This window comes from Ensifer sp. Root31, assembly GCF_001424825.1.
GTDB lineage: Bacteria > Pseudomonadota > Alphaproteobacteria > Rhizobiales > Rhizobiaceae > Ensifer > Ensifer canadensis.
The window spans coordinates 57,672-153,098 of sequence record NZ_LMCO01000014.1; the positions used below are offsets into that span (position 1 = coordinate 57,672).

Consider the following 95,427-nt stretch of genomic DNA (forward strand, 5'->3'; position numbering starts at 1 on the left):
CATTTAACCGGAGCAACGAGGTCGGCAACGCGGGTAGCACGCCAGCGACGAGTTTTGGCGATCAGCTGAAGCGCGGTGTTTCTGACGGCATAATCGGCGAGCCCGATAAACAGGAGGCCTTTCAACCGAAACCAGTGACCATTGGAAGAAAACGCGACAAGGAGCCCATCATTGCGAACGGTCCGGTTGAACAACAGCCGCAGCCCGAAACTGAGGAAGACTGGAAAGCGCGACTGAAGCGGGAGCAAGATGAGCAGTATCTCCGGGAGGCGCAGCGCCAGCGCATGGCACGGCTTCAGGCGCGTGCCACCGCCTATGACTCGCCCTTGAAGGTAGACGTTGCAATCGTCTCGGGCACGCCCAACAATTCGAAGGCCACTGTCACACGAGCAACTGCTATGACAAGCGGGACGTCCGATCTCTACGCGGCTGCGCTCAACGCCGGCGTCATGGACCAAAAAGGCGACCAGAACCGCCAGGCCTCAAAAGAGGAATTCTTCAACCAGGACATCAAGGATCTCGGCTATCTGCCCGACCAGGTGGTTCCGCAGCTCTCACTATTTGAATTGAAACGCGGATCGGTCATCCCGGCCACCTTGATCACGGGGCTGAACTCCGATTTACCCGGCCGGATCACAGCTCAGGTCAGCCAGAATGTCTATGACAGTGCGACCGGTCACCGACTTCTCATTCCCCAGGGAGCGAAGCTTTTCGGCCGCTATGATTCCAAAGTCTCCTTCGGCCAAGAGCGTGTGCTCGTCGTCTGGACCGATCTCATCTTTCCAAACGGATCGACGCTGCAGATCGGAGGCATGGCGGGTACCGATGCCGAGGGATATGGGGGCTTTAGCGATAAGGTTGATCGGCACTTCCTGAGGACATTCGGGTCGGCCGCGCTGATTGCATTAATTGGGACTGGCATCGATATGTCGATGCCGGAGAGTTCGACGCGTGCGTCACAGGACACGGCATCTGATGCCGCTCGGCGAAACTTCGCAGAAACATTTGGTCGCGTGGCCGAGCAAACGATCTCGAAGAACCTCAATGTTCAGCCGACTATCCGCATTCGGCCGGGCTATAAGTTCAATCTACTCGTCGACCAGGACATTATCTTTCCTTCTATCTACCGTGGATAGCCTCAGTCCGGACCGCAACGCGTTGCTCGCTGGAGATTTGTGAGACGTCACAACCACAATGCTTCCCCTGGCACAAACAGGCGGCCGCAATTTACGGTAGCGTGACTTGAAAAATCTCTTCTCACTCTTAGTGATATGCAACACGGGTCGAGCGAATCTCTCGACGCAGAACTACCAAAGGTTGCCAGGGGAATTTTTGCCAGATCAAGAAAACAGGAGAGATGATGTGAGTGACCACCTTCGCTCGTCCATCGACAGGCTGGAAGCCGCCAGCGATGAGCTAATGATAAAGAGCGCTCTCAAGGACTTCGCGCATATGCATGGATATGAGCGGTTCGCCTATCTTCAAACTGACGGGTTTCAGGTCAAGACCTTCAACTCGTATCCCGGCCCATGGGAACGCGACTACCTTAAAAGCGGATACTCCACCCTCGACCCCGTCGTCATCGAAGCGAGGCGGATGCGAGAGATGTTTGAGTGGGCCGCGGACGACTGGCCAGCGCGCGGAAGCGCGGATCTGCGGCGATTTCGCGACGAGGCGATCGACCATGGTATTCGATCCGGTGTCACTATCCGCGTAGAGGGAAGTTATGGGTCCGCGATCATGCTGACATTCTCGTCGCCGGAAAAGAAAGCGAGCGTCTCAGGAGCACTCGATTCTAAAAAGGCGCTCCAATTGTTGATGGCCATCCATTACCAGCTAAGGGCTGTTGCCGCGAAAGCGACGTTCAATCCCAAGCGGGCCTTGTCGCCGCGGGAAATGCTCTGCCTCATGTGGTCTGCGAAAGGAAAGAAGGGGGAGGAAATCGCGATGATCACTGGCATCAAGCCACGCACCGTCCAACACTATCTCGATCAAGCACGTCACAAAATGGGTGCGGATTCAGTTCCTCACCTCGTCGCCATTGCCAAGGATCGTCGCCTCGTTTGACTCATGGTCGGCGTTGTCGATAGGCACCGCCGGCAAGAAACCGAGCGTGTCTAGAATCTCCGACAGCGCCTCTTGCTGGGACTCGGATTTCTTTTGGCGTGCGAGATATTCGTCCTGGAGAGTCTGTAGGACTGCGCTGGAGATCGACGGATCGTCGGTTGCGCGCAGCCACTCTTCGTATACGGCCTGATCAGCCGCGAGAAGCGCGCGGTGTTCGCGGATGGCTGAAACTGCCAGCCTCTCCAATTCTGACTTGCTGATCGAGCCGTATCGAGATGTGCGCTCCGCTCCCTTGTCCTTGAAGGATCCAGCGTCTTCCATCTTCATGTTCTCCAAGCTCCGTGGCGTCGTTCGACCCGGCATGTGGTGGCCGTTTCTATGCCGAAGACCACTACTCTACTAAATCGTAACAGTGAGATGATCGACAGCCGAGTGATAGCATATGCCTTGTCGAATCGGAACTATAGTTCCTGGCACGATAGTGCCGATTAGGATTCCGATCATGCGATGGATCTCAAGGAGGTCATGGCGATGAACTTGCGTCGAATACGTCATGGCAAGAAACTGACGCAGGAAGAACTGGCCCACCGTACTGGCCTGAGCGTCCGGCATATCGGGGATATTGAACGGGCAAACGTTTCTGCCACCGTCACTGTTTTGGGACAAATCTCGGAAGGATTGGGTGTCGACCCGAGCGAGCTTTTGGCGAACCCAAACTAGCTCGGCGCTCCCAGCAAAATGGGCCAGTGTTCGCCTATTTCTTTTATTCCGTCAGCTAGCTGGAGCCCGTCACAGAACGTTCGACCGCGACCTCGTTGCGACTCGTAGCACGACTACTCAACCCCAGAAGCGAATACCAGTCGCGGCTTACGCTTGCCTTTCTTTCAATTGGACGTCAAAGAGATTTCAAATGGACGCAGCTTGACTTTCAATTAGACGCAGCACTAATTTCAAACAGTCAAATGAGGGGGAACCATGGCGTTATATCCTAGGCTCGCCGAACAACGAATTAACGATGCTATGGTGGATACGCGCGTCGTGTTGATCGTCGGCCCTCGACAATCGGGCAAAACCACACTGGCCAAGAAAATGGCTAGCGCGGAAATGGAGTATTATACACTCGACAATGCCACGACCCTCGAAGCAGCTCGACAGGACCCGGTTGGGTTCGTCAGAGGTATGAACCGTGCCATCGTCGATGAGATCCAACGCGCCCCCGAACTATTGTTGGCAATCAAGGAAAGTGTGGATACCGACCAACGTCCGGGACGTTTTCTCCTGACGGGCTCAGCCAATCTCATGACGCTGCCACGCGTGGCGGACTCGCTTGCAGGACGTATGGAGGTCGTTCGATTGCTACCGCTCGCTCAAAGCGAAATCAGGGCAGGGGGCGGCGACTTCCTGCGCGATGCCTTTCGAAACGACGTCAAAGCAGGAGATACGATCGTCGGCGACGACTTGATGGCGGCAGTTCTCGCAGGGGGATATCCCGAGGCATTGGGGCGGAAAACTTTGCCCCGCAGACAGGACTGGTATGCGGATTACGTCCAAGCGATCGTTCAACGCGATGTTCGCGATATCGCGCAAGTCGAGCAAATCGCTCAAATGCCGCGGTTACTGCGCATTTTGGCGGAGCATTCGGGACAACTCGTGAACTATTCCGGAATTGGCGCCGCTATCGGGATGAATCACATCACAACACAAAAATATGTTGGCATATTCGAGAGCTTATTCCTCGCGCGGACCGTACAGCCCTGGTTTTCCAATACGCTGAAACGCCTGACGAAGACGCCCAAAATACATTTTCTCGATTCTGGTCTTCTTGCATCCCTTCGGGACCTCTCGCTTGACCGGCTACGGGCAGAAAGAGGGCATTTTGGGCCGTTGTTGGAAACTTTCGTTTTTGCCGAGATCCTGAAGCTCGCGAGTGGCGGGGAAGAACGCTTTGAGTTTTCGCATTTTCGCGACAAAGAACAAAACGAAGTCGACATCATTATAGAAGACAGAAGAGGACGAATTGTCGGCATAGAGGTTAAGGCAGCGGCGACCGTATCGAGCACCGATTTTTCTGGATTGCGAATCTTGGCAGAAGCGGTCGGAGAGAAATTCGTTTCAGGCATTGTCCTGTACGACCATGACAAGGTGATCCCATTTGGAGAGCGGCTATACGCCGTACCCTTTTCCGCGTTGTGGCGTTAGCGCTTCGGAATTATGCTTCAAGTGCCAGGCTCTCAGGGACGACCGCGCAGTCCCCCGGTGTCTCAGCATCGCGCGAGGGCTCACGTGTCTACTTGCCTCCTATCCTCGAAAGATCGATCCGCATGTCCGCCGCTCCAATGTCTGCCTTTTCCTGCAATGGATCAGCCGTCCGCTCGGCGCCCTCAGCTACAGGCGACTGTTTCTCATCCCCCCGTTCGTCATTCGCGCCACCGGTCTCCACCTCGTCGCGCGGATCTGCTGTCTGAAACACGCGCACGCCTTCGAACTCCCCGGTCTTCCATGCATAGACCGCATCGTCGAATATTTGCGGAAGGGCGTCTTTGCTCGCGGGATTGCCGTACCACTTGGTGACAATCCTCAAGATCTTGGCAAACATCGCCGTTCCCCTTCGAAGGTTGTCGCAAGCGTCGAAGAGCTCCGGCTTCAGATCCGCGGCGTCCTTAACGCCGAGACCCGCCGGAAACTGCGTCAGTCCGACGCGAACCACCGATCGCCCGGTATGCTGGCGGATGATCGCCATTGCCTCATCGACTGACGTCGGTTTCGGCACCAGGATCACCCGCCCGCCCGACTTAACAGCCACGGCGAGGGGATCCGTGGAACCAGCAGCCGCCACGAACTGCTCGACGATCGCGGGCTTCAGGGCGGGATCGGCGCATTCTTTGATCAGGGCAGCGTCCAACATAACGTCTCCTCGGACTTCAGGTGTTGAAGGAAAGAACAAGCGGCTTGGAGAACAGTTTTGCCCAGGCGATGGTGCTCGCCCGTTGGATCGCGACGATGGATGTCCCCTTGGTCCACCATCCGTTTCCGACAGCGACGATCAGGTCCGGATCGTGGAGCATCGATTGCAATATCGGCCAGACGACGAGCTGCTCGTAGCAGATCAGTGGTGCGACCCGACGATCGCCCACCGTCGCAACTGGGTAGCCGTATAGATGCGCCCGCGCGCCACCCCTCTTGCCGAACCACGACCTCCAGGGCTGCCACATCGAGCCCGGAACCGGCATCCGCTCGCGATAAAGGACCTCGCCGCCGCCCGCCAATAGGCCGATGAGCACGTTATCATAGGTCTTTGCACCAAGCGTGGCCGCACCGGCCACCACGGTGATGTCAGTCCCTCGCAGGGCGTTGATCCAGAGCCGTTCAACCGTTGGCGTCCAGAACCCAAGAACGCTTTCAGGCAGGACGACGATTTTGATGCCAATGAGTGCGCGATCTTTCACCGTTGCAGTGAGGGCACGGTGACGCTCAAAACTCGCATCGCGGCCGAGTGAAGCCCCCAGCTTAAGATCGACGGCCAGCCAACCTTCGGGTAGTTTCGGGTCGGTCCAGTTTGCGGCGGACCAAAGCCAAAATCCCGAAAGGATAATGGCAACAGCCGGCCACGCACGGGTTACGACGCCCATGAGGCCGGCTGTGACCGCAAACAATCCCCACCATCCCCATCCTGGGAAGACAACGCCTGCCGCCGTCACTGGATGCGCCCAGCCTGTGATGCCGAAGGGTGGAAGCGCCATAAGGATGACCGCCGCCAGATAGCGGAACGGACGAGCGCCGGAGCGCCTCGTCCAGAGCAACGAATGCACAGCGACAAAGCTCACCGAGGCGCACAGCCACAGCGACAGGCCAGGCCACAAGTCGGAGGCATAGAATGACGCGACGCCTTGCGGCAACCCACGGGACGCCGCGAGAAAATACCCGGCCGAGACAAGCATCGCCGCGAACCTCGTGCGCGCCCACGACCAAAGGACCGGGAACGCCAGTGCAATCGGAAGAAGCAGTACGTGGCCGCTCCACCCCATCCATCCAGCAACGATCGAAGCGATGATCAAAGGTGCCGGCGGGGGGTAGCTACGGTGCATAGGTCAACACCTCTCGCGCCAGTCCGAGAACTCCCGCTTCGGGGATCGGACCGAAGTAGCGGGAGTCATAGGAGCCCGCGAAGGGTGAGTGCAGGAACACAGAACCTGCCGGCACAATCCCTCCCGGGAACCGCGCCATCTTCCGCCCTTGTCCATCAAGCTGCACCAAGCTGGAGGAGGGTATCGAACGGCCGTCCACGCTGACATGGGCTTCCACTTCGACATGCTGTCCGGCCACGGCAATGACCGATTTGATGAGGGGGGCGACGCCGCCCAAGCAGAGACCGGAGCGAAGATACCCCCGCGCGCGCGCCTCATGCATCGTCGTGGTTTGTGGTGGACAAATAAACACGAGATCGCCCGCGGCGGCTGGGCGAGCGAGTTTGCTTACGCGCCAGAGACCAAGCGGTTCGCTCGGCGTCAGATTGATCCGATAGTTGCCGAACCAGGCAACAGAGATCGCGCCTAGGAGCGCCATCGTCATAATGGCCAAACCCAGAGGGACCAGGCTATTGCGTCGCTTCATCGGCGCGGTTGCAGTGAGGGGGCGGTCATTTCAGCGACAGCCCCTGACTTCTGGTCTGGCGTAGCGTCTCGGCCTGTTTCAGGGCATCGACCGTGCGCTCATGAGCGCTGAGCTGCTGCACCGCGCGCATCAACTTCCACGCCAACAGGACCTCTGCGGTTTCGCCAGGTTTCATCCCCGCTGTGATCGTTCGAAAGGCCTCCCCATTCGTGTCCTTGGCAGCGAGCGGCAGGAACGTGCGCTCCCCGAAGCGCTCGGTGACCGCCTTGGCAAACCCGTCCAGTTCAGCCTTCACATCTCTGTCGGCGAGAGCGAACCCCAGGGCCGCCGGGAGATCATTGCGATGGATAGCATCCCGCACGCGCTCCAGCGTTTGGCGGGCGTCTGGAGACAGTGCCGGGATGTCGATCGCAAACTTGCGGCGGGTAGCCACTTCCTCAGCCTGAAGGTGTCGTTCCGATCGTTCGCGCTGGCGAATGTAGTTACCGAGGCTCTCGGCAAGTACAGAAGCATTGCGTTCCGCCCGTTCGCGGTCCTGCTTGTCAGCGCGGCTTGCGAACATCCCGGTTTTGCCCTTGAGCATACCAAAGCTTTCTGGCTGGCCGCCGATCTTCGTTAGCGTCGTTTTCGCAGCGGCCTCGTCCTTCAGCAACACGCCGACATTGACCGCCTTGAAGGCGGCTTCCGGCTGGGCATAGACGACATGGAAGCGGGTCGAGACATCCTCCCATTGCTTCTTCAAGCCCTGGTCCGCTTCGAGCCTGTCAGCGACCGCCTGCTCCATCGATTTCGCGAATGTTGCGATACCGGCAACCATGGGCCTGGTCTTCTTGATGCTTTGCGCGTTGAGTGTTTTGGCGCCGACGGCCAACCTGCACCGCTCGCCGATGCTGGCGAGCCGGTGAGCCAGATCCACCAGCCTGTTTTTCTGCCGGATGGTCCATTCGAGTCGATCACGGCCGATCGTGCGCGCGACGATCATGAGGTGGAGGCCGCGAGTTTCGGCAAAGCGAAGCGCCTGCCGGTAGAAGGTCGCCTTCTCGTAATCGAGCGTGGTTTCCTTCGCTTGTCTCCGCGACAAAATCGCAATCAGGCCGCCGGTCTTGGCGAATGAACGCCTACCGTAATAGACGCTGAGATCCTCCCGGTGTCGGGTCATCGCAACATAGGTCAAATGCCGATCGAGGGAGAGCGAAGCGAGCACTTTCACCCGGTCCACGGTGGCGCCTTGGCTCTTATGGATCGTGGTGGCATAGCCGTGGTCGATACTGTTGTAAAAGCGGCTCTCCACCGTCACCCGGCGCGGATGCTCGCCTTCGCCAATTTCCGCGATGATACGATTCTGAGCAGCGTCAACGACCTTGCCAAGCATGCCGTTCTTGACGCCCAGCGATCCTTCATTCTTGAGGAAAACGATCTGATCACCAGGCGCGAAATGGCGGTTCCCGTCCTCGGTCCGAAACACGAAACCGTCGTCGAGCAAGACTCGCTCAACGAGCCTCGCACGCGCCATATCGTTCAGCATTCTCACATCGCGCCGAAGGTGGGCGAGGATCAGCGTCGTCTTGGTAGGATCGTAATCCCGGTCCCAGTCTGCGATGAGGTCCTGGACCGCTTGGGACTTGATCTCGGAGCCAAGAATCCTGCCATTTGCGCGATAGGCTTCGACCGCCTTGCCGACATCGCCACGAGCAAGATCGAGCGACGCGTCGCGCATCCACTGCTCGCGTTGTCTATAGATAGTGCTAAGTTCGGCATAGCCGATACGATCGGCAATGGCCCGGAAGGCAGCGCCCGCTTCAATTGGTTGCAGCTGCTCCGGGTCGCCGACCAAAACGAGCTTGGCGCCAGCCCTCGTCGCGGCCTCGACGAACAGCGCCATTTGTCGTGATGATACCATGCCCGCTTCATCGAGAACGAAGACCGTCTTGTCGTCGAGCAGGTTTCGGCCTTCTTTCCAGCGCAACTCCCAAGCCGAAAGCGTGCGCGAGACGATGCCCGCCTCCTTCTCCAATCCTTCGGCTGCCTTGCCGGCGAGTGCACCACCGACGACACGATAGCCCGCTGCTTCCCACGCTTCACGCGCAGCCTTCATCATCGTCGTCTTGCCGGCGCCGGCACGGCCAATGACAGCGGCGATCCGCTCGGGCCCCGCCACATGCTCGATCGCCGACTTCTGCTCCTGCGACAGGCGCGAGTGACGCGCGAACGTCGCCTTGAGCACTGCATCTCGAACGCCATGCGAGGATCGGTGTGACAGCCAAACCGCGCGATTTGCCATCTCCGCTTCCAGCCGGATCAGCTCGCGCGTGGTATATTTCGCAGGCGCCCGCACGCCCGTCACGAATGAAACGCGTTCGCGGTCAAGACGAAGCGCCTGCGGGCTTTGCAGAATGCGAGCCATCAGACCCTGGAACAGGCCGGGGTCATCGATATAGCGATGCAGGATTTTCGCCACGTCGCATTCGTCGAAAACACTCTTTTCGCGCGTGATCAGGTCGAGCACGATCTCCGGCCGGCGCTGGATGCGTCTCGCGTTCTCGCTTCGCCGTTCCTCCTGCAACTCAAGCCGCTTAAGAGCCGCTTTCTCCGCTTCCCCCTCTGTCTTCCTCTCGATCGCCTTCGTCCCGACCCCAAGGTGGATTGTCGGAGTGAGCTCGATACCCTGCTTCTCGAAGGAGCGGCCATCGATACGAATGTCGAGACCGGCAAGGGCCAGATGACGGTTCTGGCAGGCAAACCAGCCATCGCGAAACGCGTTGAACTCGGCCATGCCTCCGGCCCAAAGCTCGTAGACAATCTTTCCGTGATCATTGCGGATTGGATTGCCCTCCGGCCCGTGAACCGCGACCTTCTTGGCGCCGAACCCGTCTTCGGTGAGTGGGCGCAAAGTGGTCATCAAGTGGATGTGCGGATTGCCCGGCGCGTCATGAAAGACCCAGTCTGCAACCATGCCCTGCGCGGTGATGAGCCTTGCCACAAAGTCCCGGACAAGCTCGATGTTTTGGTCGGGTGAAAGTTCGATCGGAAGGGCGATCGTCACGTCCTTGGCGAGCTGGGCGTCGGAGCGTTTCTCGAATTCCTCGACCTTGTTCCAGAAGGCTTCCGAGGCGCCGGACACCGATCGATCTGCAATCATCAACCGCAACCATTCGGGTGAATTGGCCGGAACGGCGAACTCCTCATGCAACAAACCCTGCTTGGCGCGATAGTCGATCGTCCTTGCTTCCCGCTCGTAGTCCATCTTGGCGCAGTGCCGATAGGCCGCCGACAGAACCGCGCTGCGGCCGGAGCCACGCGCGACAACATTGACGGAGAAATGAGGAACGGCCACGGCAGAGATCTTTCCTGATTACGAACAAACTCAACGGGTTCGGAACGGCGGCCCCACGAGGGGAAAAAGCAAAGCGTCGCAGCTGCGACGTATAATTGCGCACTTTGATGCCGCTCCTTCGGAACGACCGTGATCATTCACAAAAGCATCGCCCTTGGCGATTGTAGGATTCACCGTAGTGCGTTGCGCCCTCCGGTCCGCAAAACTGGCTTCGAAAGACAAGCTTTCTGACGCCAGGGAGAACTCCGGACATGAAGAAACCTTCTTCAAAAATTCGCGACGAAATCGCCAAGCTGCAGGAACAACTCAAGCAAGCGGAGACGCGTGAAGCCGAACGCATCGGCCGGATTGCGCTTAAGGCAGGCCTTGGTGAAATAGAGATCGACGAAGCCGAACTTCACGCAGCCCTCGAGATTCTGGTGAAGCGCTTTCGCGGAGGCCAGGGTGGCGCAGCTTCGACCGGAGGGAGGAGGAGCACTGCCGAAAGTGGCGGACCGGCCGAGAGCTCGACGCTCGCGCCTTGCCCGGCTCAGAGCAGCAGTAGCGAGGCTTAAACGGATGGCGAGAACGAGGACATCCGATGCCCGCAAAAAGGACACGCGGGAAAAGATTGAACTCGGTGGCCTGATCGTAAAGGCGGGCCTGCGATATGAAAAGCGCGCGCTTCTGCTCGGGGCGCTGGTCGAACTCAGTTGCAGGCTGAAGTCCGACGAAGGCGAGAGGGCACGGCTGATCGCCATTGGCGCGGAGGCCTTCAGCAATGACCATGAATAAGCTTGCGCTCGCGATCATTCCCATCGCGTTGATGATACTGATGGTTATCGGCATGGATGGGATCGAGCACTGGCTTTCGCCATTCGGCCAAACGAATGCGGCAAGGCAGACGCTCGGCCGCATCGGTATCGCAGCGCCCTATGTCAGCGCCGCGGCGATCGGGGTGATCTTCCTGTTCGCAAGCGCGGGCGCAGTGTCCATCAAGTTCGCCGGCTGGGGCGTTCTCGTCGGAGCCGCAGCAACGCTTCTGACGGCAGCACTACGTGAGGCAGCCCGTCTTTCCGCGTTTGCCGAAGATGTGCCCGCGGGTAAGTCCGTTGCCTCGCACTTGGACCCTGTAACATTGGTCGGCGCAGCTACAGCGCTGATGGCTGGATGTTTCGCGCTCCGCGTTGCGCTGATCGGCAACGCGGCCTTCAGACGCGCCGAGCCCAAGCGCGTGAAGGGACAAAGGGCTCTTCATGGCGAGGCCGACTGGATGAAGATGCGAGAAGCGGCGAAGCTTTTTGCCGGTACCGGCGGAATTGTCATTGGCGAACGCTACCGCGTCGACAGGGACAGTACGGCGGAGCAATCGTTTCGAGCGGGTGCTCCGGATACCTGGGGCGCTGGCGGCAAGCCACCATTGCTCTGCTTTGATGGGTCATTCGGGTCTTCGCATGGGATCGTCTTCGCCGGATCCGGCGGGTTCAAAACAACATCGGTGACAATCCCGACGGCACTCAAATGGGGTGGCGCGCTGGTCGTCCTCGACCCTTCGAACGAAGTGGCGCCGATCGTCTATCGGCATCGTAAAGCCGCTGCGCGGTTCGTCCGCATCCTCGATCCGAAGGAACCGGAAACCGGCTTCAATGCGCTCGACTGGATCGGTCGGTTTGGCGGGACCAGGGAGGAAGATATCGCCTCCGTCGCATCTTGGATCATGAGCGACAGTGGTGGTCCGCGGGGTGTGCGCGACGACTTCTTTCGCGCGTCGGCGCTACAATTGTTGACCGCGTTGATCGCTGACGTCTGCCTGTCGGGGCACACTGATCAGGAGAAGCAGACCTTACGACAGGTTCGGGCCAATCTGGCGGAACCCGAGCCGAAACTGCGCGAGCGGCTGCAGTCGATCTACGACAGTTCGAACTCCAACTTCGTGAAGGAAAACGTCGCCGCCTTCGTCAACATGACTCCGGAAACCTTCTCCGGTGTCTACGCCAATGCGGTCAAGGAAACGCATTGGCTGTCCTATCCAAATTATGCAGCCTTGGTGTCCGGTTCGACCTTCGCAACTGACGCCCTTGCTAGCGGTAAGACCGATTTGTTCATCAACATCGACATCAAGACCTTGGAGACGCATGCCGGTCTTGCGCGGGTGATCATCGGCTCGTTCCTCAACGCGATCTACAATCGTGACGGCCAGGTGAAAGAGAGGGCGCTCTTCCTCCTCGATGAGGTCGCGCGCCTCGGTTACATGCGGATCCTGGAAACCGCGCGTGATGCCGGCCGCAAGTATGGCATCACGTTGACGATGATCTACCAGTCCATCGGACAGATGCGCGAAACCTATGGCGGACGCGATGCCGCAAGCAAGTGGTTCGAGAGTGCGAGCTGGATTTCTTTCGCCGCGATCAACGATCCCGACACAGCGGACTACATCTCTAGACGCTGCGGCATGACCACGGTCGAGGTCGACCAGGTCAGCCGAAGTTTTCAAGCGAAAGGAACGTCGCGAACCAGATCAAAACAGCTTGCGGCCCGACCGCTGATCCAGCCACACGAAGTGCTTCGCATGCGCGCCGATGAGCAGATCGTCTTCACCGCCGGCAACCCGCCGCTTCGGTGCGGACGGGCGATCTGGTTCAGGCGCGAAGACATGAAGGCTTGCGTCGATGCGAACAGGTTCCACAAGATCGCACAAGACGTCTGAGCCTGTGGGATCGAGCCGGCACGAGGAGATCCGACCAAGGCTGATCCAGAACAATGAAGAGTATCGGAGAAATCAGCATCGCGACGACCGAAGGGCGGGATTTCGGGAATTCTCGTCGTGCGAAGGGCGGGAAACGGGCAGCCGCAGGAGCCTCAACTGAGTTACCCGAAGGGGAGGCGGGACCGACTGCACCCCGCACCTCGCACACAATTTTGCCGCACCCCCGCACTCGGAAGTTCAGTGGCGGGCTCAAGATCGAGAGAAGTTAAAAAACGGGGGCGAGCAAGCTGACCGTGTGAAACGAACGGCGGCTCGTCTGGGACCGCGCTTTCGATACATCACCGATATGAATCAATTCAAGCCAATCGATTCATAAGTGTCGTTGGACGCAGCCGCCGGCATCGACGATTCTAGCCCCATGATCTCTCAACCCTATCACCTTTATGTCGAACGCTCCGATCCAACGAGAAACATGGCACGCTACTATGCCATGTCGATCGAACCGAACCTCTTCGGCGACATTTGTCTCTTGCGGAAGTGGGGCCGCATTGGAACGAAAGGACAGATGATGGTCCATCATTTCGGCCGGGAAGAGGAGGCTGTGCTGCTGTTTCTCGACCTCGTCCGACAGAAACGGAAACGCGGCTATCGACCGCAAGCGTGCCTGTCACAATGACGATCGGCGCGGTGGCTCGCCGGCTCGAGGCCCGACAAGTCTGCGCGCCTCCAAAACTGCAAAGATTGGCACCGTGCTGGTTGCATGTAAAAACCTACGTCAGAACGGAGGCACTGCCCTGACACGGCCGTCTTGCTCCGCCAGGAGGACCTCGCGCTCTGCCCGTGCAAGTTCAAGCTCGGTCGCGATCTGACGACGCTCGCCAGCGCCAACGGCGTTCTTGAGCTCGGCCGGCAGTTCTTCGATGTGTTGCTCGATCGTCATCGTCGTCATCTCCTGTGAGAAAGATAACGTCTGCGGGTGGGGGAGAGAGCCGGGTCAAGGAGCGCCAGGCGCCCGCAGCGCGGCGGGTGGGGGAGCCGAAATGCGCGAGCATTTTGGGGAAACCGCCCGTCCTTGAGGCGGCCCTTTCACCACCTCAAAATGGGATGATCTGAGCAAATCCCAACCTCTCGTGTGGCAGCGAAAAGCCGGAAACCGTCGATGCCTGTTTCCGGCTTCAGACATGAGGCCCGGCCCCGCTGCGTGAGCGGGGCCGGTAGCTCCTCAGTCCCGGTTCAGGCGGGACCAGATGAGCTGGTATCCGTCTTCGCCATCGACTTCCGTCAGCGTCGCGTAGATCGGAGCCGGGAAGCTCGGGTCGTCGAGCTTGACCGAGAGGTAGTCGCGGTCCTGTTCGGAGCGCTTCTGCCAGGCGGCGCCCAGTTCAACGGTGCCCGCAAAGATGCGGAACTGCGGGCCCTTGTCCGAGGGGTTCTCGACGCGGGCGATGCGGGCCTTGACGTTGAGGGCGAGGGTGCGGATTGAGCCGGTGAAACCGTTTTCGTTTGCGGTGAAGGTGCCGATGGTAGCCATTGTCGTGTTCCCTTTTTTGCTGTTTCGGGCCGCTCCATTGCGGCCTCGATGGCAGTCGCAAAGGCCGGGGACGATCGGACCGCACCCGAATGGGCCGAAACACTGTGGAGGACGGAGCGAAGAAACTTTGATGTTTCGCGCGGAATGGCGGTGATCCGGGGTCCTCACTCGACATCGTCAGAGTGGGGTGGTCTCCGCCAGGGGATGAAAGTTTCGCAGCGCCGTTGCGGGGACACGAGAGAGGCGAAGCCGTTCCCGGGCAGACATGCCCCATCGAGCCCGCGGATGGTGCCCCGGCCGTTTATGAAAAGGGATATGACGGTGGCGATCGACATCAGACGATCCCCGACCGATAGCTGCACCGCGGCGACCCTGACGGGCCAGGACAACGGGCAAGACATGCTTCTCGCAGATCCTCGGGCAAGGCCAACTTGCAAGACCAAATTGCAGCGATAGAGTGATGTCGCGATTCGTCGCCTGATCATCGCGACGGCAAAGCCCTAAGCGGCCGCAGCTGGGTAGTGGACCCCTGATGACGTTGATCGTGGAAGATCCGGACCCGGGCCAGGACGCCATCACCAACAAGCGGGATTGGAATGCTCTCCATGCGGGCCTGTCTCCGCGCAGGCGATTTCTTGTCGCACCCAAACCGCGCTGGTCACCGTGCGGTGGCAAGACGTTCACCCGCCTGAATGCGCTCGGCTCGAGCACAGTCGTGACCTCGCGGATCCAATTCGTAAACCGTCATCAACACACGAGATTGACTCTGGTCTGCGTCCATTAGACAAGAATGCACGGTTGGAGAGGAAAACAACTCATGGCTGACGAGAACACTACCGAGATCCTAGAGACGACGACGCCGGCCGAGACCGCGCCGCCCAAAAAACGCCGGGGGCCGCAGCTTAAAAAGGCCGCACTCGAAGCAACCTCGGGAGAACCCGAGGCGGCTGCTGTCCCGAAGACCAGGGGGCGCAAAAAGCCGACGGCGGACAATACCTCAGAGCAGTCGCAGACATCGACCAAGACCAAGGCAAAGAACCTCGCTAAGAAGACCGTGAGCGCCACGGCGACAAACCAATCGGTGGAAAAGCCAGCTCCAGCCCTCGACGAGTTTGCAGATCTTCTACAGCTTGAAGAAGAGAACGCGCGGCTCCGCAAGGCCTTGGCCGAAAAGCTCAGGGCTGAGAATGCTGATCTGCGCAAGCGGCTTGGTCTTGATTGATAATTCGGCGATGGACCGATCGAATTGCGCGATCGGTCCCCGTCATCGCATTCGTGCTGGTCGATCCAGGAACCAGCAAGGATGCCAGAGCGATTGCTCGGGGTGACGCCACACGATGAAATCACCATGGAAGTATCTGGTTGAACTGGCCTCTCTGGGGCGAGCGGCAAAGGAGCCAGACCGCGCGCCGGAATCCCCGACCGACCAGCCGCGTACGCCACCAGTTGCGCCAGCAGATGCCCAAACGGCCCAAAGTCTCCCGGACAACGAGACTGCAGAGCCCATGGCGGAAGTGTCGAACGAGACGGCTGCCAATCTCGATTTAGCAATTACAGACTCCGTTTCTGCGCCCGTAGACCAAAGCAGAGAGGCGGGCCCCGTTTCGATTGATCGGCCAACCGATACGTTGCTTCCGGATCGCGCACGTTCCACCCAACCACGTCGCTCTAACGGGCAAATTCGGACTAAAGCCAAAAGGGTCAAGAACCTTGTTGTGGAAGGCGACGTCCCGTTCGGGGGCGTGAACTCCGCAGTCCAGCCACCGCCCATGACCTTCCTCGAAGAGGTTACCGCGCTGGATCAGGAAATCATGCAGCTGAGGCATCAGCTTGCGGCAAAGTTGCGATTGCAGAACAGGCAGCTCAAGAAGATGCTCGATCGCTATGACGCATAATGGGCGCTCGCGCTCTTGAACACGGGATACCTGACGATTTCCCCGAATACGAAGATGAGCAACGCCAGGCGACGACCCTCGGCGAGAGTGTAAGCAACTTCAATGAACATTTGCGCGCTCTGCCAAGTACGCTCATTTAGGCAGCGCAGTTAGTTCGCGGCCGCCAAGCGACAAATACCCAACGCGACGTCGAACGACTTTTCGAACGCGGGTACCGGCAGGAATTCGTAGCGCGAATGGAAGTTGTAGGCGCCAGTAAAGAAGTTCGGCGTCGGGATGCCGCGTGCCGCGAGCACCGCACCATCGGTACCTCCGCGCATCGAGATCAGCTTCTTTTCGATCCCAAGCTCGTTCATGGCCTGGAACAGCAGAGTGACGGCCCGATTGTCGCGCTCGAGGCTGGTGGTGATGTTTCGATAGGTGTCGGTGATCTGATAGCGAATGTTACCGGTGGGATAATTTGAGCGGATGCGCTCCGCTCCCTCGGCGATCCCTCGCTTGCGCTGATCAAAGCCCTCGGTGTCGAAGTCGCGGATCAGGCAGGTCAGTGTCGCCTCGCTGTCATTGGCGACGAGATCCTTGAACCAGAAGAAGCCCTGGCGACCGGCGGTGTTTTCGGGCGTATCGTTGCGCTCGAAGTGCGAGACGAAATCGAGGGCCATCGACAGCGGATTGACCAGCGTTCCCTTGGCCGACATCGGATGGGCGCTGACACCGGCAAAGACGATCTCCGCGGAGGCGGCGTTGAATGTCTCGAGCACCACTTCGCCGAGTTCGCAGCAGTCGATCGTATAGGCAAAGTCACAGGGAAATCGCGCAAGATCAAGCGCCTTGGCACCACGCAAGCCGATCTCCTCGTCGGGCACGAAGGCGACAAAGACGTCTCCATGCGCTTGGCCGTCGAGCCGTCCAAGCAACGTCATGATCACCGCAATGGCCGCCTTGTTGTCGGCTCCGAGCACGCTCGTGCCGTCGCTGACAATGATGTCCTCGCCCTCCCAGGAACGAATCTCCGGATGCTCGACGACACGGACCCAGATGTCCTCCTTGGCATTGAGGCAAAGATCCTTGCCATCGAAGCGCAGGATCTGCGGGCGGATGACGGGCGACAGTCCGACATCGACCGTGTCGAGATGGGCGATAAAGCCGATCGAAGGAGCGTCGGGCCGACTACCGCGTTTGACACCTGTGACGATGGCATGGGCATCAACGAGAACGTCCTGCAAGCCAACAGCCCGCATCTCGTCGGCAAGCAGGGCGGCGAGTGCCGCCTGTCCCGGCGACGAGGGCAGGGATTGTTCACGGCCATTGCTTTGGCTCTCGATCGCAGCATAGCGGAAGAAGCGGCTGATGAGCTGTTTACGGACGTCCATGGTTATTCCTCGTACGCAAGATGCGGGCCGTGTCGGCCCGCGTTGTTGTGGCGATGAGCCGGTACAACACCGACTAGACGCAGATGATGCCGACACCTTCCGAGATCTGGATCTCGGTGCCGAGCCCGGCCGACTGCTCCCCGAGCCGCGCCAAGATGCGCTCGGCGCTTGTCCCTGTCGCCAGATGCGGTGCCAAACGGCGTTCCAGCACGCCGTCCTCTAGTGCCGCGTCACCGCCGATGACCACCGGATGCAGTCTGATCTCGACGAGACGGTTGTCGGCATCGAAGGTCGAGGCCGCCACCACGCTCTCCCAGACCTCCCGCGCCGTCCAGGTCGACTTCTCTGAGCGCACATGGAAGATGAAGTTGCCGAGGCTGTAGAAGATCGGCCGGCCCCGGTAGATCTCGATCGGCTGCAGCACCGGCGCACCGTGGCTGACGAACATCGACGCCCCGGCGTCGATGCAGGCCTTGGCGACACCGCTCACCCAGTCCGGAACCTGATACCAGTCGGATGCCCAATGATGATGGTGCAGATAGGCGACCACCAGCGATCTATCCTTCGCCGCATTCGCGATGGCGGCAAGGTTCCTCTGAAGATCCGCCTCATTGATGCTGACGCTGCGTCCGCATTTGTCGGAGCGCTTGAACACAGCGCGGGCAAGGGCGACCTCGGTGTCCGGGTCCAGATGCGGGCGATCATCCGGCTGGCTGTCATTGGCAAGATCGATCGCGGTATAACCAACCCGGTCACGGATCGCTTCCAGCTGTTCGAACGTTTCGCCATCCACCTCGATCCTCTGGCTGATACCGAGCCGGTTGACGCCCGGACGTGCTGGACGATTGTTCTCACCATCCGCGGCATACATGAAGTCGGGACCGGGACCGCCGTCCATCGCAACGACGGCAACCGGCCGGCCGGCGATCGTCGCACGGCTCGCCCGCGAGACTTCTTGCTGATCGCGACCAAGACCGGCATGAAGGAAGCCGCGTTTTTCGACCTCTTCCAACGTCGAGAGCACGCCGGAGGGACCGAGGTCGAAAGCATGGTTGTTCGAAAGCGACAGCGCCTCAAAGCCGATGTCCTGGAGGCAATCGAGCACGAGCGGATCGCTGCAGCCAAAGAACGAACCTTTGAGCGGCCAGCCGCCGTAACGTCCAAGGATGGTGCTTTCGAAATTGGTGAAGGCGAGATCGGCCTCGCGCAGCAGTGACTGAACCTTGCGGAATGCCGGAACGGTGATGTCGCGGATGTCGTGCTTGATCAGCGATTGGCCCGTCAGGGCAAAAGTGAAGCGTTCTTTCATGGAAGGACTTTCTGGGGCGATGCGCACCAGCCTTTTCGAATGTCTGATGGTTGCGGGCTCCACCCACGCGCACGGAACTGCAGCGCGGCTCAGCATATGAAGCGCTGAGGACGAGCGGCAATCAGGGTGCGGGTGTAGGCATTGTCGGAGCGTGAGAAGATGAAGTCCGAGGACCCAAAGTCCTCGACCCGGCCGTTTTTGAAGATGTAGACGGCGCTGCACATCGCCTGGACGATGGCGAGATCATGCGAGATGAACACCATGGTCATATCTCGCTCAGCAATCGTCTCCTTCAATAGCGTGACGATCTCGGCCTGCACCGAGACATCGAGGGCCGAGGTCGGCTCGTCGGCGACGATGATCTCGGGATTTGCGAGCAGCGCCCGGGCGATACAGACGCGCTGCTTCTGGCCGCCGGAAAGCTGATGCGGATGGCGGGAAAGCAGGCTGCAGGCAAGACCCAGCCGATCCATCATCGCGCCCGACGCTTCGGTTGTCGGCCTATCCCGGGAACCCACCCTTGCGCCGAACCGGATGCTTTCCTCCAGTGTCTCGCCGATGGTCAAACGCGGGTTCAAGGAGACGGACGGATCCTGGAAGATCATCTGCACCCGGCCGAGAAGACCACTGCGAAAGCCGCTTGAGGTAGCCTCGAAGGTTTGCTCGCCGATAACAATGCGGCCCTCACGCGCCGTTTCGAGACCGGCAAGGATGCGGCCGAAGGTTGTCTTGCCGCTGCCGCTCTCGCCGACGATCCCAGTAATCGTCCCGCGCGGCAGGCGGATTCCGATATCGCGCAGACCAAAGCTTGGCCGTTTCTGCCCCCAGACAGATCCCAAACCGAACCCGCGTGGTGAGAACTCCTTCGCGATGCCTTCGGCCACAAGAAGTGGACGCCCCGCGTTGCCGGTGGCACGAGAACCGCCCTGATCATCACCGTCTCCCGCCCTGTCTTCAATATTCGCCACCTTTTCCGGCATGCGAAGCCGTGGAACCGCTGCCAGCAGCTTCTTCGTGTAGTCGTGGCTCGGCCGATCGAGGATGGCAGCGGTTTGATCCGATTCCACCACCTGGCCATTCTTCATAACCAGTACCCGGTCGGTGATCTCGGAGATCACCCCCATGTCGTGGGTAACGAGGATGACGGAAACACCGGTCTCATTGACGAGGGTCCTGAGGAGTTCAAGGACCTGCCTCTGCACGGTGGCATCGAGTGCCGAGGTCGGCTCGTCGGCAACGATGATGTCGGGCGAGCCAGCAAGAGCGATAGCGATCACGATGCGCTGCCTTTGGCCGCCGGAGAACTGATGCGGGTAGTTTCGGTATCGCTGCTCAGGCTCGGGAATGCCAACACGGGCAAGCAGATCGATTGCCCGGGCGCGGGCTTCACGTCTCGAAAGCGATGGGTCGAGCGTTAGGCAGGTTTCCTCAACCTGACCTCCGATGCTCATCAACGGATCAAGGGAAGCGGTGTGATCCTGAAAAATCGCCGAGATCCGCGTTCCCCGTAGCCCCTCGCGCTCCTCGGTCGTCATCGCGTCCACGACCTTGCCTTCGAAGCTGATTGTTCCTGACGTCTGCTGGAACTCCGGCGCAAGCAGGCCGAGGATGGCATTGCCGACTGTCGACTTGCCAGCACCTGACTCGCCGATAATGCCAAGAATCTCTCCACGGCTGAGTTCGAAGTTGACACCGCTGAGGATCGTCGTCGGACCGGCCCTGGAAACATAGCGAAGGCTGAGATTCTCGACGCGCAGCAAGGGCGGCTGTGGTGCCGAGGCGGATTGGGACGACCTGTGAGGCGTCGTCACATGTTGTACTGTCATCGCGTCTGGTTCCTTGGATCGAGGCTGCGGCGAGCGTCCTCGCCGACGAGATTGATGCTGGCGATCAGGCCGAAGAGGGCGAGGCCGGGAAACAGGCTGATCCAGTACTGACCGGTCATCAGATACTGAAAGCCGTTGGCAACGGCGGAGCCGAGCGACGGCTTGTCGATCGGAACGCCGAGGCCCAGGAAGGACAGCGTCGCCTCCAGCGCCACGGCATGGCCGACCTCGATCGGGATCAGGGTGATCGCCGGCGCGATGCTGTTTGGCAGCAGGTGACGAAAGAGGATCCGGAATGTCGGCAGCCGCATCAGCCGGGCGGCATCCATGTAGCTCTTCTTGACCTCGCTGAGTGCGACGCTCCGGGCGATACGCGCATACGTCGCCCATTGCACAATGACCAGTGCCAGGATGATCCGGTCGATGCCCGGTCCGAGCGTGACGATAGCAATCAGCGCAATCAGGATGGTCGGCAGGCTGAGCTGCAGATCGACGAGCCGCATGATCACGACATCGACCCATTTGCCGAAGTAGGCGGCACTGACACCGGCGGTCAGCCCGATCAGGGCGGCCACAGCGGAACTGACGATCGATACAACAAGGCTGATGCGCAGGCCATAGACGATGGTGCTAACGATATCGCGGCCGAGACCGTCGGTTCCAAGAAGATAGAGATATCCTCCGCTGCCCATTGTGACCGGTGGCGAGGACGCCTCCCAACCGAAGATCTGCAACGGATCGTACGGGTTCTGGGGTGCGATCAAGGGGGCGGCAATGGCAACGAGGATGTAGCTGGCTAGCAGCAGCTTGGACGCGGTCAGCACCGGTCCGTATCGACGCTTCTTAAAAGCGCTCAAGATTTGGGCTTTCATGACGGATCACTTTCATGAGGACAGGCGCACGCGCGGATCGAGCACCGCGTAGAAGAGGTCGACGAGGGCGTTGAGCACAACGAAGACGACAGCGATGAAGGTCAGCGTCGCCATTACCACCGGACGGTCGAGCAGCTGGATCGAGTCGATGAGAAGCTTGCCGACACCCGGCCACGAGAAGATCGATTCCACCACCACGGCAAAGGCAAGCATGCCGCCGAACTGCAGGCCGATGATCGTCACGATCGGCACGCTGATGTTCGGAAGCGTGTGACGGATGAGGATGCGCCGCCAAGAGAGCCCTTTGGCGCGGCAAAACCGGGTGAAGTCCTGGCTCTCGACCTCGATCGTGCCGGAGCGCGACAGCCGCGCGATCAACGCGATGTTCGGAATGGCCAGCGCCAGGGCCGGGAGCACGAGGTGCCACAGTCCGTTGGCCGTCAGCCAACTCCAATTCTCACCGAGAACGCGCACGGTCGAGCCGCGGCCGCCGGACGGAAACCAGCCGGTCAGGATGGCGCCCACAAGGATCAGCATCATCGCCAGCCAGAAGGAGGGGATGCTCAACGCGGAGACGCTGACGTTCAGCAACGTTCGATCGAACAGTGTGCCATTCCGGCGGCCGGCGAGAAGTCCAAGCCCGGTTCCGAGGGGTGCCGCGATCAGCATGGCGATCGAAGCAAGTTCCAGCGTCGCCGGCAGCTTGCGCATCACCAGTTCAAACGCCGGCTGATGATAGATGTAGGAGGTGCCGAAGTTGCCGCTGACGACATTGCCGACGAAGACGAGGTACTGGCGCCAGATCGGCTGATCTAGACCGAGCACGATTGTGGCTAGCCGAATGTCCTCAGCCGTGGCGGTTTCTATGTTGACGACGTTGAAGACCGGATTGCCGACGCTGTGGAGGCCAACAAAGCCGATCAGCGACATGGCGATGAGAAGGAGAAAGGCCTGTGACAACCTTCCGAATGCGACAGAGATCATGCCCATGAGCACTTACTCCTTCGAAGCCAAGGTCTGCATCGCCGTCGTCCAGCCGCGCGGATGCATGACATAGGATCCAACGCGCGGGCCGTAACCGACGATGTGGTGGAAGTGGTAGAGGGGGATGATTGGCTGGTCCGCCATGACAAGCTCGGTGGCTTCGGCAAGTGCCGCGTTGCGCTCCGGGCCGACCGCAATGCTCTCGGCTTCAGCCAACTTGGCATCGAAGGGAACGTTCCGATACTTGCCGAAATTCAGCGCACCGGTTCCGCGAGCCGGGTTGGGCGAGGCGACCAGTGCGCGAAGGATGATGTCGACCGCCTCGCCGGAGGTGCCGCCATACCAGACTGCGTAGTCGCCGGCAGCCCGCTTGGTGTTGAACACAGAGAACGGTGCGGCCGAAGGCTGGGCGGCAACGCCGATCCGAGCCCAGCTTTGCGCGATCGCCTGCAGACTCTCGGCATCCCCGGGGTAACGGCCGGCCGGTCCGGCAAGGACGAGGTTGAAGCCTTGAGGATATCCGGCCTTGTCCATTAGAGCCTTTGCCTGCTCAAAGTCGGGTCCCTCGGGCAAGAGCTTGGCCGAGGTGCCGGGCAGGCCGGTCGGGAATACCTGCGACGCCGCCGTGCCGTAGCCGGCAAGGATTTTGTCGACGATAATGCCGCGGTCCGTTGCCAGTGCCAGCGCCCGCCTGACCAGTGGGTTTTTAAACGGATTGGCGATCGGCGCGCCCGATTTGTCCGTCACTCCAGGAAGAATGTCCCGGTCAACGTCAACCTGAACGAAGTTGATGCGAGCGGCACCGATACTGGCGATCCAGGCACCACGATGCTTCAACCCGTCGACATCGCGGGCAGGGATGGCGTCGGCGACATCGACCTCGCCGGTGCTGAGCGCCGCCACCCGCGCGGCCGGGTTCTCGATCACGCGGAAGGCAACCTTCCGCCAGGCTGGTGTGCCGCCCCAATAGCCGTCGTTGCGGGTAAGTCCGAGATTCTCACCGGAGCTCCAGCTTTCGAAGCGATAGGGACCAGTACCTATGGGCGCAGACCCGGCATTGAGCTTCTCGGTTGTCTCGAAGCCCTCCGCCGGCTTGTTCATCATGAAGATCGAGGAGAAGAGAAGCGGCAGGTTCGCAGCCCCGCCGTTTGTCTCGATGACAATTGTGAGGGGATCAGGAATCGAGATCGCCTTGATGCCGCTCACCGACGAGCGAAAGCCGCCGCTGGGTGGCGTGAGGAAATCCCGGATGCGCTCGATCGAATAGACGACGTCGTCTGCATCAAAAACCGAGCCGTCATGAAAACGGACCCCGTCGCGGAGCTTGAATTCCCATTTTGTGTTAGAGAGCGCCCGCCAGGAGATAGCAAGACCGGGCTTCAGCTCGAGTCCTTCATCCTGATAGACGAGCCGCTCGTAGATATGGGAGAGCAGCGAGGTGTTCTCGTTGAGATTGGCGTAATGCGGATCGAGCGTCATCAGCTTGTAGGACGTGGCGATGCGCAGTTCACCATCTTCCTGCGCCAGGACCGTCACGGGCAGCGCGCTCCAAAGCGGGACCGAAAGCAGAAGCGCCGGCAGGAGGCGCGAGTAAAGGTGTCTTCCCAGTTTCATGTGCGGTTCCTTCTTGTTTTTTTGACAGAGTCAGAGGGTCGCTCCGGAAGGCTCCGGCGCGGGGGAAATCAACCGGTTAGTCGGGCGGACTTGCTCAGCTGTTTTGCAACGTCGCCTGGGGTTCGCACGAACGAAGGCGGCGCGGTGGATCAACAGCCGCGTCGATCGCGATGAGATCAGCCATCGCCGCGCGTATTTGTGGCCACGGTTCATCCATACAGGTAGGGGAGGGCTGACCGCGATGCAGGATCGCGTCGACTTGGGCAATGATTCCTGTGATCGACACGGCAGATGTCTGCCATAAGGCCTGTGCGGCCAGTTCCTCTGCCAGCGCTGCCTGATCCTCTACTTCGAGGGCCTCGTTGTAGGCGCGGGAGCCGTCATGCTGTTCTGAAGCGGACAGATCACCTGAGAAGAGTGAGGTTTCGAGCTGCTGCTGATGCACCGTCGATTCGCTCAGACGGTCCCAGGCGTGGCGCCACTGGTGCCAAGCTTCGACCGCGGGATCGTCGGCGCAACGGCTAAACCTTGGATTTTGACGGGCAGCAACCTCTGGATTTGTGGGTAATGACGCCGCCGCGAGAGAATGAGAATCTCTCCGGGTGACCATAGACAAAGTTCTGCTATTGTCGGAATCAGCCATGATCCGAGCTCCTGACAGCTTGGGTTGCGGTCAGATCGAGCAGGTGTTCGAGCACCTGTTCGATCGTCGGCTGCAATTTTTCCTACAAAATGATAGAAGTCAATCAGAAAGTTTGCCTTGAATAACGATCTTCTTACGACGGAGCAATGCCGGGGTGCGCGGGCTATGTTGGGCTGGAGCCAAGCGGAACTGGCCAAAGCAGCAAACGTGTCTCGACAGACTATTGCCGATTTCGAGCGCGGCGCTCACACACCGATTAGCAATAATATTGCGAGCATTGTCTCCGCGTTTGAGAAGGCCGGCATCGAGTTCATCCCCGAGAATGGCCGCGGGGTGGGGGTTCGATTCAGAAAGTAGTCGCCGAGACTGACTCCTCGCAATGGCACGCGCCCCGCGCTACGCAAGCAGCCGCAGCGAGAGGCTGCCGGCGACAGCCTCAGCGGGAGGCTGTTGGTAATGGCAGCCATCTCAATTGCCCGTGCACAATCGCGTGCGGGGACTATTAATTTTCACAGCCTCTGTCATGAATATGCTGTCTGTGAATTCGAACGCTCAGACGCCGGGTCTCTTCTTGCTCACGCGAGAAGAGACCTTTTCTTTTAGAGCGCCTTGTTCACAACTTGCGCGGCCACACTCACCAGGAGCGCAGCGAGGGTAACGGCGGCGCCGCAGCGCGCAAATTTTATGCGGCGCCGTCGAGCGCCAGTCCAGTCATATCCCATCGGTCATCTCCCTGCGACGTGCTGGTCCCCTTCGGCTACAGACCGCGAGACAAAATCGCCGCTTTTCAAACCGACGCTCATTGCGGGTGCCTCATTCCCTTTCAGACAGGATAATGCGCAGCGCCCGAATGACATCGGCCGCATCGATCAACGTATCCCTGATGTCTTCAGTGGATAGATCTCGCGCGCGGGCAGAGGCTATTCCCAAATTGATCAACACGTCGTTGGCGCGCCTGCTTCCTCCGACGTTAGCCTGTTCGCGCATTTCCCGGATTGTATCGACCGATCGGTCGAGGAGCCGACTTACTTCCGAAGGCGTTAATCTCTCGACTTCGTTGGCGGCTCTGATCAGTTCTGAGATGAACGCGTTTGTGTGAGACATACTGGCCTGAGTAAACAATAGTCCTTGCATTTGAACGCGCGTCCGTTTCGCACGTCAACTCTTCCCTCGAAAGCAACGTCCCGCAATCGGGTCGGCTTCCCGAGGCTCGCTCCATTTCCAGTCTGGGCCGGGCTTGTTACGATAACTCTCGATGGCCTAAAAAGAAGCCCTGCCATTGAGGCAGGGCGAGGATTGCATCCAGATGGCTCACTGGACGCGGGGAAATCTGCATCGATCATCAGAGAATGCTACCGAACAAAGGACACGGAAGGGAAGGTCTGATTTCTCGATTCCGGTACGGTTCGGCAAATAATCTCACCTGGACCGAACGGCGGCGCCAAGCGCAGAAACATGATAATCTCATCGTGCTTCTCATCATGGCCGAGGAACCCGTCTGGGATACAGCCGACCTCGACAAATCCATGGCGTTCATAAAAGCGCATCGCTGCCGAATTTTCCGCGCTCACGGCAAGCTCAAGCTGAATAACTCCGTGAGCGAGTGCGTGGTCTATGACCTCCCGCAAGAGGTTCGCGGCAATCCCGGTGCCGCGTTTACCCTTCCTGACATAAACACTGACAAGCTTTCCACGGTGGGCCATTTTTCTTGCATGTTCAAACCTGAGCCCCATCATGCCGACGGGCTGCCCACCAAGAAAAGCGGCGAACACCGGCTGGCTCAGATGTTGACGCCATTGGCGGTCGGAGAGGCGAGCCCAATCCGCAAACACGCTCGCATACGAAAATGGTTCGTGAGAAAGCGCCTCCAGGCGTAAACGTCGAAACACATCGACGTCCTTGACGGACAGTCGCCTGACGACCAATTGATCAGCAATCGGCATATTGTCCTCCACGATAGCACTCGAAATGTTATGCCGCGGACGCTCTTCGAACGAGCTGTCGCCTCAATGAACCTCTATTAAGTGCACTGTCATTCACGAACGCGACCACTGCCATTCGGGAGATCCAGCGGAGATGAACCCACCGTGCGTCTGCTCGGAAAGACGTGCCCAGGCCGGGTCCATCGTAAAGCTCGCGAGATCGCCGACCGCCTGCACCAAAGGCATCTCAGCATATCGCGACAGGAGCGTTTCGACCCCGCCGGAATCCCGAATCTCGGCCAACGGGTCGCCGCTAGCAGGCTTCAAAACGCGATGGCCCCAAAGCCCGGGTCGCGCGTCGCGGCGCAGTTCAGCCAAAAGCCCTGACTGACCTGATTGCGCGAATCCCAAGGCTGCAAGATAGCGCATGAGGGGGTAGTAGATGACCTGGCGGCATCCTCCAAGAACTCGTACGCCGGGCAAGATCGAGGTCACCAGAAACACGGTGTAAAGGCTTGGCACCAGTTCGCGTTGCCGAAGCGCGCCTGCGACACTTTCGCGCCGATACGCGATTTCAAAGTTCGACGCGTTGCTCGCCCTAAGCACGTTATCTTGCAGGCGAAGCGGAACAATCCTGCCTTTTTCCATTCCCCAGAAGAAATCGGTCGTTCGACGAATCCATCCCAGCCAAGACCCCGCATTGAGCCGATCAATCGCGTTTAGGATGCTCTCGGCCAGCGCAGCGTTTCCGATGAACGCGGTCGAAAACCACGAGGCGGCATCATCGAGATGATCTGCAACCAGATCCGCTATGTCGAAATCATCAAGCTGAAGCAGATTGGCAGAAAAGGGGAGGTTACGGCGCCACAGCATCTGATTGGCCTGCGAGATCGCATCGGCAGCTGTCTCAAATTCATCTGAAGGCAACGCAGCGAGGAGATCCGCGGCGAAGCTGTTTTGGGCCGGCTCGCCTCGGGAATTTGAAAGGGCAAAGCGAACTGGGCCGTTGGATCCAAGGATGCTGAACGAGTCCATTCGGCTGCGAGGGAGCCCAAAGACGTTCAGCGGCTTCCCCTCCACCCAGACCCAGCCGGGGCCCTTTTTGGCCTTTTCAGCAAAACTGACAGTCGAGGCGTGATACGTGATGTACCAAGCAAGCTGTTGCGCCTTCAGGCCCAACAAACTGAACACATGCGTGTAGAAGGCGTCCGGCTCGATGAGCAAAAGGCAATGCGGGCCCGTCTGAAGGGTAGGCGACCTCCACATTTGATCACCGGCGCTTCGGGCTCCTTCAACGCCGTAGCCGGACTTGAGAGCAGTCCGCTCGATACATTTGCACAGCAGTGTCATAGCATGGTGACGCACGGAACATCCCGAGTGAAATTCCCTGGCATCGAAAGCCGCTGCGGCGTGATCCTTCAGCGGCCGCTCCCAGTAGGGGACGAGATGCGGCATCAACTCCGACAACACCCGCTTCACGTTAGCTACACTGCAGTATCGGCCATCGGGTAGGGGATACGTCATCTCAAGATGCCAACCGTCTTGGCGCGAGTGGCATCATCGTGTTCGCACTGCGCCAGCTGAGATCAGGTGCCAATGGCTCGACATCGGTATCGACAATTGCCACTGGCAAACGCTCATAGCAGTAACCAGGAGGGATCGCTGGTTTCAGCATCAACGAAAGAAGCTCCAGTATAGCCGCCCGTGAGTTGGACGAGACGATGGTGTAGAAGTTGCCGCTGTTCCAGGTCAGCACCGAGTAGCGAAAAAACATCCTGAGAGAGGAAACCGTCGTCGAAAGATCGACCTGCAGGCCCGCCATGGTGTTCAGGACCTCGTCCTTCTTTCTTGAGATGTCACCAGTCGAAAAGTATCGGGTTTTGAAAAGCTCGTCCTTTTGGCGCTCGCGTTCCTCATAGATTTCGCGATCCACATGCGCGAGTTTTTGCACCTGAACGAGAATGCCACCCGGTCGGATTCGGGGCGCTACGAAGTCTAACTGCTTGATGCGGTCGCGATCGTACATCTGGAACGTTGTGTCCTCGAAAAGGACGTCAAATCCATCGCTGAAAACGAAAAGTTCCGGATCGTTCGCGTATCTCTCGTCGGTGAGCTCGAAGAACGGGCCGTGGAAGAAGTGTGCATGTTCACTTCCACGGTTTGCCACAAACGACAACCGATTGGCCGCCGTTGGGCTACAGCAAAGTGCTTCGATACGACCATTGCCGAGGGTCGCCAGCGTACGCGCGAGGCATCCGGTTCCAGTACCGAGCGTATATATTGTCGTCGGCGCAGCGCTTTGCGCCCAGATCCGCAATGCAAAGGAGAGTATCGCCGCTCCCAAGCGGCCTTCCTCTTCAAGCCTGTAGGGAATGCTGGCGAAGTAATGGCTATCGAAGTGCCCCCAGAGACGTCGATGCGTGTCCGAAAAGACCGTGGCTTCCAGGTCGAAGTCGAGCAGGCTAAGGTCAAGTCTTGGCTCGGCAAGGTCTGGCGCTCCAGATTCACCGCTGGCAGTTCTTTCGAAGAAACCCGCAAACGATGTGAGCCTCGGCGCTTTGCGCCAATGTTCAATTGTTGACCGATCCACCATAGCTATCTCCATTGCCGTGGCGGCGTAGATCAGCAATTCGCACTAACCGAAACGCCTTCCGTTGCCGCTCAGGAGTTTCTATTTGTGAACCCGGGCGAGGGGACCGCCAATCTACCGAAATCGGTAGGCTAATCTTTCGGGGCCCGCAGACATCCCAGGGGTACTGAGGAGCCGCACACGGTCAGAGTTTGACCAACTCCAGGAAGCTCGCCAAGGCAACAGCGTGATGGCTTGTTAAGGCACCCAGTTTGAGCCGTCCGGAACGAAGATACAACTTGACCGCACTTTCTGAGATTCCGAGATCCGCAGCTATTTGCTTGGAGATCCGCCCCCTCGCCAGCAGTTGCAGACACTGGCTCTCTCGCCCGGAAAGTTTGCGAATTCGCTCGGCCTTTCGAAAACCGAGACCGTCAAGCACCGTCTCATGCAAATAGTGGGAAAGGATCTGCATCTCGTGGACGCTTGAATCGCGTAAGCGCGTCCATTCCCTTCTCGGAAGGCTTGAGGTCGCAGAGAAGAGACTGCGTTCGCCATTCGCGCCTCGGATCGGGATCGTCAAACCTTGGGAGCCAACCCCATAAAGGAGCGCTTCTTTAAACAGTCGGCGAGCCGGCTTCGACCGCCAATCGAGGGCAGACCAATCCACAGGAAGAAGGCCCCACCGCATAACGTCGATAACCGGGTCGCTGCCGAAGTAACCCCTTTCGAGATATTCAGCAGTCCACGCATCGGGATAGGTCGTGCAGAAATACGGATACGTGTTCGACGCGGCTCCCGCACTGACCACGAGGAACGTCATGTGCGCCATCTCGTATCGCGCGCAAAGCTCGTCGAGTGCGCGACAAATGTCTTCGCGATGCTCCACTGCTCGCAGCGCAGTCAAAGACGAAGACAGTCTATATAGTTGATTAGACGAAGGCTTCGTTTGTCCGGCATCGTTTCTTTCGCTTCAAAGGTCCAATCCTAACCCAAGCATTTCGGCAGAGAAATTGCAGGAAACACCAGGGAGTAAACGAAATTGGGTAGCGTTTTAGTTGAGCCCGATGAGGTCTCCCCCTGCCGATCGGAATCGTCTTAAGGCAATGACGTGAACCGGAGTTGTCGATCTGTGCCGCTCGTTTATTGTCAAGAAGACCTCGTTTGCTGTGTCGCCGCAAACTCGCGGACAGCCTGAGTAAGGTGCTCAACCAATGACACGCCATCGATGAAGCCGGCATGATCGGCATAATCGAGCTGGGAGGGAATGGAGAAGCGCACACGCGAGATCACACGCCGAGCCCCCAAGGAAGCACGAAAGTTTCCAAGTTATCGCAGAGCCCTTTGACAAGAGCGAGGAGCTCGAGACTGCAATCAAGCTTACAAGTGCGTCCTGCAAGCACATCGCAGCCACCGTCGGGTCATGGGCACGGCGATCTGGGGCAGAGCGCGAAACCTATGCCAGCAGTGGAAAAGGCACGACGTGTGGCCGGATTGTTCCGTGTCGGAATCAGGAGCAGGGGGGCGGGTAACACCCTCAGGCATTCGCTAATCTATTCTGCCATCGCGGATTTGACAGACGACCTCAGAGCCGCTCCTCGATCGGCACGCAGCGGGCAGGTGTTTAAAGGGCGGAACGACGGCGGATGTTTGCACCTGAGGACAGACCCGCGCAAGCGCCACAGCTTCTCATCAGCAACGATCGGAACCGCCAAGAGATTGCTCTGACTGTAAAGAACGGACGTTGTGGAGCTCACGGATGCGGACGCTGCTGACTCCGGCATTTTCACCTGGGACATAACGAAGGACCTTGTCTATGCAGATTCAGCCTTGGCTGAGCTTTTTGGACTTGTCGCAGAGAAGACCGACCGGGGACTTCCGCTCAGCATTACCTTGATCGTGTGCATCCCGAAGAGCGGGCATATGTCGCCAAACAAATTACCGACACCATTGTCGGAGCACGAGCGCAGGAATCTATCTACCTAGTCAGGACGCGAAACGGCCAGTATGTTTCTGTGATCGTCTTCGCCCGATGTTTTCGCAATCGCAACGACACACCCGTGCTCTATCCCGGTATGGTTGTTCTTGAAAGCGCGGCCGCCGCAAACAACCACCGAGCCCACTAGCTTTCCCCTCGGGTGCCGCGTTCCGTCCGTTCAAAACCGCTTGAGCATTCTTTCGAGCTCCGCATTCTCGGCGCGAAGCTGGTTGGCGAGCAACTGCCGAAGACGTTTGTTTTCAGCATCAAGTGCGGCCAACTGGTCTACGGTGACTGGCGTGGTTTCAGCACTCGCTAGTGGCTTTTGAGGCTCATCCGCAGCTTTGCTATCGGGCATCACGGCGCGAAGTATTCGCCTTCGAGGCGTTTTTTTGGCGATCTTGCCGGTATTCTCTATCGGAAGCTCGATTGCGGTCGGCGCAGGCTCAGCAACGTCCTCAAGAGAAGGCGAAATCGGCGCGGTGCTATCCGCGCTATTCCCAGTTGGATCTGACGGCACCTCAAGGGCAATTTCTTCAGCGACGGGTTCGAGCGCCGAAACCAGCTCACATGAGGCAGTTGGGGCTATGACCTCTTGAACGACGGGTCGGATGGCGCCGAACAAATGAGACGATTGGTCTTCAACTTCGCGGGCAAGGGCCTGGATATTCACATTGCCCCAAATCGAGGTCACCTGCGTCTTTGGCATACGGCGTCCGGATTTGTACTCAACGATGAATCGACGTTGTGGTGGCTTCATACGTTTGCACCTCAATGCGGTTTGTGCCGCAACCTCTTGCGGCACCAATACAGGGCGGGAACTTGGCGTCTTAACTAACCCACGGGCGTGCCATCATCTTTGGGCGGTAAGCCACAAGGTTCCTCCCACCCGCTAAGACAAAGGGGTCTGCAGCGCATAGCCGATCTCAATCCAGTCCAAGTTTCTTGCGCAGGTCAACGTTCTCTGCGCGCAGCTTTTCGGACAGAAGCTTACGCAGTCTCTGGTTTTCTGCGTCAATTTCCACGAGTTCCGCAAACCCGTCAGAGGCAGGTAAAGAGTCGCGGCTCGTTGCCTCGTCCTGCTTCCCGCTATTCTTCCAGTTATAGTAAGTTTGCTCCGATATTCCCACGATTCTGACCGCGTCTTTAAGTGTGCTCGCGCCCGAAATTTGTGCTTCGATAGACGCGAGCTTCGCCCGCTGTTCTTCCGCGGTGAAACGTGTCCTGGTGGCTGTTGATGCCGTTGACGGAGTCCGAGCCGAGGCCGTGGAAGCGTTTTTGCGCTTTAGTGCGCTTCGCTTCTTGCGCTCTGGTGCCTTCTCGGGAGCATCCTCGGCTGCCATAGACAGTGCCGCTATGTTTTTTTCAGCCATCGGTACTTCCTCGTTTAGTTTCGCCCGTTTTCAACCGATTGAACTGCGATTGTCAATATAACGCGGTTAATTGGGCCTTTCGCGCTTAAATCCCGTGCTCTAATGAAGCAGCCTCCGAAATATGGTGAGAGGAACGATGAGGAAGCTGGTCGCAGGCAAACTGCATGGCATTCACGTGACAGAGTCAAATCTCAACTATCATGGGTCGATTACCCCCTGGACCCCGATCATTGCGAGCAAGCCGGCATCTTGCCCATGGAGTTTGTCGAGATCTGGAACAAGAATTCCGGTACGCGGATTTCCACCTATGTCATCCTGGGGGAACGTGGATCCAGGTGTTGTATCCTCAATGGAGCCGCGGCGCGCACCTGCCAGCCTGGCGATCAAATCATCATCTGCAACTCGGTCTATCTCGAAGAAAGCCAGCTCACCTCATTGAAGCCGAAGGTGCTGACGTTTGACGAACAAAACCATGTTCGGGACCGCCTTAGCTACTCGGTCGATATCGACGACGACGGGCGCTATACATTCGACATCCTTGATGAAGAGGAGACTACACTGCCCATTCCGCTGATGGTTTCTGGTGTTCAATAGATCAATCGGCCGATCCTTGAAGATACCGAACGACTAGAAGTGGCGCCGACCGTACTGAAGCGGTTTCGAAAAATTAGTTGCCGTGGTTGACACAGTCGGGAGTTTGGCGTGCGTCAAAGGACGCATTACGGTTTATGGATGTTATAACATAACGTGGATCGCGTAACATAGCTTATGGAACTGGACGGACCTTGCATCGATCGTAGTTGAACTGCTCGGCTCGAAGGGAAGCGAAATCAAAGACCCTGTCCTTACACAGATGCCCTGCGCAATGCATGCCCATTGGCGGACGACGAACTTAGCGCCGGGAGTGAATGATCCGGGGCTGCCCGTGCTGAGCTCGCAACCGCGAATGCCGAAACATCGATGCGGTGGGCCGGAACCGGTCCGGAGCCGACACTCTACACCTGCTTGCCTCTAACCATTGATCACGCTGTTCATTGGGCGCCACGCATGCCTATCTCGTCGGGTGAGATCGTGCAGTTAGTTTGTTTCCGTCCGGATCGCGAAGATATGCGACGAATGCCCCGTTCGGACGCTCCGCAGGCGGGCTCTCGATTGCCTTGCCACCGTGCGCGGTACCGGCGGCATGCCACGCCCGGACACGGTCGGGGCTCGCCGCCGCGATACCGATCGTCCCACCATTGGCCGCAGTCGCCGGCTTGCCGTCTATCGGTTTCGTGATCATCAGCCGGCCGCCCTCGTGGGCATAGATCAGCCTGCCTCTCGCATCCATCTCGCCGGGCTTGCCTCCCAAGGCAGCGAACGTGGCGTCGTAGAAGCCCCTGGCCCGCTCTAAGTCGTTGCTGCCGACCATGACGTGGGTGAACATGTTTCATCTCCTGTAACTTGGTAACTGCATTTCATGGCGTTTAACGGTCGAAGTTCCTTAAGTATTTGGCTGGCGATGCGCCGAGCGCTTTCTTGAACATTGTGATAAACGCAGACACGGATTCATAGCCAAGGTCGCGCCAAAGTTTATGTGTCGACGCCGTAGAGCAAGTCAGTTCCAAGGCGGTATTTGCGGGCGCGAATTCGTCCGCCGTGTTCAAATCGCGTGGCGTCACCCTTCAACCTCGGCTTCAATTGAAACCCTATTGCGGTGGCTGTCGAACCCACTCTGGGAGAAGTTACCCTAAGGCAGAGGATTGAAACATGTGTGAGGCGCAATGGCGGACGAACCGAATTCAGGCTGGAAAGAGGCAATACGTCGCCTAGGCGCTCGGATTGGAACAGAATCCAAAGATCACGTGCAGGGCCTGGAACGGCCTCATAGAGATCAAATACCGCCTGATAGAGAGGGGCGAACCCTTCTATCCCGCCATTTTCGCAAAACCAAGCTTCCTGAGTATACGGAACTGGCGGTTCCAGGCGGACACAGCGTGTTGTTGTTGAGCGAATACCAGTTCAATAAGCCCCAATTAGATGCAATCCGCCACAATTTTAGCCGCGCAAGGAAGGACGTAAAATATGCGATCGATGCGTTGGGTAAGGAGCAACTCGACAATAAAACCTCGGTGTTGCTAAAGCAACATTTTGGTCTTGCGCCGGACGAAATCCCGTGGGAGCACATGGATGACATTAGTCAAACACTCTTGAGAATATCAAAGGGACTGGACGGTCCGAAGGTGCAGATAAAGCTGCGCGACGATCTTAGGACAAAGCATCCTGACTTCAGTGATAAGGTGGCCGGCGCGGCGGCGCGCAGGTTCCTCAAAGACGACGAACAACCGCCTTCGGTTTCGATGCTGCTGACAACAGAGGCGGCTTTTGCCCCGGAATTCGGTTCTCGGGCCATTATTCACGAAGCAGGGCATAATGTTGCTGGCCTCACGGATCACGGGGCGCGGGGATATGCTGATGTAACCGAGGCTGGGCAGCCAATGCGTTACCGAGAAGGCGGTCTAACGTTCAGAGAGGCCCTCTTTAATGCTGACACCTACGCTGCATTTTGTTGCGACATGCGGAGATGCCCCCCCACGATCAGTTGGTCTCTCCCTTCGACTGAAAGTTTGCACTTCCAGCCTAAAAATTCCGAAGGAAGGTTCCGAGATGCGATCGTCGGGCGTCACCCCGCGGGCGAGCCAGTCAAAACTGCTGGCCCACCCACGCTGTCACAGTACGCAGGGCAGTCCGAAGCGAGCGGCAGATCTCGAAATCTCGATGAACGGACGCGTTCCCCCGTGCTTCGATGAGCCTTTGGTAAAGACGGCCTCGCAGGTTGCTGTGACCCCGCGCCAACGCCCGTCTCCTCGACTGAATTGGCGAAAACTGCGCTTCTTCGAACATTCTCCGTGGGTCTTCGAGCGACGAAATTGGTCGCGCTTTGCCGTCTCATTCCTTCCCGGCATGGGATCCACCCAGCATTTGTTCGATACCTTCCCCTCCAGGGACAGTACCGGCGGGAAACCATCTGGCCACGTTCTGATGTCCGTTGTTGATGATATCGACCACGTTGGCGCGAAAGCGGCAGGTATCCGGGTGGCGACCGGCATCGAGATTGCGGCGTGGTGATGTGTAAGCGCGAATTTCCCCGCACCTTCTGTGATTGAGTGAGCTTTGGCATGAGGTGTCCACCTAAAAGAGGTGGACACCAAATGATGGAAGAAGGTCAACCGACTTATCGCGGCCTGCCTTGAACCTGGCGCATCAGTATCGAAACTTGCGCTCCAACATGGGGTCAACGCGAACCTCGTTTGGGAATGGATAATACCCAGGCCCGTCCATTCCCGCCGTCTTCGACATCGGCGTTTATTCCGGTTCAGATCACCGCGGCCCAAGGCAGTTACGGAGTGGATGAACTGTCGCACAGTCTGTGAGGGTTTAGTTCCCGGGCAACTAGCCGCCTGGGTCGGCCGTAGGTGAGAGGCCGTAGACGATCACCGCTTGCCTTCTAATGCCCCAGCCACAGCTGTCTTCGACTGCTTTCTTAAAGATAGCGGGTATTACAAATGAAGCGCAATAACCGTTTAACTGATGCCGTGCGCCGAATAGTATGGCGTCAACGCCGGCTTGTATATGCGTACAACGCCGTGATCGGCCGCCGCGAAAGAGGAGTAATTGTCATGGCGAATAAAAGTCAAGATGAAGCTGGGCCCAGCGCAGAGCTGCTAGATCCAAAGCTGCTTGAACGCCTGCCGCCTGAGGTCGTAGAGCAGATTGGGACGCATATGGTCACCAATGATATCCGTGCGACCGCACGCGGGCTAAACTACCTGAAAATGTTTTCACCATACGCTCGCGCCGTGACAGAAACATCGCCCCAATTGAAAAGGGTTCAAACGCGAATCCATGATTTACGCTCGCTGTCAAACGATCATCATGCGGCGGTTGTGAAGGAGGAACTTCCCCCGGTTGGGTCGGAGACATATGGAGCACCGCGAGAATCTGAGCCAGTGCCTGCAGAAGATTACGTGCGAGCCGTGGGGCCGAATCTCAAGCTCCGGTCTTCGGAAGAAAAATCAGCCCTTGTCACAAAGATACTCGCTATCCCAGACGGCGTAGCTAGATCCGAGACAATCAGAGCAATGACGCCCTATTTTGACGACATTGCCAAGGATGATCGATCACGTCTTATTAAGGACGCAATCAATACTTTCGGAGATAGAGGGCATCCCCTCACGGAGGACGATTTTAAGGCGTTCGGTGAAGAGGGCTACTCGATCAATATAGAGGGACGGCATGAAGCGGCCGACGTCATTGTAGAATCCCAAGCACGCGGCGATCTGACAGAAGAGCACCAGACAGATATATCCGATCTTAAGAACAGTTGGCCCGAATTGAAGGGCCTGCTCGCAGAGCGTGAGAAAATTCGCCGAGAAAGCATAAGCACGCGAATTGGAGTTTCCGGGCCGGATGCAGTAGCAGCGGACGTGCTTAACTCTAACAACGACGCATGGAAAGCAATCCAAACCTCTCAGTTGACGAGATATTTCAACGAAATAGATCCAGACACCCGCTCGGGACTTATTGATCACGCAATTACGACTTTCGGTCAAACTGGTGAACCTCTCGAATCGGGGGGCAGAAGCGAGGCAGTAGATGTCATCGTTGAAGCTCGCGCGGGTGGCTATCTGACAGAAGATCACAAAGAGAGCCTGAACAGCTTCACGCGCGATAGCCCAGAATTGAAGGAGGTCCTTTCAGAAAGAACGAAGAGTAATAAAAAATACATGATCGATCAGGCGTCTGACGCCGAAATTTCGAACCTCCGCAAGACGTTCAAAGAAGTGGAGAACATGGACGTTCCGCCGCTCGACGCCGCAAGGTTCCCTGCCGAACATGCAAGAATGGAGTCTTTGCAGAGAGTTTCAGATTCCGTGGCAAAATCGTCTGCCATGTTGAGGAACGAGCTCCGAGACGCCAATCGGGACAGGTCTAATCGGGTTCGTTGAGCCGGTTTTAGCTTTTCGAATCGAGATGAATCGCTTCATATCAAGCTCTTGCGACTGAGGGAGAGGATTTGGGTGGACCGCCAAGCAGAGATGGCGATTCCGGTGAAGCCGCCCCTTCGTTCCGAGATGATTGCCCCCGGCATTCCGGGATGATCTCGGCCCCGGGCTGATAACACACTGCATTCTCGAAAAATGCTCACTTTGGCATGTGGAGCACAGCCAGCTTGATTGTTCTCGTCAAATCCCAGCCAACCTTCATGGCTTACCGACGTTCTGGTCCGGATCGTCATCACACCGATTACCAGGTCTAAGGAATTGCCTCGCTGGAGCTGGACGCCAAGCGAACCCTCAGCACGTTCTGATATCCGTCAAGATCTATCGCATTCCGCGAAACTCCAGTTTCAATAGCTGCCCTTACCACCGCAGGTGCAATCTCACTCAAAAGCCGGGGATCGAATGGCGACGGAATGATATAGTCTCGACCGAACGAGAGATCTTTACCGTGAATGCGCTTGACGCTTTCCGGCACCACGGCGCGAGCAAGGTGAGCAAGAGCGACAGCGCACGCAATCTTCATCTGGTCGTTGATTTCTCTTGCTTTCGCATCGAGCGCGCCTCGAAAGATGTAGGGGAAACAGAGAACGTTGTTCACCTGATTGGGATAGTCGGATCGCCCGGTTGCGACGATTGCATCGCTGCGGGCCTCAAGAGCTTCCTCTGGGGTGATCTCGGGATCTGGATTCGCCAAGGCAAAGATAATCGGATCATTTGCCATGGAACGGACCATGTGTTTTGTCACGGCACCTTTAACAGATACGCCAATGAACACGTCGGCCCCGACCAGCGCTTCAGCCAATGTTCTTGCCGAGGTATCGACAGCGAGTTCGGCCTTCCAGCGGTTCATACCATTTTCGCGACCGGACCATACTGTGCCCTGAGAATCACACAGGATAGTATTTTCCGGGCAAGCACCCATCACATGCAAGAGCTTCAAGCATGCAATTCCAGCTGCACCAGCGCCATTAAGCACAATTTTTGCCGTTTCGATTGTCTTGCCGGCGAGATTCAGCGCATTTATCAAACCGGCGGCACAGATAACGGCCGTGCCATGCTGATCGTCGTGAAAAACGGGGATATCCAATATCTCCTTTAGTTGCTCCTCGATCTGGAAGCATTCAGGAGCTTTGATATCCTCAAGGTTGATGCCTCCAAATGTTGGCTGCATCAAATGGATGGCCCTTACAAGGTCGTCGACCTTCTCCGAATCGAGCTCTATGTCGATAGCATTGATATCGGCGAAAAGTTTGAAGAGTGCAGCTTTACCTTCCATCACCGGCTTGGAAGCAAGAGCGCCGAGATTACCGAGCCCTAGGATTGCCGTACCGTTTGATATGACAGCCACCATGTTTCCTTTGACGGTATAATCATAAGCAGCATCCGAGCATTTTGCGATTTCCTGAACCGGGTAGGCCACGCCCGGGCTATAGGCCAGCGACAAGTCGCGTGGTGTGCTCAACGGCTTGGAAGCGACAATCTGGTATTTTCCAGGACGGGGCCCGAGATGATACGCAAGAGCTTCATCAGCAGTGACATTGAATTTGGCCACGGCAGCACTCCGAAGATTAGATGTTTATCGAGTGGCTTTCATCGTGTCCGGCTACTCTTCAGCCAGGCACGACGTAATGAGTTACCTGCCGTCTCGTCCATCAGAACTCAGGCAGGTGACCCCAAACCTGCGGAATTACATGAAGCGGTCGGCGCCGCCGGACGCCTCGACTGTGTCGCCGGTCACAAAACCGTTCCTGTTGGAGCTCAGAAACGCCGCAATGGCCGCGATTTCGCGGGCTGAGCCAGCTCGACCGACCGGAGTGCATTCCGCGGAGATGCGAGCAATCACTTCGTCATCCGACAGGTCCGCAAATTCTGCACGCGAGCGACGGACCGCAGGCACCATGTTATTCGCCCAGTTGTCGGTTGCCACCGCGCCAATTCCGATAGCGTTCACGAGAATTCCGTCTTTTGCGACCTCCAGCGCGAGCGATTTTGTCAGGTTGTTAATGGCTGCGCTCAGAACGTGAGAGACGAAAAGCTTCGGATTGGGGTAGATGCCTCCGATGGAGGACATATTGACGATGCGACCCCATCGCCTTTTCTGCATGTGGGGAATCGCCGCCTTGCAAAGCCGCCTCATGGAGGTCAGCTTGACGCCAGTCATCTCTTCCCAATCTTTATCCGTTGAGGTCAGGAGCCCGCCGGCATGAGCGCGCCCAGCGTTGTTGACCAGGATGTCGAGCCCGCCGAACGCTTCGATAGCACGATCGACGATTAACTGAGCTGATTCCGGCTTGGAGACGTCTGCGGCCAGGGCCACCACGTCGCCGGATCGGCCAGCGGCGGCCAATGCAAGCTTGTTTGCCGCGTTCGTCAGCCGTCCCTCGTCTCTCGCGACGATCAGCACACGAGCACCATTGGTGAGAAGTTCTTCCGCAACGGCAAAGCCGATCCCGGCGCTTGCTCCGGTTACGATGGCTACCTTACCTTCGATTTCGAGGTCCATTTTACGTCTCCTTTTTGAGAAATTTTGGGTTATCAATTGGGAAGGGCCTTGCCGCGTGTTTCTGGCAGGAACCAGAGCGCGAAAATCGCGACGACATACAGAAGGACCATCGAGAGGACTGTCATGTGGTAGCCCCCCAAGGTCGAGAACAGAAAAGCTGTCATGATCGGCAAGGGGAACGAGACCAGCCGGGCGAGATTGAAGACGATGCCGGAGGCCGTTGACCGAATTCTCGTCTTGAAGAGTTCAGGCAGGTAGATCGGCATCCAGGAGAAGACGCCAAGCGTAAATATCCCGAGAACGAAAACCGACACCAACGCCCACGTCAGCGTTTCAGGCACGTAGGCTTGGATTACGCCTGCGCAAATTGCACCACCAAACATGACAAACATGTAGGGCTTTCGACCAATGCGATCGGCGATGAAGCCTGCGCTTATGTAGCCGACAATGGCGCCGCCGTTGTACACGAGCGCACTAATGGCCGCCCAGGAATTTGCAGTCAGTCCCGCTTTTGCAGCAATGGCTCCGATGTAAGGGCCGATAAGCGCGGATATCCCATAGAATACAGACACGGTTACAGCTGCCATCACCAAGGTGGCAATTGCACGCTTCAGTCCTTCCGGGTCGCCGAACAGCATCGTAAGGCGAGGTTCCCGTTTCACGGAGTTGGCTTCGTTAGGCGCTGGTTCTTTAACTGCCTCCAACCAAACCTTCGACTCCGGAACCTTCCGGCGGATGTACAAGAGGATGAATGCGGGCAGCACACCAATGAGGAACATCAAGCGCCATCCCTCCGGCCCAAGATTTGGTTGGATAAAAAGCCAAAGACCGGCGGCGAGAAAAAATCCGAAACCATAGCCGGACTGCATCACTCCAAGCGCTTTAGCGCGTGCGCGATCTGGCCAGGTTTCGGCCACCAGTGCGGTTCCGGTGCTCCACTCAGATCCCAAAAACACCCCCGTAAGAAAGCGCAATGCAATCAGGACCGTCCAGGTGGGGCTAATTGCGGTCAGTGCCGTCAGCACAGAGTAGCCCGCGATCGATATCATCAGCATCAGCTTGCGGCCGATCCGATCTGCCATGATGCTTCCGATCGTACCGCCGAGTGCCCACCCCAAAAGAGTGGCGCCGATCGCGGTACCGACGGCGACTCTGACTTCGTCGGGTGTCGGATTGACAAGCAGCGACATCGCGGCAACACCGCCAACCAAAATCAATGTGCTGGTTTCAAATCCGTCGAACATCCAGCCGATAAAACTGCTGCCGAGCGTTCGTCGTTGGATGGGACCTATCTCTTGAACTTTACCTTCGCTCATTTCATCCTCCCTGTTGAGCTTACAGACGACGGGATTCCCTCCAGCGACCCCTCCGCGAGAAGGCTGCTTCCATCCGCCTGGCTATTACTTGAAAATTCCCCCGAAGTTGAACCGAGGTTATTATTCCGGTTTCCCGGTGCGCATCCGACGATTGAAAATCGGCAGTGCCAAACCAAATACCTCGAACCGAGCCAGGATCAGCAGCAGGAAGCCGGATGCACCCAAGCGATTCAAGCGGCCGACGTCGCCCGATAACAGCGCGTCCCGCTCTTCTTCGGTGAAAGGCATCGTCTGTAAGGCAGCCTCCGGCGATGCTAGGATAAGATTGCGAAACTCCTTGTCATGAAGAACGCGACGGCAGAGGCTGTGAATGAGATAAATATTCATCGCGCACTCCTCACGTCCCAAGCGGCGAAGGCGTTGCCCAGCTGCGGCTGGTCTTTGAGGATCGCCGGAGCGGACGGTTCGATTGTCCCGAGCGCGATGATCCAGTTCAGGAGTTCACCAGCAACATTGCCTGCTTGCAACATGCGCGCCTCACTCGCCCGTGAGATAATTTCATCGTAGCGACCGGATTTGATCTCCTTGAGAGCCCAGCGTGCCCATTCCGGATCGGGAACGCCGAAAGTCTTGTCGATTTCGACTCTTGGCCCACCAATTTCCAGGCTGAGAGACCCGCTTGCGACAATTGCGACCCGCGCCTCGCTCTTCCAGGAGCGGATTGCGTCGGCTAGCGCCCGGCCCAAGGCAAAGCAACGTTGCGCGGCAGGTAGCGGCGGCACGACACAATTTACAAAGATGGGCACGATTGGCACTTGCATATCTGGTGTTAGAAAATGCAATGGAACGAGTGCGCCGTGATCGATCTGAAAGTCGATCGTCGAGGCGAAGTCAAAGCCAGATTCCAACAGAGCCAAGAAGAGATGCTTTGCCGCTACTGATTCGATCTTGATCTCGTACCATGGCATCCCCGGGGTTTGATCGTTCGGCCCAGCAGTCGCCTCAGCAGTGCCGATTGCAAACGTTGGCCAATTGTCAAAGAAGAACGTGTTGAAGTGATCATTGTTGACCGTAACAATAACATCCGGCTTGGCGGCCTCGAGATGGTTGCGAATTTCCGCAAAATAGCGCACCGCCTCTGACTTTTCCCCGTTGAGCTGGGCGTCGGCGACAAAGCTCGGTGTGTGTGGGACGGCATAAACCGCGACAAGTTCAGCCAAAGCCTTACTCCTCCTCTGTAGCGCGGCTTGGGTCTGGCCGCTGAAACCGCTTCTGTGACTTGGGACCTTAGTGCACGGCCCGGTCAGAGACTTTGGCGAGGAATTTCAGACGTCTGAAAATGTAAATCGAGCGTGAGGCTGAGAGAGCTCAACCGACCGATAGCTATCCGGTCGGCGCTTTACCTGCCTGACTTTGATGACTCAAACTAGAAATGCCGCAGATCGAGCGTGCGACGTCGACATATCTGCCACCCGGATGATTGGGAAATTCTTTGATAAGTTCGGCAAGGACACGGATCGCTTTCTGGGAAGAGGCACCGGGTGCGTCACGAGTTGCAAGATCGATGCCGATCTTGAGCGCCCATGACAAGGCGTTCTGATTGCGTGCTTTCTCCAACTCGTCCCAGAGGTCAATATCCGTCGCCGACCGTACGTCAGCCAGTTGGAATGCAGCGCGGCGAAATTCCACGTCCGCCCAGCACGGCTCGGTACCCAATTCTCCAGTAAGGATACTTGCTATCGGCAAAAGCGAAGATTTATCCCAGGCATTCCGCTGTATGGCGAGAAGCGCGTCACTGAACAGGTTGGTGTATTTCGGATGAAATCCCGCTCTGACTACCGCTACGACTACGGATGAAAGCTCAATTGAGGGAACTACTTCGCCGCTTTCCATAGACACCCAAGTATCGAATACACTAGCGTAGGTGTCCCAAAATCCTAAACCATGCCGGCGGGCGGCATGCCGAAGAGCAGCAACTGAACGTCGAACCGCCTCGACGTCGCCCTCAAGGCCGTAAACGGTACAGTCCCCTTCTGCCAGTGCACAGCATAGCGTATTGGCATGGTCGAGTTTCATTGCTTCCGACACCGCGCGACCAGCAAGATCTTTCGCCTCTTCGACGCGTCCTAACACCCACAGCGTACGTGCGAGAAACGACTTCCCGGCAATACTCTGGTCGAGCCCAAACCGAAACCGTTGAGGGGGCAAGTTCAGCTGAAACCAACGTACACTCCGTTCGATAAGCTCACGCGCAAGATTGTGGTTGCCTAGGAAATGTTGCGACACGCCGGCAGTTCGCTCCGCAACCGCCGCCGCCTCGGGATCACCGGCATCGAGTGAACACCGTAGCATTTCTCGCGAATGATCCAGCGAAGCCTGAAATCGACCGGATCTTAGACTGACAAGCCACAGACCATACCTCGCCTGAAGCTCGATCTCAGAGGCTCCGTGTGTCTGCGCCAGATAAAGGGCTCTTTGCCATGCGCCATCTGCCTCTGGAACCGGTCCAACAGCCCAGCTCAGCGCGGTTCCCAAGGCGGCTTGCAGGGCCATCTCCTCACGCGGCGCCAAAGAATCAGCAAGCCGCTTCAGCGCGCCCGAAATCCGCTCTCTGCATTCGTTGTGAAGCGATAATTGCACCCAGTATGGAGTCGCACATGCCAAGATACTGGTTCCAGTTTGCACGTCGCCATTTAGGGAATACGACCAGTCAAGCGCACCGCGGACGTCATCGATGATGCCAGCGTGGGTTGATCGCCACTCGTCCGTCGAAAGCGTCTTCCAATCTTCGTTTGCACGGCGAGCCGCCATCAGGATGTGAGCCGCATATCTTTCCATGACGTGTATCAGGTCTGCATCTTCCGCCAGCTTTTCCAACGCGTAGAATCGAATGGATTCGAGAAATCGGTATTGGGGTTTGGTCTGGCTCAGATCGAGCAGCAACAGGGACTTGCTAACCAGCCGCCCAAGGATATCGATCGCATACCATGGATCGCTGTTCTCCGGCGTGGCCACTGCACGGACGCCGCCGACATCAAAGGGAGAGGAAAACACCGATATGCGTCTAAGGATCAGCTTTTCTTCGGGATCAAGCAGATGATAGCTCCAATCAACCGTCGCCCGGAGGGTTCTGTGCTTGGCAAGAGCAGTTTTTCGGCCGGCAGTTAGCAGGTTGAACCGATCATTCAACGCTTCCAAAACTCCGCTCAGGCCAATTGTTGAGACGCGTGCTGCAGCCAACTCCAAGGCCAGCGGCAACCCGTCGAGGCGATGGCAAATTTCGTTGGCTAACTCGACGTCGATTTCGATTGTCTGCGTGTTGGCCGACGCCCGTTCCACAAAGAGCTCAAATGCGGGAAATTTCAGAGCAGTTTTAAGGTCGGTGATATTTTTTGGGGGCACAGCGAGTGGACCAAGCCGATAAACCTGCTCCCCACTGACGCTCAATGGCTCCTGGCTAGTCGTCAATACCTTGATCTGCGGGGCATTTGTCAGAAGCGCTTCGATTGCTTCGGCGACCGCATCGGACAAGTGTTCGCAGTTGTCGACTATCAACATGATCTGGCTTGCATTGCAGCCACTAAAGGCCTGCCTGACATGGTTCGGGTCAAGACTAGGGATCAGGAGCGCGTTAGCGAGTGACGGCTCAACGAGTTGGGCGTCGGAGATTTTCGCCATTTCCGCCAACCGCACATCATGTCGATGTAGATCCGTTAGGCGTTGAGCAAACTCAAGTGCAAATCTGGTCTTTCCAACGCCGCCAGAACCAACAACTGTTAGAAGGCGAGACTTATTGAACAATTCGCCAAATTCCAGCAGCTCGGTGTCGCGGCCGAGCAGTGGCGTCAGTGGAATAGGAAGCCCTGGCGCTGCGGGCTTGAAAAGCGCGGACTCGGAGGCGGCGGCGGGGTGTTTCTGTTTCCAGACAAGCCGATATCCAAGACCAAACTCGGTCCTGATCATATCACGATCCGAACCCAGAGCGCGTCTTATCGCCGACATTTGTGCTTGAAGGTTATTTTCTTCGACGACAGCACCAGACCAGACCGTTTCGAGGAGATAGTCTTTTGTAACAAGCTCGCCGTTCGCCCTTACCAAAAGCCATAAAATGTCGAATGCTCGCGGGCCAATCTCAACCTTGATACCGTTGCGCATAAGAATGCGCAGGCGCGGAAAGATCCTGTACTGACCAAAATCTGCGCCGTCGTCATCTCGGTCGAAGACTTGAGTATGAGAGAAGGGCATTGAGGCTATAGGTAATCCCTCCTTCGCGAGTTGGTACGGCAGATAGCTAGCCACTATCCGATTCAGGCTTTCATCATACTTCTCAGACCAGCTTTTGGCGAGCGCCTCTGTATCCTTGCAGCTCTATCCACGGGACGCAGATCGAACAGCAATATGACGAAATGGCCAAATATAACGTCGCTATGCAGACGAGAACGGCGGACGCGCAGGTGATGGTATTTGCGGATCAGGCGGTTGCAACCAAGCAGGTTCAATGGGTTGAGGAAACTGCAAACGGGCGATTTGGGGGATTGTTCGCCACCAGCAATAGTGGGTGCTCATGATCGCATTGAAAACGATTATACCCTTCACCTTATCTCGCTGGCCTCATTTGACCAATCTCCAAGAAGCCTGAGAGCAAATACTCTGAACGTACCAACATACGCAGATACACACGAACCTACAGGTTTACGCATGTCCTACTAAATCGTCGGAAATCTGATTTCGTGAATTTACGAAGAAACGCAATGAACACTTATATTTCTATTACACAATAATATATCCTGCCCCGCCCCGCCCCGCCCCGAAACCTAATCACGTCACCTGATCGCGCCATCTGCATGATTGAGGTCACATGCAGTTCTGCAAGCTAAACGCGTAATTGGTCACCCAACCCAAACAAGAGGGTGCAGCCATTCTTCCCGCGTTTGGCACTCTCGTACAGCCCCGCGGAACGCCTCTGACTCACAGCACCTCAGCTGATCTATTCTTCTGAAATCGAACGATGTATGCAGAAATATTGGGGCAAAGCGCCGATCTTCGGAAGGAAGTCCCCACAATCTCAATTGTGGCGCACAGGGGGCGAACCAAGAACGCGTGTCCAGTATTGACGTGGTCTCGGGTTACTCGTACCATGCCGTGCGACACTTCCAAGCATGCCACGTCACCTCACCTGATCCACTTTCCCGCACATCCAACTGGACAGGAACTTTTGTTCGAACAGCTCGCCCTCGAAGGATAAATACCCTCTTTGGCCTGCAGCATTGTTTTGTCGTCACAACACTCTCATCACCCGGTAGACAAGCAACCAACACAAATCTTTCTACCACCATCGCTTTTAGCTGCTCCAACATGGTCTCCACCGGAGCGCTTCCCCTCAACGCCTTCAGGCGCCCCACCATCCGGGGCTATGAGGAGCTTGACGTGCTCGATGTCCCTACCAACCAGGGAAGCGTGCGCGATGTCCTTAGGAAGGCGGGCGCAGTTACCCTCGACAACTGGCAGCCAGGCCAGAAAGGCATCATCGCCCATCGGGGGCTCCCCGGCGTAACCGCCGATGGAAAGATCGCGCCTGAATGCTCTGTCCTCGCTTTCCAACAGGCCTATGACTTTGGCCTGCAGTGCAGCGAGGGTGACTCGAGCGTCGACGGTCGCAAGAACCTTTACTGGTTTCACGACAAGGATCTGATCGGCTGGCTCACGGTCCGGGGTGTGATTGAAGAGACCGACCTCTCTTCCCTGTCCCGCGAGCAACTGGAGTATGTTGCCTATGAAATAGTGGCTGGCAAACGTACAGGAAAATACCAACGCACCGGCCAATACGTCGCTTCTTTGCGCGATGTCAGAGATCTCCTCAACCGCAACTTTGGACAGTCGCTGCTCGATGACTGTCGCGATCGTGATCCTCCTGTGGTTGCCGCATACATCAGCCATCTGCCCCCCAAGGAAAAGGAAAAGCACTATGTGCAAATCCTGCCATTCGATTTGTGGAGGCCTGCGCAATACTTCATCGAGCGCGTCGAGCAAAACAATCCCGCCCCTGACTGGAAGGAGACGGTCAAATTGGTCCCCAGCCCCCACCCTCATGCATTGGCAATCGTCGCGGGCATTCGTCCGGCGGACATGACCGTGGACAAGCTCGTGGAGGCAAATTGGTTGTGGATGAAGTCATACGTAGAGGCGGGTCTTCAGGTTAAGGGCTTCCATATTCCCCGCAACGGCGCAGCCCTCGACTATGTGAATGACAACCTGGCTCATTTTAAGGGGCGCAAGATCACGACACACCCGGATCTTGCACCGTTCATACAGGACAAGGCTGAGGAAAAACTTCAGTTGCTCGTTAAAGAACATTACCCGCACCTTCCTGTTGTGTCGCCCTCAGCACGCCCCTCCTGGTCGGAAAACGGCGAGCACTACCTCTCTGGCTTCCATAACCCGGATGTGCTGACAAAGCTGGACCTCGACAAGCCAGCCCCGTACTACTTCCTTCAGGCTGCCGTGCCTTCCAATCACTTCAGGCTTGGAGTTGATATCCTCGTTTGCGACGACGTCAACGGCGCCGCATTCTCGCTCGGCAACGAAACCTACTGCTCTCCAGATATGGAAGACTACTAAGGGCAGATCACACTGCTGAATTGGGGTATCGCTTGAATGAACGTTTGACGGAAGCAACGCTCTCGCGTTGCAATGGTTTACTTCTTGAAAATAGGTATCTTTTCAACAAAGATAGTCCATCAGTTTCCAACAGGCTGCAACCAGCCTTCAATTTTATCACCCTTTTGAAAAACCGAACAAATCTGTGCACGTAAATTGTGAATGTACTAAAGCTGAATCGATACTCGGATGTAGTTATCGAGGCCTTTGCGACGCTGCGCGCCGTGCGGAGGTTTGATCCGGCAAAGCCAAAATTGAGTTTTTTCCATTGGTTGGGAGCTTGCGGCGCGATGTCTCTGCCAGCTCTTCACAGTGCCTTTGAGTGTCTCCGGCCCCAATTCTCAAGCCACAAATTTCGGTATGCTACGCAAATTTGTGAGCGATAACCTAGACAGGCGCACAATCAGACAATCTCTTCGCCCAATCAGAGTGTGCCACGTCTCGCGTTGTCGTCGGCTGACCTCGGTAGAAATACGCTAACCTTAAATGCCCGGAAGTGGCGCTCCCGACGCAACCTGTTTAGTGCTGAGCCAATAGTCTGAACACAGCCTCATTTTCAGGCCCAAAAAAGGAAGGCCACGTCATCCTTCGAAATGATCGCGCAGTGGACGGAGAAACATCAGGCCGTCCCAAGAACCAGGCTACGGTCTATAAAACAGCGTTCCACCCGCCTTTCGTCTCACCAGGTCACCCACCACAAACACAATTCACCAAACAGGATCGCCTGCCTGCTGCCTACATCTCTTTCCCAAATACCTTCAATTCACCACACCAATCGAAACATGCCGGATACCCCTGTCAAACCCACTCAGTCGGCCGCGACCGCTGGCAGCACCACCAGGCCTCCGCCCCACGCAACTGCGCCAACCCCACGGGACGAGAGTGAGGAGGAGGACGAAGAAGACGTGAACGACGACGAAAACGCGGAGGAGAAGTCCTTCAGCGAGTTGTCGCAAACCGAACGGGATGAAATTCATCGACAGCGGGCGGATGAACTTACGACGGATCCGATCTACCAGATCCGCTTCAAGCCGTACCAGGTTATGGCCGAGAAGAAGGGGGCAATCAAAATCTCCAAGGCACCAGATTGCCATTTCTATCAGTTCAAGGGCAAGAAAGACGAAAAATTCTTCCTCTGGGCTTTGGTCCGATTTGGTTTGCCTGTCAAAATGCAACAGGTGGAAAAATCGGACAAGCGTTCAGGCGCCCGCGCGCTCCGGGAAGCCGCCAAAGACGCGGGCATCTACGATGAGATCATGGCCGCGATCCTTGAAAGGACATCTGCTCAGCAACCCAAGCGCCATGCGCAGAATAAGGCTGCAGCCCAGACCCGCCAGCAACCAAGCAGGCAGGGCAATCACAACGGTGGCCGTCGAGGCCGCCGTTCTGGGGTACGCCGCTAATCATTCGTCATCGATTTTGTGTGGAGGAGAGCGGCACACTGGAGAAAGTCATTTGTTTAGCTATCTTACTATCGTTTTGTTCGCCGTCTGCTTAAAATATCAATCTGTTACTCATCTGTAAATTTGTCCGCATAAATGTACCATCCGGCCGCATTGCCCATCAGCAATCGTGTGAACACGTGGGTCTACGGTTCGTTGACCAGACAGCCGCAACGTCGATGTTCGGTTGTTCAGCCAAACTGCAAAAAAGGCATCCGGGTCTTGACACGATCACGAGCAAAGACGGGGAGGCAGGTAAGGAGAGACATCAGTTAGATTTTTGCCTATCTATGTGTTTACTGATCAAAGCCATAAGGCATTTTGTATGTTTTGCTGTTTTATGTCAAAATGCACTGTTCCTTTTCAAAAGCGATCCGGGTCCATTCCGGCGGTTGTTGAAAGCCGGTCGTAGGGGTGTTGAACTCCTCGTTTCATGAATGCCAGCGGTTGCGCAGACTGCATCCATGTTCCATCAGAACTGATGGTGCTCCGTTCTGGAGAACGGCCTTTGCGCCCGAGAGGACTATTGTCCTTCACTTTTCTCATTTTGCGACTAGCCCAATATCGCAAAAACACCCTTCAGGAGCCAGGGGCCAAGCGGGGTGAAATACGGAGAAAAAAAAGCGAGCATCTTTTCGATGCCTAGTACAATCGCCGCTTGATGAAACCAGTGGCGCAAATAGCGCGCCACCGCGCGCAAATGAAGCGCGACTACCAAGGCACCCAGTCTGCGCCCAAGCCAGAGCAGCCAGCGTCCGACCCAAAAGAATAGGGCCAGGACATGATCGACAAGAAACGTCTTGGCAATACCGAGCACGATTCCAATTGACATTCGGGCTTGCCAGGCATCCAGAATGGTTCCTCCGCTGACGCGGAGTATAAGACCAATCAGGATCAGTGACGGAATTGTTTCGATGAAGATGACCGAGACCGTACGACCGAGAGAGGTGGGAGAGATATCGGTGTTTTGAACGCCTCTTCTGACCTTAATCCAGGTCCAGATGTATTTGCCGATTGCGTCGACAATCACCATGAACTGATCGTAGTTCAGACCCACGGTGAGTATAAACGCGAAAATGAGTAGGCTGTAGTACTTGTACTTGTCGCGCGCGGCATAGAGGCCACAGGTTTCAGCTTCGGGGACGAAGACCGCAATTACCTCCTGGATGCGGCGCAAATGCAGCACGCCAATGTCCATCATCTCCGCGGTGGGAACGCTTGCACCCTTCTGTTGGGGTCCGCGGGAATCGTCCGGGCCGCGCTCCTCTTTCATCGCGAGGAGGGACTGGGTACTATTGTCGAGTGTCCGATAGTAATTTCGCAGAGCGGCTCGCTGATCTTCAGTCAAGTTGCAGATGAGTTTGTTCAGTCTTTGCAACTTGCATTGCCACAACCAAGTCCTCAGGAGAACACCACTTAAAAGCAGGGTTGCGCTGAAGATCGCTGCCACCGCCAGGAACCAAAGCTCCTTTTTAACAGAGGCTACCTGCCTGTTTTCCGTCGTGGAGAATATAATCCCCGGCGGCATGTTCATCCAGAGGCGGTTCTCAAAGAAGGTCAACATCAACTCAAGACCGCTGTGGGCGTACCGAGAGTAGAGGATGATCAGCTCAGCGGAACGGGGTGCGGAGGTGATGGAACCGAGAGCAAAAGACCATTGCGACTGCCGAAAAGCGATGTAGATCGGAAATCCAAAACAAAGGGCGAGAAAGATACCGACAGGCACCTTCACGCTGATCGGGAAGCCTCCTTTCAAAAAAAATTTTGCCTCAGCGCGTCGACTTTCCTCGACGATGATTGCCTGGGCAGATGCGGGAAGCAAGGCGATTGGGCTGGTCTCGTCGCGACACTCAGCAAGGTGCGAGCACACCTCATTCCTGAGCGCTTCCGATCTCGGGACAAAATCTCTGTCGTTGGTAAGAAAGTTGTCCTTCCGGAAGTTGCCAACGCGCCAGAACGACTGGAAAACACGTGCCGCAAAACCGGGGGAGTTTGTTGCCACCCCAATCTCGCAGGTCTCGGCTGGAGACATGTTCAGGCCGGGAAGAAGTTTCGTGGTGAAGAACTGTTTTCTTGAAACCAAAGGGCAGGAAAGGATCGTTCGAGATTTGTTTTGGCCTGACCGTTTCTCAATAAAAAATTATCGTCGCGGCGTCAGATATTTGTGTCTGAGCAAGGCCGCGTCAGCATCGCAGCCATCAGTGCGCGAGCTGCTCATTCCGGCCAGGTACAGGTCTCCCCCAACGGTAACACTTCAGACGTGGCGTAACACCATTCGCCGACCGAAAAAATCCCGCAGATCTTTTCCAGTTCGCCTCACGCCAAGCCCATAGGTGGAAGCACAGGCTGATTTTTTGTCTGGCTCGTCGGAATGTCAGCGCTCCGGTCTCACCGCCGCGGCACGTGCCATATGATCCCTGTCATCATTGGTCCGCTTCCCAGGAGGGGACGCAGTCGTCATCATCAAGCCAGCACCAGACCTTGTATTCTATGACTAACAAAGCTCTTCTGATCGGGCACCCGCGAGCCTGCAGCGGCAGGGTTGGATGCAGCTCGAGTGCCTCCCTGCCCTTAACTCGGATGTCCCACTGACCTCATTCATTTCGGGACTGACTCCTTGCGAAGACTATCCTCTTCGTAATCCAAACAAGTTTGATTCAGCGCGGTTCTCTCCCGGTTTCAGGGAAACGTTCAGGCCGCTCCAATTTCAACTTCCACACCTTTTGCGAAGAATACGAATAGCCATTACTTCATTAGCCAGGGAGAAATCCGCCAGACAAGTTCCCCGCCCTTCCCGTACAGATTGTATTTGTATAAATGATGTCCTGTCACGAGGCGAAAGCCCCTTCAGTAAACCCGAAAACGGCGACAATTACACCCCTATATATCCTGCCGTGCCGCCTCGCCGTGCCGCCTCGTCCAGCCGTGCCGCGTCGTCCAGCGACGGCCCAAGCATAGTTCTAACAGCGTACTCGTGAACGCGGACACGTTGGATTCCATCGCCGCGTGTTAACTTCCGGACATCGACACAGCGCTCCGGGTGGATTGAAGTCCAGTTGGAATCCATGCCATTCGCACTCAGGATGGCGTCCCCTCGCCGGGTCATCAGGAACAAAATAAAATGGGTTAAGGGTTGAAACAGACCCCCGCATCGTCCAAATGACGCGAATGGTAACAGTCAGCGGCTTCGATGAGCTGGTATGGCCTGTCGGTCCATTCCCCAGCGGCCGATCCTCGGAACGTCCTTTGTTCAGAGCCTCAGGAAGCATCAGATTGCCACGGAATGCCTCGAGCTATAAGGCCCCTTATGCGGTCATGGCATTGAGCCTCAGTTGACGCCCGCAGCGTAACCAGCATGAACGGGCGCTCAATGTACGCGGAGAGATGCGGAATCCAGCACTTTTCGATGTGGCTGGGGACGGTGCAACGGCGCCAGAGGCGTTCTGGAAGGCTCTTTGAGATCTTAGGACTAACCAAGGCGCTTAGAGCGTTTCAGGGGATCCCATCGTCACCATGACCCAGGGTCAGATTAGAAAAAGGTCAATTTGAGCGGCGTAGCCGCAGCTCCCATTGCCGCGGCGTCAGGTTTTACTTCAGACACTATAAGCTTGGGACTGGCCCGCCAGACCCCATAGCGAGGCTTTCCGAACAGCTGCGTACGTTCGATCATCAATTGAGCCAGTGTCGGTGGAATTTGTCCGCCGAAGACAATCGCCTTCGGATCGTAGACGGCCCAGATTGCGTTCACCAGGCGATTATAAGCCGGGGTAACTTCATCCAGCCACTCGGTAACTCCGGGCCATTTCGGATCGAAGTGTTTTCTCAGAAAGGTGATCGACGGCACATCCACACCGTGGGATCTCAGCTTTTCCAGAATGATCTGCAGAGCAGGCCTCCGGTTGACTTCCTCGTCCTCGTACATTTGCGAGAATTCTCCCGCATTGCCGTTGCCGCCATGCAGCAATTCCCCGTCGCAGATCAGGCCGCCGCCAAATCCGTAGTTGAAGCTGAGATAGGCAAAGTCCTTGATATAGCGGCCCATACCGAACATTGCCTCCGCGATCGTACCGGTCTTTCCGCCGTTCAGCGCCCAGACGGGCCTGTCAAAGTAGCTTGTCAGGAGTGGACCGAGCTCTATCAGCGACCATTCGTGCAAGGGAAGCGACGCATTGAAGGTTGTGCCGCTCACATGAAATCCTGCAATGCCGAGGCCTACCCCGAAAAACCTTTCATCCGAAAGCGCCAATTTCTCCTGCTGCTCATGCATCCAGTCCAGGACGCGCACGAGCGCCTGAGCCACAGTCTTCTCGCGAAGTTGCACATTCGCTTCGGCCAGCACCTGGCCCGCGAAGTCCATGAGGCAGACATCGATCACGTCGGTGTTGACGGACATGCCGCATGTCCATGCATGGCGACCCTCCAACGTCAGGATCGGGCTTGGCTGCCCCTTTCCAAGACCCGGCTTTGGCGAGCCAAGACTGACGATACCGCGCTCGGCCAACTGATCGAGCAGCCGGTGGATCGTCTGCTGGGCAAGATCAGTGAGGCCGGTAAGTTCCGTTCGCGAGACTCCTGGGTTCCGCCAGATCACTCGAAGCAGAGCGCGCTCATTTTGAGAAGCGACCGCGTCATCGGTCGCCCGGAAAAAGCGCGGAGGGATTAACGCATAAGGTGAATATGCCATGTCGCTTGTCCTCTCCAACTTACCATGGAAGGGTAAGCTACGCCGCACTCAACAAACGACCGGCTTTGTAGCGTCGATTTTTTTCAGCTTCAAGGGCTTGCAGTCCGTCATATTATTGTTACTCTACATGAGTAACTAAGACGTCGCCACTTAACGCTGCGGAGGGCTCGGCGATGTCTGAAATGGAGGGCACTATGAAATTCTCAATTCTGGCGGCGACGGCCGTTCTTCTCGCCGGCGCGGGTTCCGCGCGTTCCGCTAATATCGAATTCTGGTACGGCAACACCGGCCCAGTCGAAACCGCCATCAGGGCGCAGTGCGACGCCTTCAATGCCGCCCAGAGCGAACACAAAGTGACCTGCGTGGGACAGGGCAGCTACGAAGTTCTGATGCAGAAGGCCATCGCCGCATATCGCGCCAAGCACGCCCCGGTCCTTCTGCAGGTCCTCGACGCCGGCACGCTCGACATGATGTTGTCCGACGCCGTGGTGCCAGTGCAGGATGAACTGCCCGAGGTGAAGTGGGAGAGCTATATTGCCGGCGCACGCGCCTATTACGAAACGGCGATGGGCAAGCTTTTCGCCCAGCCCTATAACGCGTCAACGCTGCTGTTTTACACAAACAAGACCGAGCTGGATAAGGCCGGCGTCCCGAAGACTCCGGAAACATGGGAGGAAGTGATTGAAGCGGCGCGGAAGCTGAAAGCCGCCGGCAACACATGCCCATTCGTGACCAACGCCGAACCCTGGATAGTCTTCGAACAGTTCTCGGCCCGCCACGGCCTGCCGATTGCAAGCAAGGCTAATGGCTATGACGGCCTAGATGCCGAATACGTGTTCAACACGACCTTTGCGGCCAAGCATCTCGCGAACCTCGTCGAATGGCGCAACGAAGGCCTTGTTCGTCTAAACCCGGACACCAAAGGCGGCAATCTGGTCGCTGCTTTCTCATCCGGGGAGTGCGCGATGATCGAAGCGTCGTCCGGGTCGTATTCCACCTTCACCAAGGCATTCGAAGGTAAATACGAAATCACGGTCGGCATGGCGCCGATGTACAAGGGCCACGAGCGCCACAACACATTCGTCGGCGGCGCATCGATCTATGTCATGAAAGGCCACGGCAAGAATGAGATCGAAGGTGCTAAGGCGTTCCTGAACTTTCTCCGCACGCCGGAGCAGCAAATGGCCTTCTCGGCCGCGACTGGTTACGTGCCGGTGACGAATGATGTGCTTAACGCTATCGCGAAGAGCCCGGATGCGAAGTCTCCCAGATATGCCACGGCAGCAATCGGCATCAAGTCGATGAGCGAGCCGGCAACACCGGATACGCGTGGTATCCGGCTCGGCTCCTATATACAGTTCCGACAAGTGTGGACGGAGGAAACCCAGAAGGCATTCGCGGGTCAGCAGACAATGCAGGTTGCTCTCGACAACGCCAAGCAGCGCGGCGATGAGTTGTTGCGCCGCTTCCAGCAGACCTACAATGGCGTAGAACTACCCTGATCAGACGTCATGATGTGGGCGCGAATACTCGCCCACATCGCTCCATAGCTCGGGGTTTGTCATGTTTCTTGAATCCACCATGTTCCGCCATCGATGGCTGCCGCTGCTCTTCGTGGCGCCGCTCCTGGTGCTTGTTTTCCTCTTTTTCTACGCGCCGGTTTTCCAGGCCTTCTACTGGTCGTTCTTTCTTGAGCGCCCGTTTGGCGGTGGCTCGGAATTCGTCGGCTGGGACAACTTTGCCCGAGTGTTCTCCGATCCCGAGTTCTGGAAGGCAAGCTGGCGCACGCTGATCTTCATGGCGACCGCCTCGTCGCTCGCCGTCCTTATACCGCTGATTCTTGCGATAGCCGCCGATCGCAAGATCCGCATGTCGCTGCCCGCCAGAAATATCCTCGTCTGGCCGAAGGGGATCGCCGGTGCCTCCATAGGTCTCGTCTTCTCCTTCATCTTCAACCCTTTCGTCGGCGTTTTAACCCCACTCAACACGCTGTTTCCCGGCACCTGGAATCCGGGCTTCGATAGTTTCGACGCCTATGTGACGCTCATCGTGGCTCATATATGGGGCAATATTCCGTTCAATTTCGTGATCCTGCTGGCCGGTCTCCGCGCCGTTCCGCACACCCTCGTTCAGGCGGCGGCGATGGATGGCGCGGGGCCTTGGCGCCGCATCTTCGACCTCCAACTTCCCCTCATCATGCCGCAGCTCTTCCTGACGCTGGTGCTGGAGTTCACCGAAAGCGTCACCTCCGCCTTTGCGCTGATCGACACGATCACCAAGGGCGGTCCAGGCGGCGCCACGACGCTGCTCGTCTACAAGATCTATCTTGACGGTTTCGCTAGCTACGATCTGTCGGGCGCCTCCACCCAGACCGCGATCCTCATGGTCTTCTTCATTCTCGTCGCAGCTCTGCAGTTCGCGCTGCTCGGTCGGCGCATCAACTACGAGCGGTAAGGCATGGTCGAGAACGCACGCTCCATCAACATCGTCGCTACCGTGATTCTGATTGTCGGCATCGCCTACATCGTGGGTCCGCTATTCCTGACCTTGACCACTGCATCGCACTCCTACGAGTTCATGCTTCAAAACGGTCTCGTCTGGTCCTTTGGCGGCGACCTCATCAACAACATGAAGCGGATCTTTACAGAAACCACGATTCCGCTGCAGATACTGAACAGTCTGACCGTCGCGGTCGGCACGGCGATCGGCCTTTGCATCCTGTCATTCCTGTCAGCCTACGCGATCGTGTATTTCCGGGTGCGCTGGGCGGCTATCGTCTTCACGCTGATCCTAGCGACCGTCATCCTGCCGCTCGATATGCGCTTCGTCACCACCTACCAGGTGGCGTCCAACGTATTCTCGCCGCTAAATGCCATACTCGACGCGACCGGGTTCAACGAGCTGATCGCCACCCTCTTCGGCGCTCCTGTTCACCTGGAATGGAGTATTCTAGACACGCGGCTCGGGCTGATCGCGCCCCTGCTCGCCCATGGCATGGGGATCTTCCTGTTCCGGCAATTCTTCTTAACGCTGCCCAAGGAACTGTTCAAGGCGGCCCGCATGGATGGCGCGGGACCGATCCGGTTTCTGTTCGACATCCTTCTGCCGCTATCGCGCACGAGCTTCGCTTCGCTCTTCGTGCTCACGTTCCTCAGCGGCTGGACGCAATACCTGTGGCCGCTGGTGGCATCCTCGACCGCCGAGTCGCAGACAGCAGTCGTCGGGCTGGCGCGACTCGTCCCCGACGAAGGCGCGGTCCCGGATTATCCGCTGATCATGGCCGGCGCCATCCTCGTGTCCATCGTGCCGCTGACGATGATCGCTCTTCTGCAGCGGTATCTCGTCCAGGGTGTCGTCCTTTCGGAGAAATGACCATGTACCCAATCGATCGCGCGAGCCGTATGGCGGCCGCCAACATCCGGCTCGACGGAGTGAGCAAAAACTATGGCCCCATGATCGTCATTCCAAAACTCGACGTCGAATTCAGAGCGGGTGAATTCACCGTCGTTCTTGGCCCATCCGGCTGCGGCAAGTCCACGCTGATGCAGATGATTGCGGGTCTGGAGCGGGTGAGCGGCGGAAAAATCGTCATCGGAGGGCGTGAGGTACAGGATCTCGAGCCCAAGGAACGTGGCTGCGCCATGGTCTTCCAGAATTATGCGCTCTATCCGCACATGACGGTTTTCGACAACATCGCCTACAGCCTGAAAATCGCAGGTTTTACAAAAGCCGAACGCCAGGCCCGCGTCGAGGTTGTCACCAAAATGCTTGGCCTGGTCGAGTATCTCCATCGCAAACCGGGGCAACTTTCCGGAGGCCAGCGCCAGCGCGTGGCAATCGGCCGGGCCATTGTGCGTGAGCCCGCCGTATTGCTCTTCGACGAACCACTTTCAAACCTTGATGCGCTACTGCGTCACGATACCCGCATCGAACTTGCGGACCTGCATCGGCGGATCGGGGCGACCACCGTCTTCGTTACCCACGATCAGGTCGAGGCGATGACGCTCGCCGATAGGATCCTGATCCTGAACAAAGGCAGGATCGAGCAATACGACACGCCGAAAGCGATCTATCACTATCCGGCTTCGGTATTCGTCGCGAAGTTCATCGGCTCGCCGCCGATGAATATCTTACGCGTCGTCGGCGACGGCTCATTGCTTCGCCTCCCCGATGGGCATCCCGTCGCGGAATGCCATCTGAAGGGCCAATTCCAGCTTGGCATCCGTCCCGAAGATATTGCTGTCGACATTGGAGCCGGGGGAACAGGCCTCAAGGCGCAGGTTCGCTACAAAGAAGACCTCGGTTCTCACTCAATTATCGCGGCCGATGTCGCTGGTGAGGCGGTTCGGATCGCAACACCGTTCGGCGCCGAGACGCCCGATCGCAAGCTCCTGCTTCTCTCTTTTCCCTCGCACAGGCTGCACCTCTTCGACGCGCAGACCGGCAAGGCGATCTCCGGCGCCTTCAGCGCCGCAACCAAGGAACAGAAATGAACTATTTCGAATACATGGCCAATCCGCATCGCCATTGCGCGATCGTCGCCCATCGCGGAAACTGGAACAATGCGCCGGAAAACAGCCTACTTTCAATTCGCCGCGCGATCGAGGCCGGCAATGACGTAGTCGAGATCGACGTGCGCCGCACAGCGGACGGTGAGTTCGTGCTGCTGCATGACGATACTCTGGAGCGGATGACCGGCCTCGGCGGGGAGCCGGAGCAGATGACATTAACGGAGCTGACGTCGCTTGCGCTGCGCAATCGCGATGGCGGTCCTGACAATCCCTTGACGGATGAAAAGCTTCCCAGCCTGCAGGACGTATTCGAACTCACGCGCGACAAAATCTTCATTCATCTCGACATCAAGCACCGGTGTGTGATCCCGGAAGTTCTCGCCTTTGCAAAAAAGATGGGCGTCGATCGCCAGGTCGACTTCTGGGCCGACCTGAAGAGCGGGGCGGACCTGGAATGGATCCGGCAAAACATTGTCGCCCACGACGTTCCCTTCATTGCGCGCACGCATCTGGAGGACGAGGACTGGAGGAAACAGATCAAGCTCGTGTTCGAGCTGAAGCCCCTGATCTGCGAGGCCTCGTTCCGGGACCTTTCACAGGTCGACGCGATCCAGCAGCGCTTCCATGATGCCGGCATCACTCTGTGGGTAAACACGCTTGATTCCGTTGCCTCGCCCGGATTTACCGATAGCGCCGCGCTCAAGGATCCCGATGCGATCTGGGGACAGTTGATACGTGCCGGCGTTTCCTCAATTCAGACGGACGAGATGGCGGCGCTTCGATCCTACCTTAAAAGAAACCATCCTGAAGGCGCGAGGAAATCAGCCCCGCCGTCGGAACGGGTGGCAATATAGAAAGAGAGGCACGCCGATGCAGTTCGATCTTCGCCGCCTCGCGGATATAGTTCGTCAGGCCGCACGGCAGGAAATTCTGCCACGCTTTCAGCAGGTGCGCGATCTCGACGTGCGCGCCAAGGCGGATGCCACCGACCTGGTCACAGCCGCCGATGAGGCCACTGAGCGCTTCCTGAAACGGGAGATCGAAAGCATCATGCCCGGTGTCCTGTTCGTCGGCGAGGAGAGCGCCGGTCAGGATCCCGGTCTTCTTCATCGCCTCGATCATGCGGAGACCGCGGTCGTGGTCGATCCGCTCGACGGGACGGCGAATTTTGTGGCGGGCATGCCGTTGTTCGGGGTCATGGCTGCGGTAGTGCGTCAGGGCAAACCGATCGCAGGTGTCATCTACGATCCGATGAGTGACGACTGGGTCATGGCTGAATCCGGCGGTGGCGCTTTTCTGGTCCGGCCTGAAGGAACCGAACGGCGACTTGCCGTTTCCACATCCGCCCCGTTGTCGGAAATGACCGGCTATGTCTCGACCGATTTTCTGCCGCCGGCCGTCAAACCCGGCATCCTCGCACGGCTCGGGAAGGCGCGGATGTTTTCCAGCCATCGCTGTGCCGCCCACATGTACCGTGCCTTTGTCAGCGGACATGGGCATTTCGTAATGCTGGATCGTCTCACGCCATGGGATCATCTCGCTGGAACCCTGATCGCGACCGAGGCAGGAGCTTACGTCGCCTGCCTCGACGGGTCTCCTTACAGTTCGACGAAACGAACTGGAGCGCTGCTCACGGCCACTGATCCCAACAGTTGGCAGACCCTGGCACGGGAAATCTTCACCCCTGGCGGCTAGTACTTAGCCTCACCAGGAACGTCTTCCGTAAACGAGCGATTGTGGTATGGCCGATGACCCGGATCAGAACCTTCATGGCCGGCGTCTAGCCATGGCCGCATAAATAAAATCAAACAGCGCCCGGTAAACAGTATCCGTTGCGAGCGCCCCACAGCCATGGGCGTGACGCCGATCCTCAACCCGGACTAAGCGTCGATGGCGGGAGCACCCGGGTTGAAGCGCGTCGGCTGGCAGTGCGCGTAGATACCCTCGACCGCGAACGGAAGCGTACGCCAGGCATCTTTGAGAATGGCCTCGGGAGGCTTGGGGAATGCTGTCGAGATCATTTGGATCAGCTGAGGCTTTGTGCAGTGAAGAAGAATAGCCATGATTGGATCGCCGGTCTGCTTTTGAGCGAATAGCGGTGCCCATTCCCCGAGATTTAAGCTGATGGCTCCGAAGAACCCATCGGCCCAGTCGCCAGCAAGCACTTCGCCCTCGTCAGTCCGCATTAACACTGGCGCATAGCGGCCGGGCGCCGTCAGTTGGTGAGCTATGAGGTTATAATGATCGACGATCGTATCGATCACCGCCTGGATCTTGCTGCCGATGAAGGCCCTCTTTTCGTGATCGCCAATGACGTGGATCATCNGCTATGAGGTTATAATGATCGACGATCGTATCGATCACCGCCTGGATCTTGCTGCCGATGAAGGCCCTCTTTTCGTGATCGCCAATGACGTGGATCATCCAGTCATTGGGCAACAGGAAGACCGGTCCAGCCGCCAGGCCGGTCAGGAAGCCATTCATCATCGAGACGTCGCGGCAAGGAGGTGCCGGCTCGACCTTTTCGAACCAGGCCTCCAGTTGCTCCAAGGTTARAGGTTTCGCACGCCTGGGCCGCTTCACGCAGCTACCGCCATGTTCATATCGGGATGTTCTTTCTTCCATTGCCATGGAAGGCAACGCTCAAGGGAGGTCGATTTTATCTCGCCCGACACGATGCGTTCAAGCACGTCGTTGAGCCAGGTATAGGGATCGAGGCCGTTCAACTTGGCTGTCGTCAGCAAGGAGCCTAAAATGGACCAGGTTTCGGCGCCGCCATCACTGCCAGCAAACAGACTGTTGACGCGTCCAAGCGCAATACCTCYCATATTGCGCTCCACGGTGTTGGAATCGACCTCAAGCCTACCGTCYTCCAGGAACAGCGTTRGGCCAGACCAAAGACCCAGAGTGTACTTGATGGCAGATGCGACAGGGTCCTTGGCGGATAYATCCTTGATCGTATCCATCAGAAGCGCTTTCAGGTCAGCCATCAAGCCTTTGGTTTTCGCCTGACGAACAGACAGGCGATGCTCGGCGCTCKTGCCGCGGATTTTAGCTTCAATCGCATAGATTTCGGCCAGGCGCTCGATCACCGTTTTGGCCAGCTCCGATTTGTATTTCTTATACACATCGACGAACTCTTATAAGCTTTATACGCATCAACTTGCAGAAGCCCACTGTAGCTGGCCAGTTGCGACTGGATTTCCGCCTTGCCCCGACCTTGGGCGAACACATAGGCAACCGCAGGATACGCGGGACCGTTCCATGGGCGATCGTCCACCGCATGCGCCCAGAATTGACAGATCTTGGCGCGTTTCCGGCCCTTTTTCAGGACAGGCATCCGGGTCTCGTCCACAAACACCCGGCTATGGCTGTCGGGTCGGGTCAAACTCTTATAAGCTTTATACGCATCRACTTGCAGAAGCCCACTGTAGCTGGCCAGTTGCGACTGGATTTCYGCCTTGCCCCGACCTTGGGCAAACACATAGGCAACCGCAGGATACGCAGGACCGTTCCATGGGCGATCGTCCACCGCATGCGCCCAGAATTGACAGATCTTGGCGCGTTTCCGGCCCTTTTTCAGGACAGGCATCCGGGTCTCGTCCACAAACACCCGGCTATGGCTGCGAATGTAAGCTAAAAGCTTGTCGTAGAGTGTTTTCAGCCACCAGGCTGACCGTTTCACCCAACCGCAAAGCGTTGATGTGTCTAAACGGACGCCTTGTCCTTTCAGCATCTGGACCTGGCGGTTGAGTGGCAGGTACCAGGCATATCGCCATACGACCACATTGCTGACCATGGCCGTCGTCGCCAGGCCGCCATCGAACAACCGCGGTTTCGCTTTGGCCTGAACAATGCCGGTTTCACAAGCCCGGCAGGCATACTTCGGTCGCACGGTGCGCAGAACATAAAGCGTGGCCGGCCGTGACGCGAGGGCCTCGCTTTCTTCTTCACCAATGCGATGGAGTTGCCCCTGGCAGCAGGCACATTCCAACGATGATGGCTCAATAACCTCAACGACGCGTTCAAGATGTTCAGGGAGGGCACCGAGGTTACGGCGAGGTTGAGATTTGGAGCTTGCTTGACGCGGCGCCTTGGCGGGCTTTGGCTCATCGTTGGTCGCATCCACCGCAACGTCAAGCTCCGCGTCCCCTAGATCGAGACGGATCTGCCCTTCGAGAACCGCAATGCACTTTTCGGACTTCTGCCCAAAAGGTTGCGCGTTGGCAGCCTTCAACATGCCCTTCAGACGCTCGATTTCAGCGTCTCTTTCCAGGACCATACCGACCAGAATGCCTGGGTCCCGAGGCAGGTGTTGGCCACGGTTGAGCATGGCAAACACTAGCCAAAAGTCGCGGAATTGTCCATGGATTACAATAAGATCACGCTATTTTTGTAGGGCGCTTCACGGGCCTTTGCTCTACTTTTGTCCAGTCCAGACCATCTAACAAAAGCGCCATTTCGCTGGCGCTGAGATGAACGGCCCCGTCACGAACGGCAGGCCAGGTAAAGTGACGAATGCCACTGCCGTCCCAAGCCACCATCTTCAAACGATCATTGCGCTTACTGCGGAAGATATACACGTCGCCCGAATAAGGGTACGCGCCAAGCGTGGTCGATACCAGCGCTGCCAGACCATTTATGCCCAAAATCGACCGGCTTGGAAGCAATCAGGATCCGTAAATCCGATCGAAGCGTGATCAAGCCGAACCCCGCAGCGCGCTGAACACCGTCCGCAACGCCTGCTCATCAACGCCGCCGTCGATAATGACACAAGCGCCGTTAATCTCAACGCGAACGGTCAGCGACCTCCCGAGACATGGTTGAGGCTGTTCGTCACCAAGTTTCACGACCGGCGCGAAACGCATCTCCTGCTCATCCGATGCGCTCTCGCGGGCGCAGCGACGCCAATAGTGCAACAAGCCTTGACTGACGCCGTATTGACGCGCGACGGCAGAGATATTGGCGCCGGGCACAAAACTCGCCGCTGTGATCTTCGCCTTGTCCTCCGGGCTCCATCGACGGCGGCGATCCTCGCCGATGATGACTTCGACACGACGTGACGTCGATCGAGCCCGCTCTGCATTACCTTGCGCATAGTGCTGATGACTGTCATCAGCACTATGCGGCACAACTTGCTCGTCGCTCTCGATTGGCACCAGATCCATCATTCCCACCTCTCAATCTCGAAAGATCGGGATTATGCGCGAACTGAAAATCAATGAAATGTGGGGCGCTCGCAACGCATACGGTAAACAGGTAAACACGGCGCGGTTCACTCATTTAAACAAACCGACAAACAGACAACCGATCGATCCCACAATCAGTCGATTAGACGAGTAATTAATTAAAACTAGCAATCGATTTACGTCTCCGTGAGAGAGCTCACAGACAAACGAACATTACGTCTTCAATAATCCTGCCATTCCTATTCCGCCATTGCTATTGCTCACTACCGCTGCCTTCTTTTGGAAAAGACGTCTAAACTAGACTAGATAGGGATTGTCATAATAGGTAGATAGGTGGGATCGAGATAGCGCGATTGTGAGGACGTTTATATGTAAAAAAATAAATTCAAGACTAGACAGTACAAAACTGAGGCTCAGCCACCGGCTACAGGCCGCTATCGCCTACAAGCTTCTGCAACAGTTCATTGATTAAGTCTTGCCGGGCCCATACGCAAATTGCCTCGACCGGAAGCTGTTCAGCAAGCTCGAATTCTGTTTCTCCCTCCTGAATTGTAAACGGGCACTCATTCGTCTCAAGAACCAGGGCCGTTTGGTTTTTGCCCCTCACGAGGTTTCGGACAGCCTGCTGCGTGAGATCTGGCTGTCTGCGAATCTCAAAGCTCCCGTACAAAACTGTCTGCTGCCAATCCTCCGGAATGGCTTGAGTCTTTGGCACTCCCATCGAAATGCCGCCGTCGAACAAGATGTTGGTTAGTCGAGCAAACTCTTCATCTTCGTACAGTTCTGCTCGAGAGTAGATGACGAGCTGATAAGAGCGTAAGCGTAGGTTACCCCGGCCCCTGTAGGACTTACTTCTTTGCTCTTGGTAGCCTTCAAAACCCGATCAAACTCTTCGTTGCTAAGTTTGGACACCATCGTGGATGAGGTTGGAGTATGCTCTCTTCAAACAGTTCTGTATGGTTGAAGGACGATTGATTGACAAATTGTGATTTTGGCTCACGATGGCGGCGGCTCTTTATAGATTTCGGAGACGATTGGGCAAGCTGCTAACGCAAGACCTTTACATCTCGCCCGGATGGGGTGATAGCCAGCAACGGAGCGCAGACCGTCCGCATTGACAGTCTCTGAAAGTCGCCGCGCGTCTCACACGTCACCTCCGTTTACATGCGTCGCCCCTCGCCTCAGTAGGTCAGCACTTAGCCACCGCGGCTTACGTCAAAGTGCGGGCCTATTTGGCTCAAATAAGCCGGGGTTCCCAGCTTGCCCGGGGTTTATCCATTTCCGTCAGCATAGACGGGCCTATCAAGGTTTCACATTCATCAACACCCTGTCCCGCCCGACGGCGAAATGACGCGCCCCCTGGCTGGTTGACACGTCAGCCCTGCATGCGCCAGCTTGAGGCGGTATGGTTTTCGTCGACATCGAGGGGTTACGTTCAGAAACCGGCTGCACGATCGGCCCAACGTACATCCGTGATGACACCAGCGCACGACCAGTGTGGATGATTAAGATATAAGATACCCGCACATCGAGTGCTGATGGGTCACAGCATCCTTCCGCTCTTTTCTAAGTTCACTCATCATGGCGGCAATTATCGTCAACGAAGTTTCTTACGAAAATGCCGTGTTGGAACTGGACGAAGACTCACGCAGTTGGCTTGTGAATGCCATCCCGGACCGCGTGGCCACCTCCTTCGCTGCAGCCGCTGAAGTCGTGTTTATAGCGGACTTTCACAGGCCGGTCAGCCACCTCGACGCGGACTTATACAAAACCTTTCCAAATCCCTGGTTAACTTTTGTTGGCGAGGACGACATCATTGGGGGATGGGCGCGCCTACGATCCACCGGTATCGTGGCTTCTCACAGCGCGGAGCAAGCATGGCAATACGGCCATGCCCGCGGCTTGGAACCAGGACAGAGTCCTGAAAAACGATGCCGCTACCTGCTGTTTGGCCCTTTCGGCGCCAAAGCTTGGCCGCCAAAGCGGCTTGCAGTGGTCCTGTCGTTCGAGGGAATTGAGCATCATCTTGTCCGAGCTGTGAAGGAAGTCGCGGGCATCGTCTTTCTTGTGGAGGATGGCAACGGGGCACCCAAAATTGACCCTGACAATTTCGACATGCGTTTCCCGAGTGACAAGTTGGTAGATATTGTGAACGCATTGATGGCTTTGCGAAAGGCGTATGGGACTACTGCTCGTGGTAACTAACTCGGCGTGGGGCAAGAACGGGGCTACGTTGAGGACGGACGGATACGTGTTAGATAGCCCTAATGTTTGCAAATCTTTATGCGCCTGGCGCCTAGTCGTTTCAGATGACGAGCTGTAAGAAACGTGAGCGCGTGTCAGACCCAGGCAGAAACTACGCTTTTACTACGGGAATCCGGGAACAGGCTCCCTCAATCGGAGGCCAACTGCAGACACAATGCCTGCGAATCACTCGGGATGCGCGTCACCTGGTAGACTATTGGCTCCGACCGACGGGGCAAAGACCTTCCGCGCTGATAACAACCAATTCGGGGGGCGTCCAACGCTTCCCCGCACATGCGACGCCTCGCCCCAACCATTACGCAATTCCGTCGAAGCGCGGGTGGCTGATGTTCCGATTGACACTTCGTCACAATCAGCTCACACGTCTCCAGCTTCAGACGCGTTGGGTCTATTCCCCCACCGCTGAGGCACGAGCACCGTCTTTCACACCTCTGTGACCCAGCCGCGGTGAAGCTGAAAGCGTAGAGACACGTCATCAGATTCGCCCGACGCGTCATCGGCTGACGCAGTCCTTAGTCCGTCATCCTGCATACCCACCCTGCCCCAGCCTCGACGGTCTAATTTTCGTCCGGGCCGGCCATAAGACAACCAAAGCTGAAAAAATACAAAAGCCGACTGTCCTTGGGTCCTTTCCAAGTTTTGCGATCAGTCCTCATCGAACTTTCTAGTTCCAGAATCATGGAATATCTTGAATTGGCGCTTTCGCGCTTGAGCGAAGAAAACCGCGAATGGATCCAGGGTGCAATTCCGGATGCCCTTGCGTTTCGGTTCGCATCATCCCCCGAAGTTTTTGTCTGCGCCGACTTCCAGAGACCAATCTGCGAGTCCGACCTGGCACTTTATGCTCCAGCAGCCGCGCAACAGATTCACGCGACATTCGTGATCAACCGAGACTGGAGGAGCAACGCATTTTCACAGTTGGCAACCCGTAACTTCGTGGGCTCCTATCGGAAAAAGCTTGGAGTTCTCGAGGGAAGCCTTCATCATTTCCCCCGTGCTACCCCCATCGGAACAATGTGTCACGACATCTTCACCGACTTCGATCGCACTGCTTGTCCTCAGACTCGGCTCATATTGCTTCTCTCCTTCGAAAAGGTCGACAAAGACGTTGTCCGGACTGTGCAGCAGTTGAGCGGGAGCGTCCTACTCGTCCAGATGGAGGATGGGACACACGACACATCTCTCAACACGAACGACTATGACATGCGTCTTCCCATGAGCAGACTACAGCAAATTTTGGCAGCGTTGGTGGCATTTCGAGAGCAATATCAAGCCGCCATGCGAGAAGTCAGTCTCGTGGCATGATTAATTGTGTTGTGACCCAGGTACAAATTAGGGATTACCTCCCGAGATATTACATTCGTTTAAACTTATATACACTATTCATAATCGGCCATATACCTGGCACGTAAACTATGTCGCCCACAATTTCTTTCTACATGTGCATGATCGACGGGCGTCTCCCACTAAGTAAGCCAGCCTACATGCGTCTGGTCTCCTGCGGCCGGATCGGCTTGAACGCGGGAACCTTCCTCTCCTCAGCACGTGCGGTATAGACCGGGAATTAATTTGTAGAGGACTTCGTTCCGTAACGACCCCGTTACGCCGTTAAGCGCGCGAACGCACATATGAATACCTGGTGGGAACCATGACGTACATAAATTGCGAGGGGAGCTAACTAAAGTTCTTGTTTCCGGTGGGCGCTGCAGTGGAGGTCTCGGGACTGAATAGGTTGGGCCTGTAACAGATGGTGAGGGGATCTGATTTAGCAAAGAGCCCAGTAATACACCCGCATATATCCTGCCTGCCTGCCTGCCTGCCTGCCTGCCTGCCTGCCTGCCTGCCTGCCTGGCGGCAGCTTGTTGATGCGTGATCACGAGGTCCTGCACATCCTAGCTTGATGCCTTCCGTGATGGCGATATGAGAGATTGCCTCCCGGTCGCAGCAATCGAGAGTGAAGGCGACACGGGCCTTCTCCTTGTTGTCGCGGCCAATCTCGAAGCCATCGGAGCACCATCTGGTGCTCGAGCGGGCGACGGCGACCTGGCCGTCATGGAGACGATCATCGACGGCTCCGGTATGTCGCACGAGCAGTAGATGGTGCAGCTTCATGACCCGGTGGACGCGCTTGGCATTGGGCCATGACTTGCCCTATTTTCGGGCATTCCTGCGCAGGATGGCATGGACCCGGCGATAGCCCTAAGTGGGCATGTCTGCGATGACGGCCTTGATATCTTCTCCAGCACCCAATCCGGGAATGGCGGGCGTCCTCTGGCTCTGGAAGGGGAATCTTTGGCACGGGCAGCGATATTCGACCGGGCGGCTCCCAAAGTATCGCAGACGGTCTTCATTTCAAAAAGTCCTTCGGAAGAGAGAGCGAACGCAACATCTGCTTTTTGGGCCGGCGACGATTTCGACGGCTTCCTTGAGGATTTCGCCTTCCATCGTCTTCTTGCCCAACGGGCGCTGCAATCCTTCACCTGGGCCTAAGCGTCCGGTATTCGGAAGCCGGAATGACCTCCTCTGCTGTAGCCGTCAACGCCCCTTGTCGAACCCTACGCCTACCTGCGAGATCTCTTCATCAGCCTCGCCCACGGCCATCTCGCCAAAGATATCGACGTCCTAATGCCGTGGCCTACGTCCAACGGCTCAGCGCCTCACAGTGACCGAAAGATCAGTGGGGTGGACACGCCGAATACAACAGACAGGTACTCGGACGGAGAGATATACCAATGCCCAAACAAACTGAGTAACGAACAACGGGACGCATCTACGAACTGTTTCTCTTACTTTTTTTTATCCGAATACACATACTTTACACCTCTATACTTCCTGCCCCTACCCCACTCTGCCCTACCCCCACTCTGCCAAGGGCCCTCTAACTCGTTGCGGATAAATTCAAGGCGCTAAGAGGTTCTCAGTGGAGGCGGCGTACGAAGACCCAACACTTGGCCAATATCCGTAATGTGTGTGACGCGGCCAGGCCCAAACGCGCATCTTACATGAGACGTGTCGCCCTGCTAGCCACTCGGATGGTCGGGGCATGACCCGTATGAGTCACATCTCAATGAGCGGTATGACGCGGCAGTGGCGGTCAAGGTGGTCATTCGGACCTCACAAATTTCCACTTGCGCATCCGGCGTGGTTGCAATGGGTGACGTGGCGCTTTCCTACTCACTCAGCATGGCTGCAGAAAGACGTCATTCGGTTGATAACATTTGATGCAACAACCCGCTCTAGCCACTATAAAAAGCGATCTAAGGCCTACTTCAGCAGCACAAACAGCACTCAGCATTCCTACAGAAACTAAACTCTTACAACACTACACTATCAACTTTGTTCAAAATGGCCTTTTCGACTGCAGGCAACGCATTATCTCTTCCTACACAGGTAGTTTATGACGATCGTCTCGAACGCACCTGCGCTGCGATGAAGACCCACGGCATCGATGTTCTTGCTGTCGCGGGCGTCGACATTCTCCGCTTCTTGACCGGCTTGCACGGCCTGCCGGTTACCCGCCCGATCTGGCTGGTCCTTCCCCAGGGCGGTGAGCCGGGCTTTGTTTCGCCTGGCAGCGAAGTAAAGGAAATTCAGGCGCGTTGCCAAACCAAGGTGGTCGCCAGATGGGTCGAGTGGGAAGAGGAGGTTCCAGCTCCCAGGACCCACCACGAAGCGCTCGCCAAGTATTTGAGAGAGATCGCTCCGAACGCCGGCACAATCGGCATCGATTTCAACGGCATCACCGGTGGAAACCTTGAACTGGTCAAGCAAGCGGTCGGTCCGGAGCGGGCCAAGGACGTCTCACCTATGCAGCGCGAATTGTTCGCGGTGAAGGATGCAGCGGCACTCACCGTCATTCGTGGCAGCTGCGACGTCATTGCTGCGCAATTCGAGGCCAGCCGTGCCGCCATCGCGCCCGGCGTTTCCGAATGGGAGGTCTCGCTTGCGTCATTTATGGCTGGCACTAAGCGTCAGGCTGAACTCTTCAATGGAAACGAGGAGCAGTCGCCGTTGGCGCTTGGCTTGCATATGACGGGAAGTGGCCCTGAGCGCACCGCTCGCTGCCATGCGGCCGGAGCCGGCCGAAAAATGCGGGAAGGCGACGTCGTCCAGATCTGCCGTTGCAGCACTGGCATCTACGGCCATCTGGTGGGTTTTGACCGTCCGGTTCTGGCTGGTAATAAGCAGCCATCCCAGGAAATGCGAAAGGTCATTGATTTGGCGCGTGAGGCTCAGGAGGCGGCCTTGGCTAAAGTCCGTCCCGGTGTGGCAGCTGGTGAAATTCACGACGCGGCTATGGACGTGATCGATCGCGGCGGCTGGAAAAATCCCGTCCTGCATCGCACCGGGCGTTCAATTGGGTACTCCGGTTGGGACGGGCACGAGATCAAAGCCGGATCCCAGACCGTGTTGAAGCCGGGTATGGTGTTCACTGTTGAGCCGGGCATTTATGTTGATGGGGTCGGCGGTGCGCGATTTGGCGACACCGTGGTGGTCACCGAAACAGGATACGAGATGCTCACGCCATTTGAGCTAGGTCGGGATATTTGAGCGGTTCTTTAGACGCAATTGCGTAAACAAGGCCACTTTGCTCGCCGTTACGTAGACAATTAAAGTCAACTATTTATGGATCGTCGAGAAAAGAACGCAAGCGTGTGAATGTTACAGAACTTGAGATTTCGCCCACAGGTGCGGTAAACACGCGGTAATCTCAGTTATCTCGATCAAGAATCCCACGATCTGTCTGAAGCGGCAGGAATTTGAAAAGTCTCATTACCGACGGCTTAAACGTCTTCTGATCTGCTGTCCTGCTAAAAGAGCGGTGTGTCGCTAGCCAATAAACATCAACTCTAGGCATTTTTTCGGTCTTGGAACATGCTCGGCATTGCCGAGACGAAAGGCGGGACGCCAACTCGTCACCCATAACACGCTGGGAATACGAGGGTCACGCAAGCAAGGGGCGTTGCGCCCTACCGAATCCAATTGGGCTACGGGGAAAGAAGTGTGGGCAGGCGGAACCCCAACTCATCTCACATGACGCCCTGCATTGGAATACGAGGTCACGCTGACATAGGACTCCAGGACGCGTAACAGATGACGCGGCGCGCCAAAAAAGCTTGCTAATCTGCGTTCAGCTGACGTGGAAGTAGGACGGGTCCCTATTTGGAATTCTTGAGAAGCGCATAAGAAGTGCCGACCCTCCCGTGTCGTTCTCCCACAACTCAACACGTTGCAATCAAACTTCATTCACTTTTTCAACATTCCCAGACTTCTCGCAAAACACCGACACCATGTCTGCTCCTTCAACTGCTACCGATGCTACGACCGCAGCAGGCCAACGCCAGCTTCACCCCGGGATGAAGTATCTCCTGGCCAAGTTTGCGGCGGGCGTTACTGCCATTCGCGGCGATAAAATCCTCGCCGGAGCGGAGCTTCTCCCGGGGAATGTCACCGGTTTCATGGATGCAATGGGTGTGCCCGCTAGCCAGACGGACAGGAACACTCTGCTCGACTTTGCCAAAGTCACCGCTGGATCCTCCATGGGAGATAGCGAGCAGGCTATGGCGTATTATGCTCAGTCCCCAGGCGTGATTGCGGACAGTCTCGTTGCTTGCCAAGAACTGAAAAACTTGTGCGAAGAAAATCTCCGCTCTCTGACGAAGACGCAGCGCAAATTGATTTTGCGCCGTCAAAAGCGCGTCTTGGTGCGCATTGGACGCCTGCTGAACAAGGACCCTGCCGCTTTGAAGCTCGTCCAGACGCTTGCGGGGCTCGGCTTCTTTGCCACGGCTGGATGGCTTCAGTGGACCGCGAAGGAAAGAGCTTGGAAGATCGGAAGCTGGCCTGCCGTCTGCATTGGCGCGATCCGGCTCCTCGGAAATCTCATGTACAACGACGCTGGGACCATCCACCAGGGCTGGAAACTCCAGTATACTCATCTTGGGATGGCTGCGGTCTCGTACACCTTGGAGGTTCTCTCCCGGTGCGGAGTTGAAGTTAGAGCAGACGATCCGACCATGATCGTCACAACGCTGGCCAATCTTGTCCCCGTCCTCGGCTATTACATGAGGAACATAGAGGCCACTATCGAAGACGGCATCTACAAGTTTGAGGGTTGGCGAACAGGCGCCGCTGGTCGTGCAGACGCTGCTCTGCTCCAGCCCATTTTGAACAAGCTGCGTGCTTTCTCCAAGGCCTCCGCAGATGCTCTTGCGGATGGATCACTCAACAAACCTGGAAACAGGACTGCTGCTACAGGTAAAGAGGCGGAGATTGAGGTTGACAGTCTTGCCTCCTTGCTTAGCCTCGATGTTCAGCCGAGCTCTACCACCTGGGGTGAACTTTTCAGATCTCTGTTGCACGAGGCCATCATCAAGTCGCCAAGCCTTGTCTTTGCCCTGACTACTGGTGTCATTCTGGTCTCAGCTGCGGTTAACAATATCAAGGCTCTGTCCGACAATTCGGCGATAGTGATGACCATCCTCGTGGAGTGCGGGCTGGCCATCAAAAACCCAGGCCTCACTCCCGATCAGTTCCAGTATCGCCTCCTCGTGCTGATCCTCAGTCGTTTCGGATCGATTTTCTTCTTCGCCGCCGCTATGTTGCATGAAGTGCGCACCACCGGGCGCCGCGACATCTACGACAAAAATCCGGAGTTCGCGGCGACAATGGCTCATTGCAATGCGGCATTCGTTTGTATCCTAGGGCTTGCCGTCACCCCAGGCTTCCGGCTCTTCAATCGCATCCTAGCGGCGGGCTGCCGCGGCGCTGTGCAATGCTGGACTGCCATTCACGCACCGTCGAATGTCGAAGATCCGGTTGTCTCGAACTTTGAAGACGAGCTCGATAGGTCCGGCCTTACCGGAACTCCCGTCAGTTGTGCAGTTAAGGAGATGCCCATTTCTGACATCACGGGCGACGATGATGACGATGATGACGATGAAGACTTAGGCGAGGAGCTCCTTTATGACGTCGGAAATCTCGTGTTGCCGACCCTGGTGTGCGACGAGAACGATAGCGAGGCAGAGGATGATCCCGAGGCAGAGGCCGAGCTGGACAAGATAGGCAGAACTTACGTCCTTCCGGCCTTGGAGGAGTTTTGTCGTAAGTTCGAGGGAAAAGACGATCTCCCCGCTTCGCTGCAGTCTGAAATGCTGGAAGCCGCTGCTATGACGGGGGCGGGCGATTTTGATCTAGTGCAGTAAAGCATCGACGTCGGGATGGGGCAAATCCGAGTAGCTAGATCTTCTATTTTGAACCGGTTCTCTGTTTCAACTCTCTTTCGCCAATGTGATCGCAAGTGCATGAGCTAGTCCCTTGTTGAGTGGGGCATCTTTGTCGAAGTGTTGCTTGACTGTTTACAGCCAGATAAATCCTGCCATGCCCCCATGCCCCCATGCCCCCATGCCCCCATGCCCCCATGCCCCCATGCCATGCCATGCTAGTTTCTACTAGCTGTCGTCTCGGGAGGCATAGCCGCAATTGGTTCGACTGCAGGCGCCAGGGGCCAGGGTGACCTTGCCAAGCAGCACTGACGACGAGGGCGCTCACTCTCCGTGCTTGTGTCAGGATAGTACGGGACCTCGTTCGAACATGTACACACAAACGAACTTCTACATCAACAATAAACCCAACCTACGACTTAGTATTCGCCGTAACTTTCGAGTGGTCGTATGCATAGATGTAGATTCGCACTAACATTACGCCCGAATATATCCTGCCCTCAGGATTCTGCACTGCCTCATATGTACTGCAACTATGGTGGTGGCTGTCCCGATGGTCGGACACATCTGCGCCCGTCATGTGACCTGAGCCGGGCGGGCACTTCGTTCACCGCCCATTCTCAAGATACGCTTACGCAAGACTGCCACACCGCCTGAAACATCACATTGGATATCGGGGCTGCCGGTCTTATTTAGCTGCAGGACACGTCAACCCGGTCCAGCGCACGTCGTTCACCGCACGATCCCTGCCAATCAACGGTTTAGATGGCGGAAGAATGTGACAAACACTTGGATCAGGTGGCTTGGCGGCTTACGTGTCGCTGACGCGTACGTTCGGCGTGCAACGTAGTCACCGCGTGCGGATCAGCACATTCTGTTGAGATGGCCATTAGGAACCAATTGAATGCTAAGGCGTGGCATATTGCGCAAGCGAGCTGAAAAACCAAGAACGAGTTGCGCGTATCTGCGGCTGAGCTCGACCGCCCAAGTGAGTCATTCATTTGGGCGCCTTCGGCCTCTCCCGTCTGACCGTATTTACACGTGATCTAAAGCCCACGTTATATAAGGCGACCATTCCCGCCTCCACAGTAAGCTCTCCACCGACGAACACAGCTTCCAGTTCATCAACATCTACTTCAGCTTTCAAAACCTTCACCAAAAACACTTTCACCCTTCGCTTTCCCCAAGCAGCAAAATGGCTCCCAACCGCAACATCTACCGCGCCGAATACTGGGGCGACGCAGTCAACTGTGTCCCCAACGGTCTTCAGGACTTCTTCTTCGTTCGCCATGGTCAAACCGATTGGAACGTCAAAGGTCTCGCCCAGGGCCAAGTTGACACCCATCTGAACGCCACGGGTGAACAACAGGCTCTCGCGGCCGAGCCAATCATCAAGGCTTTGCCCATCGCGAGGGTCGTCTCCTCCCCGCTTTCGCGTGCCGTTAGGACCGCCGAACTGCTCGTTCAGGGAAAGAGCCTTGTGGTTCAGGTCGACGACGGCCTTAAGGAACGCTCCTTCGGCGAGTACGAGGAAAAGACCCCTCCCCCTGGCCTCTACTACCAGGATCTTGAAACGACCGAGCCCCGCCAGGAGTTCGGCCGCCGCGTCGCCAAAGTTCTTCGACACTGCCAGGAACCCGGTTCGCTTATCGTCGCTCATGGATGCGTTTTACGCACCATCATCGGCCTCCTGGACACCGACATCACCTGTTGCGATGATCTGGGCAATGCTCAGGTCTTGTACTTCAGGAAGACTGAGGTCGGCCTCTGGGAGGTGAAGAACCTCAGCGCCGCTATCATTAGGTCTGTCACGGCTATCGAGACAATCGACAGCAACGGCCGACCTATCGTCGAGGTGACTACCATGACTGAGCGAGGTGCCAAGGGCATGGAGGCGACCCCCACCGGTGTCACGGTCGGAGCTTACGAACCCCACGTGCTACGGGACGGCGACAAGTCTCGCTATAACGGCCTCGGCGTGACCAAGGCTGTGAACAACGTCAACACCATCATCGGCCCCGCTCTGCAGGGCATGAACGTCTTCTGCCAGAAGGAGATTGATGCGAAGCTTCTGGAACTCGACGGCACCTCCAATTTGAGCAACCTCGGAGGCAACGCCATTTCCTCGACCTCCGCTTCAGTCTGGCGCTGTGGCGCTGCCACACTCAGCTTCGAAGACTGGCAGTTCGCAGCTTTCGGGCTTCCCAAGTCTATCCCGCTGCCGATCTTTAACATCATCAATGGCAAGCGCAAGGCAGGTCGCGAAGACCTGACTTACGAGCACATGGTGGTTCCCTATGGAGCAAAGACCTACTCCGAGGCCGTCCGAATGGGTAAGGAGATCCATACTGCGTTGGGCGGGGTCATTGGGGAGTTCCTTGGGAAGCCCGCCGCCGCGGGCGCCTCCGGCGGATACGAAGCACCCAGTGATGATCCCGTTAAGGTCATTAGCCTCATCAAGCAGGCGGCAATCAACTGCGGATACGGCAACAAGGTTGCTTTCGCCATCGACAGTGCTGCGGCAGATGTCCATCAACATGGAACTTACCCCTACAAGGGCAAACGCGTTTCCGCCGCGCAACTTCTCCCCGTCTACGAGGAGCTTGCCGCTAAGTTTGACATCATGTTCATCGAGGACTCGTTTGACGAAGAGGCCTTCGAGGACTTCGCCGCCGCTCGTGAGCGGATCCAACGCACCATCATTGCCGGTGATGACCTTACGGTCACCCAGGTGCCCAGAATGGAACAGGCTGCTGAGTGTGCGGCTATTGAGGGCTTCATCTTCAAGCCCGGCCAGGCAGGAACCGTCACCGAAGCTCTCGCAGCTCTGGATTTCGCCACGGAGAAAGGCTGGATGGTTGCTGCGTCTGCTCGTGGTGGTGGTCCCATGACCGACATTGTGAGGGCTCTGTCGCTCGGCCTTGGTAAGGTTCACCTCTACAAGGCTGGCGCGCCCACCAATGGTGGCCATCGTACCGAGGCTCTGTGTGAGGGCATCCGCATTTGCGAGATGTATGGCGTTCCGCTTGTGAACATTGAGCACTTCCTTCGCTTCAAGTGGCTTTCTCTCAACTGAACAGTTGGGGCTTATCTGACAGATTAATGACCGTGATCGCTGGTCATCAAAGGGGATAGATGGAGGTCTATAACGGGGTGTGGCAGAGTAGTAGCATAACTTAGGACAATAAATCACATGCCCCACTCTCTCTTGAAACCCTGCCCCCTACTGTGAACAAATGCTGCTTTTTAGGTCTAAGCGTCCCTTCATCTTTAAGAGCTGTGCCCAACTCCTTTAGTCAATCTGGTGAGGTTAGGCGGTGTTTACACATCCATATATCCTGCCATCTGTTGCCATCTGCCATCTGTTGAACGGGGTTTGTGGTTGGTCGACATATAGAGCGGCATGATGATCGACAGATTTTGGATGGAGGCAGGTTCAGCCGGTTCCCGAGGTCCCGGATGATTCGATGGACGTTGTCGAGGTCGCAGAAACGCACAAAGTGTTCCCTATCTCGAGTTCGACAATGCCGACGAGCACGCCGATCAACGCCTCGCCGATGACGAGATGACGGGAATCCGCCGTTCCACCTCCGTGAGCTATTGTAGCCGTTGCATCCCTGTTCCGGTCACGTCGTGCATGTCCATGCGATGCTCGCAGCGTACGGATATTTTTCGCCGGACCCTCCCTCCGCTGCAATGCTTGCGAACGCTCCAAGCCTTCATCGGTCAGGATCAATGACTTCGACTTGTTGACTGGGTCGGCGATCATGCCCTTCTTGTGAAGCCGATCCGTCGTTGCCCAGTCGAAGCCCTTCCAGGCACAACGCTCGTTATGCACCGTCAGCCATAGCAGCGCCAAAACCGCATCATCGATCTTGTCCTCATCGATCTCCATGAACCCACGTTACCACGCGCGGCACCCGAAATCCTGCGGCCCTGCTCGGATGGATACTCCGGAGCGCCCCACATCGGCGAACCAGAACGACTTAGTTCACGTAGACTGACTAGATCTGAACGAAAAAGCGCCTTCAGTTATGGCCGCTGCAAAGGTCGGAACCAACGAATATACTAATTATCGAGGGAAACTAGAAACGGATAGCGAGACACTTAAACAAACTACCTCTAAGAGATTTGCTTGATCGATTGCATTGATCTTACATTTCCATACTTCCTGCCTCGCATCGCCACCGCCTCGCACCGCCACCGCCACCGCCTCGCAGCGCCACGCACCCAAGACGGAAGCGCCTGGTTTCGCGTTTGATCTCTTCGAGCCAACCACCAAAAGGCATCACGTCACGCGGTCGCTTCAATAGATTACGAGGACGACGCTAAAAGGACGCGTCACCAATATCGTAAGCTTTTTAGACCAGCTGACCCGATCCCGGTTTGCGATGGCCGCTTGCCCCGCACCTCCTCGAGGTATTAATAGGGGAGGCGTTGGCATAATGTGTTCGAGTCTATTAAATCCCAATCTTGTAGCCTGACCGACAGACCCAAGAAGTCTCTGTTATCACCACTTCCGCTACAAACTCTGACCATGGCCGATAATTTCGATCCATTGCGAGACGACGGACGCAGGGTCTTCCGTCCGCGGGCCAGCCACTCCAGGGCTCAGACCTTCCCAGAAGAGGAAACTTTGAGAGCCCGATTTAATCGTCGCGTGAATAGCCACCCTTTGCCCCCGGCCATCAACCCCCGCGAGTACGACTACTACTCAGGCAACCTTAGGCCTTTTCCTCAACACGATTATTTTCCCGCACCCTACAACACCTGGGCCACCTATCGCGCGATGCCACCAACGCAGTTCTCCAACAACCAACCTTCACCTGAGTGGCTTTGGCCGATGGAACCCGCCCCTACCAGAAACGATGGTTTTTTAGATGACGCTCTCAGGCACTTGACGCAGCAGGAACGTGCGTTCGTAAACGCCAATGCCCGCTATCTCGGATGCGCAGGCTTCACGCCAGAGGACATAATCCTTCTAGCTCGAATTCCGACAGCATGGGACTATGTTTTAACCTACGCCCTCGTTCAACGGGACAGGGGTTTCGCTCCAAGTCAGATTATGCTCCAGGCATTTTACCCGCCCGCTCCGGTGGGATCGAGCGAAAGACGTACCACGCGCATCAGATCCCCCGATGCCAGTGTCCGTCGCCCGCGCCGTCCCCGCCCGTCACAAGCTCTTCTGCCCGATTTGGAGCGACGGGAGGAACGTGACTTGACAGAGGAAGAGCGGACAAATCTGGAGGACGCTCATTCACGATGGAGCCCGGATCTTGACCTTCGCCAAATGGGTCTGGAGTTCTATCTTTATATGGTTCCCGCCGAACTAGCAGCCCAGATCGCTGGCCATAAGAACCTGATATTGTCGTTGGCGGGTTTGGCATATGTCGAAGACCATCAGCACGAATCAACAAAATCTTCGCATCGTCACGCGGTCAAAACTGCTACAAACTATCTCCTGGATGCTCAAGACGAAGGTTTGATCGCCATTTGCGATGACGCCGTCGGAGACTATGTCGGGTTTTGTGGGGACGGGGTAAGCGCTGGTTTTGCAGCGTTGAAAGATGCGATCCAGGACCATCAGCTCAATCAAATTGAATGCAACAGTGAACTTTTCGCTCAGGCCAAGCGCCTGTTCGTTCAACGACAGATCAATCAGGAAGCGGTCGAGCTTTACCCTCAGGAAAGCTCCGGGGTAGCTATATACCTTTCCCAGCAACTACGCGACCTCCATGGTCTGGAAGGTGTGCAAACGACTGAGCGAACCAGGTTCCCCCGGGTCTACCAAGAGAACTCCAGCCAGGTCAGGGCGATCGCCGAGAGGTTGCGTGATCAACTCGACCAACCCGGCCAGATCTACCTAAATTTTCTCCAAAGCAAAGCAGCCATTCGGCAGCGATTGAGGCAGTTGTTTCCAGAGGATTACAGCCGTATGGACTACGAGCTAGACACTCTCACTGGGGAGGCCGAAGACGCGATAAATGCGACGGAGGAAAGTGGGGCAGGTGGCGGGACCGGCGCTTCCATCGCCGATAGAATAGCGCGAGCGCAGATTGGTCACGACCTGCTATTGACCTTGGGCAATGCTCACAAGAATTGGTACGAGGAGAAGCTGAAGGAAGTTCTTTCGGACCCCGCCAAATTGGATGGGGAGATGGTGCAATAGCATTTAGCGGAATCGGTTTGATGTGTTTAGGGCGTTTTAAGTGGGCCTAGCTACTTCGTATAATGCAAGCTTAGATGATTTGCATCTCGTGAGCGGATATAACACACTTCCGCTGGCAACAGTCACGTCCGGACAACGTTCCATGCTGTAGTCGGTGAAGTCCGGCCCTTTTCCGTTTTCGTCGAAACTCCCTATTGGCCGAGTGCAAAAATCAACCCATCCTCGCATATACGAGCTGACGCGTTTTCTTGTGGCTGCAGGACACGTCATACAGTGACCTATAGATGAAGCGCTTGGTGTCGCATCCCCGCTTTCCTCTGGACCACGTGACTGGGAGTTTGAGTATGTGCTCTGTTCCTTTTGGAACGAATCGGCTTAGAAGCCTGTAAACGGCACCCCAACGGCTAGATGTTTACATAAGGATATATCCTGCCGTCCCCGCCGTCCGCCGTCCCCGCCGTCCCCGCCGTCCCCGCCGTCCCCGCCGTCCCCGCCGTCCCCGCCGTCCCCGCCGTCCCCGCCGTCCCCGCCGTCCCCGTCCGCGCCGAGTTCTCGGAAGGGTCATTACACCTCAAAGGTTGGTATGATGTGCAGCCACGCTCCGGTGACTTTTAGCGTCAAAAATCACCGCTCGCGACTTCGGCTGCTGGGAACCTAGCTATCGCCTTTTGCCCCCAAGGTTTGACAACGGCTCATGAAAAAGGAATATCTTTGGATCGCGCAGCAGCGATAGACCTATGGCGACGCGCTGGCGCTGTCCGCCAGAGAGCTGTCGCGGAGATTATGGATACGATCTGCCACTCGCGAGCACCATCAACACGTGCCGCTCCATGGGCTCTGTTGACAGACCCTCTAGCGCTACCAGCGACAGCAGCACGACGAAGGTGTCCACTGCCAGATGTCCGCAGCCATTACTCCAGGAGCATCTTCGGCGTTGCATCCGCTTCCGGAATATTCTCTAATTCGACTCCAATGCCTGTGGCCGCCGTAAAATCCGACAGCATTTTTTGGATAGCCTCGCTCCTCGGATGCCCCACCATCAACACTGATAGACGCTGACCGGCAAATGGCGGGTCCTGAGCAGTCGCAGGTGTCGCAATGGCCAGTGCTGCGCTTAATTAGTGCGACGAGTCCGGTAATCGACTTAAGATCGTCTATAACATTTCAAGTCTTCGGCAACCCAACATTATGCTCCTCCGTGCGGAGGGTCCTGCTCTCTTCAAACCTCTAGCTCTTCGGCCCCCTCGCCGTGACGCGCCTTACCGACCCGCTTCCCCCGACCGAACTGACGCCACCCATTGTCAGCGACATCCAGGTCAAGAATATCGACAAGCCTGGCCGCGATTGCGTTACCGAGTGTCACGTGGCTCTCGGCGCTGAAATGCACCCCGTCAAGTGGGTCGACGGAGATCACTGAAGCGGCGTCGAAAAAGTCGATATCAGCTGCATTGGCAACTTGCTCATAGTGTTTAGCGAGTTGTCGAGATTTTTCGCTGGCTCCTGTTAGGGCTTCTGCCGGAAATCCCTGTTCCAAAACGGGAGGAGGTGCGACGAGCAGAACTTTCGGCGGCTCGCTAGCAATGACGCCGCACGGCATCTGCATTATTTTTAAAACAAGCTGATTGATATTCCGGGAAATGACCCAGGCGCTCAGGTTGAAGCGGGCATGGAGGTCGTTTGTTCCCAACATCAGAACGACACAATCGAGAGGGCGGTGAGTTTCCAGAGCAACTTTGAGCGACGTCAATCCGTTGCGATCGCCTCCACCCGTCGGGTCGTCGTAGATTGTCGTACGTCCCGGCTGAGCTTCCTCGATGATGTGCGCGCGCTCGCCGAGAACGGCTCGCACCACTCCTGGCCAACGGCTATTCGGGGGAAACCGATCGAGATCCGTCACGCTCTTCATAGGTGGCGTGCCATGCGTGTTGGAATCGCCGAAACATAAAATTACCGGTTGCCTGCTCATTAGTACCTTCCTGTTGCCCGGTGGCGTGCCCCGCCAGTCATGCGGGAGGCTTAAGAGGATGAAAGCATCGGACGCTGTGCGCCGAAGCGTGTGAAAACGGCGGTAGCGCCGTGCTGCATACACGCGTCCAACGGTCACATCGGGGCGCGTACCGGCATCCGGCATCTGAGCGTTCCAAATCTACCGCGGGCGCGCGGAACACCTTGCGGTCCTCATCGTCAAGCCGTGGTGACGCGTCCCAAAGGTCACGGGAGTATGGGTGAAGCCTTGACACGGCGATGCCGTCAACGTCGGCCTTTTCGACAATACTGCCGCGATACATGACCGCCACGTCATCCGCCAAATACTCAACGGACGTCAGGTCGTGCGAGATCACGAGGATCGCCACATCGCTTGTCGTACGTAGTTCATTCAGCAGATTAACAAGCTCCGCGCGTACGGATATATCGAGAGCCGAAGTCGGCTCGTCGGCTATAAGCAGCGCCGGTCTCAATGCCAGGCTTCGAGCTATGGCCACTCTTTGGCGCTGACCGCCGGAGATTTCCTCAGCGTTTCGCTCGGCGGCCGCGCTCGGAATCTTGACCAGGTTCAGAAGTTCATTGGCTCTCTTGCGCTGTTCTGCAGCAGTACCGACCCCATGGATCTTCATCGGTAGCATGACCTGGTCTAGAAGCGGCATGTGCGGCACGAGAGACCCGCCAGCATTCTGGAATATAACCCCTACCTTCCTGGAGACCCATTCTCGTCGGGCCTGATCGCCTTCGATCGCCTGCGGGTCGGTACCGCCGATGCGGATTTCGCCAGAGTGGCGAACTAGACCCGCAATCGCTTTCATAACCGTGGTTTTTCCCGAGCCGGACTCTCCGACCAGACCAAGGATTTTGCCCTTTAGAAGGGTTAAGCTCACGTCAAGCGCGCCGTAAATTGGTGGTCTCCCCTTTCCACCAAGGTATTCGACGGTGACGTTTTGAAGTCGAAGTGCCGGGATCGCGGACGTCATGCCACTACCTCCATTTTGACGCCAACTGGATTGTGGCAGGCAAGGCTCCGGCTTTGGTGATATTGAGTTTCTGGCCGCTCAGTTGCACATTGAGCAATCTCTGAGAGGCATCGCCCCGCAAATCGACATCCAGGGGAGAAATCCTTCGGACTCGGTACGGTACCAGGGATGGAATAGAGCTTCCGCTCGCGTCGTTCCATGGAACGGATCGCTTTTAACAGCCCGTCCGTATAGGGGTGTTTGGGAGTGCGTAGCGCCGCGAGCGCCGGACCACTTTCCACCACACGGCCGCCATACGCCACCGCGATCCGGTTTGCCGAGGTGGCGACCAATGCCAGGTCGTGGCTAATCAGCATGAGACTGAAGCCCAAATCACGGCGAAGGTCATTGATCAGTTGGAATATCTCCGCCTGAACGGAAACATCCAAAGCCGTTGTGGGCTCGTCCGCGACGAGGAGCTCTGGCCGGCGTGCAAGAGACATTGCAAGCGCAATGCGTTGGCACTGGCCGCCAGACAATTCGTGAGCATAGGCTGAAAGGACACGATGTGGCAGTCTGACCTGATCAAGCAGGTCCTTTGGTTTCAGGCCCTCTGTCTTTTCGCAAATCAGCGCCATCTGGCTCGATATTTTCTTCACAGGATTAAGGGCGGCGATCGAATCTTGCGGGAGAAAAGCGAGACGTCGTCCCCGGATTGACCGCAACTGTTTGTCCGAGGCTGCAAGAAGTTCCCGACCGCCAAACCTCACCGAGCCCGATGCCACCGCGCCGCGCGGCAGCAGACCAAGCACGGACTGGGCGATGAGAGATTTGCCGGAGCCAGATTCGCCGGCAAGTGCCAGTACCTCACCGCGCCGCACGTCAAATGTGACGCGATCGACTACGGCAACGTCCCCATAGTGAGCCGGTAACGACACGCTCAAGTCACGTACTTCGAGAAGCGGGGGTTCAGCGTCTGCGGCGGCATCACAAGACCGCTGTCCGCTTCGCGGAGCCGCGAACGTCTTTGACTTTGACAGGCGCTGCTTGCGGTTGCTGAGTGCGTCTCCTATCAGATTGACCGAAAGGGCAAACATTACGATCGCCAGACCGCCTGCCGTCGAGACCCACCAGCGTCCGGACGCCATCAACGCACGGCCACCGCTGACGATGTTTCCCCAAGACGGGGTCGGCGCTTGCACTCCAACGCCAATAAACGATAGAGCCGCTTCTAGCAGAACTGCATCAGCCAGCACGACGAGTGCAAAGGTCAGGACCATCGCAGCCACCGACTTTCCCACCGCGCGCGTCAATATAAAGATGTTATTGGCTCCCGCTACTTGGAGCGCTTGTACATAGGTTTTACCGTACTCAGCTTGGATTGTGGCAGCCACTAACCGAGAGATTGGCGGCGTATAAAGCACGCTCAAGACAATGGCAGTCGTCAATGCACTTGGCACAAGCAATGTTGCCAACGCGATCGCCAGGATGACGCCGGGGAAAACCAGGACGAGATTGATCAGAAGGGTCACTCCCAAGCCGAGAACATCGCGCCGTACCGCGATGACCGCGCCAAGCAAGCAGCCGGCAAGTAACGCGAGGAGCGTGGCGCCGACAGAAATCATCACGGAGATGCGCGCGCCCCAGACCACCCGTGAAAAAACGTCCCGTCCCAATTCATCCGTGCCAAAAAGATGAACTCCGCCAGGCGCCAGCAACGGTCGCCCAATGCCTGTCCGCAAAGGGTCAAAGGGGGCTAGGAGACCGGGAACGGCCGCGGCGACCGCAGTGGCAACGAGAATAACAAGCGCTGCCCATTCGGCAACGCCGAGCCGGGACAAGAACTTTGCCATGTCAGTGACTCCCAACGCGCGACCGTGGATCGAGGAGGAACACGGCCACGTCCACCAGGACCGTTATAAGAAGGAAGATTGCCGCGACCAGCACCGCGACAGCGCGCAAGGTCCAGATATCCGCCTTGAGGGCGGCATCAACCACCAGACGCCCGATACCCGGCATTGAAAGCGCTGTTTCGATAAAGGCGGCACCTGCCAAGAGATAGCCCGCATAGAGCCCTAGGACCGTCACGGGGGCGATGGCCACGTTGCGAAGGAGATGCGAGAAAACAATGCGCGCGGGACTCAAACCTTGCGCCCGTGCAAAGCGCATATAATCTTTGTCAAGCTCTTCCAGGATTGCTGTGCGAATAATCCGAGCAAGTGCCCCGGCGATGGGTAGCGCGAGCATGGTAGAGGGAATAACCATGCATCTAAACCAAGCATACACCCCTCCCTCGGAGAGGCTCACGTAACCTCCCGTAGGAAACCATCGCAGCGTCACGGCAAACACCCCGACGGCCACGATTGACAGCCAGTAGTTGGGCGTGGACATCAACAACGTCGCTACGTTCTGGAAGAGCCGTCCGAGCCAACTATCATATTTAAGAGCCGCCAATGCGCCGATGAACGCGGCCACGACCAAGGCGACGGCGATCGCGCACCCGGTCAGCTGCAGCGTTACCGGCGTGACCTCACGCACCACCGTCCCGATGTCCTGACGTGAGACCAGCGTATGCCCGAAATCCCCGCGCAAAGCGTCGCCCAAAAACCGCACATAGCGGACTGGGATCGGATCATTGAAACCATTTTCCTCAAGCCACTTCGTTCGCTCCGCCGCGTCCGTAGGCTGCCCCAATCGCGTGATCGATGGATCGCCTGGCACCAGATCCACCAATACGAACACAAGAAAGGCGGCGGCAAAGAGCACCGGTATCGATTTGCCGATCCGCCATACTAAGAAGCCAATCCAGGAGGATTGTGTCGACGCTGTCATCCCTGACCTCCTCAGCCTCTGTTAACTGATATGGTCCGTACGTCGAGGGAGGCCGTCTGCAGCGGGACGACGCCATGAATATCGGCGGGGCGCCAGGCCGTCGGAACATCCCGGTGGAAAAGCAGGCTCATGGGCGTCTCCTCGAGGATGATGGCCTGAACCTCGGAGAGAAGCGCCGCCCTATCCACATCGCCAAGCATGCTCTTTTGCAAAAGCTCCTGCATGCGTTGGGCCTGTTCGCCCTTAAAGTGGTTCAGCTGCGCGGACCAGAAAGCCCCGTGGAACCATTCATAAAGCAACGATCCATCCCAACCGAACCATGACTGGTCTGTGATCGCGATGAGAACATCGTAGTTGGCGTTGACGACGTTGGAGTAGATGGCTTCACCGCCGACGTTCTGCTGAACATCAAAGCCCATTTCGCGCCATTTCGAAACGATCAGATTGGCTGCTGATTCATTCCAGGGAGTCAGGTATGTCTGACAGATGAACGCGCGACCATCAATTTTTAGACCGTCGGCATACCCCGCCTCGGCCAGCAACTCTCGAGCCTTATCGGGATTGTAGCCATACTGCGTCTCCGGCTCCCGGTAGAGCGGATGGTGCTGCGGCAGTAAGGACTTTGCGGGTTTGCCATTGCCGAATAGCGCGACGTTGATCAACTCATCCTTGTCGATCGCATACATCAGTGCTTGGCGGACTCGCTTGTCATCAAAAGGCGGCTTCGAGCAGTTGAACATTACAAAAGAAGCAAGAAAACCCGGCTGCAGCTCCACTTTGATCTCTGGATTTGACCGCAACGCGTCGAGATCCAGATCCCCGGGCTCCTCGACAATGGAAACCTCACCGACATCGAGTGCGGCAATGCGCGCCGCTGCATCGGTTATGATCTTGAGCTGAACTTTCTTGACTAACCCAGGTGTCGAGCCCTTGTAACCGTCAAACCGCTCCAGCACGACTTGGTCGTTGGCTGATGCGGCCACCATTCGATAGGGCCCGCTCCCAATTGGCTTGGCACCGAATTCCTCAAGGTCTCTCTGCACGAGGCTGCGAGGTGCGATCCCAACAACGGCAAGTCGATCCTTAAGAAGGTCCGTCGCGTACAGCAACTCGATTTCAACCGCGTTGTCGGCGATAGGCTTCGCCGTCTTTATGAAGGGTACGAACTGCCTATAGAACGAGCCGTTCTTCGCGTCGACGATGCGGTTGATGGAAAATGCCACGTCCTCCGCGGTTACCGGTTCGCCGTTATGAAAGACACTCCCAGTCCTAAACTTCACCCGGTACAGCGTCTCGCCTAACTGTTCAGGATCACCAATGGCGAGTTGGGCGCGTGTCTGCCTGTCTGAATAGGAGGTCTCGTAGAGGCGCTCAAAGATCAACAGGTTTGCCGCGATAACCGTGGAAGTCACCGCGACTGCCGGATCAAAGGAGCCGATGTCGCGCGCCATACCGATTTTCAATGTGGCGTCGCTGGCTGCCTCCTGGGCATCGGCACGGCTGCTTGCCAGGATGCCCGCACCAACGAGGGCACTCACGCTTGAAAGCATAAATGAGCGGCGGCTCATCGCCAGCTTCTGAATGTTTTGCGCGCACGCAGCAGCGCCACCTATGTCGTGCTTCGACATGTGCCCTCCTCCCGTTTCCTTTTTGCAGCACGAAGTGCTGCTTATCTCCCAGGAAGAGGCCTAATACATAATACGTATTATGTAAAGGAGAATTATGCTGGGTTGTTGAGCGCCAATATCTGACGGGCTTCCCGCCCCAGGGCTCGACCGAGCGCCAGATGGCCAGGTGCGTCCAAATGGACGCCGTCTGCGCTGACGCCGGCAACCGAATTGCAGTCGAAAAAGAAGCAGCCGGTGCGCTCCGCCACCTGGCTGAGGTATCCCGCGTGCCCCTCAAAGCGCCGCCACGCGTCTCCCCAGAACTCAGGCTCTGCTTTCTGCGTAATGGCGGGAGGTGCCACTATCAGTATTTCAGGGCTCCGCTCTGCTAACGCATAATAGCCTTTAACGTGCTGAATCAACGTAAGAACACCTCTGGCTGAAGTGAAGGCGGAGGCGTTGAACTGCACCTTGAAATCATTGGTGCCGAGCATGATCACGAGGAGATCGAGCGGTGCGTGGGTTTCAATAGACGCTACGATCAGACGCGCTCCGTTTTTATATTCTCCCTCGATTGGATCATCGAACACAGTCGTGCGTCCACTTAAGCCGTCCTCAACAACATCAATCCCGCGGCCAGCTTCCCCCGCCATTATGCGCGTCCACCGCTGCTCTTTGGGCATGCGTCCCGGTGGGAGTGCAAGATTGGTGAAAGGCGGGCATCCCCATGTGTTGGAATCGCCAAAGCAGAGTATCGTTGTCATGGTCGCTCCCGGATCATTCCTTGGCAGTTTGACTAAATACGTATCACCTATTATATACAAAGCGTATCCAAATCCGCTCCATCGGCGCATCCAGGAACTCAAGATGACTGTTTACCGCCGTCCCGATCCAATACCCCGAGCGAGCGCCCCTCGGGAAACCGGCGGCGCGTTGGCTCCTCTGCGCGAGCAGAACGCCGACCTTAACCAACTAGCAGCCAAACATATATTTATGGCCATTATTTCCAAACAGTGGGGTGCGAGTGGATATCTCCCGAAAGAGGAAGTACTTGGCGAACAGCTAAGGGTCAGCCGGACCGTCGTACGAGAGGCCACCAAATATCTCGCGGCGAAGTCTGTCGTGGAAACGCGCCGACGCCGAGGCACCGCGATCTTAGATTTCCACCTCTGGAATCTGATCGACCGTGAAGTTATCGATTGGATGAACGAAAGCGGGCAGTTCCCGAATGCCGGTGGAGATCTCCTCGACGCGTTGAAGTATACTCAGCCCGCATTGGCGGAGTATGTCGCTATGCAACCAGGGCCCTTCTCCGGCTTAATAGATATCGGCGAACGTATGAGCCTCGTCCCGGACGGCCAGCGGCCGAACCTGATACTTGAGTTCCACGAGCAAATTGCGATTCTCGCCGGAAATCCGTTTATGCGGAATCTGACTCTAAATGCTGTCGAAGGGCTCCGACGGCACCATCGCGATGTGCTCGGCGGCTTCGTGGCGTCGTGCCAAACCGGAGACTATCAAGACGCGGTCAGAGCGATATGCGATGGCAACGGCGAACGGGCGAGAACGACACTGCAAACGATATTTTTTCGTACGCCAGGCAGGCTCCCGTTTGATTCCGTTTACTCGAGCCTCGACACTTAGCGCTGCCAAACGGGCCAGAGCTGAGTTGATAATGTGCGATAGTCTTTGCCGGTAATTTTGGCACTGTTAGCCGCCTGCCTGGCGACGACACCCCGTTCCGGTGCTGGAGCCCGGCAAGGGCAATACGAAGACCGGGCGACTGTGGACCTACGTTCGCGATGGTCGCCCCTGGGGCGATGAGACGCCGCCCGCCGTCTCCTACTTCTACAGTCCGGATCGCAAGGGCGAGCATCCGAGACCCCCTAAAGCGTTAAGCTCACAGTGCCTATCAGTCCGCCGATGCACAGGGCGTGCTGATATGGGTAAATTGCGAACTTGTGCAATCAGGCGTCGGACAAAGCGCGGAAAAGCAAATCGGAATGTCGGATCGAACTAACCCAAGCCGAACTTCAGAACGATTACGTACTATTGGGAGTCTCAAAGCCCGCGGCCAGAACGTTCTCGCTCGGAATTCATAAGTTCCCGTCGCCGATCGGGCCTATCGGGCATTTCCTTGGTGAACTTCGTAAGCTCCTGCCCCGAAAGCTCACACCTTGTTGCGATGCCTCGCGCAACGTCCCAATAACGTTCCATTGGCGCCCCTCCGGGGGTGTTTCGAATTGTGTCAAAAGTCCTGCGGAGCTCCGCTACGTCCACATTATTTTGATCTTGCCTGCTTACAATATTCTGATCGCCAACCGCGCTGGCTGAATTTTCATTCGTTCTTCCGATGGAATTGTCACGCCTCTGCCGTAGCTCCGGCAGCAGTGGGCCCATATGGTATCTTGCCGGATGTCCACTCATCGCTGTGATCGCGTCCCATGTTTCGTGATTACCATTGTTATTATTAGCCAAATCAACGGCTTGACTAATGAGAGTTCGCCTATCGTCAGCGTTGAAGGCATCCAAATGCGGTCCTATCGCGGTAAGCATTTTTACCTTTTTTCTAGAATAGGAGACTCCGCTAGATAGCGCGCATATGTCGCTGACAAGACGGGATTTCACGTCGGAAGGCTGAAATTTCAGAATGGGAGCCATTGCTTTCACGCGATCCACGGCATCCGGGGCATGCTTTATTAGATCGTTTCCATAATAAGGAGCGACCATGACATTTTGATATAGCTCCCTGGCTAGTTGACCTGCCTCAGTAAGCTCCTTGTTATGATAGTTGTATTTAGCCACACGAGAAGAAGCGGAAGGGTTACCCGGGTCGAAATCACTCGGTGATACGAAAACACGGAGAGTTTTGCTGGTTTGTCCGATGGATTTGAGAGTTTTTGCGTCATGCACTGGGTTACCAGTCAGAGCCTCACCAAAAATTTGGTCCTTCACCTCGTTCGGCAATGTTTCCAAACGGGAGCGGCCCGACGGCGGCCCGTCGCGTCCCAGCCTGTTGAGTCTGCTCGTGCTGAGCGTGTCCCCGTCTACTGAGCTAATTGGCACCATGCCTTCAAAAACGGCATTCTCCGCCTCGTGATGCGTTTCTGGCAATTGGGAACTCTTTACCCGCGCAGACTTGTCACGTCCTAACAAGTGGGCCAGTCGTTGACGACCTCTACTGAGGAGGCGTCTCCACGGTGAATCATTAGGCATTTCTGAAATCCTTAGGCCGTGTTAAATTTATTGTGCGTAAGTCGTTATATATTGGCACAATATGCCTCCTCGTAAACGAAGGGGCAAGCGGCGCCTATTGGTGACCCTGGGAATCGCTCCGCAGGATGACACGGAATCGGATACGACATGGTCTCACTATTTCGCCGTCGCTTAGCGATGTGGCTCCTGTCGCGGACTTCATAACACGTACTAGCGCCCAACCGACCACCGTCAGAACCCGCAGTTTCTTTTCGGTCGCGAGCTGATCATGCACGAAGTCCATCCCCACACGTCGTTCGGACCGATCGCCATCTTCCCATCTTCCGAAAGCTTTGCCTTGACCCCGCGTTCGGCATCTTGTTGCGCAACTGCAGGCCCAAGTCTCTGTAAATGCGGTAGGTTCGCTTATGTTCGTGCCCCAACCTTCGCGTTCCAGCAGCACATGCACACGGCGGTAGCCGTAGCGCACGCGCGTTTCGCAAATCTCCCGAATACGATGTTCCAGGCCGGCCTGATCGGCACGGCGAGATGGTGTATTGGTAGGTCGACCGATCGAAGTTCAGCGCTCCACAGGCACGCAGGATCGAGATCATCCAATCCCGGCACATGCCCTTCATCACCTACGCTTGCGAGCAGGCCTCAGAGCTTTCGGCGGATAACATCCTGCACCATCTCGCGGTCCAGCGTCAGGTCCGCAACGATCTTCTTCAGCCGCGAATTCGTCCACGAGCTGCTTCAGCTTCTTCATCTCCGGCGGCAACAGACCCGCGTATTTTTTCTTCCAGTTGATTAGGTCGCTGGCTGATCCCAGCATTCCGGCAGATCTCCGCGACTGTCACCCCTTCATCAACGCCTTCTGCGCGTCCGAAAAACTGCGATGCTTTCATCGTCTTCCGTTCCTTTCCCAGCCAGGAAAAATCACCGGAAAACTCTAACCAAAATCGGTCCAGTTTGAAGGGTTCAGATCACCGCTGAGACGGAGGCACAATCGCCGGTCAATGTCATTGACGATTAACTGCCGTAGCGCTCCGCTGCCATCTCCAGTTTCAACTGAAACGTTTATCACATTCTGCGAGCCACCGTTTTGCAATATCGTCTAGCTAAAGTTAGACGTGATTTTTTCATCAGATACGGTGCGATCTTTCCACGATACAAGGGAATATAGAGTAACTGTTAGTCTCACGGCTCGCGTCCGGCCATTCAGAAAGCGGCGAACGAAGACCCCCAGACCGCACCGATAATCTACCATGGTACTTTAACCCGAGCCTCAACAAGATGATGGACAGGATGCTCAAGTCTCCCTCGCGAAACCATGTGTTGCCTCTAAGAGGCATCATGCGTCTCTGTTCCGGTCACTTCGGTCACCACACGGCTGAGCTCCGCATCCAGCTCGCGATAATGTTCGCAATAGATTTGGCCATTGTTGGTTTTTTCCTCGCTGGCCCATATCTTCAGAACCGAACGAGCTACGTGGTGATTAACTACGCCGTGGTGTTGTGGATTAGCGCGGAGCTAGTCGCCAAATGGGCCGCAACCTCGGGCGCTCGTCGCTTTTTGTCCAGACCGATGAACTGGCTCGATTTCCTTATTGTAGGTACGCTGCTCTTTCCCCAATATTTGTCGAGCTTTGCCTTCCTCCGTGTCGCGCGCATTTGGTCGATTGTACAACGACCGGTCTTTGCGCTTCTGTTGCGTCATCTCGGTCTGCGAACACAGATCGATGTTGTCATTGCCTTTATAAACCTCGTCGTCTTCCTCTTCCTCGTGACCGGCTTCGTTTACACCTTTTTTTTCCACCGGGAAGATATGGGCATCGGCTTTATTGACGCGCTCTACTTTACCGTCACTACTATGACCACTACGGGATTCGGCGACATTACACTGCCCGGGACGGCCGGAAAACTGACGTCGATCGTGACAATGATCATCGGGATATCTCTGTTCGTTCGCCTCGCCCAGGCTATCGTCCGGCCTTATAAGGTCACTTTCGATTGCTCAGTGTGCGGGCTGCAGCGCCACGATGCAGATGCAGTTCATTGCAAGGCGTGCGGCCACACTATTGATATCCGCGATGAGGGCATGTGAGATTCGATAACGATGCATCCTAGATGGTGTAACGGGCGGTGCCCAGCCAGCAAGGTTTGAAAGGCTGGTGGTCGTCCCTCACAATGATGGTGTCGCGGAGTCAGGAATGGCCTGCTCCATAGCATCACGGAGAGACGACCATGAAGCAGTATGCCGGCATCGACGTGTCATTGGAATGCTCAAGCGTGTGCGTGGTGGATGCGGATGGCCGCATTGTGCGGGAAGCAAAGATCCTCAGCGAACCCGATGCGCTGATCGCCTGGTTCGGCGAGCACGGCGTGGCGATGGAGCGAATTGGTCTGGAGGCCGGCCCTTTGTCGCAGTGGCTCCATGCCGGGATGGTGAAAGCAGGTCTTTCGGTCGAGCTGATTGAGACGCGCCACGTGCGGGCAGCCTTTAAGACGATGCCGGTCAAGACCGACAAGAAGGACGCACGGGGCATTGCGCAGTTGATGCGGCTTGGCTGGTTCAGACCGGTCCACTGCAAATCCCTTCCGGCCCAGGAGGTGCGTGCGCTGCTGACCGCCCGCAAGCTCATTCAGGGTAAGCTTCACGACATCGAGATGAGCATCCGGGGCATTCTGCGCGGCTTCGGCCTCAAGGTCGGGCCGACGACGCGACGCACCTATGCGGCACGGATCCGCGAGCTGATTGAGGGTCATCCGACACTGGAGGCGATCGCCGCGTCGCTATTGAAGGTGCGCGACACACTTGCTGACGAATTTGCAGGTTTTGAGCGCAAACTGCGCGCTATGGCTCGTCAGGACGACAACGCACTTCGGTTGATGACGACGCCCGGCGTCGGCGTCCTGGTGGCGCTGACATTTGTGTCGGCCATCGACGCTCCCGAGCGCTTCCGATCATCCCGAGCGGTGGGGCCGCATTTCGGATTGACGCCGAAGAAGTACCAATCGGGCGAAACCGACTATAGCGGTCGCATTTCAAAGATCGGCGATGTGGGCGTGCGAACCGCGCTCTACGAGGCGGCCAACGTCATCCTCACGCGACCGGTCAAAGGCTCCGATCTGAAGTGTTGGGCACTGGCGGTCGCCAGACGTGCGGGGCCTAGAAAGGCGCGTGTCGCGCTGGCCCGCAAGCTGGCGGTGGTGTTGCATCACATGCTCCGGGATAAAACCAACTTCATTCCCCACAAGGCCGCGCCAGCAATGGCCGCCTGAGCCGGAAGGAGACAACAGGACAGCTTTCGGGCGGGCACCACCATCAGCCGCCCGGAGCAAGGTCCCTTCGCCGGGACGATGGATGGGTTAGGCCGCCATACGGCAAGCAGCACTCAGGTGACTGCGCGTTCCTAGATTGGCCAGCCGGTCCTCAGCAGACCCCATACAGCAGCGGCCCAGCGCCGACTGCGGACAGAAGCAAGCACTCGGCGAGGGATTAAGCTCACAAGGGATTGACTCGGGAGAACCCGTTACAGAAGACCGTATGTTCGTGGGGTGAAGGTGGCCGCCCCCGCGGTAAGCTGAATTCGGGGGTTGCTCTGGATAGGCCGGAGCCGAGCCCCACGCTTAGCGAGGGCGAACCATGAAAGAAGATAGCGTAATTTTCATCGGCTTGGATACGTCCAAGCTGAAGATTTCGGTGGCGGTAGACCGTATGTTCGTGGGGTGAAGGTGGCCGCCCCCGCGGTAAGCTGAATTCGGGGGTTGCTCTGGATAGGCCGGAGCCGAGCCCCACGCTTAGCGAGGGCGAACCATGAAAGAAGATAGSGTAATTTTCATCGGCTTGGATACGTCCAAGCTGAAGATTTCGGTGGCGGTTGCGGATGGATTGCGCAACGGCGAGGTGCGGTTTTTCGGCGACATCCCCTCGGATCCGGCGTCGGTGGCATCGATGGTCAACAAACTTTCAAAGCGCGGAGCCAAGCTTCACTTTTGCTACGAGGCCGGTCCCACGGGTTACGGTCTTTATCGCCAGATTGTCGAACTGGGGCATGACTGCGTGGTGGTGGCACCGTCGCTGGTTCCCAAGCGTGCGGGCGACCGAGTGAAGACAAACCGCCGGGATGCCGTAAGCCTGGCGCGCCTGCATCGCGCGGGCGAGCTGACCGCGGTCTGGGTTCCGGACGAAGCTCATGAGGCGATCCGCGACCTGGTACGGGCTCGCGAGGCTGCCAACGACGCGTTGAAGCAGGCACGTCAGCAACTTCAGTCTTTCTTGTTGCGTCATGGCCGGATCTATACCGGCCGCACGCCTTGGACGCGTGCCCATACAAGATGGCTAACACGCCAGGCCTTCGATCACCCGGCCCACCAAATCCTGTTGGCAGAATATTGCCAGGCCATCGAGGATGCCGGCGTGCGTCTGGACAGGCTGACCCAGCTGGTGGTGGAGACCGCGGCATCCTGGTCGATGGCCCCGGTTGTGGCCGCCTACCAAGCAATGCGCGGCGTCGCGTTCATGACCGCGGTCACCTTTGTGGTCGAGATCGGCGATGTCAGGCGCTTTGATAATCCCCGTCAGTTGATGGCGTATCTTGGTCTTGTGCCGTCGGAAAGCTCGACGGGCGAACGGGTCAAGCGTGGGGGGATTACCAAGGCAGGCAACATGCGCGCGCGAAGGGTCCTCATAGAAGGCGCCTGGACATATCGCTTCCCGGCCCGTGTAAGCTCGACAATCCAAGCACGGCTGGAGGGACTGCCAAGGGCGGTTCGAGAGATTGCCTGGAAAGGCCAGGTGCGACTCTGCGCGCGCTATCGCAAGCTGATGGCGGCCGGCAAGCCGAAGGTCGTCGCTGTCACCGCCATTGCCCGAGAAATGGCAGCGTTCCTGTGGGCGATTGGACAGGAGGTCAATCCCAAGGCAAAGATCTAATGCCCATGGCAGGCTTGAAGAGAGACACATAACTCAAAAATTGAAATCATCTGCTGTTGGACAAGGCTGGAGACAGGGCTCCGGTGGGGGAACCCTCGTCGTCTGCTATGTGGCGGATAAAATCCATGCCCGATCCTAGACAGAGGCAGCCCCAGACGAAAACACGGAAATGCGGTACCCAACCCGCGCATAAGAGTATGCCAGCCGTCGTCTAAATGCCCTGTCTCCTGCCTTGTTCAACAGCTCCACGCATATGCTTTCGTCGTCAAAGCCGGAAAGGAAAGAGTTATGACTAAAAGCTTGCAAACGAACATAAGAGCAG

General features: G+C 56.9%; 72 protein-coding genes and 14 pseudogenes (1 of these 86 cut by a window edge). 37 read left to right on the top strand and 49 right to left on the bottom strand.

Annotated features, from left to right (window positions below; genetic code table 11):
- A protein-coding gene (gene trbI, locus ASD00_RS15480) for an IncP-type conjugal transfer protein TrbI (RefSeq protein WP_057207452.1) crosses the window boundary here: on the top strand, positions 1–1,136 show its 3' portion. 148 nt of this gene lie to the left of the window's left edge; only the last 1,136 of its 1,284 coding nucleotides appear in the window; its start codon lies beyond the left edge, outside the window; it ends in the stop codon at positions 1,134–1,136.
- A gap of 226 nt (positions 1,137–1,362) precedes the next feature.
- A complete protein-coding gene (locus ASD00_RS15485) occupies positions 1,363–2,067 on the top strand; it encodes an autoinducer binding domain-containing protein (protein ID WP_057207453.1) in 705 nt (234 codons plus the stop codon).
- Here ASD00_RS15485 and ASD00_RS15490 read toward each other — a convergent pair.
- Positions 2,020–2,388 carry a transcriptional repressor TraM gene (locus ASD00_RS15490; protein ID WP_057207517.1) on the bottom strand — a complete coding sequence of 123 codons (369 nt, stop codon included), beginning with the start codon at positions 2,386–2,388 and terminating at the stop codon, positions 2,020–2,022. The two genes, ASD00_RS15485 and ASD00_RS15490, sit on opposite strands and share 48 nt — an antisense overlap.
- Positions 2,389–2,574: 186 nt before the next feature.
- Between ASD00_RS15490 and ASD00_RS38780 the strand changes: the two genes are divergently transcribed.
- Together ASD00_RS38780 and ASD00_RS15500 are read left to right on the top strand one after the other, a co-directional pair.
- A complete protein-coding gene (locus ASD00_RS38780) occupies positions 2,575–2,787 on the top strand; it encodes a helix-turn-helix transcriptional regulator (RefSeq protein WP_082523577.1) in 213 nt (70 codons plus the stop codon).
- Positions 2,788–3,042: 255 nt separating this feature from the next.
- Positions 3,043–4,266 carry an ATP-binding protein gene (locus ASD00_RS15500; protein WP_057207455.1) on the top strand — a complete coding sequence of 408 codons (1,224 nt, stop codon included), beginning with the start codon at positions 3,043–3,045 and terminating at the stop codon, positions 4,264–4,266.
- Between the two features lie 88 nt (positions 4,267–4,354).
- On the opposite strand, the gene ASD00_RS15505 is transcribed toward ASD00_RS15500, so the two are convergent.
- The 4 genes from ASD00_RS15505 to traA all read right to left on the bottom strand — a co-directional run bounded on the left by ASD00_RS15505 (position 4,355) and on the right by traA (position 10,012).
- Positions 4,355–4,972: a TraH family protein gene (locus tag ASD00_RS15505; protein WP_057207456.1), complete on the bottom strand. Its 618-nt coding sequence runs from the start codon at positions 4,970–4,972 to the stop codon at positions 4,355–4,357.
- A gap of 16 nt (positions 4,973–4,988) precedes the next feature.
- Positions 4,989–6,152 (bottom strand): conjugal transfer protein TraB, encoded by a 1,164-nt coding sequence (locus ASD00_RS15510; protein ID WP_057207457.1) that lies wholly within the window; start codon positions 6,150–6,152, stop codon positions 4,989–4,991.
- Positions 6,142–6,636, bottom strand: a complete 495-nt coding sequence (gene traF / locus ASD00_RS15515) for a conjugative transfer signal peptidase TraF (RefSeq protein ID WP_244496057.1) — start codon at positions 6,634–6,636, stop codon at positions 6,142–6,144. The genes ASD00_RS15510 and traF overlap by 11 nt, the downstream gene beginning before the upstream one ends.
- 67 nt (positions 6,637–6,703) lie before the next feature.
- A complete protein-coding gene (gene traA, locus ASD00_RS15520) occupies positions 6,704–10,012 on the bottom strand; it encodes a Ti-type conjugative transfer relaxase TraA (RefSeq protein WP_057207459.1) in 3,309 nt (1,102 codons plus the stop codon).
- Positions 10,013–10,263: 251 nt separating this feature from the next.
- Between traA and traC the strand changes: the two genes are divergently transcribed.
- The 4 genes from traC to ASD00_RS15535 all read left to right on the top strand — a co-directional run bounded on the left by traC (position 10,264) and on the right by ASD00_RS15535 (position 13,374).
- A complete protein-coding gene (gene traC / locus ASD00_RS38785; RefSeq protein WP_082523578.1) occupies positions 10,264–10,566 on the top strand; it encodes a conjugal transfer protein TraC in 303 nt (100 codons plus the stop codon).
- 4 nt (positions 10,567–10,570) lie between these two features.
- Entirely contained in the window at positions 10,571–10,786 is a 216-nt protein-coding gene (locus ASD00_RS15525; RefSeq protein ID WP_057207460.1) for a type IV conjugative transfer system coupling protein TraD, read from the top strand.
- The gene (gene traG, locus ASD00_RS15530) at positions 10,773–12,698 is read left to right on the top strand and encodes a Ti-type conjugative transfer system protein TraG (RefSeq protein ID WP_156585599.1); all 1,926 of its coding nucleotides are present in this window, start codon (positions 10,773–10,775) and stop codon (positions 12,696–12,698) included. The genes ASD00_RS15525 and traG overlap by 14 nt, the downstream gene beginning before the upstream one ends.
- Before the next feature lie 418 nt (positions 12,699–13,116).
- Entirely contained in the window at positions 13,117–13,374 is a 258-nt protein-coding gene (locus tag ASD00_RS15535) for a WGR domain-containing protein (protein WP_057207519.1), read from the top strand.
- 99 nt (positions 13,375–13,473) lie between these two features.
- On the opposite strand, the gene ASD00_RS40940 is transcribed toward ASD00_RS15535, so the two are convergent.
- Positions 13,474–13,638, bottom strand: coding sequence for a hypothetical protein (locus ASD00_RS40940; RefSeq protein ID WP_164474991.1), 165 nt, complete (start codon positions 13,636–13,638; stop codon positions 13,474–13,476).
- Positions 13,639–13,920: 282 nt separating this feature from the next.
- Positions 13,921–14,229 carry a DUF736 domain-containing protein gene (locus tag ASD00_RS15540; protein ID WP_057207461.1) on the bottom strand — a complete coding sequence of 103 codons (309 nt, stop codon included), beginning with the start codon at positions 14,227–14,229 and terminating at the stop codon, positions 13,921–13,923.
- Between the two features lie 817 nt (positions 14,230–15,046).
- Here ASD00_RS15540 and ASD00_RS15550 point away from each other — a divergent pair.
- Complete coding sequence (locus ASD00_RS15550) at positions 15,047–15,451, top strand: hypothetical protein (protein WP_057207463.1); 405 nt, start codon at positions 15,047–15,049, stop codon at positions 15,449–15,451.
- A gap of 115 nt (positions 15,452–15,566) precedes the next feature.
- Entirely contained in the window at positions 15,567–16,124 is a 558-nt protein-coding gene (locus ASD00_RS15555) for a hypothetical protein (protein WP_156585602.1), read from the top strand.
- 149 nt (positions 16,125–16,273) lie between these two features.
- On the opposite strand, the gene pepT is transcribed toward ASD00_RS15555, so the two are convergent.
- The 7 genes from pepT to ASD00_RS15590 all read right to left on the bottom strand — a co-directional run bounded on the left by pepT (position 16,274) and on the right by ASD00_RS15590 (position 24,745).
- Complete coding sequence (pepT, locus tag ASD00_RS15560) at positions 16,274–17,497, bottom strand: peptidase T (RefSeq protein ID WP_057207465.1); 1,224 nt, start codon at positions 17,495–17,497, stop codon at positions 16,274–16,276.
- A gap of 73 nt (positions 17,498–17,570) precedes the next feature.
- A complete protein-coding gene (locus ASD00_RS15565; protein WP_057207466.1) occupies positions 17,571–18,806 on the bottom strand; it encodes a CapA family protein in 1,236 nt (411 codons plus the stop codon).
- 89 nt (positions 18,807–18,895) lie between these two features.
- Complete coding sequence (locus ASD00_RS15570; protein WP_057207467.1) at positions 18,896–20,632, bottom strand: ABC transporter ATP-binding protein; 1,737 nt, start codon at positions 20,630–20,632, stop codon at positions 18,896–18,898.
- A complete protein-coding gene (locus ASD00_RS15575) occupies positions 20,629–21,504 on the bottom strand; it encodes an ABC transporter permease (protein WP_057207468.1) in 876 nt (291 codons plus the stop codon). Before ASD00_RS15575 ends, ASD00_RS15570 begins: the two co-directional genes overlap by 4 nt.
- 12 nt (positions 21,505–21,516) lie before the next feature.
- Positions 21,517–22,494 (bottom strand): ABC transporter permease, encoded by a 978-nt coding sequence (locus ASD00_RS15580; RefSeq protein WP_082523579.1) that lies wholly within the window; start codon positions 22,492–22,494, stop codon positions 21,517–21,519.
- Between the two features lie 6 nt (positions 22,495–22,500).
- Positions 22,501–24,102 carry an ABC transporter substrate-binding protein gene (locus ASD00_RS15585; RefSeq protein WP_057207469.1) on the bottom strand — a complete coding sequence of 534 codons (1,602 nt, stop codon included), beginning with the start codon at positions 24,100–24,102 and terminating at the stop codon, positions 22,501–22,503.
- 94 nt (positions 24,103–24,196) lie between these two features.
- Positions 24,197–24,745, bottom strand: a complete 549-nt coding sequence (locus ASD00_RS15590) for a hypothetical protein (RefSeq protein ID WP_156585604.1) — start codon at positions 24,743–24,745, stop codon at positions 24,197–24,199.
- 165 nt (positions 24,746–24,910) lie between these two features.
- Between ASD00_RS15590 and ASD00_RS15595 the strand changes: the two genes are divergently transcribed.
- A complete protein-coding gene (locus ASD00_RS15595) occupies positions 24,911–25,102 on the top strand; it encodes a helix-turn-helix transcriptional regulator (RefSeq protein ID WP_057207471.1) in 192 nt (63 codons plus the stop codon).
- Positions 25,103–25,558: 456 nt separating this feature from the next.
- Here ASD00_RS15595 and ASD00_RS15600 read toward each other — a convergent pair whose 3' ends face one another.
- From ASD00_RS15600 to ASD00_RS15620, 5 genes are all read right to left on the bottom strand, one after another.
- Positions 25,559–25,849, bottom strand: a complete 291-nt coding sequence (locus ASD00_RS15600) for a hypothetical protein (protein WP_057207521.1) — start codon at positions 25,847–25,849, stop codon at positions 25,559–25,561.
- A 248-nt stretch (positions 25,850–26,097) separates the two neighbouring features.
- Entirely contained in the window at positions 26,098–26,688 is a 591-nt protein-coding gene (locus ASD00_RS15605; RefSeq protein WP_082523580.1) for a GNAT family N-acetyltransferase, read from the bottom strand.
- Positions 26,689–26,781: 93 nt separating this feature from the next.
- The gene (locus tag ASD00_RS15610; RefSeq protein ID WP_057207522.1) at positions 26,782–28,017 is read right to left on the bottom strand and encodes a hypothetical protein; all 1,236 of its coding nucleotides are present in this window, start codon (positions 28,015–28,017) and stop codon (positions 26,782–26,784) included.
- A gap of 175 nt (positions 28,018–28,192) precedes the next feature.
- Positions 28,193–29,260, bottom strand: coding sequence for a class I SAM-dependent methyltransferase (locus ASD00_RS15615; protein WP_057207472.1), 1,068 nt, complete (start codon positions 29,258–29,260; stop codon positions 28,193–28,195).
- Between the two features lie 181 nt (positions 29,261–29,441).
- The gene (locus ASD00_RS15620; protein ID WP_057207473.1) at positions 29,442–30,125 is read right to left on the bottom strand and encodes a LuxR family transcriptional regulator; all 684 of its coding nucleotides are present in this window, start codon (positions 30,123–30,125) and stop codon (positions 29,442–29,444) included.
- A gap of 1,012 nt (positions 30,126–31,137) precedes the next feature.
- On the opposite strand from ASD00_RS15620, the gene ASD00_RS41700 reads away from it, so the two are divergent.
- Positions 31,138–31,362 carry a PAS domain-containing protein gene (locus ASD00_RS41700; RefSeq protein WP_244496059.1) on the top strand — a complete coding sequence of 75 codons (225 nt, stop codon included), beginning with the start codon at positions 31,138–31,140 and terminating at the stop codon, positions 31,360–31,362.
- Positions 31,363–31,392: 30 nt separating this feature from the next.
- On the opposite strand, the gene ASD00_RS15625 is transcribed toward ASD00_RS41700, so the two are convergent.
- Positions 31,393–31,974 (bottom strand): hypothetical protein, encoded by a 582-nt coding sequence (locus ASD00_RS15625; RefSeq protein ID WP_156585608.1) that lies wholly within the window; start codon positions 31,972–31,974, stop codon positions 31,393–31,395.
- 166 nt (positions 31,975–32,140) lie between these two features.
- Positions 32,141–32,587 (bottom strand): transposase, encoded by a 447-nt coding sequence (locus ASD00_RS15630; protein WP_057207475.1) that lies wholly within the window; start codon positions 32,585–32,587, stop codon positions 32,141–32,143.
- A gap of 136 nt (positions 32,588–32,723) precedes the next feature.
- On the opposite strand from ASD00_RS15630, the pseudogene panD reads away from it, so the two are divergent.
- Positions 32,724–33,181 (top strand): annotated as a pseudogene (gene panD / locus ASD00_RS15635) (aspartate 1-decarboxylase).
- A 457-nt stretch (positions 33,182–33,638) separates the two neighbouring features.
- Here the strand turns inward: panD and ASD00_RS15640 are convergent.
- On the bottom strand, positions 33,639–34,013 hold the full coding sequence (locus ASD00_RS15640; RefSeq protein ID WP_057207476.1) for a VOC family protein: 375 nt from the start codon (positions 34,011–34,013) through the stop codon (positions 33,639–33,641).
- Between the two features lie 40 nt (positions 34,014–34,053).
- Positions 34,054–34,179 (bottom strand): annotated as a pseudogene (locus tag ASD00_RS41705) (AraC family transcriptional regulator); the annotation flags it as partial.
- A 171-nt stretch (positions 34,180–34,350) separates the two neighbouring features.
- Here ASD00_RS41705 and ASD00_RS15645 point away from each other — a divergent pair.
- From ASD00_RS15645 to ASD00_RS15650, 4 genes and pseudogenes are all read left to right on the top strand, one after another.
- Positions 34,351–35,376, top strand: coding sequence for a hypothetical protein (locus tag ASD00_RS15645; RefSeq protein ID WP_156585610.1), 1,026 nt, complete (start codon positions 34,351–34,353; stop codon positions 35,374–35,376).
- Positions 35,345–35,695 carry a hypothetical protein gene (locus tag ASD00_RS40055; RefSeq protein ID WP_156585612.1) on the top strand — a complete coding sequence of 117 codons (351 nt, stop codon included), beginning with the start codon at positions 35,345–35,347 and terminating at the stop codon, positions 35,693–35,695. The genes ASD00_RS15645 and ASD00_RS40055 overlap by 32 nt, the downstream gene beginning before the upstream one ends.
- Before the next feature lie 102 nt (positions 35,696–35,797).
- Positions 35,798–35,958, top strand: a pseudogene (locus tag ASD00_RS41710) (transposase); the annotation flags it as partial.
- 174 nt (positions 35,959–36,132) lie between these two features.
- Positions 36,133–37,575 (top strand): hypothetical protein, encoded by a 1,443-nt coding sequence (locus ASD00_RS15650; protein ID WP_156585615.1) that lies wholly within the window; start codon positions 36,133–36,135, stop codon positions 37,573–37,575.
- 361 nt (positions 37,576–37,936) lie between these two features.
- Here the strand turns inward: ASD00_RS15650 and ASD00_RS15655 are convergent.
- From ASD00_RS15655 to ASD00_RS15680, 6 genes and pseudogenes are all read right to left on the bottom strand, one after another.
- A pseudogene (locus ASD00_RS15655) lies at positions 37,937–39,181 on the bottom strand (malic enzyme-like NAD(P)-binding protein); the annotation flags it as partial.
- A 135-nt stretch (positions 39,182–39,316) separates the two neighbouring features.
- A complete protein-coding gene (locus ASD00_RS15660) occupies positions 39,317–40,132 on the bottom strand; it encodes an SDR family oxidoreductase (protein WP_057207479.1) in 816 nt (271 codons plus the stop codon).
- Between the two features lie 32 nt (positions 40,133–40,164).
- Positions 40,165–41,448 carry an MFS transporter gene (locus ASD00_RS15665; RefSeq protein ID WP_057207480.1) on the bottom strand — a complete coding sequence of 428 codons (1,284 nt, stop codon included), beginning with the start codon at positions 41,446–41,448 and terminating at the stop codon, positions 40,165–40,167.
- Positions 41,449–41,568: 120 nt separating this feature from the next.
- Positions 41,569–41,835, bottom strand: coding sequence for an aromatic ring-opening dioxygenase LigA (locus ASD00_RS15670; protein ID WP_057207481.1), 267 nt, complete (start codon positions 41,833–41,835; stop codon positions 41,569–41,571).
- A complete protein-coding gene (locus ASD00_RS15675; RefSeq protein WP_057207482.1) occupies positions 41,832–42,668 on the bottom strand; it encodes a hypothetical protein in 837 nt (278 codons plus the stop codon). The genes ASD00_RS15670 and ASD00_RS15675 overlap by 4 nt, the downstream gene beginning before the upstream one ends.
- Before the next feature lie 163 nt (positions 42,669–42,831).
- A complete protein-coding gene (locus ASD00_RS15680) occupies positions 42,832–45,747 on the bottom strand; it encodes a winged helix-turn-helix domain-containing protein (protein WP_057207483.1) in 2,916 nt (971 codons plus the stop codon).
- A gap of 1,128 nt (positions 45,748–46,875) precedes the next feature.
- On the opposite strand from ASD00_RS15680, the gene ASD00_RS40060 reads away from it, so the two are divergent.
- Positions 46,876–48,066, top strand: a complete 1,191-nt coding sequence (locus ASD00_RS40060; RefSeq protein ID WP_156585617.1) for a hypothetical protein — start codon at positions 46,876–46,878, stop codon at positions 48,064–48,066.
- Between the two features lie 944 nt (positions 48,067–49,010).
- On the top strand, positions 49,011–49,508 hold the full coding sequence (locus tag ASD00_RS15695) for a hypothetical protein (RefSeq protein ID WP_057207486.1): 498 nt from the start codon (positions 49,011–49,013) through the stop codon (positions 49,506–49,508).
- A gap of 592 nt (positions 49,509–50,100) precedes the next feature.
- Here the strand turns inward: ASD00_RS15695 and ASD00_RS15700 are convergent.
- Positions 50,101–51,549: a hypothetical protein gene (locus ASD00_RS15700; protein ID WP_156585619.1), complete on the bottom strand. Its 1,449-nt coding sequence runs from the start codon at positions 51,547–51,549 to the stop codon at positions 50,101–50,103.
- Between the two features lie 1,527 nt (positions 51,550–53,076).
- Positions 53,077–54,231, bottom strand: a complete 1,155-nt coding sequence (locus tag ASD00_RS15705) for an ROK family transcriptional regulator (protein WP_057207488.1) — start codon at positions 54,229–54,231, stop codon at positions 53,077–53,079.
- A gap of 194 nt (positions 54,232–54,425) precedes the next feature.
- Between ASD00_RS15705 and ASD00_RS15710 the strand changes: the two genes are divergently transcribed.
- The 6 genes from ASD00_RS15710 (at position 54,426) to ASD00_RS15735 (ending at position 60,437) form a co-directional block, all read left to right on the top strand.
- Complete coding sequence (locus tag ASD00_RS15710; RefSeq protein ID WP_057207489.1) at positions 54,426–55,733, top strand: extracellular solute-binding protein; 1,308 nt, start codon at positions 54,426–54,428, stop codon at positions 55,731–55,733.
- Positions 55,734–55,794: 61 nt separating this feature from the next.
- A complete protein-coding gene (locus tag ASD00_RS15715) occupies positions 55,795–56,685 on the top strand; it encodes a sugar ABC transporter permease (RefSeq protein WP_057207490.1) in 891 nt (296 codons plus the stop codon).
- Positions 56,686–56,688: 3 nt separating this feature from the next.
- The gene (locus ASD00_RS15720) at positions 56,689–57,603 is read left to right on the top strand and encodes an ABC transporter permease subunit (protein WP_057207491.1); all 915 of its coding nucleotides are present in this window, start codon (positions 56,689–56,691) and stop codon (positions 57,601–57,603) included.
- 2 nt (positions 57,604–57,605) lie between these two features.
- Entirely contained in the window at positions 57,606–58,724 is a 1,119-nt protein-coding gene (ugpC, locus tag ASD00_RS15725) for a sn-glycerol-3-phosphate ABC transporter ATP-binding protein UgpC (protein ID WP_057207492.1), read from the top strand.
- Positions 58,721–59,596: a glycerophosphodiester phosphodiesterase family protein gene (locus ASD00_RS15730; RefSeq protein WP_063963272.1), complete on the top strand. Its 876-nt coding sequence runs from the start codon at positions 58,721–58,723 to the stop codon at positions 59,594–59,596. The genes ugpC and ASD00_RS15730 overlap by 4 nt, the downstream gene beginning before the upstream one ends.
- Before the next feature lie 16 nt (positions 59,597–59,612).
- Complete coding sequence (locus tag ASD00_RS15735) at positions 59,613–60,437, top strand: inositol monophosphatase (protein WP_057207493.1); 825 nt, start codon at positions 59,613–59,615, stop codon at positions 60,435–60,437.
- Positions 60,438–60,622: 185 nt separating this feature from the next.
- On the opposite strand, the gene ASD00_RS40065 is transcribed toward ASD00_RS15735, so the two are convergent.
- The 6 genes and pseudogenes from ASD00_RS40065 to ASD00_RS15760 form a co-directional block, all read right to left on the bottom strand.
- Positions 60,623–61,067: UPF0149 family protein (locus ASD00_RS40065; protein WP_156585620.1), on the bottom strand; the 445-nt coding region annotated here is incomplete at its 5' end.
- A gap of 1 nt (position 61,068) precedes the next feature.
- Positions 61,069–61,325: pseudogene (locus ASD00_RS40070) on the bottom strand (UPF0149 family protein); the annotation flags it as partial.
- Positions 61,322–62,082, bottom strand: a pseudogene (locus tag ASD00_RS15750) (transposase). The pseudogenes ASD00_RS40070 and ASD00_RS15750, both read right to left, overlap by 4 nt.
- A 33-nt stretch (positions 62,083–62,115) precedes the next feature.
- Positions 62,116–63,075, bottom strand: a pseudogene (locus ASD00_RS15755) (IS66 family transposase); the annotation flags it as partial.
- 49 nt (positions 63,076–63,124) lie between these two features.
- Positions 63,125–63,446: pseudogene (gene tnpB / locus ASD00_RS38810) on the bottom strand (IS66 family insertion sequence element accessory protein TnpB).
- Entirely contained in the window at positions 63,443–63,913 is a 471-nt protein-coding gene (locus ASD00_RS15760; protein WP_156585622.1) for a transposase, read from the bottom strand. The pseudogene tnpB and the gene ASD00_RS15760 overlap by 4 nt, the downstream one beginning before the upstream one ends.
- 1,599 nt (positions 63,914–65,512) lie before the next feature.
- Here ASD00_RS15760 and ASD00_RS15770 point away from each other — a divergent pair.
- Together ASD00_RS15770 and ASD00_RS15775 are read left to right on the top strand one after the other, a co-directional pair.
- Positions 65,513–66,136: a hypothetical protein gene (locus tag ASD00_RS15770; RefSeq protein ID WP_156585624.1), complete on the top strand. Its 624-nt coding sequence runs from the start codon at positions 65,513–65,515 to the stop codon at positions 66,134–66,136.
- 738 nt (positions 66,137–66,874) lie between these two features.
- Entirely contained in the window at positions 66,875–67,501 is a 627-nt protein-coding gene (locus ASD00_RS15775) for a hypothetical protein (protein WP_057207496.1), read from the top strand.
- Between the two features lie 563 nt (positions 67,502–68,064).
- On the opposite strand, the pseudogene ASD00_RS38815 reads toward ASD00_RS15775, so the two are convergent.
- Positions 68,065–68,744: pseudogene (locus ASD00_RS38815) on the bottom strand (IS3 family transposase); the annotation flags it as partial.
- Between ASD00_RS38815 and ASD00_RS40075 the strand changes: the two are divergent.
- The 3 genes and pseudogenes from ASD00_RS40075 to ASD00_RS15790 all read left to right on the top strand — a co-directional run.
- Positions 68,744–68,862, top strand: a pseudogene (locus ASD00_RS40075) (transposase domain-containing protein); the annotation flags it as partial. The pseudogenes ASD00_RS38815 and ASD00_RS40075 overlap by 1 nt on opposite strands.
- Before the next feature lie 679 nt (positions 68,863–69,541).
- Entirely contained in the window at positions 69,542–70,747 is a 1,206-nt protein-coding gene (locus tag ASD00_RS15785; RefSeq protein WP_082523584.1) for a Xaa-Pro peptidase family protein, read from the top strand.
- 653 nt (positions 70,748–71,400) lie between these two features.
- Positions 71,401–73,401, top strand: a complete 2,001-nt coding sequence (locus ASD00_RS15790; RefSeq protein WP_156585628.1) for a hypothetical protein — start codon at positions 71,401–71,403, stop codon at positions 73,399–73,401.
- 1,015 nt (positions 73,402–74,416) lie between these two features.
- Here the strand turns inward: ASD00_RS15790 and ASD00_RS41715 are convergent.
- On the bottom strand, positions 74,417–75,079 hold the full coding sequence (locus tag ASD00_RS41715) for a hypothetical protein (protein ID WP_057207500.1): 663 nt from the start codon (positions 75,077–75,079) through the stop codon (positions 74,417–74,419).
- Positions 75,080–75,193: 114 nt separating this feature from the next.
- Here ASD00_RS41715 and ASD00_RS41720 point away from each other — a divergent pair, with 114 nt between their 5' ends.
- Positions 75,194–76,495, top strand: coding sequence for an enolase (locus ASD00_RS41720; RefSeq protein ID WP_280137508.1), 1,302 nt, complete (start codon positions 75,194–75,196; stop codon positions 76,493–76,495).
- A gap of 609 nt (positions 76,496–77,104) precedes the next feature.
- Here ASD00_RS41720 and ASD00_RS15805 read toward each other — a convergent pair.
- Positions 77,105–77,314: pseudogene (locus ASD00_RS15805) on the bottom strand (DUF6429 family protein); the annotation flags it as partial.
- A gap of 1,323 nt (positions 77,315–78,637) precedes the next feature.
- On the opposite strand from ASD00_RS15805, the gene ASD00_RS15810 reads away from it, so the two are divergent.
- The gene (locus ASD00_RS15810) at positions 78,638–79,588 is read left to right on the top strand and encodes a hypothetical protein (RefSeq protein ID WP_057207502.1); all 951 of its coding nucleotides are present in this window, start codon (positions 78,638–78,640) and stop codon (positions 79,586–79,588) included.
- Between the two features lie 676 nt (positions 79,589–80,264).
- Here ASD00_RS15810 and ASD00_RS40080 read toward each other — a convergent pair.
- The 7 genes and pseudogenes from ASD00_RS40080 to ASD00_RS15840 all read right to left on the bottom strand — a co-directional run.
- Positions 80,265–80,366 (bottom strand): annotated as a pseudogene (locus ASD00_RS40080) (ATP-binding cassette domain-containing protein); the annotation flags it as partial.
- A gap of 441 nt (positions 80,367–80,807) precedes the next feature.
- The gene (locus ASD00_RS15815) at positions 80,808–81,554 is read right to left on the bottom strand and encodes an SGNH/GDSL hydrolase family protein (protein ID WP_057207503.1); all 747 of its coding nucleotides are present in this window, start codon (positions 81,552–81,554) and stop codon (positions 80,808–80,810) included.
- Between the two features lie 37 nt (positions 81,555–81,591).
- Positions 81,592–82,554, bottom strand: a complete 963-nt coding sequence (locus tag ASD00_RS15820; RefSeq protein ID WP_057207504.1) for an ABC transporter ATP-binding protein — start codon at positions 82,552–82,554, stop codon at positions 81,592–81,594.
- The gene (locus tag ASD00_RS15825; RefSeq protein WP_057207505.1) at positions 82,551–84,386 is read right to left on the bottom strand and encodes a dipeptide/oligopeptide/nickel ABC transporter permease/ATP-binding protein; all 1,836 of its coding nucleotides are present in this window, start codon (positions 84,384–84,386) and stop codon (positions 82,551–82,553) included. The genes ASD00_RS15820 and ASD00_RS15825 overlap by 4 nt, the downstream gene beginning before the upstream one ends.
- Before the next feature lies 1 nt (position 84,387).
- A complete protein-coding gene (locus ASD00_RS15830; RefSeq protein WP_057207506.1) occupies positions 84,388–85,365 on the bottom strand; it encodes an ABC transporter permease in 978 nt (325 codons plus the stop codon).
- 11 nt (positions 85,366–85,376) lie between these two features.
- Positions 85,377–86,993 carry an ABC transporter substrate-binding protein gene (locus ASD00_RS15835; protein WP_057207507.1) on the bottom strand — a complete coding sequence of 539 codons (1,617 nt, stop codon included), beginning with the start codon at positions 86,991–86,993 and terminating at the stop codon, positions 85,377–85,379.
- 92 nt (positions 86,994–87,085) lie between these two features.
- Positions 87,086–87,736: a GDSL-type esterase/lipase family protein gene (locus ASD00_RS15840; protein ID WP_063963273.1), complete on the bottom strand. Its 651-nt coding sequence runs from the start codon at positions 87,734–87,736 to the stop codon at positions 87,086–87,088.
- Between the two features lie 103 nt (positions 87,737–87,839).
- Here ASD00_RS15840 and ASD00_RS15845 point away from each other — a divergent pair, with 103 nt between their 5' ends.
- Positions 87,840–88,616: a GntR family transcriptional regulator gene (locus tag ASD00_RS15845; protein ID WP_162249729.1), complete on the top strand. Its 777-nt coding sequence runs from the start codon at positions 87,840–87,842 to the stop codon at positions 88,614–88,616.
- Between the two features lie 91 nt (positions 88,617–88,707).
- A pseudogene (locus ASD00_RS38825) lies at positions 88,708–88,854 on the top strand (transposase); the annotation flags it as partial.
- A 179-nt stretch (positions 88,855–89,033) separates the two neighbouring features.
- Here ASD00_RS38825 and ASD00_RS15850 read toward each other — a convergent pair.
- The gene (locus ASD00_RS15850; RefSeq protein WP_156585630.1) at positions 89,034–90,086 is read right to left on the bottom strand and encodes a hypothetical protein; all 1,053 of its coding nucleotides are present in this window, start codon (positions 90,084–90,086) and stop codon (positions 89,034–89,036) included.
- A 325-nt stretch (positions 90,087–90,411) separates the two neighbouring features.
- Positions 90,412–91,075 (bottom strand): annotated as a pseudogene (locus tag ASD00_RS38830) (IS3 family transposase); the annotation flags it as partial.
- Between the two features lie 448 nt (positions 91,076–91,523).
- Between ASD00_RS38830 and ASD00_RS15860 the strand changes: the two are divergent.
- The 3 genes from ASD00_RS15860 to ASD00_RS15870 all read left to right on the top strand — a co-directional run bounded on the left by ASD00_RS15860 (position 91,524) and on the right by ASD00_RS15870 (position 95,105).
- A complete protein-coding gene (locus ASD00_RS15860) occupies positions 91,524–92,273 on the top strand; it encodes an ion channel (protein WP_156585632.1) in 750 nt (249 codons plus the stop codon).
- A 140-nt stretch (positions 92,274–92,413) separates the two neighbouring features.
- Complete coding sequence (locus ASD00_RS15865) at positions 92,414–93,451, top strand: IS110 family transposase (protein WP_057207512.1); 1,038 nt, start codon at positions 92,414–92,416, stop codon at positions 93,449–93,451.
- 535 nt (positions 93,452–93,986) lie between these two features.
- A complete protein-coding gene (locus tag ASD00_RS15870) occupies positions 93,987–95,105 on the top strand; it encodes an IS110 family transposase (protein WP_057207513.1) in 1,119 nt (372 codons plus the stop codon).
- Positions 95,106–95,427: the final 322 nt, after the last annotated feature.

Coding starts and splice junctions, on each gene's coding strand:
- ASD00_RS15490 (WP_057207517.1), bottom strand. CDS start 2,388: ATGGAAGACGCTGGATCCTTCAAGGACAAGGGAGCGGAGCGCACATCT.
- ASD00_RS38780 (WP_082523577.1), top strand. CDS start 2,575: ATGGATCTCAAGGAGGTCATGGCGATGAACTTGCGTCGAATACGTCAT.
- ASD00_RS15500 (WP_057207455.1), top strand. CDS start 3,043: ATGGCGTTATATCCTAGGCTCGCCGAACAACGAATTAACGATGCTATG.
- ASD00_RS15505 (WP_057207456.1), bottom strand. CDS start 4,972: ATGTTGGACGCTGCCCTGATCAAAGAATGCGCCGATCCCGCCCTGAAG.
- ASD00_RS15510 (WP_057207457.1), bottom strand. CDS start 6,152: ATGCACCGTAGCTACCCCCCGCCGGCACCTTTGATCATCGCTTCGATC.
- traF (WP_244496057.1), bottom strand. CDS start 6,636: ATGACGATGGCGCTCCTAGGCGCGATCTCTGTTGCCTGGTTCGGCAAC.
- traC (WP_082523578.1), top strand. CDS start 10,264: ATGAAGAAACCTTCTTCAAAAATTCGCGACGAAATCGCCAAGCTGCAG.
- ASD00_RS15525 (WP_057207460.1), top strand. CDS start 10,571: ATGGCGAGAACGAGGACATCCGATGCCCGCAAAAAGGACACGCGGGAA.
- traG (WP_156585599.1), top strand. CDS start 10,773: ATGACCATGAATAAGCTTGCGCTCGCGATCATTCCCATCGCGTTGATG.
- ASD00_RS15535 (WP_057207519.1), top strand. CDS start 13,117: ATGATCTCTCAACCCTATCACCTTTATGTCGAACGCTCCGATCCAACG.
- ASD00_RS40940 (WP_164474991.1), bottom strand. CDS start 13,638: ATGACGATCGAGCAACACATCGAAGAACTGCCGGCCGAGCTCAAGAAC.
- ASD00_RS15540 (WP_057207461.1), bottom strand. CDS start 14,229: ATGGCTACCATCGGCACCTTCACCGCAAACGAAAACGGTTTCACCGGC.
- ASD00_RS15550 (WP_057207463.1), top strand. CDS start 15,047: ATGGCTGACGAGAACACTACCGAGATCCTAGAGACGACGACGCCGGCC.
- ASD00_RS15555 (WP_156585602.1), top strand. CDS start 15,567: ATGAAATCACCATGGAAGTATCTGGTTGAACTGGCCTCTCTGGGGCGA.
- pepT (WP_057207465.1), bottom strand. CDS start 17,497: ATGGACGTCCGTAAACAGCTCATCAGCCGCTTCTTCCGCTATGCTGCG.
- ASD00_RS15565 (WP_057207466.1), bottom strand. CDS start 18,806: ATGAAAGAACGCTTCACTTTTGCCCTGACGGGCCAATCGCTGATCAAG.
- ASD00_RS15570 (WP_057207467.1), bottom strand. CDS start 20,632: ATGACAGTACAACATGTGACGACGCCTCACAGGTCGTCCCAATCCGCC.
- ASD00_RS15575 (WP_057207468.1), bottom strand. CDS start 21,504: ATGAAAGCCCAAATCTTGAGCGCTTTTAAGAAGCGTCGATACGGACCG.
- ASD00_RS15580 (WP_082523579.1), bottom strand. CDS start 22,494: ATGGGCATGATCTCTGTCGCATTCGGAAGGTTGTCACAGGCCTTTCTC.
- ASD00_RS15585 (WP_057207469.1), bottom strand. CDS start 24,102: ATGAAACTGGGAAGACACCTTTACTCGCGCCTCCTGCCGGCGCTTCTG.
- ASD00_RS15590 (WP_156585604.1), bottom strand. CDS start 24,745: ATGGCTGATTCCGACAATAGCAGAACTTTGTCTATGGTCACCCGGAGA.
- ASD00_RS15595 (WP_057207471.1), top strand. CDS start 24,911: ATGTTGGGCTGGAGCCAAGCGGAACTGGCCAAAGCAGCAAACGTGTCT.
- ASD00_RS15600 (WP_057207521.1), bottom strand. CDS start 25,849: ATGTCTCACACAAACGCGTTCATCTCAGAACTGATCAGAGCCGCCAAC.
- ASD00_RS15605 (WP_082523580.1), bottom strand. CDS start 26,688: ATGCCGATTGCTGATCAATTGGTCGTCAGGCGACTGTCCGTCAAGGAC.
- ASD00_RS15610 (WP_057207522.1), bottom strand. CDS start 28,017: ATGACACTGCTGTGCAAATGTATCGAGCGGACTGCTCTCAAGTCCGGC.
- ASD00_RS15615 (WP_057207472.1), bottom strand. CDS start 29,260: ATGGTGGATCGGTCAACAATTGAACATTGGCGCAAAGCGCCGAGGCTC.
- ASD00_RS15625 (WP_156585608.1), bottom strand. CDS start 31,974: ATGAAGCCACCACAACGTCGATTCATCGTTGAGTACAAATCCGGACGC.
- ASD00_RS15630 (WP_057207475.1), bottom strand. CDS start 32,587: ATGGCTGAAAAAAACATAGCGGCACTGTCTATGGCAGCCGAGGATGCT.
- ASD00_RS15640 (WP_057207476.1), bottom strand. CDS start 34,013: ATGTTCACCCACGTCATGGTCGGCAGCAACGACTTAGAGCGGGCCAGG.
- ASD00_RS15645 (WP_156585610.1), top strand. CDS start 34,351: ATGGCGGACGAACCGAATTCAGGCTGGAAAGAGGCAATACGTCGCCTA.
- ASD00_RS40055 (WP_156585612.1), top strand. CDS start 35,345: ATGAACGGACGCGTTCCCCCGTGCTTCGATGAGCCTTTGGTAAAGACG.
- ASD00_RS15650 (WP_156585615.1), top strand. CDS start 36,133: ATGAAGCGCAATAACCGTTTAACTGATGCCGTGCGCCGAATAGTATGG.
- ASD00_RS15660 (WP_057207479.1), bottom strand. CDS start 40,132: ATGGACCTCGAAATCGAAGGTAAGGTAGCCATCGTAACCGGAGCAAGC.
- ASD00_RS15665 (WP_057207480.1), bottom strand. CDS start 41,448: ATGAGCGAAGGTAAAGTTCAAGAGATAGGTCCCATCCAACGACGAACG.
- ASD00_RS15670 (WP_057207481.1), bottom strand. CDS start 41,835: ATGAATATTTATCTCATTCACAGCCTCTGCCGTCGCGTTCTTCATGAC.
- ASD00_RS15705 (WP_057207488.1), bottom strand. CDS start 54,231: ATGGCATATTCACCTTATGCGTTAATCCCTCCGCGCTTTTTCCGGGCG.
- ASD00_RS15710 (WP_057207489.1), top strand. CDS start 54,426: ATGAAATTCTCAATTCTGGCGGCGACGGCCGTTCTTCTCGCCGGCGCG.
- ASD00_RS15715 (WP_057207490.1), top strand. CDS start 55,795: ATGTTTCTTGAATCCACCATGTTCCGCCATCGATGGCTGCCGCTGCTC.
- ASD00_RS15720 (WP_057207491.1), top strand. CDS start 56,689: ATGGTCGAGAACGCACGCTCCATCAACATCGTCGCTACCGTGATTCTG.
- ugpC (WP_057207492.1), top strand. CDS start 57,606: ATGTACCCAATCGATCGCGCGAGCCGTATGGCGGCCGCCAACATCCGG.
- ASD00_RS15730 (WP_063963272.1), top strand. CDS start 58,721: ATGAACTATTTCGAATACATGGCCAATCCGCATCGCCATTGCGCGATC.
- ASD00_RS15735 (WP_057207493.1), top strand. CDS start 59,613: ATGCAGTTCGATCTTCGCCGCCTCGCGGATATAGTTCGTCAGGCCGCA.
- ASD00_RS15760 (WP_156585622.1), bottom strand. CDS start 63,913: ATGATGGATCTGGTGCCAATCGAGAGCGACGAGCAAGTTGTGCCGCAT.
- ASD00_RS15770 (WP_156585624.1), top strand. CDS start 65,513: ATGGCGGCAATTATCGTCAACGAAGTTTCTTACGAAAATGCCGTGTTG.
- ASD00_RS15775 (WP_057207496.1), top strand. CDS start 66,875: ATGGAATATCTTGAATTGGCGCTTTCGCGCTTGAGCGAAGAAAACCGC.
- ASD00_RS15785 (WP_082523584.1), top strand. CDS start 69,542: ATGGCCTTTTCGACTGCAGGCAACGCATTATCTCTTCCTACACAGGTA.
- ASD00_RS41715 (WP_057207500.1), bottom strand. CDS start 75,079: ATGAGCGACGATAAGCGAACCGGGTTCCTGGCAGTGTCGAAGAACTTT.
- ASD00_RS15815 (WP_057207503.1), bottom strand. CDS start 81,554: ATGAGCAGGCAACCGGTAATTTTATGTTTCGGCGATTCCAACACGCAT.
- ASD00_RS15820 (WP_057207504.1), bottom strand. CDS start 82,554: ATGACGTCCGCGATCCCGGCACTTCGACTTCAAAACGTCACCGTCGAA.
- ASD00_RS15825 (WP_057207505.1), bottom strand. CDS start 84,386: ATGGCAAAGTTCTTGTCCCGGCTCGGCGTTGCCGAATGGGCAGCGCTT.
- ASD00_RS15830 (WP_057207506.1), bottom strand. CDS start 85,365: ATGACAGCGTCGACACAATCCTCCTGGATTGGCTTCTTAGTATGGCGG.
- ASD00_RS15835 (WP_057207507.1), bottom strand. CDS start 86,993: ATGTCGAAGCACGACATAGGTGGCGCTGCTGCGTGCGCGCAAAACATT.
- ASD00_RS15840 (WP_063963273.1), bottom strand. CDS start 87,736: ATGACAACGATACTCTGCTTTGGCGATTCCAACACATGGGGATGCCCG.
- ASD00_RS15845 (WP_162249729.1), top strand. CDS start 87,840: ATGACTGTTTACCGCCGTCCCGATCCAATACCCCGAGCGAGCGCCCCT.
- ASD00_RS15860 (WP_156585632.1), top strand. CDS start 91,524: ATGCGTCTCTGTTCCGGTCACTTCGGTCACCACACGGCTGAGCTCCGC.
- ASD00_RS15865 (WP_057207512.1), top strand. CDS start 92,414: ATGAAGCAGTATGCCGGCATCGACGTGTCATTGGAATGCTCAAGCGTG.